This is a genomic window from Pseudomonas sp. NFX224 (assembly GCF_048565165.1).
Classification (GTDB): Bacteria; Pseudomonadota; Gammaproteobacteria; order Pseudomonadales; family Pseudomonadaceae; genus Aquipseudomonas.
In genome coordinates, this window is sequence record NZ_CP183416.1 from 5,763,192 (window position 1) to 5,875,450 (window position 112,259).

108 protein-coding genes and 6 pseudogenes (2 of these 114 cut by a window edge) are annotated in these 112,259 nt (G+C 59.6%); 48 read left to right on the forward strand and 66 right to left on the reverse strand.

Features of this window, described 5'->3' with window-relative positions; all coding sequences use genetic code 11:
* The 3 genes in view from ACNYC6_RS26340 to ACNYC6_RS26350 are tightly spaced (at most 28 nt apart) and all read right to left on the reverse strand, a layout consistent with a single transcriptional unit that may run on beyond the window.
* Window positions 1-152 carry the 5' portion of a RidA family protein gene (locus ACNYC6_RS26340; protein WP_419709847.1) on the reverse strand. It extends 199 nt beyond the left edge of the window, so 152 of the gene's 351 nt are visible here — the first part of the coding sequence; its start codon is at window positions 150-152; its stop codon lies beyond the left edge, outside the window.
* A 28-nt stretch (window positions 153-180) separates the two neighbouring features.
* A complete protein-coding gene (locus tag ACNYC6_RS26345) occupies window positions 181-1,425 on the reverse strand; it encodes an NAD(P)/FAD-dependent oxidoreductase (RefSeq protein WP_419709848.1) in 1,245 nt (414 codons plus the stop codon).
* Window positions 1,426-1,429: 4 nt separating this feature from the next.
* The gene (locus ACNYC6_RS26350; RefSeq protein ID WP_419709849.1) at window positions 1,430-2,848 is read right to left on the reverse strand and encodes a PLP-dependent aminotransferase family protein; all 1,419 of its coding nucleotides are present in this window, start codon (window positions 2,846-2,848) and stop codon (window positions 1,430-1,432) included.
* Between the two features lie 348 nt (window positions 2,849-3,196).
* Between ACNYC6_RS26350 and ACNYC6_RS26355 the strand changes: the two genes are divergently transcribed.
* The 5 genes from ACNYC6_RS26355 to ACNYC6_RS26375 all read left to right on the forward strand — a co-directional run bounded on the left by ACNYC6_RS26355 (window position 3,197) and on the right by ACNYC6_RS26375 (window position 7,823).
* Entirely contained in the window at window positions 3,197-4,630 is a 1,434-nt protein-coding gene (locus tag ACNYC6_RS26355; protein WP_419709850.1) for an amino acid permease, read from the forward strand.
* Window positions 4,631-4,731: 101 nt separating this feature from the next.
* Window positions 4,732-5,697, forward strand: coding sequence for a transporter substrate-binding domain-containing protein (locus ACNYC6_RS26360; RefSeq protein ID WP_419709851.1), 966 nt, complete (start codon window positions 4,732-4,734; stop codon window positions 5,695-5,697).
* Window positions 5,698-5,713: 16 nt separating this feature from the next.
* Window positions 5,714-6,490 carry an amino acid ABC transporter ATP-binding protein gene (locus tag ACNYC6_RS26365; protein WP_419709852.1) on the forward strand — a complete coding sequence of 259 codons (777 nt, stop codon included), beginning with the start codon at window positions 5,714-5,716 and terminating at the stop codon, window positions 6,488-6,490.
* A gap of 3 nt (window positions 6,491-6,493) precedes the next feature.
* Window positions 6,494-7,174 (forward strand): amino acid ABC transporter permease, encoded by a 681-nt coding sequence (locus tag ACNYC6_RS26370; protein ID WP_419709853.1) that lies wholly within the window; start codon window positions 6,494-6,496, stop codon window positions 7,172-7,174.
* Between the two features lies 1 nt (window position 7,175).
* Window positions 7,176-7,823, forward strand: coding sequence for an amino acid ABC transporter permease (locus tag ACNYC6_RS26375; protein WP_419709854.1), 648 nt, complete (start codon window positions 7,176-7,178; stop codon window positions 7,821-7,823).
* Between the two features lie 23 nt (window positions 7,824-7,846).
* On the opposite strand, the gene ACNYC6_RS26380 is transcribed toward ACNYC6_RS26375, so the two are convergent.
* Complete coding sequence (locus tag ACNYC6_RS26380) at window positions 7,847-8,863, reverse strand: GlxA family transcriptional regulator (protein ID WP_419709855.1); 1,017 nt, start codon at window positions 8,861-8,863, stop codon at window positions 7,847-7,849.
* A gap of 145 nt (window positions 8,864-9,008) precedes the next feature.
* Here ACNYC6_RS26380 and ACNYC6_RS26385 point away from each other — a divergent pair.
* From ACNYC6_RS26385 to ACNYC6_RS26395, 3 genes and pseudogenes are all read left to right on the forward strand, one after another.
* Window positions 9,009-9,161, forward strand: a pseudogene (locus tag ACNYC6_RS26385) (MFS transporter); the annotation flags it as partial.
* Window position 9,162: 1 nt separating this feature from the next.
* Window positions 9,163-10,284 (forward strand): NAD(P)/FAD-dependent oxidoreductase, encoded by a 1,122-nt coding sequence (locus tag ACNYC6_RS26390; RefSeq protein WP_419709856.1) that lies wholly within the window; start codon window positions 9,163-9,165, stop codon window positions 10,282-10,284.
* A gap of 87 nt (window positions 10,285-10,371) precedes the next feature.
* Window positions 10,372-10,965 carry a DinB family protein gene (locus tag ACNYC6_RS26395; protein ID WP_419709857.1) on the forward strand — a complete coding sequence of 198 codons (594 nt, stop codon included), beginning with the start codon at window positions 10,372-10,374 and terminating at the stop codon, window positions 10,963-10,965.
* Here the strand turns inward: ACNYC6_RS26395 and ACNYC6_RS26400 are convergent.
* The 3 genes and pseudogenes from ACNYC6_RS26400 to ACNYC6_RS26410 all read right to left on the reverse strand — a co-directional run.
* Window positions 10,886-11,806 (reverse strand): LysR substrate-binding domain-containing protein, encoded by a 921-nt coding sequence (locus tag ACNYC6_RS26400; protein ID WP_419709858.1) that lies wholly within the window; start codon window positions 11,804-11,806, stop codon window positions 10,886-10,888. The genes ACNYC6_RS26395 and ACNYC6_RS26400 overlap by 80 nt on opposite strands.
* 179 nt (window positions 11,807-11,985) lie before the next feature.
* Window positions 11,986-12,291: a DUF6124 family protein gene (locus ACNYC6_RS26405; RefSeq protein WP_419709859.1), complete on the reverse strand. Its 306-nt coding sequence runs from the start codon at window positions 12,289-12,291 to the stop codon at window positions 11,986-11,988.
* Window positions 12,292-12,471: 180 nt separating this feature from the next.
* Window positions 12,472-13,159: pseudogene (locus ACNYC6_RS26410) on the reverse strand (LysR family substrate-binding domain-containing protein); the annotation flags it as partial.
* Here ACNYC6_RS26410 and ACNYC6_RS26415 point away from each other — a divergent pair.
* The 3 genes and pseudogenes from ACNYC6_RS26415 to ACNYC6_RS26425 all read left to right on the forward strand — a co-directional run.
* Window positions 13,130-13,903 (forward strand): annotated as a pseudogene (locus ACNYC6_RS26415) (aldo/keto reductase); the annotation flags it as partial. The pseudogenes ACNYC6_RS26410 and ACNYC6_RS26415 sit on opposite strands and share 30 nt — an antisense overlap.
* Before the next feature lie 2 nt (window positions 13,904-13,905).
* The gene (locus tag ACNYC6_RS26420; RefSeq protein ID WP_419709860.1) at window positions 13,906-14,703 is read left to right on the forward strand and encodes an SDR family NAD(P)-dependent oxidoreductase; all 798 of its coding nucleotides are present in this window, start codon (window positions 13,906-13,908) and stop codon (window positions 14,701-14,703) included.
* 27 nt (window positions 14,704-14,730) lie between these two features.
* Complete coding sequence (locus ACNYC6_RS26425; RefSeq protein ID WP_419709861.1) at window positions 14,731-15,141, forward strand: SRPBCC family protein; 411 nt, start codon at window positions 14,731-14,733, stop codon at window positions 15,139-15,141.
* Between the two features lie 48 nt (window positions 15,142-15,189).
* On the opposite strand, the gene ACNYC6_RS26430 is transcribed toward ACNYC6_RS26425, so the two are convergent.
* The gene (locus ACNYC6_RS26430; RefSeq protein WP_419709862.1) at window positions 15,190-16,587 is read right to left on the reverse strand and encodes a sensor histidine kinase; all 1,398 of its coding nucleotides are present in this window, start codon (window positions 16,585-16,587) and stop codon (window positions 15,190-15,192) included.
* Window positions 16,565-17,248 (reverse strand): response regulator transcription factor, encoded by a 684-nt coding sequence (locus ACNYC6_RS26435; protein ID WP_419709863.1) that lies wholly within the window; start codon window positions 17,246-17,248, stop codon window positions 16,565-16,567. The genes ACNYC6_RS26430 and ACNYC6_RS26435 overlap by 23 nt, the downstream gene beginning before the upstream one ends.
* A gap of 279 nt (window positions 17,249-17,527) precedes the next feature.
* Between ACNYC6_RS26435 and ACNYC6_RS26440 the strand changes: the two genes are divergently transcribed.
* Window positions 17,528-18,460, forward strand: a complete 933-nt coding sequence (locus ACNYC6_RS26440; protein WP_419709864.1) for a hypothetical protein — start codon at window positions 17,528-17,530, stop codon at window positions 18,458-18,460.
* Between the two features lie 172 nt (window positions 18,461-18,632).
* On the opposite strand, the gene ACNYC6_RS26445 is transcribed toward ACNYC6_RS26440, so the two are convergent.
* Window positions 18,633-19,244, reverse strand: coding sequence for a glutathione S-transferase N-terminal domain-containing protein (locus ACNYC6_RS26445; RefSeq protein ID WP_419709865.1), 612 nt, complete (start codon window positions 19,242-19,244; stop codon window positions 18,633-18,635).
* 349 nt (window positions 19,245-19,593) lie between these two features.
* Here ACNYC6_RS26445 and ACNYC6_RS26450 point away from each other — a divergent pair, with 349 nt between their 5' ends.
* From ACNYC6_RS26450 to ACNYC6_RS26460, 3 genes are all read left to right on the forward strand, one after another.
* On the forward strand, window positions 19,594-19,998 hold the full coding sequence (locus tag ACNYC6_RS26450) for a TraR/DksA family transcriptional regulator (RefSeq protein ID WP_007907888.1): 405 nt from the start codon (window positions 19,594-19,596) through the stop codon (window positions 19,996-19,998).
* 598 nt (window positions 19,999-20,596) lie between these two features.
* Window positions 20,597-21,820: a methyl-accepting chemotaxis protein gene (locus ACNYC6_RS26455; RefSeq protein ID WP_419713015.1), complete on the forward strand. Its 1,224-nt coding sequence runs from the start codon at window positions 20,597-20,599 to the stop codon at window positions 21,818-21,820.
* Window positions 21,821-21,939: 119 nt separating this feature from the next.
* Complete coding sequence (locus tag ACNYC6_RS26460; protein WP_419709866.1) at window positions 21,940-22,143, forward strand: hypothetical protein; 204 nt, start codon at window positions 21,940-21,942, stop codon at window positions 22,141-22,143.
* An 8-nt stretch (window positions 22,144-22,151) separates the two neighbouring features.
* Here ACNYC6_RS26460 and ACNYC6_RS26465 read toward each other — a convergent pair whose 3' ends face one another.
* From ACNYC6_RS26465 to ACNYC6_RS26475, 3 genes are all read right to left on the reverse strand, one after another.
* Window positions 22,152-22,391, reverse strand: a complete 240-nt coding sequence (locus tag ACNYC6_RS26465; RefSeq protein WP_047530030.1) for a DUF2789 domain-containing protein — start codon at window positions 22,389-22,391, stop codon at window positions 22,152-22,154.
* A gap of 139 nt (window positions 22,392-22,530) precedes the next feature.
* The gene (locus ACNYC6_RS26470) at window positions 22,531-22,761 is read right to left on the reverse strand and encodes a hypothetical protein (RefSeq protein ID WP_419709867.1); all 231 of its coding nucleotides are present in this window, start codon (window positions 22,759-22,761) and stop codon (window positions 22,531-22,533) included.
* 163 nt (window positions 22,762-22,924) lie between these two features.
* Window positions 22,925-23,173 carry a hypothetical protein gene (locus ACNYC6_RS26475; RefSeq protein WP_419709868.1) on the reverse strand — a complete coding sequence of 83 codons (249 nt, stop codon included), beginning with the start codon at window positions 23,171-23,173 and terminating at the stop codon, window positions 22,925-22,927.
* Window positions 23,174-23,587: 414 nt separating this feature from the next.
* Between ACNYC6_RS26475 and ACNYC6_RS26480 the strand changes: the two genes are divergently transcribed.
* From ACNYC6_RS26480 to ACNYC6_RS26490, 3 genes are all read left to right on the forward strand, one after another.
* A complete protein-coding gene (locus tag ACNYC6_RS26480; RefSeq protein WP_419709869.1) occupies window positions 23,588-24,058 on the forward strand; it encodes a hypothetical protein in 471 nt (156 codons plus the stop codon).
* Complete coding sequence (locus ACNYC6_RS26485; protein ID WP_419709870.1) at window positions 24,058-24,261, forward strand: hypothetical protein; 204 nt, start codon at window positions 24,058-24,060, stop codon at window positions 24,259-24,261. The genes ACNYC6_RS26480 and ACNYC6_RS26485 overlap by 1 nt, the downstream gene beginning before the upstream one ends.
* A gap of 118 nt (window positions 24,262-24,379) precedes the next feature.
* The gene (locus ACNYC6_RS26490) at window positions 24,380-25,396 is read left to right on the forward strand and encodes an ABC transporter substrate-binding protein (RefSeq protein ID WP_419709871.1); all 1,017 of its coding nucleotides are present in this window, start codon (window positions 24,380-24,382) and stop codon (window positions 25,394-25,396) included.
* A 40-nt stretch (window positions 25,397-25,436) separates the two neighbouring features.
* Here the strand turns inward: ACNYC6_RS26490 and ACNYC6_RS26495 are convergent, their stop codons facing one another.
* Window positions 25,437-27,569 carry a TonB-dependent receptor gene (locus ACNYC6_RS26495; RefSeq protein ID WP_419709872.1) on the reverse strand — a complete coding sequence of 711 codons (2,133 nt, stop codon included), beginning with the start codon at window positions 27,567-27,569 and terminating at the stop codon, window positions 25,437-25,439.
* 89 nt (window positions 27,570-27,658) lie between these two features.
* Complete coding sequence (locus tag ACNYC6_RS26500) at window positions 27,659-28,045, reverse strand: DUF2946 domain-containing protein (RefSeq protein WP_419709873.1); 387 nt, start codon at window positions 28,043-28,045, stop codon at window positions 27,659-27,661.
* Window positions 28,046-28,139: 94 nt separating this feature from the next.
* Here ACNYC6_RS26500 and ACNYC6_RS26505 point away from each other — a divergent pair, with 94 nt between their 5' ends.
* Window positions 28,140-28,577, forward strand: coding sequence for a DUF3995 domain-containing protein (locus tag ACNYC6_RS26505; protein ID WP_419709874.1), 438 nt, complete (start codon window positions 28,140-28,142; stop codon window positions 28,575-28,577).
* 8 nt (window positions 28,578-28,585) lie between these two features.
* Here the strand turns inward: ACNYC6_RS26505 and ACNYC6_RS26510 are convergent, their stop codons facing one another.
* The 7 genes and pseudogenes from ACNYC6_RS26510 to ACNYC6_RS26540 form a co-directional block, all read right to left on the reverse strand.
* Window positions 28,586-28,948, reverse strand: coding sequence for a Na+/H+ antiporter subunit G (locus tag ACNYC6_RS26510; RefSeq protein ID WP_338586138.1), 363 nt, complete (start codon window positions 28,946-28,948; stop codon window positions 28,586-28,588).
* On the reverse strand, window positions 28,945-29,223 hold the full coding sequence (locus ACNYC6_RS26515) for a K+/H+ antiporter subunit F (RefSeq protein ID WP_419709875.1): 279 nt from the start codon (window positions 29,221-29,223) through the stop codon (window positions 28,945-28,947). Before ACNYC6_RS26515 ends, ACNYC6_RS26510 begins: the two co-directional genes overlap by 4 nt.
* Window positions 29,220-29,708, reverse strand: coding sequence for a Na+/H+ antiporter subunit E (locus ACNYC6_RS26520; RefSeq protein ID WP_419709876.1), 489 nt, complete (start codon window positions 29,706-29,708; stop codon window positions 29,220-29,222). The genes ACNYC6_RS26515 and ACNYC6_RS26520 overlap by 4 nt, the downstream gene beginning before the upstream one ends.
* The gene (locus ACNYC6_RS26525; protein WP_419709877.1) at window positions 29,705-31,390 is read right to left on the reverse strand and encodes a monovalent cation/H+ antiporter subunit D; all 1,686 of its coding nucleotides are present in this window, start codon (window positions 31,388-31,390) and stop codon (window positions 29,705-29,707) included. Before ACNYC6_RS26525 ends, ACNYC6_RS26520 begins: the two co-directional genes overlap by 4 nt.
* A complete protein-coding gene (locus ACNYC6_RS26530; RefSeq protein WP_007986256.1) occupies window positions 31,387-31,731 on the reverse strand; it encodes a Na+/H+ antiporter subunit C in 345 nt (114 codons plus the stop codon). Before ACNYC6_RS26530 ends, ACNYC6_RS26525 begins: the two co-directional genes overlap by 4 nt.
* A complete protein-coding gene (locus ACNYC6_RS26535) occupies window positions 31,731-34,649 on the reverse strand; it encodes a monovalent cation/H+ antiporter subunit A (RefSeq protein WP_419709878.1) in 2,919 nt (972 codons plus the stop codon). The genes ACNYC6_RS26530 and ACNYC6_RS26535 overlap by 1 nt, the downstream gene beginning before the upstream one ends.
* 217 nt (window positions 34,650-34,866) lie before the next feature.
* A pseudogene (locus ACNYC6_RS26540) lies at window positions 34,867-35,896 on the reverse strand (DMT family transporter).
* Between ACNYC6_RS26540 and ACNYC6_RS26545 the strand changes: the two are divergent.
* The 3 genes and pseudogenes from ACNYC6_RS26545 (at window position 35,891) to ACNYC6_RS26555 (ending at window position 38,263) form a co-directional block, all read left to right on the forward strand.
* Window positions 35,891-36,454, forward strand: coding sequence for a helix-turn-helix domain-containing protein (locus tag ACNYC6_RS26545; protein ID WP_419709879.1), 564 nt, complete (start codon window positions 35,891-35,893; stop codon window positions 36,452-36,454). The pseudogene ACNYC6_RS26540 and the gene ACNYC6_RS26545 overlap by 6 nt on opposite strands.
* Window positions 36,455-36,569: 115 nt before the next feature.
* Window positions 36,570-36,809, forward strand: a pseudogene (locus tag ACNYC6_RS26550) (ABC transporter ATP-binding protein); the annotation flags it as partial.
* 14 nt (window positions 36,810-36,823) lie between these two features.
* Window positions 36,824-38,263 (forward strand): FAD/NAD(P)-binding protein, encoded by a 1,440-nt coding sequence (locus tag ACNYC6_RS26555; RefSeq protein WP_419709880.1) that lies wholly within the window; start codon window positions 36,824-36,826, stop codon window positions 38,261-38,263.
* A gap of 76 nt (window positions 38,264-38,339) precedes the next feature.
* Here ACNYC6_RS26555 and ACNYC6_RS26560 read toward each other — a convergent pair whose 3' ends face one another.
* The 4 genes from ACNYC6_RS26560 to ACNYC6_RS26575 form a co-directional block, all read right to left on the reverse strand.
* Window positions 38,340-38,564, reverse strand: coding sequence for a hypothetical protein (locus ACNYC6_RS26560; protein ID WP_419709881.1), 225 nt, complete (start codon window positions 38,562-38,564; stop codon window positions 38,340-38,342).
* A gap of 106 nt (window positions 38,565-38,670) precedes the next feature.
* Window positions 38,671-39,405 (reverse strand): substrate-binding periplasmic protein, encoded by a 735-nt coding sequence (locus ACNYC6_RS26565; protein ID WP_419709882.1) that lies wholly within the window; start codon window positions 39,403-39,405, stop codon window positions 38,671-38,673.
* Between the two features lie 170 nt (window positions 39,406-39,575).
* Complete coding sequence (locus ACNYC6_RS26570; RefSeq protein WP_419709883.1) at window positions 39,576-39,953, reverse strand: hypothetical protein; 378 nt, start codon at window positions 39,951-39,953, stop codon at window positions 39,576-39,578.
* A 170-nt stretch (window positions 39,954-40,123) separates the two neighbouring features.
* Window positions 40,124-40,858 carry a response regulator gene (locus ACNYC6_RS26575; RefSeq protein ID WP_419709884.1) on the reverse strand — a complete coding sequence of 245 codons (735 nt, stop codon included), beginning with the start codon at window positions 40,856-40,858 and terminating at the stop codon, window positions 40,124-40,126.
* A gap of 183 nt (window positions 40,859-41,041) precedes the next feature.
* Here ACNYC6_RS26575 and ACNYC6_RS26580 point away from each other — a divergent pair, with 183 nt between their 5' ends.
* On the forward strand, window positions 41,042-43,039 hold the full coding sequence (locus tag ACNYC6_RS26580) for a peptidase U32 family protein (RefSeq protein ID WP_419709885.1): 1,998 nt from the start codon (window positions 41,042-41,044) through the stop codon (window positions 43,037-43,039).
* Window positions 43,040-43,276: 237 nt separating this feature from the next.
* Window positions 43,277-44,149 (forward strand): mechanosensitive ion channel family protein, encoded by an 873-nt coding sequence (locus ACNYC6_RS26585; RefSeq protein WP_419709886.1) that lies wholly within the window; start codon window positions 43,277-43,279, stop codon window positions 44,147-44,149.
* Window positions 44,150-44,161: 12 nt separating this feature from the next.
* Here the strand turns inward: ACNYC6_RS26585 and ACNYC6_RS26590 are convergent, their stop codons facing one another.
* Window positions 44,162-44,566 (reverse strand): RidA family protein, encoded by a 405-nt coding sequence (locus tag ACNYC6_RS26590; protein ID WP_419709887.1) that lies wholly within the window; start codon window positions 44,564-44,566, stop codon window positions 44,162-44,164.
* 140 nt (window positions 44,567-44,706) lie between these two features.
* Here ACNYC6_RS26590 and ACNYC6_RS26595 point away from each other — a divergent pair, with 140 nt between their 5' ends.
* Window positions 44,707-45,633, forward strand: coding sequence for a LysR substrate-binding domain-containing protein (locus ACNYC6_RS26595; protein ID WP_419709888.1), 927 nt, complete (start codon window positions 44,707-44,709; stop codon window positions 45,631-45,633).
* A 91-nt stretch (window positions 45,634-45,724) separates the two neighbouring features.
* Here ACNYC6_RS26595 and ACNYC6_RS26600 read toward each other — a convergent pair whose 3' ends face one another.
* Window positions 45,725-46,201, reverse strand: coding sequence for a hemerythrin domain-containing protein (locus ACNYC6_RS26600; RefSeq protein WP_419709889.1), 477 nt, complete (start codon window positions 46,199-46,201; stop codon window positions 45,725-45,727).
* 178 nt (window positions 46,202-46,379) lie between these two features.
* Between ACNYC6_RS26600 and ACNYC6_RS26605 the strand changes: the two genes are divergently transcribed.
* Genes ACNYC6_RS26605 through ACNYC6_RS26620 form a run of 4 tightly spaced genes read left to right on the forward strand, consistent with a single transcriptional unit; the run spans window position 46,380 to window position 50,135 of the window.
* Window positions 46,380-46,619: a hypothetical protein gene (locus ACNYC6_RS26605; RefSeq protein ID WP_419709890.1), complete on the forward strand. Its 240-nt coding sequence runs from the start codon at window positions 46,380-46,382 to the stop codon at window positions 46,617-46,619.
* Window positions 46,620-46,632: 13 nt separating this feature from the next.
* Window positions 46,633-48,012 (forward strand): iron-containing redox enzyme family protein, encoded by a 1,380-nt coding sequence (locus ACNYC6_RS26610; protein ID WP_419709891.1) that lies wholly within the window; start codon window positions 46,633-46,635, stop codon window positions 48,010-48,012.
* Between the two features lie 44 nt (window positions 48,013-48,056).
* Window positions 48,057-49,001, forward strand: a complete 945-nt coding sequence (locus ACNYC6_RS26615; protein ID WP_419709892.1) for a methyltransferase — start codon at window positions 48,057-48,059, stop codon at window positions 48,999-49,001.
* 12 nt (window positions 49,002-49,013) lie between these two features.
* Entirely contained in the window at window positions 49,014-50,135 is a 1,122-nt protein-coding gene (locus tag ACNYC6_RS26620; RefSeq protein WP_419709893.1) for a carboxylate-amine ligase, read from the forward strand.
* A 4-nt stretch (window positions 50,136-50,139) separates the two neighbouring features.
* On the opposite strand, the gene ACNYC6_RS26625 is transcribed toward ACNYC6_RS26620, so the two are convergent.
* From ACNYC6_RS26625 to ACNYC6_RS26650, 6 genes are all read right to left on the reverse strand, one after another.
* On the reverse strand, window positions 50,140-50,304 hold the full coding sequence (locus ACNYC6_RS26625) for a hypothetical protein (RefSeq protein WP_419709894.1): 165 nt from the start codon (window positions 50,302-50,304) through the stop codon (window positions 50,140-50,142).
* A gap of 99 nt (window positions 50,305-50,403) precedes the next feature.
* Entirely contained in the window at window positions 50,404-50,859 is a 456-nt protein-coding gene (locus ACNYC6_RS26630) for a DUF2238 domain-containing protein (protein ID WP_419709895.1), read from the reverse strand.
* Window positions 50,860-50,915: 56 nt separating this feature from the next.
* Complete coding sequence (locus ACNYC6_RS26635; protein WP_419709896.1) at window positions 50,916-51,500, reverse strand: hypothetical protein; 585 nt, start codon at window positions 51,498-51,500, stop codon at window positions 50,916-50,918.
* A gap of 226 nt (window positions 51,501-51,726) precedes the next feature.
* The gene (msrA, locus tag ACNYC6_RS26640) at window positions 51,727-52,233 is read right to left on the reverse strand and encodes a peptide-methionine (S)-S-oxide reductase MsrA (protein ID WP_419709897.1); all 507 of its coding nucleotides are present in this window, start codon (window positions 52,231-52,233) and stop codon (window positions 51,727-51,729) included.
* A 51-nt stretch (window positions 52,234-52,284) separates the two neighbouring features.
* On the reverse strand, window positions 52,285-52,788 hold the full coding sequence (locus ACNYC6_RS26645) for a copper chaperone PCu(A)C (RefSeq protein WP_419709898.1): 504 nt from the start codon (window positions 52,786-52,788) through the stop codon (window positions 52,285-52,287).
* Complete coding sequence (locus ACNYC6_RS26650) at window positions 52,788-53,393, reverse strand: SCO family protein (RefSeq protein ID WP_419709899.1); 606 nt, start codon at window positions 53,391-53,393, stop codon at window positions 52,788-52,790. The genes ACNYC6_RS26645 and ACNYC6_RS26650 overlap by 1 nt, the downstream gene beginning before the upstream one ends.
* A 240-nt stretch (window positions 53,394-53,633) precedes the next feature.
* Between ACNYC6_RS26650 and ACNYC6_RS26655 the strand changes: the two genes are divergently transcribed.
* The 3 genes from ACNYC6_RS26655 to nirD all read left to right on the forward strand — a co-directional run bounded on the left by ACNYC6_RS26655 (window position 53,634) and on the right by nirD (window position 57,203).
* Entirely contained in the window at window positions 53,634-53,834 is a 201-nt protein-coding gene (locus tag ACNYC6_RS26655) for a YbdD/YjiX family protein (protein ID WP_419709900.1), read from the forward strand.
* A gap of 439 nt (window positions 53,835-54,273) precedes the next feature.
* Window positions 54,274-56,835 carry a nitrite reductase large subunit NirB gene (nirB, locus tag ACNYC6_RS26660; RefSeq protein WP_419709901.1) on the forward strand — a complete coding sequence of 854 codons (2,562 nt, stop codon included), beginning with the start codon at window positions 54,274-54,276 and terminating at the stop codon, window positions 56,833-56,835.
* A complete protein-coding gene (gene nirD, locus ACNYC6_RS26665; protein WP_419709902.1) occupies window positions 56,835-57,203 on the forward strand; it encodes a nitrite reductase small subunit NirD in 369 nt (122 codons plus the stop codon). Before nirB ends, nirD begins: the two co-directional genes overlap by 1 nt.
* A gap of 52 nt (window positions 57,204-57,255) precedes the next feature.
* On the opposite strand, the gene ACNYC6_RS26670 is transcribed toward nirD, so the two are convergent.
* The gene (locus ACNYC6_RS26670; protein ID WP_419709903.1) at window positions 57,256-57,687 is read right to left on the reverse strand and encodes a nuclear transport factor 2 family protein; all 432 of its coding nucleotides are present in this window, start codon (window positions 57,685-57,687) and stop codon (window positions 57,256-57,258) included.
* A 210-nt stretch (window positions 57,688-57,897) separates the two neighbouring features.
* Window positions 57,898-59,580, reverse strand: a complete 1,683-nt coding sequence (gene ilvD / locus ACNYC6_RS26675; RefSeq protein ID WP_419709904.1) for a dihydroxy-acid dehydratase — start codon at window positions 59,578-59,580, stop codon at window positions 57,898-57,900.
* A gap of 367 nt (window positions 59,581-59,947) precedes the next feature.
* Here ilvD and mqo point away from each other — a divergent pair, with 367 nt between their 5' ends.
* Window positions 59,948-61,594, forward strand: coding sequence for a malate dehydrogenase (quinone) (gene mqo, locus ACNYC6_RS26680; protein WP_419709905.1), 1,647 nt, complete (start codon window positions 59,948-59,950; stop codon window positions 61,592-61,594).
* 352 nt (window positions 61,595-61,946) lie between these two features.
* Here mqo and ACNYC6_RS26685 read toward each other — a convergent pair whose 3' ends face one another.
* The gene (locus tag ACNYC6_RS26685; protein WP_419709906.1) at window positions 61,947-62,333 is read right to left on the reverse strand and encodes a VOC family protein; all 387 of its coding nucleotides are present in this window, start codon (window positions 62,331-62,333) and stop codon (window positions 61,947-61,949) included.
* A gap of 101 nt (window positions 62,334-62,434) precedes the next feature.
* Here ACNYC6_RS26685 and ACNYC6_RS26690 point away from each other — a divergent pair, with 101 nt between their 5' ends.
* Window positions 62,435-63,013, forward strand: coding sequence for a nucleotidyltransferase family protein (locus ACNYC6_RS26690; protein ID WP_419709907.1), 579 nt, complete (start codon window positions 62,435-62,437; stop codon window positions 63,011-63,013).
* Window positions 63,014-63,049: 36 nt separating this feature from the next.
* On the opposite strand, the gene ACNYC6_RS26695 is transcribed toward ACNYC6_RS26690, so the two are convergent.
* From ACNYC6_RS26695 to ACNYC6_RS26705, 3 genes are all read right to left on the reverse strand, one after another.
* Entirely contained in the window at window positions 63,050-64,648 is a 1,599-nt protein-coding gene (locus tag ACNYC6_RS26695) for an arylsulfatase (RefSeq protein ID WP_419709908.1), read from the reverse strand.
* Window positions 64,649-64,936: 288 nt separating this feature from the next.
* A complete protein-coding gene (locus ACNYC6_RS26700) occupies window positions 64,937-65,383 on the reverse strand; it encodes a hypothetical protein (protein WP_419709909.1) in 447 nt (148 codons plus the stop codon).
* 179 nt (window positions 65,384-65,562) lie between these two features.
* Entirely contained in the window at window positions 65,563-65,781 is a 219-nt protein-coding gene (locus ACNYC6_RS26705) for a DUF4287 domain-containing protein (protein ID WP_419709910.1), read from the reverse strand.
* Window positions 65,782-65,922: 141 nt separating this feature from the next.
* Between ACNYC6_RS26705 and ACNYC6_RS26710 the strand changes: the two genes are divergently transcribed.
* Window positions 65,923-66,315: a GFA family protein gene (locus ACNYC6_RS26710; protein ID WP_419709911.1), complete on the forward strand. Its 393-nt coding sequence runs from the start codon at window positions 65,923-65,925 to the stop codon at window positions 66,313-66,315.
* A gap of 13 nt (window positions 66,316-66,328) precedes the next feature.
* On the opposite strand, the gene ACNYC6_RS26715 is transcribed toward ACNYC6_RS26710, so the two are convergent.
* Window positions 66,329-67,204 carry a serine hydrolase domain-containing protein gene (locus ACNYC6_RS26715; protein WP_419709912.1) on the reverse strand — a complete coding sequence of 292 codons (876 nt, stop codon included), beginning with the start codon at window positions 67,202-67,204 and terminating at the stop codon, window positions 66,329-66,331.
* 228 nt (window positions 67,205-67,432) lie between these two features.
* On the opposite strand from ACNYC6_RS26715, the gene ACNYC6_RS26720 reads away from it, so the two are divergent.
* Window positions 67,433-69,352 carry a tyrosine-protein phosphatase gene (locus ACNYC6_RS26720; RefSeq protein WP_419709913.1) on the forward strand — a complete coding sequence of 640 codons (1,920 nt, stop codon included), beginning with the start codon at window positions 67,433-67,435 and terminating at the stop codon, window positions 69,350-69,352.
* 50 nt (window positions 69,353-69,402) lie between these two features.
* On the opposite strand, the gene ACNYC6_RS26725 is transcribed toward ACNYC6_RS26720, so the two are convergent.
* Window positions 69,403-70,344 (reverse strand): AraC family transcriptional regulator, encoded by a 942-nt coding sequence (locus ACNYC6_RS26725; protein ID WP_419709914.1) that lies wholly within the window; start codon window positions 70,342-70,344, stop codon window positions 69,403-69,405.
* 296 nt (window positions 70,345-70,640) lie between these two features.
* Here ACNYC6_RS26725 and ACNYC6_RS26730 point away from each other — a divergent pair, with 296 nt between their 5' ends.
* Window positions 70,641-71,189 carry a cytochrome b gene (locus ACNYC6_RS26730; protein WP_419709915.1) on the forward strand — a complete coding sequence of 183 codons (549 nt, stop codon included), beginning with the start codon at window positions 70,641-70,643 and terminating at the stop codon, window positions 71,187-71,189.
* 3 nt (window positions 71,190-71,192) lie between these two features.
* On the opposite strand, the gene ACNYC6_RS26735 is transcribed toward ACNYC6_RS26730, so the two are convergent.
* Complete coding sequence (locus tag ACNYC6_RS26735; RefSeq protein ID WP_419709916.1) at window positions 71,193-71,864, reverse strand: class I SAM-dependent methyltransferase; 672 nt, start codon at window positions 71,862-71,864, stop codon at window positions 71,193-71,195.
* 134 nt (window positions 71,865-71,998) lie between these two features.
* On the opposite strand from ACNYC6_RS26735, the gene ACNYC6_RS26740 reads away from it, so the two are divergent.
* The 4 genes from ACNYC6_RS26740 (at window position 71,999) to ACNYC6_RS26755 (ending at window position 77,586) form a co-directional block, all read left to right on the forward strand.
* Window positions 71,999-74,203, forward strand: a complete 2,205-nt coding sequence (locus ACNYC6_RS26740; RefSeq protein ID WP_419709917.1) for an OsmC domain/YcaO domain-containing protein — start codon at window positions 71,999-72,001, stop codon at window positions 74,201-74,203.
* Window positions 74,204-74,417: 214 nt separating this feature from the next.
* Window positions 74,418-74,801, forward strand: a complete 384-nt coding sequence (locus tag ACNYC6_RS26745) for a VOC family protein (protein WP_419709918.1) — start codon at window positions 74,418-74,420, stop codon at window positions 74,799-74,801.
* 158 nt (window positions 74,802-74,959) lie between these two features.
* Window positions 74,960-76,240, forward strand: coding sequence for an OprD family outer membrane porin (locus ACNYC6_RS26750; protein ID WP_419709919.1), 1,281 nt, complete (start codon window positions 74,960-74,962; stop codon window positions 76,238-76,240).
* Between the two features lie 38 nt (window positions 76,241-76,278).
* Entirely contained in the window at window positions 76,279-77,586 is a 1,308-nt protein-coding gene (locus ACNYC6_RS26755) for an amidohydrolase family protein (RefSeq protein WP_419709920.1), read from the forward strand.
* A 56-nt stretch (window positions 77,587-77,642) separates the two neighbouring features.
* Here ACNYC6_RS26755 and ACNYC6_RS26760 read toward each other — a convergent pair whose 3' ends face one another.
* From ACNYC6_RS26760 to ACNYC6_RS26865, 22 genes and pseudogenes are all read right to left on the reverse strand, one after another.
* Complete coding sequence (locus ACNYC6_RS26760; RefSeq protein WP_419709921.1) at window positions 77,643-77,978, reverse strand: hypothetical protein; 336 nt, start codon at window positions 77,976-77,978, stop codon at window positions 77,643-77,645.
* A 29-nt stretch (window positions 77,979-78,007) separates the two neighbouring features.
* Entirely contained in the window at window positions 78,008-79,282 is a 1,275-nt protein-coding gene (locus ACNYC6_RS26765; RefSeq protein ID WP_419709922.1) for a tyrosine/phenylalanine carboxypeptidase domain-containing protein, read from the reverse strand.
* Window positions 79,283-79,369: 87 nt separating this feature from the next.
* Window positions 79,370-79,801, reverse strand: a complete 432-nt coding sequence (locus ACNYC6_RS26770) for an HIT family protein (RefSeq protein WP_419709923.1) — start codon at window positions 79,799-79,801, stop codon at window positions 79,370-79,372.
* Window positions 79,802-79,962: 161 nt separating this feature from the next.
* Complete coding sequence (locus ACNYC6_RS26775; RefSeq protein ID WP_419709924.1) at window positions 79,963-80,856, reverse strand: LysR family transcriptional regulator; 894 nt, start codon at window positions 80,854-80,856, stop codon at window positions 79,963-79,965.
* An 81-nt stretch (window positions 80,857-80,937) separates the two neighbouring features.
* A complete protein-coding gene (locus ACNYC6_RS26780) occupies window positions 80,938-81,978 on the reverse strand; it encodes an alpha/beta hydrolase (protein ID WP_419713016.1) in 1,041 nt (346 codons plus the stop codon).
* Window positions 81,979-82,050: 72 nt separating this feature from the next.
* Window positions 82,051-82,995 carry an alpha/beta hydrolase gene (locus ACNYC6_RS26785; protein ID WP_419713017.1) on the reverse strand — a complete coding sequence of 315 codons (945 nt, stop codon included), beginning with the start codon at window positions 82,993-82,995 and terminating at the stop codon, window positions 82,051-82,053.
* 127 nt (window positions 82,996-83,122) lie between these two features.
* Entirely contained in the window at window positions 83,123-83,896 is a 774-nt protein-coding gene (locus ACNYC6_RS26790) for a carboxymuconolactone decarboxylase family protein (RefSeq protein ID WP_419709925.1), read from the reverse strand.
* 233 nt (window positions 83,897-84,129) lie between these two features.
* Entirely contained in the window at window positions 84,130-84,603 is a 474-nt protein-coding gene (locus ACNYC6_RS26795) for a cupin domain-containing protein (protein WP_419709926.1), read from the reverse strand.
* Between the two features lie 59 nt (window positions 84,604-84,662).
* Window positions 84,663-85,655, reverse strand: coding sequence for an aldo/keto reductase (locus tag ACNYC6_RS26800; RefSeq protein ID WP_419709927.1), 993 nt, complete (start codon window positions 85,653-85,655; stop codon window positions 84,663-84,665).
* Window positions 85,656-85,680: 25 nt separating this feature from the next.
* A complete protein-coding gene (locus ACNYC6_RS26805; RefSeq protein ID WP_419709928.1) occupies window positions 85,681-86,271 on the reverse strand; it encodes a flavodoxin in 591 nt (196 codons plus the stop codon).
* Window positions 86,268-87,257, reverse strand: coding sequence for an aldo/keto reductase (locus tag ACNYC6_RS26810; protein WP_419709929.1), 990 nt, complete (start codon window positions 87,255-87,257; stop codon window positions 86,268-86,270). Before ACNYC6_RS26810 ends, ACNYC6_RS26805 begins: the two co-directional genes overlap by 4 nt.
* 411 nt (window positions 87,258-87,668) lie before the next feature.
* Window positions 87,669-89,053, reverse strand: a pseudogene (locus ACNYC6_RS26815) (IS1182 family transposase).
* A 167-nt stretch (window positions 89,054-89,220) separates the two neighbouring features.
* Window positions 89,221-89,907, reverse strand: a complete 687-nt coding sequence (locus ACNYC6_RS26820) for a hypothetical protein (protein WP_419709930.1) — start codon at window positions 89,905-89,907, stop codon at window positions 89,221-89,223.
* 272 nt (window positions 89,908-90,179) lie between these two features.
* Window positions 90,180-90,497, reverse strand: coding sequence for a nitroreductase family protein (locus ACNYC6_RS26825; RefSeq protein ID WP_419709931.1), 318 nt, complete (start codon window positions 90,495-90,497; stop codon window positions 90,180-90,182).
* Window positions 90,498-90,548: 51 nt separating this feature from the next.
* Entirely contained in the window at window positions 90,549-91,772 is a 1,224-nt protein-coding gene (locus ACNYC6_RS26830; RefSeq protein WP_419709932.1) for a DUF3422 domain-containing protein, read from the reverse strand.
* Window positions 91,773-91,777: 5 nt separating this feature from the next.
* Window positions 91,778-92,392 carry a TetR/AcrR family transcriptional regulator gene (locus tag ACNYC6_RS26835; protein ID WP_419709933.1) on the reverse strand — a complete coding sequence of 205 codons (615 nt, stop codon included), beginning with the start codon at window positions 92,390-92,392 and terminating at the stop codon, window positions 91,778-91,780.
* Between the two features lie 72 nt (window positions 92,393-92,464).
* On the reverse strand, window positions 92,465-93,892 hold the full coding sequence (locus ACNYC6_RS26840) for a purine-cytosine permease family protein (protein ID WP_419709934.1): 1,428 nt from the start codon (window positions 93,890-93,892) through the stop codon (window positions 92,465-92,467).
* Between the two features lie 94 nt (window positions 93,893-93,986).
* The gene (locus tag ACNYC6_RS26845) at window positions 93,987-95,129 is read right to left on the reverse strand and encodes an acyl-CoA dehydrogenase family protein (RefSeq protein WP_419709935.1); all 1,143 of its coding nucleotides are present in this window, start codon (window positions 95,127-95,129) and stop codon (window positions 93,987-93,989) included.
* A complete protein-coding gene (locus tag ACNYC6_RS26850) occupies window positions 95,119-96,198 on the reverse strand; it encodes a CaiB/BaiF CoA transferase family protein (RefSeq protein WP_419709936.1) in 1,080 nt (359 codons plus the stop codon). Before ACNYC6_RS26850 ends, ACNYC6_RS26845 begins: the two co-directional genes overlap by 11 nt.
* Window positions 96,199-96,310: 112 nt before the next feature.
* Window positions 96,311-97,990 carry a urocanate hydratase gene (hutU, locus tag ACNYC6_RS26855; RefSeq protein WP_419709937.1) on the reverse strand — a complete coding sequence of 560 codons (1,680 nt, stop codon included), beginning with the start codon at window positions 97,988-97,990 and terminating at the stop codon, window positions 96,311-96,313.
* A gap of 382 nt (window positions 97,991-98,372) precedes the next feature.
* On the reverse strand, window positions 98,373-99,125 hold the full coding sequence (gene hutC / locus ACNYC6_RS26860; protein WP_419709938.1) for a histidine utilization repressor: 753 nt from the start codon (window positions 99,123-99,125) through the stop codon (window positions 98,373-98,375).
* A 397-nt stretch (window positions 99,126-99,522) separates the two neighbouring features.
* Window positions 99,523-100,845, reverse strand: coding sequence for a chloride channel protein (locus tag ACNYC6_RS26865; RefSeq protein ID WP_419709939.1), 1,323 nt, complete (start codon window positions 100,843-100,845; stop codon window positions 99,523-99,525).
* A gap of 241 nt (window positions 100,846-101,086) precedes the next feature.
* Here ACNYC6_RS26865 and ACNYC6_RS26870 point away from each other — a divergent pair, with 241 nt between their 5' ends.
* The 4 genes from ACNYC6_RS26870 (at window position 101,087) to ACNYC6_RS26885 (ending at window position 104,997) form a co-directional block, all read left to right on the forward strand.
* Complete coding sequence (locus tag ACNYC6_RS26870; RefSeq protein ID WP_419709940.1) at window positions 101,087-102,448, forward strand: MATE family efflux transporter; 1,362 nt, start codon at window positions 101,087-101,089, stop codon at window positions 102,446-102,448.
* 97 nt (window positions 102,449-102,545) lie between these two features.
* Window positions 102,546-103,214, forward strand: coding sequence for a phosphoribosyltransferase (locus tag ACNYC6_RS26875; protein ID WP_419709941.1), 669 nt, complete (start codon window positions 102,546-102,548; stop codon window positions 103,212-103,214).
* 121 nt (window positions 103,215-103,335) lie between these two features.
* Window positions 103,336-103,905 (forward strand): YceI family protein, encoded by a 570-nt coding sequence (locus ACNYC6_RS26880; RefSeq protein WP_419709942.1) that lies wholly within the window; start codon window positions 103,336-103,338, stop codon window positions 103,903-103,905.
* A gap of 39 nt (window positions 103,906-103,944) precedes the next feature.
* Window positions 103,945-104,997 (forward strand): DUF2235 domain-containing protein, encoded by a 1,053-nt coding sequence (locus ACNYC6_RS26885; RefSeq protein WP_419709943.1) that lies wholly within the window; start codon window positions 103,945-103,947, stop codon window positions 104,995-104,997.
* A 96-nt stretch (window positions 104,998-105,093) separates the two neighbouring features.
* Here the strand turns inward: ACNYC6_RS26885 and ACNYC6_RS26890 are convergent, their stop codons facing one another.
* Entirely contained in the window at window positions 105,094-108,477 is a 3,384-nt protein-coding gene (locus ACNYC6_RS26890; protein ID WP_419713018.1) for an Ig-like domain-containing protein, read from the reverse strand.
* A 360-nt stretch (window positions 108,478-108,837) separates the two neighbouring features.
* Between ACNYC6_RS26890 and ACNYC6_RS26895 the strand changes: the two genes are divergently transcribed.
* The 3 genes from ACNYC6_RS26895 to ACNYC6_RS26905 form a co-directional block, all read left to right on the forward strand.
* The gene (locus tag ACNYC6_RS26895; RefSeq protein ID WP_419709944.1) at window positions 108,838-109,347 is read left to right on the forward strand and encodes a sigma-70 family RNA polymerase sigma factor; all 510 of its coding nucleotides are present in this window, start codon (window positions 108,838-108,840) and stop codon (window positions 109,345-109,347) included.
* Between the two features lie 3 nt (window positions 109,348-109,350).
* Complete coding sequence (locus ACNYC6_RS26900) at window positions 109,351-110,304, forward strand: FecR domain-containing protein (RefSeq protein ID WP_419709945.1); 954 nt, start codon at window positions 109,351-109,353, stop codon at window positions 110,302-110,304.
* 119 nt (window positions 110,305-110,423) lie between these two features.
* Window positions 110,424-112,259: the 5' portion of a TonB-dependent siderophore receptor gene (locus ACNYC6_RS26905; protein ID WP_419709946.1), read on the forward strand. It continues 648 nt past the right edge of the window; only the first 1,836 of its 2,484 coding nucleotides appear in the window; it begins with the start codon at window positions 110,424-110,426; its stop codon lies off the right edge, out of view.

The window sequence follows — 112,259 nt, forward strand, 5'->3', positions numbered from 1 at the left end:
AGCAATGCATCGACCCGCGCCAGCGCATCGCGGGTCTGATTGGCAACATCGTGATGGCGTTCGCCCACTTGTCCGGCCAGGTACACGGTTTTGCCGTGGATGACGATCTGGCTCATGCGCTGGTTGGTCTGTTTGCGCTCGATGGTTTGCATTCATGGTTCTCCTGTCAAAAGGCGTTGCTCAGAAGCGTTGCACGGAAAAGCTGTCCAGCCATTGAGGGGCCTTGCCAGCGATGCAGTCGGCGACCAACTGCCCGGTGGCCCCGGCCAGAGTGAGGCCCAGGTGCTGATGGCCGAAGGCGTAGATCAATCGCGGTTCGTTCGGCGATGGGCCGATGACCGGGAGCGAGTCGGGCAGGGAAGGACGGAACCCCAGCCACTTGCGCGAAACCGGTTGGGTGAAGCCCATGACCCGGCGCACATGGCGCTCCAGGTAGTCGAAGCGTTTCGGGTTGGCCGGGTCGTTGATCGAGCCAAGTTCCACCGTGCCCGCTACCCTCAGCCGGCCCGCCATGGGCGTCATGTAGAACGCACTTTCCACCGGGCAGCACGGGCGGTTGAGCAGGGTGTCTTGCAGGTCGAATTCAATGTGATACCCGCGCTCGGTATCCAGCGGAATGTAATCGCCCACTTGCCGCGCCAGTGCCGCAGACCAGGCGCCGCCACACAGCACGACGCGGTCGGCCCGCCAGCTTTTGCCTTCGGCGCTGTTCAGGTACAGGCCGTCACTCTTGCGTTGCACGGTGGTGATCGTCGCTTGCTGCAATGCGCCTTCGGCGATCAGCGGCTCGGCCAGCGCTTCGATGAAGGCGCGCGGATCATCCATGTGCGACGATTCGGGAAACAGGATGCCGCCGACCGCTTTGCCTGCCAGGGCCGGTTCCAGTTGCTCGACATCCGCTGCGTTCAATAGTTGTTGCGCAATGCCCATGGAGCGGCGCAACTCGATGGCCGATTGTGCGCCGGCCAGACCTTGCTCGGTGCCGTAGGCATAGATGCAACCGTTGTGACGCAAATGTTGGTCGGCCAGCGGAGCGTCGGCCAGCAGCGGCGCATAACCGCTGTAGGTGTGCTGGAGAATCTTGCTCAAAGCCAGGGTGTTGGCTTCACAGCGCGAAGCGCGACATTCATTGAGAAACCGCAACAGCCATGGCATCAACTGCGGCAAGCGTGCCCAGTTGATGACGAAAGGTGATTCCTTCGAAAACAGCAGTGACGGAATGGCCTTCAGCAGCGACGGCTGGGCAATCGGCATCACGCCATACGGTGCCAGGGTGCCGGCGTTGCCGTAGGACGCACCGCTGGCAATCGCATCGCGTTCCAGCAAGACGACCTGGTAACCCTGGCGACGCAGCCAGAGTGCCGTAGCGACCCCGACGCCGCCGGCACCGATAACGGCGATTTCACAATGAACAGGCTGTGTCATGTCCTCAGATCCGGTTGTGCATATGAAGGTGACCCTGACGTGCCAGTTGGCTGATGACGGTCAAGGCTTTGATCAGCTGCTCCCGCGACAGGGCGGCCGAGATATTGATGCGCACCGCTTGCGGTGAAAGTTCCGGACGCAAGGTGAAGGCGCCGCCAGCCAGCAGCACTACGCCGCGATCCTGGCACAGGCGAGCGAAACGCGAGCCGGTCCATGGCTCAGGCAGTACCAGCCAAGCGTGGGTGCCGGTGGCGCTGTGCTGGAATTCCAGACCTTGGAGGTGAGTGGCGAGTAATGCCTGGCGCAAGCGCAGCTCTTCACGTTGCTCCGAAACCAGTTGCTCGGCATGCCCGTCCTCGATAAGGCGGGTGGCGATCAGTGCACTCAGCGGTGAGGTGCTCCAGCAATCGATGCGCTGCATGGCGGCGATGTCCTGCACCAGCGGTAGCGGGGCCATGACAAATCCCATGCGCAGGCCCGGCGCGATGCATTTGGACAGGGCCGAAATGTAGATCGTGCCCTCGGGCATCAACGCCGCGAAGGGTGGCGGCGATTGATCCAGCAGAGGGCGATAGACGTCGTCTTCAATGACCAGCAGGTTGGTTTCGCGGATCACGCTCGCCAGTTGTTCGCGACGCGCGGCGTCCAAAGTGATGGCGGTCGGGTTATGGATCGACGGCACCAGGAACAGCAGCCGCGGTTGGTGTTCGGCGCAGGCCTGGCGCAGGGCATCGGGGGACATCCCGCGCTCATCGGCGTCGACCCCCACCAGAATCAGTCCCAGCGAACGGCACAAGGCATTGATGCCTTGATAGGTCACGCTGTCCGCCAGCACGGTATCGCCGCTGTTGGTCAGGCTGCGCAAGGTGCTGGCGATCCCGTGCTGGGCACCTTCGACGATCAGCATCTGTGCGGCCTGGGCCTCGACGCCAGTATGGCGGAGCCATTGCGCCGCGGCTTCACGGGCCCACAGCGGACCTTCGGACGGGTGATAGTCCTTCATGTCGCCAAACCGTGGATCACTGGAAAGACGCGGCAGCAACTGCGCCAGCACCCGGTTGAAACCGTCAGTGGCCGGGCGATTGACACTGAGGTCGACAGTGCCGGGATCGTTGCTCGGCGCCGACTGAAACTGAGTCGCCGGGTGTCGTGGTTGCGCGACTTGAGTGCCGCGTCCCGGACGACTTTCCACCAAGCCTTTTTGCTGCAGCACCGCCATGGCTTTGGTCACCGTGGTGATGTTCACACCCAGGGCGCTAGCGAATTCACGGTGCGGTGGCAAACGCTCGCCGGGCTTGAGCCGGCCATTGGCGATCGCCTCGACCAATGAATCAGCGAGTTGTGCGTAAAGGGTTTCGGCCTTGTCGCGCTGCAGAGCCGCGCTGGCCTTCAATTCATCGAGCAGTTGTTCGAATTGACTCATGGTGCTTTATCCCTGCTTGTCATGCTCGCAGCAAGACAATAAGCAAATTTGTATTGCTTTTTATCCGATACAAAGCCCATTGACAAGCTAAAAAACCGTGATTAGTGTGTGAGTTGTAATGCTTGTCATGCAACACAATAAAAAAATGGCTGCAATGCTCAGCCCAATGGGTACGCACATGACTAATCAGACATTTCAGCCGGGTTCAGCCCTGGCTGCCCGGCACCACCGACCCTTGTCCCTGTCAGCGGGCGGCACAGAGTATCCGGTGAGTTGTCCCCCTCGCGCAAAGTCTTCTATGAATTTATCCGGTCGATCGACCCTATCCCATGCAGCGGAGGTCATGCGATGAGCAACGCCCAGCCAATCAAGTCAAAACCTGGCCAACAACGCCTCAGTGGCGCGCTTAGGCAGCGCCACATCACCATGATCTCCCTCGGCGGGATCATTGGTGCCGGTCTGTTTGTCGGCAGCAGCGCCACGATTCAGGCGATCGGGCCTGCTGCGTTTCTCAGTTATCTCGCTGCCGGTATCGTGGTGATGCTGGTCATGCGCATGCTTGGGGAGATGGCCGTCGCATTGCCCGGTGTCGGCTCCTTTACCGAGTACGCCCGGATCGGCCTGGGCAATTGGGTCGGGTTCACCAGTGGCTGGTTGTACTGGTACTTCTGGGTGATCGTGGTGGCGGTGGAAGCAGTGGTCGGCGCCAATATCCTTGAACAGTGGATACCGTTGCCGGCCTGGATGATCGGGTTGAGCCTGTTGGCAATCATGACCGCCATCAACTGCCTGTCGGTCAAATCCTATGGCGAGTTCGAGTACTGGTTCGCCTCACTGAAAGTCTTCGCGATCGTCGTCTTCATCTTTGTTGTCGGCGCCTACCTGTTCGGCTTCGCGCCGAGCACCAGTGCGCTGCTGGGCAATCTGGTGAATGACCGTGGCTTCATGCCGTATGGCGTGAGTGCGATTCTGGCCGGCGTGCCGACGGTGATTTTCGCCGTGGGCGGTGCCGAGATTGCGACGATCGCTGCCGCCGAGTCCGACGACCCGTCGAAGAACGTGGCGAACATGACCCGTTCGGTGATCTTCCGCGTCATCACCTTTTATGTCGGTTCGATCTTCCTGGTTGTCTGCGTGGTGCCGTGGGGGCAGATCGTCGCCGGTCACTCGCCGTTCGTGGCGGCGTTGGAGGTCATGCGGATTCCCGGTGCGGCGATGATCATGCAGGCGGTGGTGCTGGTGGCCGTGCTGTCGGCGCTGAACTCTGGGTTGTACGTGTCTTCGCGGATTCTGTTCGGCCTCAGTCAGCGCGGAGACGCGCCGGCAAAACTGTCGGTCCTCACCGGGCGCAAAGTGCCCCGTGCCGCGGTGCTGCTGAGCAGTGTGATTGGTTACATCGCGATCATGGCGGCAATCATTTCTCCCCAAGGCGTATTCCTGTTCCTGGTCAACGCTTCCGGCGCGGTGATGCTGTTCGTGTACCTGGCAGTGGCGCTCGCGCAGATCAAGGTGCGTCGTCAGGTCGAGGCCACGGCACCGGCGCGGCTGACCCTCAGGATGTGGCTGTTTCCATGGCTGTCCTATGCTGTGGTGGCAGTGATTGCGGGTGTTTTGGTCGCCATGGCGTTCCAGGAATCGTTGCGTACACAGTTCCTGGCCAGCCTCGTCAGCCTCGGCGTGGTGTCCGCCGCTTACCTGGTCCTCAGGCGCCAGCGGCAGCAAGCCAACCAACCCCACATCAATGCCATCGACATCCTCGCGAGTTTGCCGACACGGTCATAAATCACAGGTCGCATCAATAACAGGAAGCATCGGGCCACGGACGGCCGTTGAGTAGCAAGGCTTGTTCCGGTCACAACAACAATTTGCCTAATAGGTGATCTATGTCCGACTTCAAGTTCAATAACCAGGGTCTCTCCCGGCGCGGGCTGCTCAAAGCCGCAGGCTACGGTTCACTGGCAGCATTGGCTGCCAGTGCCACGGGGCCGATGTCGTTCGCGTTCGCTGCCGATAAACCGATCAAGACCGTACGTCCCGGTTATCTGACCGCGGCCTGCCTGGGCGACATGCCACTGGGCGCGCTACGTGAAGGTGTGCCGGTCGGCACCGATCTGGAATTGCTCAAGCTGATTGCCGACCGTCTCGAACTCAAGCTCGATGTGTTGACCATGGGCTTCCCGGCGGTGGTCGAAGCGGTGCGCTCCGGGCGTGCCGACTGGTTCGGCGGCAACTTTGCCTGGAATCCGATGCGTTCGAAGATCCTGTTGTTGACCGACCCGGTGTTCTACACCGGTGCCTACGTGATCATGCGCGACAGCGAGCCGTTCGATACTTCGATCACCGTCAACGACGTGAAGGGCCGCACCATCGGCGCCATCACCGGCTATTTCACCATCCCCGACATGAAGAAAATCGACGGTGTGAAAGAGGTCAAACTCTACGACAACACTGATTCCTGCCTGCGTGACGTGCGTGCCGGGCGCCTGGATTTTGCGGTGCTGGATGCGCCAACCATCGACTACATGATCCTTCAGGACCCGAGCCTCAAGCTCAAGCAAATCCCCATGGCCTATGATGAAAAGTTCCCCAGCTTGACCGCCAAGTTCGAGGCGATCTGGGGCGTTCATCCGCAAAATCAGGACTTGTTCGACGGTGTAAACCAGGGACTGCGCTGGTTGAAGGCGACGGATCAGATCCGCCCGGTCCTCGCCAAGTACGGGATCAAGAACCCCGACTATCTCGAACCTCCCGCCAAGAACCCGCGCATCGGCGTGGACCGCGACGAAAAGGGCAACCTGATCGGGCCGTTCGAGCATCCATCGCGTGATTTCAGCCAGGCTTTTGCCTGAGTCGAGGACTTGAATCATGGCTCAATCCACACCGCTGGTGCGTATCGAAGGGCTGCACAAGTCCTTCGGTAGCCTGGACGTGCTCAAGGGTATCGACCTCAATGTGCAGCAGGGCCAGAAGATTTCGCTCATCGGCCCCAGCGGCTCGGGCAAGACCACCTTGCTGCGCTGCGTCAACTACCTGGAAGAGCCGACCCAAGGCGACATCTACATTGATAACGAATTGATTGGCCAGCGCTTGGCGGGCACCCGGAAAGTGCCCATGAGCGATAAGGAACTGGCGCGGATGCGCGCTGGGATCGGTATGGTGTTCCAGCGCTTCAACTTGTTCCCGCACCTCTCGGTACTGGAAAACATCATCCTCGGCCCGCTCAAGGTGCAACAGCGCAACCGAGCTGAAGCGGTGGAACTGGCCGAGGATCTGTTGAACAAGGTTGGTATGTTTGCCAAGCGTGATGCGTTTCCGGAGCAGCTGTCGGGCGGGCAGCAGCAACGCATTGCCATCGCCCGGGCGCTGGCGATGAAACCCAAGTTGATGCTGTTCGATGAAGCTACCTCGGCGCTGGACCCCGAGCTGGTGGGCGAAGTGCTGGGCGTAATGCGCAGGTTGGCGGAGGAGGGCATGACGATGATCATCGTGACCCACGAAATGAGCTTTGCCGAAAGCGTCTCCGATCAGGTGATCTTCATGGCCGATGGCAATATCGTCGAACAAGGACCGCCGCGGCAAATATTCCGCGAGAGTCAGGTGGAGCGCACCCGCAACTTCATCCGCGCCGTGCAGGAGCATTGATCGATGTTCGATACCACTGCGCTGCACAAAGCCATCGAGATGCTGCCGTACTTTTTGAACGTGCTGGGCATCGGTGCATTGACCACCGTTGGCTTGACTGCCGCCGCGTTCGTCGTCGCGGCGTTGCTGGGGTTTTGCCTGGCGTTGATGCGGCTCTCGCGCAGTCGCATCCTGAGCCTGATCGCCAGCGTGTACCTGGAGATTTTTCGCAACGTACCGATCCTGACCCAGCTGTTTATCCTGTATTTCGGGCTGACCTACATCGGCATTACGTTGCCGGCGATCGGTGCGGCGATCATTGGCTTTGGCCTAAATGGTGCGGCGATTCTGTCGGAAGTATTCCGCTCGAGCATCCGCACCATTGATCGCGGACAAAGCGAGGCGGCGTTCTCCATCGGCATGACCCGGTCGCTGGCGATGCGCATCATTGTGCTGCCGCAAGCGTTCAAGGTGGCCATTCCAGGGATGGCTAACTTCGCCATCGGCCTGCTCAAGGACACGTCCCTGGCGTCAGCGGCGGCAGTGCCGGAACTGACGTTCAAGGCACGGATGCTGGTCAGTGAAACCTACCAGACCAACCTGATCTACTTCCTGCTGGCCGTGATCTATCTGATCCTGAGCCTCTTGCTTTCGCACTGGGCGGCGCGCACCGAACGCCGACTCAAAGTCGTCAAGGAGAATTGATATGGGCTATGGCGAGTTGTGGGAAGCAACCCATGTCGAGCTGCTGGCGGCGGCTTGGGCCACGCTGCAATTGGCGTTCGGCGCATTGGTCATTGGTTTGATCGTCGGTTTGCTGGTGGCGTTGGCACGTCTGTCGAAGAACCGGCCTTTGCGGCGAGCGGCGTTGGCGTACATCGAATTGTTTCGTGGCACCCCGGCACTGGTGCAGTTGTTCATCGTTTATTTCAGCCTGACTGAAATCGGTGTCCACTTCAGTTCGTTCCAGGCCGCGATGATTGGCCTTGGGCTTAACGCGGCCGCGTACCTGGCGGAGATTTATCGGGCGGGATTGGAGGCGGTCCCCAAGGGGCAGGTAGAAGCGGCGAAGGCGATTGGCATGCCGCAGCTCAAGGTGTTGCGTTGGGTCGTGTTGCCCCAGGCCCTCCGTATCGTGCTGGCGCCGATCGGCAATGTCGCGATCTCGCTATTGAAGGATACGTCCGTGGCTTCACTGATTGCGGCGCCGGACCTGATGCTGCGGGCGCAGGATTTAAGCTCGGTGTACTTCATGCCGTTGGAAATCTACATTCTGGTCGGTGCGATTTACTTTGCTCTTTGTTATCCATTGTCGCTTGGGGTGCGTTTGCTGGAGCGTCGGACGCGGCATTGAGTACGACGAAAGATCGCAGCCATTTACCGCGAAAACCGGCTGCGATAATCCCTCGGCGAAACCCCCAGGTTGCGCTGAAACGTCAGGCGCATGCGTTCTTCATCACCAAACCCGCAGAGGCGGGAAATTTGATCGATGTTGCGCTCGGAGTCTTCCAGCAGACGCCGGGCAGCTTCGACCCGCAGCACTTCCACGGCTTTGGCGGGGGTACGGCCGGTTTTGAGCTTGTAGACCCTGGCGAAGTTGCGCGGGCTCATTTGCACTTGCTGGGCGAGCCGCTCGACCGTGAGGTTTTCGCCCTCCAGGTTCTGCGTGATCCACAGGTGCAGGTCGTCGAAGGCGGCGCCTTCGTTGGTTTGTGCTTGCAACAACTGACTGAACTGGGCTTGGCCACCGGGCCGCTTGAGGAACACCACCATCTCCCGCGCCGCGAGCAGCGCCACTTCACGACCGCAATCCTCTTCGACCAAGGCCAGCGCCAGGTCGATACCGGCGCTGACGCCTGCCGATGTCCAAACCGTGCCGTGCTTGACGAAGATCGCATCGCTGTCGACTTCAATGTGTGGGTAGCGTTCCTTGAGCATGTCGCACATTTTCCAGTGGGTGGCGGCGCGTCGGCCCTCGAGCAGCCCGGCCTCGGCCAGCAGGAACGTCCCGCTGCACACCGATGCGGTGCGTTTGGCCTTGACGGATGCGTCTTTGAGCCAGGCCACCAGATCCAGTGACTTGTTCATTGCCTGAAGAATGTTGGGTGCACCGGGAGCGATCAGTGTGTCGATCGATTGATCGGCGAAGACGCTCAATGCGGCGGTATCGACCGCCAGTCCCTCAGCCGTGTGCATCAAACCGCCGGCCAGGCTTGCCGTATGTAGCCTGTAGCCCGGCAAACCGCGGTTGTCCATGTGTCTGGAGGCCGCCCAGAACACCGTTTGCGCGCCGGTGAGGTCGAGCAGGCCCATTTCAGGGTAGGCGAGGAAAACGATCAAGCGCGGTTGTTCAGACTGGATTTCGAGTGTGGCGGGAGGGTTTGCGATGTTCATAGGCTTCTGTTTCAGCGAGTTGGAATAATGATAATTCGCAAACGTTCTAAGCGTTATCGCAGCCGGTCGACTGTCAGGATTTCAGGGTTTTATGTCAGTCGATAGAACCGGTTTCACTCTAGCACTGTCCGCAGATCGTGCGGATAACCAGGCCGGGGTGATCGCGCCGATCCTGATCGGTTTGATCGTGCAGTTCATCGGCTCGTATTTCCTGGTACTGATCTTCTTCGTGGTCATGGCCATGCTGCTGGCGATATTCTCCAGCCTGATCGATTACCGCGAGCGAGGTCTGGTGTGACATGAGTGCAGGGCAGGGCAGCGTCGACATCGATTGTGTGGTGGTCGGGGCCGGTGTGGTCGGTTTGGCGGTCGCCAGGGCATTGGCCATGAGCGGTCGCGAAGTGATCGTGGTCGAGTCGGGAGAGGGTATCGGCACAGGCATCAGTTCGCGCAATTCCGAAGTGATCCACGCCGGCATCTATTACCCCGGCGGCAGTCTCAAGGCGCAGTTGTGCGTGGAGGGCAAGCAACGCCTCTACGCTTTCTGCGATGAGCGCGGGGTCAGCTATCAGCGCCTGGGCAAGTTGATCGTCGCCACCGATGAAGCACAGCGTTCGGCCTTGCCGGTGTTGCTGGAACAGGGGCGGCGCAACGGCGTTGATGACCTGCAATGGCTGGACGCCGATCAGGCGCGGGAGCGTGAGCCCGCACTGTCGTGCGTCGCCGCGCTGTGGTCGCCGTCCACCGGGATTGTCGATTCCCACGGGTTGATGTTGGCGTTGCAGGGTGATGTCGAAGCCTGTGGCGGGTCGTTGGCCTTCCACTCGCCACTACTGTCGGCACACTGTATCGACCAAGGTTTTGAGCTGCACATCGGCGGTGCCGAACCCATGACCTTGAGCTGCCGCGAGTTGATCAATTGCGCCGGATTGTCCGCGCCTGAGGTGGCGCGCCGTATTGCCGGTCTGCCTGCTCAGCACGTTCCTGCGGGGCGACTGTGCAAGGGCAGCTATTTCAGTTTCAGCGGCCGGGCGCCATTCCGGCATCTGGTGTACCCGGCGCCGGAAAGCGCCGGTCTGGGCGTGCACATGACGCTCGACCTCGGTGGTCAGGCGCGATTCGGGCCGGACGTGGAGTGGGTCGATGCGCTTGATTACCGCGTGGACCCCGCACGGGCCGACGGTTTTTATGCGGCGATCCGGCGTTACTGGCCGGGCTTGCCGGACAACAGCCTGCAACCGGCCTACAGCGGCATTCGCCCGAAAATCAGCGGCCCGGGCGAACCGGCTGCCGACTTTTGCATCAGCGGCCCGGCCGAACATGGCGTGCCCGGTTTGGTGAATCTGTTCGGGATTGAATCACCGGGACTGACCAGTTGCCTGGCGCTGGCCGAACGGGTGGTGCATTCGCTGGCGGGATAATGGTCGTACCGATAATCAGCGTCCACAACGCTGCCCGTGGATAGCGCTATCCTTGGAGAATGCGCTATTCGCCATCGGAGAAGTTCGATGATCAATGCACGCACCGCCCGCATGCTCGCCGATTACAAACAATGGGCCAACCGGCGTCTGTTCGACAACCTGGCGCAATTGCCTCCGGCTGAAGTCGAAAAGGAACGCGCCGGGATCTTCAAGAACATGATCGGCACGCTCAACCACATGTATGTCGTGGACTGCCTCTGGCAGGCTCACCTCGAAGGCCGAGGGCACAACTTCAAGACCTCCCATGACCTGGTGTATCCGGCTTTGCCGGACCTGCGCATGGCGCAACAGGCCGTCGATCACTGGTACTGCGACTGGAGCGTCCGGCAGACCGATGCTTCGCTGGACAAACCCTTGCGGTTTACCTTTATCTCCGGTGAAAGCGGCACCATGAGCGCCGGTGCGATGCTGATGCACGTGGTCAACCACGCCAGCTATCACCGCGGCTGGGTAATCCAGATGTACTTTGAAATTCCGGCCATGCCGCCGATGACCGACCTGCCGATCTACCTGCGCGAAACCGACCCGAACTTCAATTCGCTCAATGCCCCGGCAGTGGAACCGACATGTGCTTCGCAATTCGCGAGCGCAACCAACGTTCTGCCGGATCGTTATCGTTGACGCCGTTCCAGACCATCGACAGTTCGGACAGATTGATATCGAACGGCGGGTCATCGGCGCGCAACTGGTTGCTGCCCTCGATCAACGCACACGCCGCATAATCCGGTACCGAAGCCAGCATGTCGGTGCCCGCCAGCAAGGCGCGCAGGCCGGCGAATTGCGGCACCGCCAGCACCACCCGACGTGAACGACCGATGCGCGCCAGATCGTTGTCGATGGCACCGCTCAAATCCCCGGAAAACGACACCAGCGCATGAGGCCGTTCGCAAAACTCGTCCAGGGTCAACGGGCCCGGACGATCATCGCCGCGCAGTACCTTGACGCTCAAGTCACGCAGCTTTTTACGCTTGGCATTGGCCGGCAGTTCGGTGGTGTAGCTGATCCCGACGGAAATCTCACCGCTGGCGAGCATCGACGGCATCAACAAAAAATTGACCCGTCGCACAACCACCACGACGTTCTGCGCCTCTTCGCGGATTTGCTTGAGCAGCGGCGGAAACAGCCCAAATTCGGCATCGTCGGACAAACCAATGCGAAACACATCGCGGCTGATGGACGGATCAAAATCCTTGGCCCGGCTGACTGCACCGGAAATAGTGTCCATTGCCGGCTGCAACTCCTTGAGAATCACCAGCGCCCGCTGGGTTGGCTCCAACACTCGCCCGTTGCGCACCAGCAACGGATCGTCGAACAAATCCCGCAACCGCGCCAACGCCGCACTGACGGCGGGTTGGCCGAGGAACAGCTTTTCCCCGGCGCGAGTCAGGTTTTTTTCGAACATCAGCGTTTCGAAAATCACCAACAGGTTCATGTCCACGCGGCGCAGGTCGTTGCGGTTCATGGGTGAGGCTCGCTGGGGTTTGGAGTCTTTTCAGTAAAGCACCAAACCCTCAGGAAGGACGCGTTACCTGTAGCATCGGGCTTGCTCGCGAAGACGGCGTGTCAGTCGACTTGAGTATTGCTTGACACACTGCTTTCGCGAGCAAGCCCGCTCCCACAGGAGATGATTGGGGTTACGCGCTACTCGGTTGGATCGAGTCGATCCAGCGCGCGGTTCACCGCCAATTCACCCAGCATGATGACCTGGGCGATGCCCAGCCGCGTGTTGCGATGTGCGCCTTCCAGGAAACCTGCCAGATCATTGGTCATGACGTTGGCCGAGGCCAGTGATTCGCAGGCATGGGCCAGCAGGGTTTCGGTGTCGAGGGCGGGGTTGATGGTGAACATCGGCGAGGGTTTACGCGGAGTGCCCATGATTTTGGCGGCGGGGCTTTCGTAGGGGGATGCCGGATCTGATTCTGGCGGGTTGGGGGTTGGTTTGATCATCGATAGAACTCCAGTACTGGCAAAATTGGAGCCATCACTTTCGCTACCAAACGAATGGGTGGTGGCCATGCACAGGTTGGTAGACCGGAGTACTGGAACCGGCGCCTCCGAAGAGGCCCTGCGCATGGCAACCATAAAAGCAGCAATTGCTTGAAGTGGCGCTACGCGCAGTACTCCGGGCTACCAAACCCGATCGCTGTTTTTCAGCGACCGGCTAACGATAAAGTCAGGACCCAAGGCGCGTAAGCCGGCGGATTCTGGCTCCGTCAGCACCTTCCTGAACGTCTCCACCAACGGCCGCAGATTGATCCGGTGCCACGCCGCCCACAGCGGTCTGGTGAGGGAAATCCACGGCACTCCCGCAGCACCACGCCCGGCGGTGCGTTGCGGCTCAAGCCTTTCTGAATCATCGCGATGCCCAGTCCCGACGCCACAGAGCCATTGCCGTGAAGGGGCCGGTGGCTTCCATGCGGATATCCGGGGTGAAGCCGGCGCGGATGCAGGCGCTGACGAAGTTTTCGCGGCTGCTGACATTCTGGTGGTGTTGCACGCCGATTCACTCTTGCTCGGCGAGATCTTCAGGTGTCAGCAGTGCGTTCTGCGCCAGCGGATGGTCCTCGGGCAGGGCCAGCAGCATCGGGTCATCCAGTACCTGAAAACCCAACAGGTCCGGGTCGTCATCGGTCGGAGGCGCGCTGACCAGGGCAATGTCCAGGCTGCGCTGGCGCAAGCCTTCGAGTTGTTCGGCCGAGCTGAGGTTGTACAGTGCCACGTGTACGTTAGTCCGGCCGACTCGCAGTACGCGCAAGGCATTGGGCCGCACGCCGGCGTGCATGGCGTTTTCGATGTAACCGAAGACGCCGCTGCCCGCAATCTGGGCGAGAAGAGCGGGGTGTTCGAACACGGTCGACCGAACAAGATCGTCAACGACTACAGCGCCGACGCGACCCTGCGTTCGATCGAAGACAGCCTCAAGCGTCTACAAACCGATCGTCTGGACATCGTCTGGGTGCATGACATCGCCCAGGACGTCTACGGCGATCAATGGTTGGAGTACTTCAACCAGGCCCGCACCGGCGCCTTCAAAGTGCTGACTCGCCTGCGTGAAGAAGGCGTGATCAAGGGCTGGGGCCTGGGTGTGAACAAGGTTGAGCCGTGCGAGCTGACCCTTGATCTGAGCGAAGCGCAGCCGGACGGTTTTCTGCTGGCCGGCCGCTACACTCTTCTCGACCATGACCGCGCCTTGCAACGCTTGATGGATGCGGCGCTGGCGCAGAACGTCGAGATCGTGGTCGGCGGCCCGTACAGCTCGGGCATCCTCGCCGGTGGCGCACACTTCGAATACCAGAAGGCCAGCCCGGCGAACATCAACAAGGTCGAGCAGATCAAACGTATTGCGGCGGCCCATGGTGTCGACATCAAAGCGGCGGCGTTGCAGTTCTCGTTGGCCAACCCGGCGGTGGCGGCAGTCATTCCAGGTGCCAGCCGTCCAGCGCGGATTGCCGAGGACGTGGCCGCATTGTCGGCGGTGATACCAGCAGCCTTCTGGCAGGCACTGCGCGACGCGAAACTGGTGTCCGAACGCGCACCTTTACCAATCATTGGAGCCTGAACATGAAAATCGATTTGAGCGCAAAACTGGCGATTGTCAGCGGCAGCACTGCCGGCATCGGCCTAGGCATCAGCAAGGCGCTGGCAGAATCCGGCGCCACGGTGGTGGTGATCGGCCGCGAGACGTCCAAGGTCGAGCAAGCGCTGGCGAGCATTCGCCAAAGCGTGCCCGATGCACAACTGCGCGGTTTGACCGCGGACCTCGGCACCGCCGAAGGCGCCGAGAAACTCTTCGCCGCCGAACCGCGTGCGGACATCCTGGTGAACAACCTCGGGATCTTCAATGCGGTAGATTTCTTTGACACGCCCGACAGCGAGTGGACGCGCTTCTATGAAATCAACGTGATCTCGGGTGTGCGCCTGTCACGGCATTACGTACCGGACATGGTCAAGCAGGGTTGGGGGCGGGTGATTTTCCTGTCTTCAGAATCCGGCATCGCGATCCCGGCTGACATGGTCAACTATGGCGTGACCAAAAGCGCCAACCTGGCGGTGTCCCATGGTCTGGCCAAACGCTTGGCGGGCACCGGAGTGACGGTCAATGCGATCCTGCCGGGACCGACGTTGACCGATGGTGTAGAGCTGATGCTCAAGGATGCCATTGCCCAATCCGGTCGCAGTCTACGGGAGGAGGCCGACGCCTTTGTACGCACGGCCCGGCCGACTTCGATCATCCAGCGCGTGGCGAATGTCGAGGAAGTGGCGAATCTGGTGGCGTACATCGCTTCGCCCTTATCCTCGGCCACCACTGGCGCAGCCCTGCGGGTCGACGGCGGTGTCGTCGACAGCATGGCAATCTGAACCCTACTGATTAAGAGAGAACCGTACATGGCAACTGCATCAGCCTTCATCGACATCCCGGCCTCGGCCGATCAGGTCTGGCAATTGATCGGCGGTTTCAACTCGCTGCCGGACTGGCTGCCGTTCATTCCCAAGAGTGAACTCAGCGAAGGCGGGCGCGTGCGCAGCCTGCAAACCGCCGACGGCGGCGGGATAATCGAACGTCTGCAAGCGTTCGACAACATCGCGAAAACCTACAGCTACTCGATTTTGCAGGCACCGTTTCCGGCCACTGATTATCTGGCGACGATCAAGGTCGAAGCGCTGGGGCAGGGTGCGCGAGTGACCTGGTCCGGTCGGTTTGAGCCGGTGGGAGTGAGTGATGAGGAAGTGGTGGCGTTGTTCACCGGGATTTATCAGGGTGGGCTAGAGGCCCTGCGGGCCAACTACCCCGCCTGAGTGACAGCACACAGCCTTGTAGCAGCTGCCTCTCGAGCTCGGCAGCTGCTACAAGGTATTCGCCAAGGCGACATTGTTGCAATCCAGCACCAGCCGCGCGCCACCCAGTTCGCTGCTACCCACCTCAAGCGTAAACCCATGCAGGCTGACAATCGCCGCGACGATCGACAGTCCCAACCCGAAACCGCTTTTCAGATTGCCCGCCTCGGCGCGATAGAAGCGCTGGAACACCGCCTCGCGTTCGGTCTCGGGAATGCCCGGGCCGGAGTCGAGTACTTCGATGCGGGTATGTCCGTTTTCATTGACCCCACGCAAAATCACCTGACCAGCGGGCGGAGTGAATTTGATCGAGTTGCTCAATAGATTTGCCACCGCTTCGAACAACAAGGCACGGTCGCCATTGAGCGGCGGCAAGGATTCCGGCAGTTGCAACTCAAACGTCAGGCCGTCGTCTTCCGCCAGCGGCAAGTAAAACTCATGCAGTTCCTGTAGCAACGGCACCGGATCAAGCTGCACGAAGCCGGAACGGCGCTGACGATCCTCCAGCTCGGAAATCCGCAATAACCCACGAAACCGCGCCATCAGCGTGTCGGCCTCGCCCAGCACCAGATCCAGTTGCGCCGCTTGCGCCGAGCCTTCGCCGGCCTGCTGTTGCATGCGGTAAAGCTGCGCGCGCAGGCGGGTCAGCGGAGTGCGCAGGTCGTGGGCAATGTTGTCGCACACACCCTTGACCTCATGCATCAGGCGCTCGATGCGTTCGAGCATCACGTTGACGATGGCGGCGAGCATGTCCAGTTCATCGCGGCGATTGGACAACGGCAAGCGTCGGGTAAGGTCACCGGCGACGATGGCTTCGGCACTGGCCTGAATGGCGCGGATACGCCTCAGCGGACGACGGCGCAGTAAGTGCCAACCGACGATGCCAGGCAGGATGGTCAACGTCACACCCCAGAACAGTGCGTGCAGGATGATTCGGGTGACGGCAAACAGCGAACCGTTGTCACGCACCAAGACCAGCAGGAGCCCGTCGCGGGTCTGGGTCGCCACGGCATCGCAGCTGTCATTGGGCAGCGTCGGGTCGTCGGAGTCGGCACAGTCGCTGAGCATGTGGATCTTGCCGTCCAGCGGCAAGCCACGCGGAATGTGGCGCAGGGCGCCGCTGAGGTAATGATGCTGGCTGTCGAACAGACCGTAGGCGTCGATACCGCGGATGTCGAAGGTCATGCTGACGGCGAGGGCGTCCACCAGCTGTTCGCCCTGGAAACGCGAGAACAGATGCTGGCGTTGCATCAGCGAATGCTTGGCCAGGTTGTCCAGGTACGCGGACACCTCGAAGTACATGACCCCCATCAGAATGCCGCTCCAGACCACGAACAGCGCGCTGTAGAGCGCCAGCAAACGACTGCTGGAAGAGCGCCAGCCCTTAGACGGGTTCGGCAATGACATAACCCGAGCCTCGCACCGTCCGAATCAATGGGGCATTGCCAGGTGGGTCGATCTTTTTGCGCAGGCGGCCGATGTGCACGTCGATCAGGTTGGTGCCGGGGTCGAAGTGATAACCCCAGACCTCTTCGAAAATCATCATCCGCGACAGGATCTGCCCGGTGTTGCGCATCAGGAATTCCAGCAGCTTGTATTCGGTGGGCAGCAGCGTGAGCAATTGACCGTCGCGGCTGGCTTCGTGGCTGATCAGGTCCAGCTCCAGATCCGCCACCCGCAGCGTGGTGGCTTGCGCAGTCCCGGTGTTCTGTCGGCGCAGCAGGACTTCGACCCGGGCGGCCATTTCATCGGTGGCGAAAGGCTTGGTCAGGTAGTCGTCGCCGCCGGCACGCAGCCCGCGCACGCGTTCATCGACATCGGAGAGGGCGCTGATCATCAGGATCGGCGTGGCCACGCCCATGGTCCGCAGCGTGGTGACAATCGCCAGGCCATCGAGCTCGGGCAGCATGCGGTCGAGGGTGATGAGGTCGTAGTTGCCGCTGACCGCACGCTCCAGGCCTTCGCGACCGTTGTCGACCCAGTCGACGTCGAGTCCGTGGCTGCTCAATTCGGCGACGATTTCACGGGCGGTCACGGCGTCGTCTTCGATGGTCAAGATGCGGGTCATAGGGCTGGCCTGATTAAGTGTTCACAACGTTGTGCTGCATTTTGCCAAGAAATGATCGCAGGCTTTCTAAATAAAAGTTCATGGTCAATCGGCGCACCGGTCAATGCATAAAACCCGTTGAGCTTACTCGTTTGTTGCATATTGCATGGAGCCGGGAAGTTCAATGTTTATAACTCGCTGAGCCCAAACGATTTATCCAAAGTGCGCGAATGGCACGGTGACTGCAACGGCTGATCCACAGAGTTGTAACACCATCTTTCTGCCTGGAGCGATACAACAATGAATAGATCCTCTGATGGTTTCTATCCCGCCATGGATGACTCAATCACGCGCTCGGGCGTGTCATGGGGCGCGATCTTCGCCGGGGCCTCGGCTGCGGCGGCGTTGTCGCTGATCCTCGTGCTGCTCGGTTTTGGCCTGGGGTTTTCCGCCGTCTCGCCATGGGCCAATGAAGGTATGAGTGCCAAGGGCCTGGGCATATCGACGATTGTCTGGCTGGCGTTCACGCAGATCGTCGCGTCCGGGCTGGGTGGCTATATCGCCGGACGGCTGCGGGTGAAGTGGGCGTATATGCATGGCGATGAAGTCTATTTCCGTGACACCGCCCACGGTTTTCTCGCCTGGTGCGTGGCGACGCTGGTGACGGCGACGCTGGTAGCGGGTTCAGTCAGCAGCGTGGTCAGCGGCGGGGTGCAGGCCGGGGCGAGCATGGTCGGTGGCGCCGCGAGTGCCGCCACGCAAGCGGCGAGCACTGCTGCCGGCAACACCGACAGCGACCAGTACGGTTACTACATCGACAGTCTGTTTCGCGATGATCGCCCGGTCGCCGTCAGTGATGACGCCGCCCGAGGTACCGTCACCCGAATCTTCGTGCGGTCCTTGAGCAATGACGGTCAACTGGCCGCCGAAGACCGCACCTACCTGGCTCAACTGGTGGCGCAGCGGACCAACCTCACGCAAGCGGACGCGGAACGTCGTGTCGACGAAGTCTATGCCCGCACGCAAAAAGCCGTGGCCGACGCCAAACTGGCAGCGCAACAAGCGGCGGACACGGCCGCCAAAGTGGGCGCCTGGACCACGCTGTGGATGTTCGTTGCCCTGCTGGCCGGTGCGTTCTTCGCCAGCTTTGCCGCAACCTTCGGCGGTCGTCGTCGGGATGCGGTGGTGTATCTGGAAACCGACACCTACGTGACCACCCCAACGATTCGTTAAACCAGGAGAAACATCATGCGTTCATTACTGCTGTTCTTTCTCGGCGTCCCGATCCCGATCATCATCCTGATCGCCTTGTTCATGCATTGATCCATCGCTCCCGCAGTTGACCGCGGTCTACTGTGGGAGCGAGTTTGCTCGCGATGACGTCACATCAGACGCAGAAAATCTGTCAGTCCATCGGAGTGCTCAAGAAGTCCGTAAGCCCCTCGGCATAGGCTGTAAACGCAGCAATCCGGGGAAACTGTACATCCGCTACCTGATCCGGCACTACATATCGGGTAAAGCTCCACGCCACAGCCAACGTAATTCCCGCCTGCTCAATCGCCCCGTCGGTTTTCAACGGATGCTTTTCCAACGCCCGCTCCAGCGCCGAATACGCCGCCGCCAATTGCCCTTCGACTCGCTCAACCCACGGTTCGTACTGAATCTGCGCCGGTCGTAAATTGCGCTCGTAATAGAGCTGCACTGATTTTTCACTGGCGGCCAACGCCAGGCCAATCAGGCGCAACGAGCGCAGGCGTTGTTCGAGGTCCGCAGGCATCAAGCTGCGGTCGGGGCCGGCCAGCGCTTCCAGGTAATCGATGATCAGTGTCGAATCCATCAACACTTCGCCGCCATCGAGCACCAATGTGGGCGCCTTGACCACCGGGTTGATCTGCTGGAAGTGTTCGAAGTGGCGAAACACCGAGACCGATTCGTGCTCCAGCACGATGCCCAAGCGCTTGGCAGAAATGGCGACGCGTCTTACATAGGGCGAATCCAGCATGCCGATCAGCTTCATTTAACCGCTCCTTGAGTGAGCATTTCGGGAGGAACAACCTTAGCGGAGGTTCGCAGGCCTGCAAACGCAGCCGTTTGTCTTCTATATACCTGTGCCGGATTGAATTTCTTGCTATAAACGCACTCCGATATCCGCCTCAATGCCAGTCATAGAGCATTTTCGAGGCTTTGTCGGACAAATTCGCTGTCTTTTCAGTTGCTGAGGCCTCAAGTCGGCCTTAGACTGCCGCCCCTCGTAAATTGAGTGCCGGGTGGCGCTTGGTATAAACGGCGCCTTTCCGATGGCCTGTCCAGGTCTGCCGGAACGCTCCCTAATTCGCCTTAATGCACGTTTTTTTATAGAGATATCAATGACAAAGGACAAGTTGCTGGCCATGCCGGCGGATGACTACATGAATGCCGAGCAACATGCTTTTTTCTCCGAGCTGTTGCAGAACATGAAAGTCGAAACCCATGAGCGCATCGAACAGAACCGCATCGCCATCGAGAGCCTGGACACCCCGGCCGACCCGGCTGACGCGGCTTCTGTTGAAGAAGAGCGCACCTGGCTGGTGAACGCGATCGATCGCGACCAGCGCATGCTGCCTCAGTTGGAACAAGCCCTGGAACGCATCAAGGAAGACAGCTTTGGCTGGTGCGATGACAGCGGCGAGGCCATCGGTCTCAAGCGCCTGCTGATCAGCCCGACCACCAAGTACTGCATCGAAGCTCAAGAGCGTCACGAGCAGATCGACAAGCACCAGCGTCAGGCCTGATTTCGCAGCGCCCCGCATCGCGGGCAAGCCGGCTCCCACAGGATCATCGAGAATCCCGAGGGAGCAGGCTTGCCCGCGATGCTTTTTGTCGTCCGGAAAACCTAGAACACCTTCTATTGATCTACTGCAACGCCCACGACTAAAGACTCATGGATAATGGCTTTATAGTGGCGTTTAATGCGAAGACAACAATTAGAAGAACTTTGGGGTGACAACGATGACAAGAGACAGGTCTCTGGTTGCGGCAGTGCCTGCGCCAGTCCTTTTGCCAAAGAACCGCTGGTTGACACCCACGCTGCAAAGCATCGCCCTGATGCTGTTGCTGTGTGGCATGACCCTCGGCGGCTGGTCGCTTTACCTCGGTCTGCCGGTGGCAGTACTGATTGTCTGGCTACCGCGCTTGCGCTCACGCGCACCTTCCGAATCCGCTCCTGCCGATACATCCAGCGCCATCTCTACGTTAACTCGCGATCTTTCCTACACCACCAGCCATAACGCGCTGTCGGCCGCCGGCGTAGCCTTTTCCGTCAAGCAGCTGGCTGACAAGCTGCAATCGCAACTCGGCGCCGCGGCACAAATTGTCAGCAACGCCGAAGTCATGATCGCCACTGAACACGCCGCCTCGACCCTCAGTCGTGAAGCCCTGAGTGCTGCGAGCGAGGCGCATCAGAGCGGTGCGGCCGGGCGGACCGAGTTGCTCGAATCGATTGCACGCATGCATCAGCTCAGCCAGCGCGCCAACAGCAGCCGTGAACTGATCGAAGCCTTGAGCCTGCGCAGCGATGACATCCAGCGTGTGACCCTGGTGATCCAGTCCATCGCCAGCCAGACCAACTTGCTGGCCTTGAACGCGGCCATTGAAGCGGCGCGGGCCGGGGAACACGGCCGTGGATTCGCGGTGGTGGCCGACGAGGTTCGCGGACTCGCCGCGCGTACGGCGACCGCGACCGGTGAAGTCGGGGAGATGGTCGCCGACATCCAGCAACGCACCGCGCAAGTGGTGGAGCAGATCCGCCAACTGTCCAGTGACCTCGACACCGGCGTCGAGCAGGTCGAGCACACCGGTCAGCATCTGGAAAACATTGCCCGCCTGGCGGCCTGCGTCGAAAGTCAGGTCGGGGAAATCGCCCGAGGCGCGGACACCAATCGCGTGCAACTCGACAGCCTGTTTCACGCCATCGAACAGATGCGCAGCGACCTGGCCATCAGCGATCAACAGACCCGGCGCCTCGCCGAAGCCGCCGTGCAGATGGAAGGCCAGGCTGAAACCATCAGCGAACGCCTGGCCGAAGTGGGGCTTGATGACTATCACCAGCGGATCTACGACCTCGCTCGGGAAGGCGCGAGCCAGATCACGGCGCGTTTCGAAGCGGACATCGACGCCGGCCGTATCAGCCTCGACGATCTGTTCGACCGCCATTATCAGGCGATCCCCGATACCGTCCCGGCGAAATACCAGACGCGTTTCGATCGCTACACCGATCAGGTCCTGCCGTCGATCCAGGAACCATTGTTGCCCCGACATGAAGGCCTGGTGTTCGCCATCGCCTGTACCCAGCAGGGCTACGTGCCGACCCACAATCAGGTCTTCAGCCAGCCGCTGACGGGCGACGTGCAGGTCGATACCCTGCAAAACCGCACCAAACGCAAATTCGCCGACCGCACCGGCATTCGCTGTGGCAGTCATCAGCAAGCGGTATTGCTGCAAACCTACACTCGCGATACGGGTGAGCTGATGCACGACCTGTCGGTGCCGATCATGCTCAAGGGCCGGCATTGGGGAGGCTTGCGCTTGGGCTACAAACCGGAGAAACCTCGCTAGAGGCCGGTGATTGTTACCGTTTTGGAAACGAAGCTGTACACAGTCGTTGTTGTTTCAACACCTGCAGACTCATTACCATACCTACATAGTTAGGTTGCTAACGGAATTTGGAGGTCAGCATGCAAAGCAAAGTTGATATCGCGGTAATGATTGGCAGCGGTGTGCCTTCCAGCTTGCGCGCTTTGGGGCAGAGTGTGTGCTGGGTAGTGTTGCTCAACGGTGAGCGGCGGGGGACGGCATTTTCCAGTCGTACCGAAGCAGAGGAGTGCAAGGCTGCCTGGCTGGCGCAGTTGAACGCCGAGAAACCAGACAGCCTGCATTAAGCCTGAGGCTAGTGAATCTGGTGCATGCGCAGGTTGAGGTCGTCGACCACCCGCGCCCAGTCGGCATCTTCACGCAGTTGTTCTTTGAGGAATCCTGCCTGTTGCGGCGTCCAGAACTCGGCATCGATGAGCTTCTTGTCGTCGGGCAAGGGGGAATGGCTGGCAATGAAATCGTCGATAGCTTTCTGGGTGGAGTCCAGGCCGAGCTGGTCGAACAAACCTTTCAAATCGTGGGTCGGTGATTCCATTTTCATCTCCTTGCAGGTAACCGGTCGAATCGAATACGAGATCAGGGCTACGGCTTCTCTACTTCTGAGAGAGCCGTGCCTCGAGAGTTCGAAAACGATGTTTGAACGCAGGAGAGAGCATAGACCGCAAACCCGGTCTTCAGGCTTTCAATGCGCCGGCATCGACCGCCGCCTTGAGCTCCTTCGCGGATTCCTGGGCGGCGACGGCGGCGATATCCGAGGACTTGAACCAGCGGTCTTTCTCGACCTGATGATAGGTCACGGTTTTTAGCGGTGGCTTGGCGCGCATGACGATCACTGCCTGAAACTCGCCGTCGATTTCTCTGGCTTCGCCCCGGATAAAAAACTCGCCGATATCAAATTCCGTCACGTAGCAGCCTTCCCTTGGAAATACATTGTTGTTCTCAACGCAGCCCGTTTTGCCGGGGGATGCGTTTTATTGGGTGGGCAGTATGGCAGTAGTTGCACATCGTCGCCTGATCTAAGTCGCCGGGCAGATGAAACGTCTCATTAACACGTGAGCGTTCGGCAGTTCAACAGCGTGATTCAAGTTGGCGGGCGAGGGCGCAGGCTTCGTTGTGGTCCGCTCGGAAACCTCTGACGCGTCCTGTGGAAATTTCCTTGATGTGAAAGAAGGCATTGCCGGCCAAAACCACCTGAAACCGAGGCCGGGCCGGGGCGCCGTGAAGCATTGGGTGGGCGTGGACCACTGTCGGGAGCGAGGCTGATGCGATTTCCGTGTCTGGCGCCAGGGGATAGGCAAAGTGGGTCAATGTGCACATATGAAGTCCTTTTCATTGTTTTTACCGACGTATGTACGTCGTTATGGGTAGTCTGCGAGAGCATCGCTGCTCTAGAATCACCGTCACTGGTGGGTGAATGATGTTTATCTAAAGCAATTTTTTGCGGGCAAGATGTAGGAAAAGTGCTTTTCTTGATCGGTTTTTTCCCCGATGTTGATAGTCCATAATTTTCTGGCAGCAAGCAGGGAGTTTTCCTTCAACTCCTGACGAACGCCAGGCAGGACGATGCAAGTGACGTTCCAGTAGTCTTCTCGTTACTTCGTGATGGATGAGTGCACTGCTCATTCACGATTTCACCTCGGGTTCTTTGGCTACACCTTCGGCATTGCCGCTTTTTTGGCTGTGCGTTTTTTTCCGCGTACGGCACCATTTTTCAGATGTGGGGATGTTTCCTTGGCAGTAAGTAATCTCGATATGCATGCTTTGTTCGTGTTGGGTGATTTGCGCGCAAAGCTGGTCAAGCAGTTTCAGTCACGTTTCGTTTACATCACCGAGCAGAATGCCGAAGGTATCTACATCGCCGAAGTCGACACGGAATCGGCGCTGGTGGTGGACGATAAACCGGGGCTAAAACTGAAGGTCGGCGATCATTTCAGCGCCTCGGTGTTGCCCAGCCGTGAAGGCGGCAAGCTGGAAATCAAATTCCGCGAAATCAAACTGACGGTGTATGGCCTGGGCGACTATGCCTTCGTGACCACCGCAGACGGGCAGGCCATATTGTTCAAGGAAGGTCATAGCGTGGTGACGGTGTTTGCCGCCCACCAGCAGTTGCAGGAAGGCCTGACCAAGACCCTCAAGGCCGTGACCGCCAAGGCCGCCAAATGGCGCAAGGGCGAACTGGTGACGTTCAAGGCCAGCGAGTAATGAGCCTGACCCGCGCCGACTTCCATCAACAGAACCAGGCCAGCGCTCAAGCCGAGGCCCGGCGACTGTTCGAGCACAAAGCCGTCATGCAGGGAGCCTGGCTGAACTGGGTCGCATCACAGCTCTACGCGTTGCGCCCGGCGGAATACGCCAGCATGGTCAGAAGGGAGCTGATGCGCTTGCAGGAAATTTCCGAAAACTGATCGACGCCCCTCGAAAGCAGGAACCTCTACTACAGTCAATTGACTGAGTATTCAGAGGCTTCGCGGTCCTCCGCCCGGCCATCCTGCTATTGCTGTGAACAGCACGAGGTGCAAAAGCATGAAAGGTTTTCGACGGTTGCTGGCTGCGGTCCTGGCCACTTGCGGTTTATTGGCGTCACCCGTTCCGTTGTTGGCTGCTCAGGCGCCGATTCATTTCGCCGACCTGAACTGGGAAAGCGGCAGCCTGATCACCGATATCCTGCGGATCATTGTCGAAAAGGGCTACGACCTGCCAACCGACACGTTACCTGGCACCACCATCACCCTGGAAACTGCATTGGCCAACAATGACATCCAGGTCATTGGCGAAGAGTGGGCCGGGCGCAGTCCGGTGTGGGTCAAGGCCGAGGCCGAAGGCAAGGTCGTCAGTCTCGGCGACACGGTCAAGGGTGCCACCGAAGGCTGGTGGGTGCCGGAGTATGTGATCAAGGGCGACCCGGCCAAGGGCATCAAGCCGATGGCACCGGATCTGCGCAGTGTCAGCGACCTGCCCAAATACAAGGACGTGTTCAAAGACCCTGAAGCACCGAACAAGGGACGGTTCCTCAACAGCCCCATCGGCTGGACGTCGGAAGTGGTCAACAAACAGAAGCTCAAGGCTTATGAGCTGGACGACAGCTATGTGAATTTCCGCAGCGGTTCGGGTGCGGCACTGGATGCGGAGATCAGCTCGTCGATCCGCCGCAACAAACCGGTGTTGTTCTATTACTGGTCGCCTACGCCATTGCTCGGCCGTTTCAAACTGATCCAGCTGGAAGAACCGCCTTTCGACGCCGAAGCCTGGAAAACCTTGACCGACGCCGACAACCCCAATCCCCAACCCACCCGTTCGCTGCCCTCGAAACTGTCCATTGGCGTATCTACGCCGTTCCAGAAGCAGTATCCGCAGATTGCCGAGTTCTTCACCAAGGTGGATTTTCCCATTGAACCGTTGAACGCAGCGCTGGCGCAGATGAGTGAAAATCACACCCCGCCGCGTCAGGCGGCGGAGGCGTTCATGAAGAAGCACCCGGACGTGTGGAAGGCCTGGGTGCCCAAGGAAGTGGCGGACAAGGTGTCTGCCGAGTTGAAATAATCGAAGGACCCGGCTCCTGCAGGAGATCGTTGGATCGAGGTTAGAACCGGGTCTGCACCGCCAGCTCGAATGTGCGCGGCATACCCAGATAGTAAGCCGGCGACACATGCGCGAACTCGGCATACACCTCGTTGGTCAGGTTGCGCGCCCGGCCGGTGACGGTGGTGTGCCGGTCGACCTTGTAACTGAGGAACGAGCCGTAAAGTGTGTACGACGGCACAGTCATGGTGTTGGCGCTGTCGGCATACACCGACGCCACGTAACGTGCATCCACACCCCCTTGCCACTGCGGCGCGAAATCATAGGTCAGCCACAGATTACCGACCCGGTCCGGTACGTTGGTCGGCGTGTTGCCCTTGCGGGAAACGACCACGCCGGCCGCGTTCTTTTCGGTGAAATCATCGTACCGGGCATCGACCCAGGCAAAGTTACCTTCGGCCAACAACTTGTCAGTGATCCGTAATGAGCTGGCCACCTCGATGCCCTTTGAAGTTTGCTGGCCCACCGGAATACTCAAGGTCGGGTCCAGCGGGTCGGTCACCGCGAAGTCTTTGCGCTTGATGGTGTATGCCGCCACCGTCGCCGAACCGCGACCCTCCAGATAATCGAGTTTGCTACCGATCTCCCACTGCTTGCCCGTGGACACGTCGAAGTCTTGCGTGCCGTTGGGTTGCTCGGCGGCGGTGCTGTATTGCGCGTAGACATTGGCTGATGGAATGAACTGATACGTCAGGCCGACCCGCCCGGTCACCGGCTCCCAGCTGCGCTTGAGATGTCGGGGATTGCTCGCGGTCACGGTGCGGTGGTTGGTCACGTCGAGGTCGATGTCGTCATAGCGCAGGCCGGTGAGCAGCGACAGCTTGTCGGTGAGCGCCAGACGATTTTCCACGAACAGCGCTTTGGTGGTGACCTCGTTGGTCTTGTCGCTGACAAAGCCTGGTTTTGTGCCGGGAATGTCGTAGAAGTGCCCGGGTTGGTAGTTGTTCGGATCGACCGTGCTCGCACCTTTGACGTTCAGCGGCGAGTTGGTGGTCTGGTTGACCTTGTACTCGAAACCGCCCGACCAGGTGGTCGCTAATCCCAGCAGCGTGTTGTCGTGACGCAGTTCGAACTGGTTGCCGTTCTGTTCGCCCTGATGCCGCACCTGATACGCCGTGGAGCGGTTCACCGCCGTGTTGTCGGCGTTGTACTGGTAGGTTTCCAGGTTGCGGTAATCGCGCTGGCTGTCGAGGTGGTAAAGCATGTTGCGCAGGGTGGTGCTGTCGTTGATCCGGTAGTCGATGATCGAACGCACCCAGATCGTCCGTTGTTCGTAGCGACCGTCCTCGACGTTGTAGTTGTTGAAGCGGTTGTGCCTGTCGATTTTCAGTTCACCGGCCTTGGGATTCAGCACTGGCGTGCCCCAATACGGGCTGTCTTCGTGTTCGTCCTGATATTCGAGGGCCAGGGTATGGGACAGGTTGGGCGTGAGGTCGCTGAGCAGGGAAAACGCCACGCTCCAGGCGTCGCGCTCCTGACGGTCGATGTAGCCGTTGCCGGTGTTGTGGCTGACATCGAGGCGGGCGTAGTGCTGCACGTCCGCGCCGGCCTCGCTCAGGGCATGGTTGAGGCCGAAGGCCGTCTCGGTGGTGTCGTAGGTGCCGTAGCTGACCCGGCCTTCCAGCGCCTGTTCTTCACGGGTCGCCAGTTTGGTCACGTAGTTCAGCGAGCCACCCACGGCGCCGGCGCCGTTGATCAGCGATGACGGGCCCCCGACCAGTTCCACCCGATCATAAATCCACGCATCCACCGGCCGGGCAAGGCCACCGGAAACATTGACGCCGTTGAACATCTGGGTGATCTGGCTGCTGGTGAAGCCTCGATAGGAGATGAAGCCGCCGAAACCCGGAGGTGCGCTGGCATTCACACCGGGCAGGGTGTTGGCGGCGTCCTGGAAGTTCTGTGCGCCGTGACGCTCAATGTCATTACGGTTGGCAATGGCCACCGAGGCCGGGGTATCCCGCACGCTCAACCCCAAGCGAGAAGCCATGCCGCTGGACTGGTCAAGGCTCAGGCCGGGTGCGGTGTCTTGCTCGCCATCGATAGTGATCGGTGCGAGATCGACGGTGGATTGCGCCCAGGCATTAACGGACAGGCAGCCGAACAGGCTGGCCAGTAAAGGAACGTGTTTCATCGATGAATCCTGAATTCTTGTTTAACAGACAGCGCACAAGCGAACGCCACGCGTTGGCGAAGTGGGCTGATCGGAAAAGGCGAAGAAACTCAGGCGAGCGGCGGAGCGCGCGGATTGGCCGAGGGCCAGGTGAAGCGGGCAGGGAGGTCGGCACTGGCGATCGGCGCCAATGGCGGGCTGTGTTGCTCGGGCAGAATCGCCAGGGTCAGGCTGGAGTTGAAGGCCGGGCCCATGCCGCCGGTGGAACACAGCGGACAGCCGAAAGCCTTGGACAGGGTCGGCAGTTTTTCTTCGGAGGAGTTGGTCGAGGCCGGTGCCTGGGTGGTCGGATCGACCGTACAGAACTGGCCACCGATACCGTTGAGCTGTAATCCAACCATTTGCCCGTGACCGATGCTGCAGGCGAACACGTTGAACAGAACGCAGCAGTAGAGCGTCCAGGCCAGCAGTGAGCGATCGGTACGGGAGAATTTCATGGGGTGGCACTTTACTCCACCGCCGACCGGTCGTGCACTTCAAAAAATGCCGACTAGGATGATTTGACCAAATCCCTTTCAAGGATCTTCAACCATGACCTTTGCGTTGGCTCAATGGCTGGTGACGATATTTGCGGCGATTGCTCTGGTTCACGTTTATTGGGCGCTGGGTGGCGAATGGGCTGCCGTAGCGGCCGTTCCTCAAGTGCCGCAAGAAGGCGGCACGCAACTGCGCCCGGCTTTCAAACCGCGAGGCTGGCTCACGCTGCTGGTGGCGGCTGCCTTGCTGACAATCGCCCTGTTGGTGTGTTTGCGGGTCGGCTGGTGGCTACCGCAGGTGCATCATCAAGTGCTGCAGTGGGTGATCAGCGCCATCGCGCTTCTGTTGTTCGCCCGGGCGATTGGCGATTCGGAACTGGTGGGGTTTTTCAAGGAGATCAAAGGCTCCAGGTTTGCCCAGTGGGATACCTGGGTGTATTCGCCGTTGTGTGTGGTGTTGGGGAGTGGATTGTTGGCGGTGGCCTGGGTTTGATCTATTGGTTAGCTACCGCTCTCAGTCCGCCGACTACTCACCTCGGCCGGCACATCGTCCCCCGCCATGCGCTTACGAAAAAGCGCCGCCCGCGCCAATAGCAAAGTAGTCACCGGAACCGTAATCGCCAGCAAAATCGGAATCAGCCAGGCATGCAACACCGGACCGGACTTGAGTGCCGAAAAGTAGATGATCGAAGCCAGCGCCACACACCACGCGCCCAACGTCGAGGCCAGCGCCGGCGGGTGCATTCGCTGGAAGTAATCCTTCATGCGCAGCAATCCGGTGGCGCCGATCAGCGCGAACAGACCGCCCAGCACCAGCAGGATCGCCACCGGGATTTCCACCCATAGAGACAGTTCCGCGTTCATTCGATCACCTCGCCGCGCAGCAGGAATTTCGCCAGGGCAAACGAGCCGACGAAGCCGAACAGCGCGATCAGCAGCGCTGCTTCAAAATACGTGTCACTGGCATAGCGAATGCCCAGCGCCAGCATCATCAGCATCGCGATGATGTACAGGTAATCCAGCGCCAGGACCCGGTCCTGGGCGGACGGGCCTTTGAACAGGCGGACCAGGGTCAGGATCATCGCCACGGAAAACAGGAACAGGCTGAAAAGAATCGCGTTCGACAGCAGGGCGCTCATTCGAAGATCTCCATTAGCGGACGCTCGTAGGTCGTCTTGAAGTGTTCAATGAACAGCGCTTCGTCATCCAGATCGAAGACGTGCACCAACAAAATGCTGCGGTCCAGCGCCAGCTCCGACCAGACTGTGCCGGGCACTACGGTGCAGATCATCGACAGTGTCGCCAGGCCGTTGGCATCGCGCAGGTCCAGCGGCACCTTGATGAACCGCGAACGCGGTGGGCGGCGGCCAGCGTTGAGCACGCCCCAGGCCACGGCGAGGTTGGACACCAGCACATCGCGACCGACCACCAGGAGCAGGCGCAGGATCACTCCCGGCCGGCGGATACGGATCGGCAACGGGCGCAACTTGCGCATCATCAACGGCGCGCAAAAACCCAGTGCAGCACCCAGCAGCAGGTTGCCGGGGCTCATCGACAGGTTCAGCACCAGCCACAGCAACCACAGCGCCAGCGACAGCCAAGGCGCAGGAAACAGGCGTTTCATGGTTGCACCTCCTGCAGCGCAGCCCGGGCTTCCGGACTTGGCACCGCGCGAGTACCGAGCACGGCCATCACGTATTGCTGCGGGTTGTTCAAGGCATTGGCGGCGGCCTGGGTGTAGCGCAACAGCGGCTCGGCCTGGAATGTCAGTGCAACGCTCAAGCCCAGCAGCGCAAAAATCGGCACGCACTCGAGGCGTCGCAGCACCGGCGATGGCCGCTCTGCCGGGGTCCAGAAACGCTGGATGCCCAAACGCGAAAAGGCTACCAGCGATGCCAGCCCCGAGAGAATCAGCAGCGCCAGCAAGCCCCACGCGGCATTCGAGATCGGCGCGTCAGCGCTGTTGCCCAGGCCCATCGGGTTGAGCAGGGCGCTGAGCAGGCTCAGTTTGCCGATGAACCCGGACAGCGGCGGCATGCCGATGATCAACAGGGCACAAGCGATGAAGCTCAAGCCGAGGAACGCCATGGTCCAGGGAATCACTTGGCCGACCACGGCTTTTTGATCGTCGTCGAGGTTGACGCCCTTGGCCGGATGCAACGATTCCAGCGGCCGTGGCAGCATCTCGTTTTCATCTTCCAGCGGAATTTCATTGGCCGAGCGTGAGCGTTCGATCAACTCGGCCAGCAGGAACAGCGCGCTCAGCGCCAGGGTCGAGCTGACCAGATAGAACAACGCCGCGCCGATCAGATTGGGCTGGGCGAAACCCACGGCCGACAACAGAATCCCTGCCGACACCAGAATGCTCAGGCTGGCCATGCGCTCCAGGCGTTGCGCGGCAAGAGTCGCCACGGCGGCGCAGACGATGGTCGCCATGCCACCGTAAATCAGCCAGTCGCCGCCGAAGTACGCCGATGCTCCGGCTTGGCCAGAGAACAGCAACGTCCACAGGCGCAGCAGCGTATAGATGCCGACCTTGGTCATGATCGCGAACATCGCCGCCACCGGCGCGCTTGCGGAGGAGTACGCCGGCACCAGCCAGAAGTTCAGCGGCCACATCCCGGCCTTGGCCAGGAACGCCACCGCGAGAATCCCCGCGCCGGCGTGCAACAGCCCGCGATCGGCTTCCGGCACCAACGGGATTTTCAGCGCCAGGTCGGCCATGTTCAGGGTGCCGGTGACGCCGTAGATCAGTGCCGCGCCAATCAGGAACAGGGTCGATGCCAGCAAGTTGATCGAGATGTAATGCAGCCCCGACGACACCCGCGCCCGGCCGGAGCCGTGCAGCATCAGGCCATAGGATGCGGCGAGCAGCACTTCGAAGAACACGAACAGGTTGAACAGGTCCGCCGTCAGGAACGCGCCATACAGGCCCATCAACTGAATCTGGAACAGCGCATGGAAACTCGAGCCGGCACTGTCCCAGCGGGCCATGGCGAACAGCAGGGCGCTGACACCGATGATCCCAGTCAGCACCAGCATCAGCGCCGACAGGCGATCGACCACCAGCACCAGGCCAAACGGCACTTGCCAGTTGCCCGGCAGGTACACGCCGATGGAGCCGGGCACCCCGGTGGTTTGCGTCCATTGCAGCAGTAACAGCGAAACGCCCAGGCCCAGCAGGCTGGAGAACAGATTGATTTTGGCTTTGAGCGGGCGGTGTTTCTCGCCGAGCATCAGCATGATCGCGGCGGTCAGCAGCGGCAGCAGGATGGGCGCGGCGATCAGGTGCGTCATTGCATTCATTCTTTAGGCTCCCGGCCATCCACATGGTCGGTGCCGGTCAGGCCCCGGGAGGCCAGCAAGACCACCAGGAACAGCGCGGTCATGGCAAAGCTGATGACGATTGCGGTCAGCACCAGCGCTTGCGGGAGCGGATCGGTGTAATGCAGCAGATCTTGCGGCACGCCATCCTTGATGATCGGCTCCTTGCCGATGAACAGGCTGCCCATGCTGAAGATGAACAGGTTGACGCCGTAGGACAGCAGGCACAGGCCCATGACCACCTGGAACGTCCGTGGACGCAGGATCAGCCACACGCCGGACGCGGCCAGAACACCGATGGCGATTGCGATGACTTCTTCCATCAGACGGCCTCCTGCAGGGCGACGGGTTTAGGCTGGGACGCGGTTTTGTGACCCCGCACCGATTGGTGGGCGAGGGCGGTGAGGATCAACAGCGTCGAACCGACCACCACTGCGTACACGCCGACGTCGAAGAACAGTGCGCTGGCGAGGTGAATGTCGCCCAGCAACGGCAAGTCGAAATGCCAGGTGTGAGTGGTCAGGAACGGATAGCCGACCAGCATCGCGCCCAGGCCGGTGAGCGTGGCAAACAGCAAGCCAACGCTCATCCAACGCAGCGGCCGCAGGCTCATTTGCGCCTCGACCCACTGAGTGCCCGCCACCATGTATTGCAGGATGAACGCCACCGACATCACCAGCCCGGCGACAAAGCCGCCGCCCGGTTGGTTGTGCCCGCGCATGAACAGGTAGAACGACACCACCAGCGCAATCGGCAACAGCAGGCGCACCAGCACCGCCGGGACCATCATGAAGCCGAGCGCGGTATCGCTGGCGTGGCGCGGGTTGACCAGGTCGGTGACCACGTCGGGCGCAAGCAAACGCTGCTGGGCCGGCAGTTGCAGGCTCTCTTTTGGTGGGCGGAAGCGGCGCAGCAGGGCGAACACGGTCAGTGCCACGGCCGCCAGCACGGTGATTTCGCCGAGGGTGTCGAACCCGCGGAAGTCCACCAGCATCACGTTGACCACGTTGCTGCCGCCGCCTTCGGGAAGCGCGCGGCTGAGGTAGAACGAGGAAATATCGTTGGGTGTCTGGCGCGTCAGCATCGCGTATGAAAGCACTGCCATGCCGCCGCCGACCACGGTCGACAGCAGCAAGTCACGGATACGGCGGATGCGCGCCTTGCGCAGGCTGCTCGGCAGTGGCGAAACCTCTTCGATCCGTCGTGGCAGCCAGCGCAGGCCAAGCAGGATCAGCACCGTGGTCACCACTTCGACCACCAGTTGCGTCAAGGCCAGGTCCGGCGCCGAGAACCACACGAAGGTCACGCAGGTCATCAGGCCGCAGACGCTGACCATGGTCAGGGCCGCGAGCCGGTGATACTTGGCTTGATAAGCCGCGCCGAGGGCGCAGGCAATTGCCAGCAACCAGAGGATGACGAACACGATCGAGCCCGGAATTTTCGGCCGGTCGCCCCAGCTCAGACTGCTGTGCAACATCGGGATCAACCCGGCCAGTACGGCGGCGAGCACCATCAGGAACAGCTGGGTTTGCAGGCGATGGGTGCTGATCCGCCGCGACAGGCGACGGGCCAGGCGCATCTTGAGCACCAGGCTGAGTTCGAACAGGCGCTTGCCATTCAGTCGGCCCACCAGTGGCGGATGGCTGAAGCGACCGCGCTTGAACTGATTACGCAACAGCAGATAGAGCACGACACCGCAGGACATGGCGATCAGGCTCATGATCATCGGCGCGTTCAAACCGTGCCAGATCGCCAGGCTGTATTGCGGCAGTGTGCCGCCTACCACCGGCAGCGCGGCGGCGGCGAGCAACGGGCCGACCACTTGAGCCGGGAAGATCCCGACCACCAGGCAGGTGAACACCAGCAATTCGACCGGCGCACGCATCCAGCGCGGCGGTTCGTGCGGCGTGTGTGGCAGGTCGGTGGCAGGCGGGCCGAAGAATACGTCGACGGTGAAACGCAGGGAGTAGGCGACGCTGAATGTCCCGGCGATGGTCGCGACGATCGGCAGGGTCGCTTCGACCCACGCCGTGGCGTTGATGAACACGGTTTCGGCGAAGAACATCTCTTTCGACAGGAAGCCGTTGAGCAACGGCACGCCGGCCATGGAGGCGCTGGCGACCATGGCGAGGGTGGCGGTGAACGGGATCAGCTTGATCAGGCCGCTGAGCTTGCGAATGTCGCGGGTGCCGCTTTCGTGGTCGATGATTCCGGCGGCCATGAACAGCGAGGCCTTGAACGTGGCGTGGTTGAGGATGTGGAACACCGCGGCGACGGCGGCCAGCGGACTGTTCAGACCGAGCAGCAGGGTGATCAGGCCCAGGTGGCTGATGGTCGAGTAGGCCAGCAAGCCCTTGAGGTCATTCTGGAACATCGCGCAATAAGCGCCGAGCAACAGGGTGCACGCCCCGGCGCCGCTGACGATGTAGAACCATTCTTCACTGCCGGACAGCGACGGCCAGAGTCGCGCCAGCAGAAACACCCCGGCCTTGACCATGGTCGCCGAGTGCAAATAGGCCGACACCGGTGTCGGTGCAGCCATCGCGTGGGGTAGCCAGAAATGGAAGGGGAATTGCGCACTTTTGCTCAGTGCGCCGATCAGGATCAGGGGTAACAGGAGGGGGTAGAGGGCATGTGCGCGAATCAGATCGCCGGCGGCCAGGACCTTGTCCAGGTCATAGCTGCCAACCACATGGCCGAGCAGCATGACCCCCGCCAGCAGGCACAACCCACCGGCACCGGTGACCATCAACGCCATGTACGCACCGCGTCGCGCATCGGCGCGGTGGTGCCAGTAGCCGATCAACAGGAACGAGAAGAGGCTGGTCAGCTCCCAGAAAAACACGATCTGGATCAGGTTGCCGGAGATCACCAGCCCGAGCATGGCGCCCATGAACGCCAGGAAAAACGCGAAGAACCGCGGCACCGGATCGTCCGGCGACATGTAGTACCGTGCGTACAGCGACACCAGCGTGCCGATGCCCAGCACCAGCATCGAGAACAGCCAGGCGAAACCGTCCATGCGCAGGACGAAATTCAGGCCCAGGCTCGGCAGCCAGAAAAACTCTTCTCGGATCACGCCGCCGTGGGCGATTTGCGGGTACAGGAGGGCGACCTGGACGGTGCCGATCAAGGCAACCAGACCAGCCAGCAGTGATTCGGTATTACGCGCATTGTGTGGCAGCACCGCTGCCAGACAGCTGCCTATGAAAGGCAGAAGCAGTAGAACTATCAGGGACATAGGCTTCTAATCTGCGGAAGTTTGTGAAGCATCATACGTGCCAGCTCCCGGATCACCAAACGCCAAGCTGTCGCAGAATCCTACAAGGTAGACGGAAAAAGCCTGCTTCACATTGTTTCAACTGGTATGGAAAAAGATCGCAGCCTTCGGCAGCGCCTACAACGTGTGCATTTCAATGTAGGCGATGCGGAAGACTGCGATCTTTTGATCTTGCCGTTTAATTGCCGCGTTCACGCTCCAGCGACTCTTCAACCTCGGCAACCGCCTTACCCTTGGTCTTCAACTCGCTGACAATCACTGCCGCGACAATCAATCCCGCCCCCAGCAGTGCAATTGCCGGCAAGCGTTCCCCGGCGATCCGCCCGACAATCCCGGCCCACACCGGCTCACCGGCATAAATCAGCGTGGCGCGGGTCGGCGAAACACTCTTCTGCGCCCAGTTCATCGCCACCTGGATCGCCGCGCTCGCGGCGCCCAAACCCAAGGCACTGCACAACAGCAACCAGGAAAAATCCGGAATCGCTTCGTTGGTTGGCACCACCATCAGGAACGACAGCACCGAAGTCACCGCCAGTTGCACCACCGTCACTCGCTTCACATCGACCTGACCGGCAAAGTTGCTGATCAGGATGATCTCCGCCGCAATGGCAATCGCGCTGATCAGCGTGGCGATTTCACCGGGGCTGAAGTTAAGCGCAGCGCCGGAAGGTCCGGACAGCAGCATCAACCCGGTAAACGCCAGCATGATCCCGATGCTCGGCATCAGCCCCGGCCGACGACCCAGCACCACCCATTGCAGCAACGGCACGAAGGGCACGTACAACGCGGTGATAAACGCCGACTGGCTGCTGGGAATGCTTTGCAGGCCGACGGTCTGCAAGCCGTAGCCGAGCATGATCGCCACGCCGATAAAGGCACCGGCCTTGAGTTCGAACAGGGTCAGCTCGCGCAGGCTGCGCCAGGAGAACAGGGCGACGATGATCGCGGCGGCGGCAAAGCGCAGGCCGACGAAAAACATCGGGCCGCTGACGGTCATCGCATGCTGGACCAGCAAAAAGGTCCCGCCCCAGACCATGGTGATCAACACCAGTACGCACTCGGCCTTGCTGAGCTGCAGGAAACGGGAGGAGGTCCGGGAGGTGTTCACCGACGTCATGATCTTGCGCACTGCCTGAGGGGGGACGCACAATGCGCCGGAAGTTGGGCAGTATACTGCGCAACACCACCCAGTGAGCAATATAGTGCACAAAGATTCCACGCAACGGGCTTCGGTCCTGCAGCACGTCAGCCAGAATGTTCGACGCCTGCGTCATGCCGCCGACATGAGCCAGACCAGCCTCGCAGAAAAATCCGGCGTCAGCCGCCGAATGCTGGTGGCTATCGAGGCCGGGGAAAAGAACGTCAGCCTGACCACTCTCGACCGCGTGGCCGAAGCGTTGGACGTGGCGTTCAGCGACCTGATCCAGGCCCCCGATGTCCGTGACCATAGCCGCATCAACGAAGTGGCCTGGGCCGGTGTGATCCCTGGCAGCAAGGCCGTATTGCTGTCCAAAGCCACCGCTACCCGCGAAGTGGAGCAATGGGAATGGTGCCTGCAACCGGGGGAGGTCTACCCATCTCAACCGGATGCCGATGGCTGGAGCGAACAGATCTACGTGTTCGAAGGCTGCCTGACCCTGATGCTCGGTGACACCCCACACGATATCGCCGCTGGCGAGTTCTATATGTTTGCCAGCAACCAGCCTCACGCCTATCGCAACGATGGACCTGTGGTGGCGCGGTTTGTGCGCAATGTGGTGATCTGACTGCTGGCCTATCAACAGTGGATAGACACGTTGCTGTATTGAAACTGTATTCGTTTCTTGGGTATTTACGTAACTAATTGAAAATAAAGTAAATAACGCTTTTGACAGGGGCCGTGTCGACCACCAGTCGCCGGGTTTGGCGCCTACCATCGTCCAGGAGATTTTCGAAATCGTCGCCCGGCTCAATCGCGAGGCGCAGGTGAGCTTTCTGATTGCCGAGCAAAATATTAATGTGGCGCTCAAGTGCGCGGCCACGACTTACGTGCTCGACACCGGCCAGGTGGTGTTGTCCGGCAGCGCGGATAAGTTGTTGCCCCGGGGCGATCTGCATGATTTCTATCCAGGCAAACATTGATCAGTGAGAACGGCATGAGTCAAACCCAAAGCGGACAGGCGACCGGCGCCATCCGTCACGCGGACATCCTGATCGTCGGCGGCGGCCTCAGCGGCGCGATGCTGGCGGCGCAATTGCTGCGCCTGCCGGGCCAGCGCCACGTGCTGGTGATCGAACCGCGCGCCGAACTGGGTCGGGGCGAAGCCTATAGCGCCGTGGAGCTGGGCCATACGCTCAACGGTAATGCAGCGCGCATGAGCGTCGACCCGGACAACGCCGATGACCTGACCCAATGGTTGACCGAATACATTGCCGCCGGCGGCTGGCCAGAGTCGGATGAGCAGCATGTGCCGATCAGCGAACTGTTCCCGCCCAGGGGGATTTTCGGTTTGTACGTGCAGCAACGTCTGGCTGAAGCGCAGGCGGTGGGCGCGGTGCACGGTTCGACGGTCGAGCATGTGCGGACCGAGGTGGTCGATTTGCAAAGCGATGCGCAATCGGTGCAGTTGACCTTGAGCGATGGCCAGCGTTTGCAGGGCGAATTTGCCGTGCTAGCCACCGGGATGTTCCCCGCCGCACGCACGCCGCAAACCGAATCCAGCGGTTTGAACGCGGCGGCGCTTGATCCGTGGGATGTGACCGCCATGCGGCAACTTGACCCGCAGTCGACGGTTTTGATCATCGGCTCCGGGCTGACCATGGTTGATGCCGTGGTGTCGCTGGAACAGGCCGGGCATCGCGGGCCGATCGAAGTGTTTTCCCGGCATGGCTTGCTGCCGCATGTGCGGCGGCAACCGCCGGCCTGGACGGATTTCCTCGCGCAAGACCACGGCATTCGCACCCCTCGTCAACTGGTACGCGAACTGCGCCGACATTGCCGCGACGCCATCGCCCAGGGCATCGACTGGCAGGCGCCGCTGGACACGGTGAGAGCGCATATCGGTCGTTTGTGGAATCAGGCCAGCGATGTGCAGCGTCGGCAGTTTGTGCGGCACGTGCGGCCATGGTGGGAGAGCCATCACCACCGCTCGCCACCGTTGAGCGCCGAGTTGGTGGAACGCTTGCACGGGGAAGGGCGTTTGCGTATTCAGGCTGCGTCGTTCAAGGGGCTGGAGCCTTCGGTGAACGGTGAGGTCAGTATCCGCATTCGACGTCGCGGCGAGACACAAACCACTGTCGTCAGTGGCGCGGCGTTGATCAATTCCAGCGGCATCGAATACGACTGGCGCCGGGTTGCACGACCGCTGCCACAACAATTGCTGGCGCGTGGCCTGATCCGGCCAGGGCCGTTGGCGCTGGGGATCGCCGCCGAGGCGGACGGTGCGGTGCTGGATGCCGACGGTCAGGCCGCAAGCCGTTTGTTCGCCATGGGCCCGCCGTTGCGCGGGATGTGGTGGGAAAGCACGGCGGTGACGGATGTGGCCACTCAAGCCAAGGCTTTGGCAGCGCGATTGGCAGCACTTCAATCTTCGTAGCAGCTGCTACGGCGTCAAATGCAAGAAACCCCGCTTTTGGCGGGGTTTCTTGTTTCAAACAGCCCAAGACCGTTGATCAATAACGCTGATATTTGGAACCGAACTCAGGGCGGTTTTCCGCGACATAGAGTTTTTCTTTCTGGCTGTCCTGACGGTCGATGCCGACGGTGTTCACGTTCAGGGTTGCCGGTTGGCTGGTTTTGGCGGCGGCAACGATTGGCGAAGTGGCGTGCGGTGCGGCGATGGCGGAAGTCGCGCCAAGGACCGTGAGGGCGAAACCGAGACCGATGATGCTTTTCATGATGTTGCTCCAGAGCGTGGTGAGAAGATGGGGCCACTGTAGTGCTGGAGCGCTTTGATGAAAAAACACCCTTGCGCATAGTCGTTATCGAGGGTGTTGATGGCATTCAGCGGGGCGGGCTGTCGCTGAGCCAGCGTTGTTTGATCTGTTCCAGACGCCCGTCGCGGGTCATCTCGTCCAGCGCCTGCTGCCAGCGCGCGACCTGGCGCGTATCGGTTTGCAGCGAGAAGGCGATGTAGCTGTCTTGCTGCATCAGCGGCATCTGGTAGTGCAATTGACTGGGCGCCAACCCTTCTTCCCGGGCCATGGTGGCGATGGACAGGGTATCGGCCACGACGAAGTCGGTGCGGCCCATGCGTGCCAGGCGCATCATCTGCTCAGACGTAGCGACGCCATACAGGTTGGTCAGGCCCTGCGTCTGCAAGTAGCTGTAGACCAGCCATTTGCGCGGCACGACTATTCGTCCCAGTCTGCCGGCCTCCAGCAAACTGTGGACCGGTGGTCGGGTGCTGTCGGCGGAGTACAGCGCGGTTTCGACTTCCAGCAACGGCCCGACCCACTGGTATTGGTCATCGCGTTCAGCGGTGCGCAATACGGTAAACACCCCGATGCCCGGTTCGGTGTTGGCCATGCGCAAGGCACGCAACAACGGCAGTTGCTCCAGATTCACATGGTCGCCGGTGCGTTCAGCCAGTGCTTGCACCACGTCCACGCCGAATCCCACCAGTTGGCCACCTTGCTCGAAATGCAGGGGCGGGTGGTTGTCGGTGAGCAGGGTCAGGTTGGCCGCGAGCGTATTCAGACTCAGGAAAAACAGCAGGCAACCGGCAAATCGCTTCATGAATCGTCCTTGATGAAGTGAAGCGCCGATCTTAGTACAGGCACAGTGCCACTGTCTCGGGCTATCTCCGGGGCTTTTGTGTCAGATGTGAGGATTGCGGGGGAGTGGGCTGACACAAAAACTGCAGGAGCGAGCTCCCACAGTGGGTTGTGTTGTGAGGGAGATCGCGATCAGTAGCGCTGATATTTCGAACCGAACTCGGCGCGGTTTTCGGCGACCATTACTCCGCCGCGCACTGCATTACTCGGGATCGAAGCAACACGCTCATGCAGCTCCTGCAAACGATCGGCGCCACCTTCAGCAACACGATTCTGGATCAGTCGATCGGAACCGCCTTCAGCAACACGGTTCTCGATCAGTCGATCGGAGCCACCCTCGGCGACGCGATTCTGCTGCAAACGGTCCGAACCGCCTTCGGCCAGCAGGGCCTGGATCGGGCTTTGCGAGGCCAAGCTCGCGGTGTTGGCCGATGCCAGGTTCGACAATCCAAGACCACCCACCAGGGCGAGGCCGAGTGCCAGGGACGAAACTTTCGAGAAGTTGAACATGGGTAATTCTCCGTGCGCTTAAGTGTGAGTGGTCTGCTGCTATCTGGTGCTCACAGTTAAACGCCGGGGTGTATCGCTGATGTGTGCCTGAAACGCTTGAAATCGGCGTTTGCGTATCCGGGCGGGGTTTCTATACAAACGGATACAAAACCCCGGAAAAAACTTCAACCCTACGCGTCGAGCATTTCCACCGGGTAGGAAAACACATAGCCTTCGCTGCGCACGGTCTTGATGTAGGTCGCTTCCCGCGAGTCATCCTTCAGCCGTTGACGCAGGCGGCTGACCAGCAAGTCGATGGAACGGTCGAACAGGTCGGCGTCGCGGCCCTGAGTCAGGTTGAGTAACTGGTCGCGGCTCAGCACCCGTTGCGGATGATCGAGAAACACCCGCAACAGTCGGTATTCGGCGCCGCTGAGGGCGACCAGCGTGTCGTCTTCGTCCAGCAGGTGACGGGCGGTCGTGTCCAGGCGCCAGCGGCCGAAACCGAGCAGACGGCCGGTTTCGGTGACCAGCAGGTTGGGCGGCAGCATCCGGGTGCGGCGCAGCACGGCGTTGATCCGCGCCAGCAGTTCACGGGCGGCGAAGGGTTTGGTCAGGTAGTCGTCGGCGCCCATTTCCAGGCCGAGAATGCGGTCGGTTTCGTCGTTGCGTGCGGTGAGCATCAGGATCGGCGTGGCTTTGTGCTTGCCCGAGCGCAATTCGCGGCACAGCACCAGGCCGTCATCGCCGGGCAGCATGATGTCGAGCACGATCAGGTCGACCTGGTTGGTGTCCAGAAAATTGCGCATGTGCCGGCCGTCGGCGACCATGGTGGTGCGCAAGCCGTTCTTTTTCAGGTAGTTGCCCACCAGTTCGCGAATTTCGCGATCGTCATCGACGATCAGGATGTGGTTGACGTGGTCCATGGGTCGATCCTTTTGTTATTCGCGTTTTGCACATTCTAGGGGCCGGCGAGGAATTTTGTTCGTTGGTTTTTTGCCGGACTGGCCGTGCAATCGCGCTGCCACCCGGCAGCACACGGGTGCCGCTCAGGCCATTCGCCGCTACAATGCGCACCTCGACCGTGACAGCCTGACTAAAAAAATATTATGTCCCTGCCCAAACATCACCTGGAATTGCTCAGCCCTGCCCGCGATGTCGCCATCGCCCGCGAGGCCATCCTGCATGGCGCCGACGCCGTGTACCTCGGCGGCCCGAGCTTCGGCGCCCGCCACAACGCCTGCAACGAGGTCAGCGATATCGCCCAATTGGTCGAGTTCGCCCATCGTTACCACGCGCGGGTGTTCACCACCATCAACACTATCCTGCACGACAACGAACTGGAGCCGGCCCGCAAGCTGATCCACGAACTGTACGATGCCGGTGTCGATGCGCTGATCGTCCAGGACCTGGGCGTGATGGAACTGGACATCCCGCCGATCGAGCTGCACGCCAGCACCCAGACCGACATCCGTACCCTGGCGCGGGCGAAGTTCCTCGATCAGGCCGGTTTCTCGCAACTGGTACTGGCCCGCGAACTGAACCTGCAGGAAATCCGCGCCATCGCCGACGAGACCGACGCGGCGATCGAGTTCTTCATCCACGGCGCGCTGTGTGTGGCGTTCTCCGGGCAGTGCAACATTTCCCATGCGCAGACCGGGCGCAGTGCCAACCGGGGCGATTGCTCCCAGGCCTGTCGTTTGCCGTACACCCTCAAGGATGAAAAAGGCGGCGTGATCGCCTACGAAAAACACCTGCTGTCGATGAAGGACAACAACCAGAGCGCCAACATCCGCGCCCTGGTGGAGGCCGGCGTGCGCTCGTTCAAGATCGAAGGGCGCTACAAGGACATGGGCTATGTGAAGAACATCACGGCCTACTACCGCCAGCGTCTCGATGAGGTGCTCGAAGACCGTCCGGACCTGGCCCGTGCGTCCAGCGGCCGCACCGCGCATTTCTTCGTGCCGGACCCGGACAAGACCTTCCACCGTGGCAGCACCGACTACTTCGTCAGCGAGCGCAAGATCGACATCGGTGCGTTCGATTCGCCGACGTTCACCGGTCTGCCGGTCGGCGTGGTGGAGAAAGTCGGCAAGCGCGACTTGCTGGTGGTCACCCAAGAGCCGCTGTCTAACGGCGACGGCCTCAATGTGCTGGTCAAGCGCGAAGTGGTGGGCTGGCGTACCAACATCGCCGAGCCCAAGGGTGAGTTTGAAGAGGACGGCGAGAAGCGCTATCGCTACCGCGTCGAACCCAACGAGATGCCGGAAGGGCTGCACAAACTGCGGCCTAACCACCCTCTAAACCGCAACCTCGACCACAACTGGCAGCAGGCCTTGCAGAAGACCTCCGCCGAGCGTCGTATCGGCCTGACCTGGATGGCCCGTTTGCGCGAGGAACGCCTGGAGCTGACCGCGACCAGCGAGGAGGGCGTCAGTGCCAGCGTAGCGCTGGACGGCCCGTTCGGTCTGGCCAACAAGCCGGAGCAGGCGCTGGAGCAACTGCGCGACCTGCTCGGTCAACTGGGCACCACCGAATACCACGCCACCGACACCCGGCTGGATGCCCCGCAGGCGTACTTCATTCCCAACTCACAGCTCAAGGCCTTGCGCCGCGAAGTGATTGAGGCGCTGACCGCCACCCGTCTGCTGGCTCACCCACGGGGTGGTCGCAAGGCCGAGACCAATCCGCCACCGGTGTACCCGGAGTCGCACCTGTCGTTCCTGGCTAACGTCTACAACCAGAAGGCACGCGATTTCTATCATCGACACGGGGTCAAGCTGATCGATGCGGCGTACGAGGCCCACGAGGAACCGGGCGAAGTGCCGGTGATGATCACCAAACACTGCCTGCGCTTCTCTTTCAACCTGTGTCCGAAACAGGCCAAGGGCGTTACTGGCGTGCGCACCAAGGTTGCGCCGATGCAATTGATCCACGGCGATGAAGTGCTGACGCTGAAGTTCGACTGCAAGCCTTGTGAAATGCACATCATCGGCAAGATGAAAGGCCACATCCTTGGCCTGCCACAACCGGGCAGCGTCCAGCCGGTGGTCGGCTACATCAGCCCCGATGACCTGCTGAAAACCATTCCCCGCGCGCCTCACTGAATGGCGTAAACCCTGTAGGAGCGAGCCTGCTCGCGATGAGGCCAGAGCATCCAGCATCAATGCTGGCTGAACCGACTCCTTCGCGAGCAGGCTCGCGCCTACAGGGGTTCGTTGTCGAAGCTGAAATCCGCGTCACCCCAATCCCCTGTGGGATTAGCGGCAACACACCGTCCGACTGGCAGCCCGCGAAGGCTGTGCTAGCGTCTTGAGGTCAATCCTCATTTGCGAGCCTCTGCCATGGACGAGACCATCGTTAACGTAACCACCGAGAAGTTCAACGCACTGATTGCCATGGTTCAGGCCTACGGTGTCGCTTTCGCGGTCAAGGTGCTGACTGCCATTGCGTTCTGGATCGTCGGCCGCTGGCTGATCGGCTTTGCGGTCGGGATGGTGCAGAAGGCCCTGAGCAAGCAGAAGGTCGACCCGACCGTGCTGCGTTATGTCGGCTCGGCGATCACCGTGACGCTGAATATCATCCTGGTCATCGCCATCCTCGGTTACCTCGGCATGCAAACCACCACCTTCGCGGCGCTGCTCGCGGCGGTCGGTCTGGCCATCGGCATGGCCTGGTCGGGGTTGCTGGCCAACCTGGCGGCGGGTGCGTTCATTATCGTGCTGCGTCCGTTCAAGGTCGGCGACTTCATCTGCGCCGGCGGGGTGACGGGTACGGTCACTGAAATCGGCTTGTTCGCCACCGCGATCAACACCCCGGATAACGTGTTGACCCTGGTCGGCAACAACAAGATCTTCAGCGACAACATCCAGAACTTCACCCACAACCCGTTCCGCCGCGTTGAACTCAAGGCGCAACTGTCCGGCGCGACCGACTGGAAAGCGGCGGCGGCCTTGCTCAAGGAAAAAATCGCCGCCATTCCCAATGTGCTCGAAACCCCGGCGGTAGACGTGGAAATTCTCGAGTTCAACCTGGTGGGGCCGGTGTTGGCGGTGCGCCCTTACTGCCATAACGAAAACTATTGGCAGGTGTATTTCGACACCAACCGGATCATCAAGGATGCCCTTGGCGAGGCCGGTTTCCCGGCGCCGATGCCAGCGCAAACCGTGATTTTCCAGCAAGGCGCCGCGTTGCCCGGCGCACTGGCGAAGGAGTGATCGGCAATCGACTCAGCTTCCGGCGTTTTCCGGGAGCCTGGCGATCACCTTGATCTCGAACTCAAACCCATAGAGCCAGGTGACGCCGACGGCAGTTACCGTCGGATACGGCGCCTGGCCCCAGAATTCTGACACGACCTTCCAGATCCTCTCGAATTTCGCGTCGGGATCGACGATGAACACGGTGACATCCACCACATCGTCGAAACTGCAACCGGCTGCGTCCAGAATCCCGTTCAGATTGCTGAACGCCCGCCGGACCTGGGCATCAAGTTCGGGCTCTGGCGAACCGTCGTCGGTACTGCCCACTTGCCCCGACACAAACAAAAAGCCATTGGAACGGATCGCCGGCGAATAGCGATTACGCTCGTAGAGCGCCTGGCGGCCGGGTGGAAACACAACATCACGCTGGGTCATAACTACCTCCATCAGCAGGCCGACCGGCCCGCAATTAACGATGCAGGCACTTTAGAGGGCCGGGGCTTGCCCGATAAACGATCAACTGCAACCATCACTGTTTGTAAAAACCAAATAATCCGCGAGCGATTGGGGCAGGTATGGACCGTTTCGATGCGATGCAGGCCTTCGCCCGGGTGGTGGAGGCGGGCAGCTTCACCAAGGCCGCCGAGACGCTGCACATGAGCAAGACCAGCGTCACCCAACTGGTGCAGCAACTGGAGACGCGGTTGCGGGTGAAATTGCTCAACCGCACCACACGCAAGGTCAACGTCACCGCCGACGGCGCCGTCTACTACGAGCGCGTGGTGCGACTGCTGGCTGACCTGGACGATGCCGAAACCAGCCTGTCGAATGCATCGACCGTGCCCAGGGGCCGACTGCGGGTGGATGTGCCCAGCCCGCTGGCGAGCATGATTCTGGTTCCGGCGTTGCCGCAGTTTCACGCCCGATACCCGGACATCCAGATCGACATGGGCGTCAGCGATCGCATCGTCGATCTGATCGACGAGAACGTCGATTGCGTGGTGCGCGGTGGCGAGTTGACCGACCAATCACTGATGGCTCGGCGAGTCGGTGACCTGCAGTTGGGCGTGTTTGCCGCGCCGAGTTATCTGCAACGTCTCGGCACGCCATTGCATCCACGGGAGCTGGAAGATTCCGAGCATCGCATCGTCGGGTTCCTGTGGGCGCGCACCGGCAAAGCCATGCCTTATGCCATGCGCAACGCTGGCGAGCGTATCGAGATCAAGGGGCGCTATGTGCTGGCCGTCGACGATGGAAACGCTTACATCGCGGCGGGTCTGGCCGGCATGGGCGTTCTCTGGTTGCCCGAATACATGTCCAGGCCTTACTTGGCGCGCGGCGAACTGGTGCAGCTGTTCGAGGGCTGGCGCCTCGATCCGATGCCGTTGTTCGTGGCGTTCCCTCCGAACCGGCATATCAGCCGCAAGGTGCGGGTGTTCATCGATTGGGTGACCGAACTGATGGCGCGGCATGCGCCTCTGATGGACCCGCGTGGTTCATGACTCGCCAACCGTAGGCTGAGCCGAAAAACCCGCGAAGGATATCGCGGGTTTTCATTTTTCAGGGGCCGTAAAGCATGAGCGGTCTGCGCCATCAGGCAGCCATGTTCCCGCCGTTCAGCTCTTTTTTCAAAGACGCTTTCATCGACTCCATTTGCTTGCCCAGTTCGTCCAGTTCGGCCTTGCCCAACAGCTTTCTGGCCTGAGGAAACATCTCGGTTTCCTCTTCTTCAATGTGGTGTTCAAGCAGCTCCTTGACCACTTTTGCGCGCCCGGAAAACTCGACACTTGCCGGGTCTGTCGTCTTCAAGTCGGGCAGTACCAGCGAGTCGACGGTGCGGTGTTCTTCCTTCGCCTCGTAGTACATGACTTCCTGTTCTTTACCCCCGGCTTTCTTGTAGGCCGGGTAGAGAATTTCTTCTTCGAGCCGGGTGTGAATCATGATTTCCATTTCGAGTTTGCCCACCAATTCAGTGCGTTTCTTTACCGCGCGCTCAGTGGAATCATTCAGTTGGGTCAGGATGCCTTTCACGCGTTCATGGTCGGTTTTGAGGATGTCGATGGCATTCATGGTCTTGCCTCTGCAGCGAGTGGGTGTACGCATAGGAAGAATCGGCCAGAGAAAAAGTGCGGAGCAACAGACGAGCGGCGGGATACGCCGCTCGTCATCTCGAATGCACGCTTGCAAGAGGGCCTCTTCAAATGAATACGGCCCGGAAAATCCGGACCTTTTTGTTGTAGAGGTGGGTATGGCTAGCGATTCGACTTACCAGGACAAGCTGCAACGTCAGGACCAGACACAAGGTTCTGCGCCTTCCAAACCGGAGCCCGATGGACCGCTGGCAAACCCCAACGATCCGGGCAAATATGATCCGCTGACACGACCTGATCCGGATGCTTCCCAACGTCCGGAGGATTGGGACGATCCGGCGGGCAGGGATGTTCCGGAGGCTGATGAGCAAACACCACTGTCCGACGACAGACGATAAAAGGAGCCTGCCCATGACGGTATTCAACACGTGTTCCGGGTCGGCTTCGTTGGTAGCCGGTGTCAGCAATGACGGCGGCTTTCGCGAACTGTATGGCGAGCTGTACAGCAGCGGCTGTGAGGCCGCGCAACGGGCAGAAACCTTCCTGCGCGAGCAACTGGCCCGTGCAGCCGAGCTCCCTTGCGACCTGCCCGACATACCTGAGCAATTATCGTCATGGGCTGAAAAACATTGCGCCGACGTGGCGCGCGACTATGCAAGTTATCTCGCCGAGCGTCAGCACGGAGCAGGGCGCCGCTATTTTACTAACAAGGCCCACGCACTGTATTTCCTGCAACGCGTGGCGCCGACCAAAGAGGTCGACGGCGCGTGGCTTGAGGGAGTTCTGGATCATTGGCGCGACCATCGCTTCGATGGCCTGCTGACGACCTATCTGGAAGAGTTGGGCAAGGGTGATCCCCGGCAGAACCATGTGCGGATCTACCGCACGTTGCTGGCTGAACATAACTGTGACGATCAGCAAGGCCTGGATGATGAGCACTTTTTGCAGGGCGCGATTCAACTGGCGCTGGGACGTTGCGGCACTGACTTCATGCCGGAAGTGATCGGCTACAACCTCGGCTACGAACAACTGCCCTTGCACCTGTTGATCAGTGCTTATGAACTGCGCGAGCTTGGCATCGATCCGTACTACTTCACTCTGCACGTGACGATCGACAATGTCAGCAGCGGCCATGGGCGCAAAGCCGTTCAATCGCTGCTTGAACTGATGCCGCTGGATAAGGGGCGGGAGTATTTCTATCGCCGCGTTGCGCTGGGTTACCGCCTCAACGACCTGGGTCTCGGTTCGACAGCGGTGATTCAAGGCTTCGAGCTGCAACGGGAAGTCATCGCGATGCTCGAACGCAAGCGCGTCTTCGGCCAGCACATGCATTCCGACTACTGCCGGCTCGAGGGGAAAACCGTCAACCAGTGGTTGTCGTCACCCGGCCATGTCGCGGATTTTCTTGCAGCGATGGAATGCAAAGGCTGGATCAAGCGACATCGCTCGCCCGATGAAAGTCGATTCTGGCAGTTGATCGAGGGCAGTACGGCGGCGATGTTTGGTGTGTTCAGCGGTTACGAGAAACAGCTCATCCACGACTGGATCGCGGGTGACTGGCAAGCGCCGAAGCAGCGTCCGGCACTGCATCGCGATCACGACAGCGCAGGCGTCGATTCGAGTACGCCGGATGATCCGGAGCTCAAGACGTTGCGGGACAGCCTGGACAATCAGGTACCGCACCAACAGCTTGAAGCGCTGAAGCCCTGGCTGTCTGCACAACGGCACCATCGCCCGGCCGGATTGTTCGCCACCCGCCGCTTTATCGAATTGCGTGCCCGTTTGCGCTGAACTCTTTTGCACGGACCTCTTTGCACTGACTTAAGGAGCGCCCCATGTCAGTACAACAAATCGCCGATCGGGCCTTGCTGGATTTGGGCAAGCGTCTGCGCGCCGAGCACTATCGTTTTGTCACGCCAACCCCACTGACCCACCAGACATTCCTTCAGCGCTCTGCCACACCGCTGGCGATGGATTGGCGCGAGGTGTTCGGTTGGTCAATGCCGTTCGACCACACGCTGTTTCCGGTTGATGAACTCGTGGTGCTGGAGCGGGCGGGCATTGTCGAAAGGGACAACGCGATGTGGCGCAGCACGGTGCGTTGGTCGAGCCTTGAAGGCTTGCTGTTCGCTCACTCGGCGTACCCGACGACGCAAAGCGACTCCGTATTCTTCGGCCCTGACAGTTATCGCTTTGCGCAATTGATCGAAGCGCATCTGCAACAGCACTTCGAACCGATACGGCGCGTGGTGGACATCGGATGCGGTGCCGGTGTCGGCGCATTGGTCGTCGCCCGTGCCCGACATGACGCCCAGGTGCTGGCAGTGGATATCAACCCGAATGCTCTGCGACTGTCAGCGGTGAATGCCGAGCTGGCGGGTGCCAACAATGTCTCGGTTTACCACAGCGATATCCTCGGCAGCGTCGAGGGCCAGTTTGATCTGATCATCGCCAATCCTCCTTATATGAACGATGGCCAACAGCGAGCCTACCGCCACGGCGGAGGTGCGTTGGGCGAAGCGTTATCGCTGCGCATCGTGCGCGAGTCGTTGCCGCGCCTGGACAGCGGTGGCAGCCTGGTGCTCTACACCGGTGTGGCGATGGTGGCGGGGCAGGATCCTTTTCTCGACGCCGTGCTGCCGATGCTGACTGGCGATACCTTCGGCTGGACCTATAGCGAACTGGACCCTGACGTGTTCGGCGAAGAGTTGCTCAAGCCCGGATATGAACGTGCCGAACGGATTGCAGTGGTGGCGCTCACCGTAACCCGGCGGCACTGACGGGCGCCCCTCATGAACATGACACCCAGATTCGGCATTGAAGAGGAATACTTCCTGACGGACCTGACAACCCGGCAATTGCTCGCGCAACCGGACGCCGATCTGCTGCGCGATTGCCGCGAGGCTGTCGGCCATGGGTTCGCCTATGAAATGTTCCAGGGCCAGATTGAAGTCGCCTCGCCGGTGTTCGCCGCGACAGAGGAAGCCGCCGAATTTCTTGGCGGTGTTCGTTCGCGGTTGAACCACACGCTGGCACTGCACGATTCGGGGCTGCTCTGCGCCGGCACGCATCCACTGGCGCACTGGCGTGATCAGCGCGCCACAGCCTTGCCGCACTTTGAACAGCTGTTTGCCGAATACCAGACGGTGGCGCAACGCAGTGTCCTGTGCGGCCTGCACGTGCACGTGGAAATTCCACTTGGCATCGACCGTATTGCGGTGATGAACGAAGTGGCACCCTGGCTGCCGCTGCTGCTTTTGCTCAGTTGCTCCTCGCCATTCTGGGAGGGTGCCGAGAGTGGGTTCATGAGCTATCGCCAGGTCGTCTGCGACGGCTGGCCACGCATGGGCGTCCCCGAATATTTTACCGACGAAGACGAGTATCAGCGCTACTTGAGGGTGTTGCGCGACGTTGGCGTGATTGAAAAGGACGGCAATGGTTGGTGGGGGCTGCGGCCTGCCAGCCGTTATCCGACCCTGGAATTGCGCATGACCGATGCCTGTCCTCGCCTTGCCGACACGCTGATGCTCGCCAGTCTGTTCCGGGTGATCACGGCCTTCGCCATTGTTTGCGACAAACCCGGTGTCGGCTACGACGCCACAACGCGCTGGCTGCTGGCGGAAAACCGCTGGCAGGCCAAGCGTCATGGCACCCAAGGGCGCTTTGTCACCGATACCCACGATGGCGTGATCAGCGCAGCGCAATGGCTTGATCAGGCCCGCTCACTGCTGGCACCCACCGCGCAACGTATCGGCGAAGGGCAGGTGTTCGATCAGGCCGAGGCGCTGTTGCTCGACGGAAACAGTGCCGGCCGTCAATTGGCTTGCCATGCCCGAGCGATGGCTAAAGGCGCGGACCCGCAGCAGTGCCTGTACCAAGTGGTGGATCATTTGCTGCAGGAAAGCCGTAGCTAGGAATTCAGTTGCCGTCGGCGACCTTGCGCTCGATTTCGTCGATCTTGCGGGTCAATTCATCGACCTCAGGTTCATCGTCCGAGGGCGAGGAAGCAGGCAGGGTTTCGTCCGCACGTTCGGCGTCGCGGCGTTTTTCGCTATCGGCAGGGTTTACGCGGTCGTTGTTCATGGTGCGTACCTCCAGTGTCTTCACATTGGAGACCATCGCATTGGGCGAGTTCGAGTTTTTTGTCGAGGGTCTGCTGATCGGTCGGTCAGCGGCCGAACCTCAGGATCGCACGCAATGCCAGGCAGATGAGCGCGCCGAAAAACGCCAGGGCGATGTCTTTCTGCGCGTCCCAGATATCCAACCGCCACGCAAGGGTGCCTGCCGACTGAGCATTTCCCGCAACGGGATCACCACCAACAGGCCATAGCTGAAATGCACCAGTCGATCATATTGATTGCGCTTCCAGCCCAGCGCTGCGTTGAGCGAGTGATCGGTGAGGGCGCGAGCCCATTCCTCATAAGGCACCTTGGCATAGGTGAAATGCGCGCCGAGTTCGTGAATGGCGAGCAGTAAAAGAACCGCCAGATAAGCCTGCCAGGACAGACGCCGGTGTCGCAGGCCGGCAGCCAAACCGAGTATGACGATCACGGGCACCACATTTTCCAGCCACCAGTCGACAGGGTCATTTGGCGCAATGCCGGACGCAATCACCGTTGCGACCGCCGCTGCCAGCAAGACCCCCGCCTGTTTCGGCGAGGCCTGTGGAGTCTGTCCAGCGGCGGCCGGGCGGTTCAAAACATGGTGTAGCCAAAGTAAACGAAGGCCACGGCAGCCGCGACGGCAAAAGCGCCCAAGGCTTTGGCTGTCGAGCGGCTGGAGTGCCCGGAACCCGTTGGGCGTTCTAAATGCGTGCCCGAATACACAGTAGGGGTATAGAAATCGTCCGTGGATGCCCGGTAGGTGTAGCGCAGGCCCAACAAGATGAACAGGACGATAAGGCCGATGACCGATGCGCGCAGGATGACCGGGTCAATCAAGGGCGGGGGGAGTTCTTCCGCGCAGGCTGGGCTGTCGATTTCGGCGATGCTGATACGACCCTGATCCATCGAAGCCAGCGAGGTACTCTTGAGGTACGTCTCCTGTTGCTCCAGGTCCAGTGCCTGATACTTCCAGAGTGTTGTCGAGCCTTCCCGGCAATAGGAAAAGCCACCGGGGTTGGCGGCGACGATGATGCAGGCGTCGTTGATCCCGCTTTTTTTCAGGGTTTCCGTGGCTGACCGGGTGAAATCCAGTTCAAGTACAGGAATAACTCCATTGGCAAAAGCCCCGGCCGAAACCATCAAGCTCCCCAAGAAGCAAATGGTTGAAATGTTCAAGGTTGTATGTCCTTGTCTTTATCGGCCTTTTTTGAACCGGCGAGTACTTTGCCCGCCGTTGATTGAGCGTAGTTCGCCAAACGGCATTGGGATGTCCAAAAGTGCACAAGGCGAACTGCGTCACCTTTTTGGACGATGCGTCGAAGCGCAAGTGAACGGCGGATGCACTCGGCGCAAGTGCAGCCTCGCTCACTCGACAGTTCCTACAGGAGAGGTGTTCGCGGCATTATCCGCGTTTCGGTAACTGCCAGTTCGGCCGAATGAAGTGGCAGGTGTAGCCTTCAGGAAGCCGTTCCAGATAATCCTGATGCTCGGGCTCCGCTTCCCAGAACGGCCCCGCAGGTTCGATCTCGGTGACCACTTTGCCGGGCCACAGACCGCAAGCGTCGACATCGGCGACGGTGTCCTCGGCGACGCGTTTCTGCTCTTCGCTGAGGTAATAGATGGCCGAGCGATAACTGGTCCCAACGTCGTTGCCCTGGCGATTCTGGGTGCTTGGATCGTGGATCTGGAAGAAAAACTCGAGAATCTGCCGATAGCTGATCTGCGTCGGGTCGAAGACGATTTCGATCGCCTCAGCGTGAGTGCCATGGTTGCGGTAGGTGGCATTGGGCACATCGCCGCCGGAGTAACCGACCCGCGTGGCGATCACGCCCGGTTTGCGTCGCAGCAGATCCTGCATGCCCCAGAAGCAGCCGCCGGCCAGAATGGCGGTTTCGGTGTTCGTCGTCATGTTACGCAACTCCCATCAAACAACGGCCTCGTGGGGGAGGCCGTCAGACCCTCATTGCATTTTGCTGTGGTCCATCTTGCTGTGGTCCATGCTGCCGTGGTCCATGGTGTCGAGGGCGCGTGCTGGAGCCTCGACCCTGATCGTCTCTTTCTCGCCCTTGGCGTTTTCCACTGTCAGGGTCAGCGGTACGTTGTCGCCTTCCTTGATCTGCCCGGTCAGGTTCATGAGCATGATGTGGTAGCCGTGGGGATCAAAGTTCACGGCCTTGCCGGCCGGCAAGGCGACGGACTCGACCTGCTGCATGCTCATCACATCGTCTTTCATGCTGGACTGGTGAATCTGCACCAGCTTGGCCACCGGCGACTCAACGCTCAGCAGCTTGCTGTCGGTGTCGGCCTTGAGGGTCATGAACGCGCCACTCGACGGCTGGCCGGCAACGGTCGCGCGGACCCAGGCATCGTCGACCCGGGTTTGCGCTGAGACCTGCCACGCCATACCGATCAGGGACAGACCCAAAGCTATTTGTTTAACACGTGCAGCGCAAAACGAAGTCATCAGCAGACCTCCATGACGGTGAGCAAATCTTCTGCACACTCTTGAGCGGTAAGGGACGCGGACAGGCCCAGGCGCAGATTGCCCCGGGAGTCGAACACGAAACTGGTGGCGGTGTGGGACAGGGTGTAAGTGTCGCCGCTCGGAACCTTCTCGAAGAATACGCCGAACTCCTTGGCGGTGGCGGCGGTTTCTTCCAGCGTGCCGTACAGCGCCTCGAAACTCGGGTCGAAAGCCTTGACGTACTTGTCGAGCAGCTCGGGTGTATCGCGCTCGGGGTCGAGGGTGATGAAGATCACCTGCAGGCGCTCGCCATCGCGGCCCATCAGTTTTTTCGCCTGGGCGGCGCGGGCCAGCGTGGTCGGGCAGACGGCCGGGCATTGGGTGAAACCGAAGAAAATCATCGGCATCAGGCCCTGGTAGCTGCCCAGCATCCGGGTTTCGCCCTCGGTATCCTTGAGCTTGAAGGAACGACCCAGGATCTTGTCGCTCAGGTCCTTGCCGTACTTGAACGACAGCTTGCTGCTGTCATCGCAGCCGGCGAGCAGGCCAAGGCTCAGCAAACTCATGCCTTGCAGGACCGTGCGACGGGAATACAACGTACTCATTAAAAAAGCATCCTGTGTAGCGACAGATGGAACACAGTGCCTGACGGGTCAGACGAAAAAAAGCGCAAGGATGTTAACAAACTGTTGCCCATTGGCGCTTAATCGATGGCCGACCGGTCATGCGCCAAAAGGTCGCGGGTGCCGTGATACATGAACATACAAACGGCCCGCGGGCGGACACAGTGCAGATACATCCGTGGTGTTACATCGGGTGGTCGAAACCTCATTGAGAGCACCGCCATGTTCCGCAAATTGCAGCAAACCGCCCGATTCTTCAGCCAGAGCGCGCGTTTGATGGTGGGCGTCCCGGATTACGACAACTATGTCGCGCAGATGGCGATCAACCATCCCGGAGAGCCGGTGATGAGTTACGAGGCTTTTTTTCGCGAGCGTCAGGAAGCGCGGTTTGGACGTGGGAAATGTAATACGCGGTGTTGCTGACCCCTCGAACACCCTAACCCCTGTGGGAGCCAGCAGGCTGGCTCCCACAGCTTTTTTGCGCACTTTTAAAGCGCGATGATCGATAACGTGCACCAGTGCGAAGCGATTTTCTGAACCCTTTCCGCCTGCGAAATCACCCGCTGACGATCCCGCGCACTTTGCCAAAAGCCTTGCTGGCAGGGGCTCGGCACGCATCTTTCCGGCTCCTGCGCTCGACTGGCACAAACACTGCATTCACCTCCTCAGCGCCATCTGAAAAAGATGGACCGCCCACTCGGTCAACGATGATCGAACAACCGCACAGGTCGTGGGCACTCTCGGTGGATCAGGCATGGCCGTCTGGTTTCAACACCGCAAAAGAACAGGCAAAGACGCCTGGAACCGCAAGGTTTCAGGCGTTTTTTTTTGCTTTTTGAACCGTGATGGGCAGGTGTCATTTATGAATTCCAATGTAGCCGCGTTGAACAAGCATCAAACACTGATCGTGATCGGCAATGGCATGGTCGGGCATCATTGTGTCGAGCAGTTGATCGAGCGCGGTGCCCTTGACCGCTATCGGTTGCACGTTTTCAGCGAAGAGCCGATGCGCGCCTACGACCGTGTGCATTTGTCTGAATACTTTTCCGGTCGCGATGCCGAGTCGCTGGCGCTGAGTGAGGCGTCGTTGTATCAAACGCCGGGCGTCACGCTGCACTTGGGTGTGCCGGTGCTGGAAATCGATCGCGAGCATCGTCAGGTGATCACCGCGCAAGGCTGCGTTGCTTACGACAAACTGGTCCTGGCCACCGGCTCCTATCCGTTCGTGCCGCCGATCGAAGGTGCCGAAGGCGATTCGCGGCTGGTGTACCGCACCCTCGAAGACCTTGATGCCATTCGTGCTGCAGCGGCCAATGCCAAGCGCGGCGTGGTGGTCGGCGGTGGACTGCTCGGCCTCGAAGCGGCCAATGCCCTGAAAAGCCTGGGCCTTGAAGCGCACGTAGTGGAATTCGCACCGCGCCTGATGCCGGTGCAGTTGGATGACCTCGGTGGACTGGCGCTCAAGGCGCAAATCGAGCGGCTGGGCGTCGGTGTGCATCTGTCCCGCGCCACGCAATCGATCAGCGCCGGCGAAGAATTCCGCTACCGGATGAATTTCGCCAACGACGAATTCCTCGAAACCGATCTGATCGTGTTTTCTGCCGGTATCCGCGCACAAGACGCGCTGGCCCGCCAGTGCGCGCTGGAGATCGGCCCGCGCGGAGGCGTGGTGATCGACGACACCTGCCTGAGTTGCGACCCGAACATCTACGCCATTGGCGAGTGCGCCTCGTGGAACGGCAGCCTGTTCGGCCTGGTCGCTCCCGGTTACCAAATGGCCCGCAGTGTCGCAGCGCGTTTGTGCGATGACGCCGCCGAGCCGTTCCAGGGCGCGGACATGTCGACCAAGCTCAAATTGCTGGGCGTCGACGTCGGTTCCATCGGCGATGCCCACGCCAACACGCCGGGTGCGCGCAGCTATCAGTTCATCGACGAAACCACCGCCAGCTACCGGCGCCTGGTGGTCGACGCCAGCGGCAAGCACGTACTCGGCGCGGTGCTGATCGGCGACAACAGTTACTACGACACGCTGCTGCAATACATGCAGAACGCGATTGCCTTGCCATCGGAACCGGCGGCGTTGATCCTGCCGTCGTCCGAAGGTGCGCCGACCCTCGGCCCGGGCGCCTTGCCCGAAACGGCCACGGTCTGCTCCTGCCACAACGTGACCAAGGGCGCGATCTGCTCGGCCATCGACGGCGGCTGCACCGACCTCGGCCTGCTCAAGTCGCAGACCAAGGCGTGCACCGGTTGCGGCGGTTGCGCCGGGTTGCTCAAGCAAGTCTTCGAGCATGAATTGATTGCCCGCGGGGTCAGCGTCGACAAGAGCCTGTGCGAGCACTTTGCCTACACCCGGCAGGAGCTGTATGCGCTGGTGCGGGTGGAAGGGGTGATCACCTTCGAAGAACTGCTGGCCAAACATGGCCGTGGCCACACCGGTTGCGACGTGTGCAAACCGGCAGTGGGTTCGATCCTGGCGTCGTGCTGGAACCAGCCGATCATGGACCCGTCGCTGGTGCCATTGCAGGACACCAACGACACGTTCATGGCCAACATGCAGAAAAACGGCACTTATTCGGTGGTGCCACGCATTCCCGGCGGCGAGATCACCGCCGACAAACTGATCGCTATTGGCGTGGTGGCGAAGAAATACGACCTCTACACCAAGATCACCGGCGGCCAGCGCATCGACCTGTTTGGCGCGCAGTTGCATGAGTTGCCGGACATCTGGGCCGAGTTGATCGAAGCCGGTTTCGAAACCGGGCATGCCTACGGCAAATCGACCCGCACGGTGAAGTCTTGCGTCGGCAGCACCTGGTGCCGTTATGGCGTGCAGGACAGCGTGCAAATGGCCCTGACCATCGAAGACCGCTACAAAGGCCTGCGCTCGCCGCACAAGCTCAAGTTCGCGGTGTCCGGTTGCACCCGTGAATGCGCCGAAGCGCAAAGCAAAGACGTGGGCGTGATTGCCACCGAGAAAGGCTGGAACCTGTACATCGCCGGCAACGGCGGTATGCGTCCACGGCACGCCGAGCTGTTCGCCACCGATCTGGATGACGCGACCCTGATCCGCTACATCGACCGCTTCCTGATGTTCTACATCCGCACCGCCGACAAGTTGCAGCGCACCTCGGTATGGCGCGAAAGCCTGGAGGGCGGCCTGGACTACCTCAAGGATGTGATCATCCATGACAGCCTTGGCCTGGGTGCTGAACTTGAGTCGCAGATGCAATTGGTGGTCAATCGCTACGAATGCGAGTGGGCCAACGCTCTCAAGGACCCGGAAAAACTCAAGCGCTTCCGCACCTTCGTCAACGATAAACGCCCTGACCCGGACATCCACTTTGTTCAGGAACGCGGCCAACGACGCCCGATCATGGCCGCCGAACTCAACCTTATCCCTGTTACCGAGGAGATTGTCTGATGAGCCTTTCCAATACCCAACGCGTGGAAAATGTCGACGTCTGGCACTCGGTATGCAGCCAGCAGGACCTGGTGAACGATTCCGGTGTGGTGGTGTGGCTGGACGGCGCGCAGGTGGCGCTGTTTTACCTGCCGGGCGCGGAGGGCAAAAATCTCTACGCCATCGATAACCATGACCCGCAGTCCGGCGCCAACGTCATTGGACGTGGTCTGGTCGGCAGCATCAAGGGCGATCTGGTGGTGGCGTCGCCGATCTACAAGCAGCACTTTCGCCTGGAAGACGGCAGTTGCCTGGAATACCCGCAGCAGCGGTTACGGGTTTGGCCGGTGCGGTTGAATCAGGGCAGGGTGGAAGTCGGCGTGGCCTGAAGAAGGAGGATGTAGCAGCTGGCTCAGCCGGCTGCTACACATTTGCGTCAGGTCAGAATTTGAAGGCTTGTCGTCCTACGAGTAACCATTTCCCATCCTGTTTCTGCCAGATCTGGAAGTTCTCGATCTCGGTAGGAACTACCTCCGTACCCTTCAGCGCCTGAGCCGAGAAGTGATGGCGGACCAGCGCGACATCGCCGGAAACGGTGATGGTCTGGTTCTGCATCTCAAGGGTCTTGAACGCGCTTTTGCCGGTTTCGATATCGGCGATGAATTCCTTCTTGTTCTGGATCTTGCCGCTGGAATGCCCGTAGGTCAGGTTATCGGCGGTCAAGGTCTGAAGCTGCGTGATGTTCTTGTGCAGCATGGCGTCGGTCAGATGATCGACGGCTTGTGCAACATCGTTGTCGGGTGAAGAGGAGGCGGCGGCGACGTAGCCGCTGAACAGGCAGAGAAAACCAATCAGCACTTTGACTTTTTTCATGGGTGTTTCCTTGTTGTTGTAGGTCGTCGTACAACCTAGCAGATTTCTCCTGTAATGGAAGATGCGGGCAGTGGATTGATGGCGGGGCAGTTGTCGCAGTCGGTGGATCGTTTTCGTCTTTGAGGTGTGGATGAAAAGTTCGCAGCCTTCGGCAGCTCCAATGGAATGCGTCTCCCTGCAGGAACTGCCGCAGGCCGCGATCTTTTGACTTTAAAGGTACTTATCCGTCACTGCCCCCTCCGAAGCGCTGGAAACCGTCTTCGCATACTTGGCCAACACTCCGCGCTTGTACTTCGATTCCGGTCGCACCCAGCGGGTCTTGCGCTCGGCCAATTCAGCATCGGACACATCCACGGTGATTTGCCGGGTTTCGGCATCGATGGTGATCTTGTCGCCGTTCTCGATCAGCGCAATCGGCCCGCCTTCAAAGGCTTCCGGTGTGATATGGCCCACTACGAAACCGTGTGAACCACCGGAAAAACGCCCGTCGGTAATCAGCGCCACATCCTTGCCTAATCCCTTGCCCATCACTGCCGAAGTCGGCGAGAGCATCTCGCGCATGCCCGGCCCACCCTTGGGGCCTTCGTAGCGGATCACGATCACTTCACCGGGCTGCACTTCGCCATTGAGAATACCGGCCAGCGCACCTTCCTCACCGTGGTAGACCCGCGCCGTGCCTTCAAAGCGCAAACCTTCCTTGCCGGTGATCTTGGCCACCGCGCCGGTGGGGGAGAGGTTGCCGCGCAGCACCACCAGGTGCGAATCCTTTTTGATCGGCCGGTCGAAGGGCAGGATCACGTCCTGGCCTTCGGGGTAGTCAGGCACGTTTTCGAGGTTTTCAGCGAGGGTCTTGCCGGTGACGGTCAGCACATCGCCGTGCAGCATGCCGGCCGCGAGCATGCGCTTCATCAAGGGCTGAATGCCGCCGATGGCCACCAGCTCGCTCATCATGTATTTGCCACTGGGTCGCAGGTCGGCGACGACCGGGGAAATCTTGCCCAGTTCCACGAAGTCATCCAGCGTCAACTCGACATCCACCGCGTGCGCCATGGCCAACAGGTGCAGCACGGCATTGGTGGAGCCGGCGAGGGCGATCACCACGCGGATGGCGTTTTCGAAGGCTTTGCGGGTCATGATGTCGCGCGGTTTCAGGTCGAGCTTGAGCAACTCCATGACCTGCTGGCCGGCGCGGAAACTGTCCGAGGCCTTGTCGCTGCCGACCGCGTCCTGGGAGCTGGAGCCCGGCAGGCTCATGCCCAGCGCTTCGATGGCCGACGCCATGGTGTTGGCGGTGTACATGCCACCGCAGGAGCCGGGGCCGGGGATCGCCACTTCCTCGATTTGCTTGACCTGGATTTCGTTGATGTCGCCGCGTGCATGCTGGCCCACGGCTTCGAACACGGAAATGATGTCGGTGTGCCCGGCACCGGGGCGGATGGTGCCGCCATAGACGAAGATAGAAGGCCTATTGAGCCGCGCCATCCCGATCAGGCAACCCGGCATGTTCTTGTCACAGCCGCCCACGGTCACCAGTCCGTCGAAGCCTTCGCAACCGGTCACCACCTCGATGGAATCGGCGATTACCTCGCGGGATACCAGCGAATATTTCATGCCTTCGGTGCCGTTGGCGATGCCGTCGGAGATGGTGATGGTGTTGAAAATCACGCCTTTGGCGCCGGCGGCATTTGCGCCTTTTTCGGCTTCGATCGCGAGTTTGTCGATGTGCATGTTGCAGGGGGTGACCATCGCCCAGGTCGAGGCGATGCCGATCTGCGGCTTCAGGAAGTCTTCGTCGGTAAAACCCACGGCTCGCAACATGGCCCGGGCGGGTGCGGCTTCGACGCCGTCAATCACTTGGGAGGAGTACTTGCGCAGATAGTCTTTATCGCTCATGACGATGCACCCTTTGAGGCAAACAGCATCAGTATAGAGGCCCGGCAGCGAGTATCCGGACTAACCAGTCGGGAGCAGACGCGCGGGTTTGTCGTGACGTGATATTCTTTACGCCAACTTGGTTTGACCTATTCAGTTTTCCTGTCTTTGAGACGGGCGAACAGAATCACTGTCGCTCAAGTAGCTGAAGCCAAAAAAGATAAAAAGTCAGTTCAGTAGGGACATATAACGAGGGTCGATGCAACTAATCGGCCTTGTGTGCCCAGCCTGCGATTCGAAGGTGCCAGAGCCCGTGATCTACCGTGAAACACGGGGCTGCGTGCTTAAGAATGGAAGGGCGGATGGCGTTTTATCATAGGTGCTACAGATGTTTAAGAAAGTGAACACAGCCCTGCTGGGGTTGGCGTTGTCGTTGGGGATGACGACGGCTCAGGCCGAAGAAGCGAAGAAAGTCGACGTGCTGCTGATTGGTGGCGGCATCATGAGCGCGACCCTGGGTGTGTGGCTCAATGAGCTGGAACCCGGCACCTCGATGGAAATGATCGAGCGCCTCGACGGCGTCGCCCTGGAAAGCTCCAACGGCTGGAACAACGCCGGTACCGGTCACTCCGCCCTGGCCGAGTTGAACTACACGCCGGAAGACGACAAAGGCAACGTTTCGATCCCGAAAGCCGTGGAAATCAACGAAGCGTTCCAGATTTCTCGTCAGTTCTGGGCCTGGCAGGTTCAGCAAGGCGTGCTGAAGAACCCGCGTTCGTTCATCAACTCCACGCCGCACATGAGCTTTGTGTGGGGCGATGACAACATCAAGTTCCTGAAAAAGCGCTACGAAGCCCTGCAAGCGAGCCCGCTGTTCGCCGGCATGCAGTACTCCGAAGACCCGGCCGTGATCAAGAAGTGGGTCCCGTTGATGATGGAAGGGCGTGACCCGAACCAGAAAGTCGCGGCCACCTGGAGCCCGATCGGCACCGACGTGAACTTCGGCGAAATCACCCGCCAGTTCGTTGCCCATCTGCAAACCACGCCGAAATTCGACTTGAAGCTGTCCAGCGAAGTGCAGGACATCACCAAGAACGACGACGGCACCTGGCGCGTCAGCTACAAAAACCTGAAAGACGGCAGCAAATCCGAAACCGACGCCAAGTTCGTGTTCATCGGCGCCGGTGGTGGTGCATTGCACCTGCTGCAGAAGTCCGGCATTCCTGAAGCCAAGGAATACGCAGGTTTCCCGGTCGGCGGCTCGTTCCTCGTGACCGAAAACCCGACCATTGCCGAGCAACACCTGGCCAAGGCCTACGGTAAAGCTTCCGTTGGTGCACCGCCGATGTCGGTTCCACACCTGGACACCCGCGTGCTGGACGGCAAGCGCGTGATCCTGTTTGGCCCATTCGCGACCTTCAGCACCAAGTTCCTCAAAGAAGGTTCGTACCTGGACCTGCTGACCACCACGACCACGCACAACGTGTGGCCGATGACCAAGGTCGGCATCAAGGAATACCCGCTGGTCGAGTACCTGGCCGGTCAACTGATGCTGTCTGACGAAGACCGCCTCAACGCCCTGAAAGAATACTTCCCGAACGCCAAAGCCGAAGACTGGCGTCTGTGGCAAGCGGGTCAGCGCGTGCAGATCATCAAGCGTGATGAAGCCGCTGGTGGCGTGCTGAAACTGGGCACCGAAATCGTCGCGTCGCAAGACGGCAGCATCGCCGGCCTGCTGGGCGCCTCCCCGGGCGCTTCGACCGCTGCACCGATCATGCTGACCGTGCTGCAGAAAGTGTTCAAGGACAAGGTCGCGACTCCGGCGTGGCAAGAAAAGCTGCACCAGATCGTGCCGAGCTACGGCACTCAGCTGAACGGCAATCCTGAAAAGGTTGCCCAGGAGTGGGCCTACACCGCCAAGGTGCTGGAACTGACTCCACCGCCGGTGATCGGGCAGGTGGCTGCTCCGGTCGCTGCGCCGGCCGAAGCGCCTAAGGCACCGAAAGAGAATGCTGCGGCTGATATGGCGTTGTGATCGGGTTGCTTAACCGTTGAGGTGAGGCGTCTGGATTAGCTGATCCGCACAAAACAAAGCCCGCTGACTGGTAACGGTCAGCGGGCTTTTTTGTTGTGCTGGGGGATAGTGTTTCTTTGTAATACACATCTGATCCGTATTTTTCAGCGCTTTCTGCCTCTGTTATGCACACGGCTTACGGCCCACACTATCAACACGCTCCGCCGCAACAGCAGCGGTTGCACTGCACATTCATGACGTAGGGGGCCTTATGGGCAAGATGGCGATTTTCCTCGGTGGTTTTTTGGTGGTGACGATTCTGATTGGTGTGCTGGCGACGATTTCCCCGGTGTGAGGTGAAGGGGGCGATGACTCAGTGCCTTTGCGCGATCTGGATCAGGTTGCCGCACGTGTCATCGAACACCGCCGTGGTCACCGGCCCCATTGCCGTCGGAGGCAGGGTGAAGCGCACGCCTGCGGCACAAAGCCGTGCGTACTCGGCTTGCACATCGTCGACACCGAATGAGGTGTAGGGTATCCCGTCCTGCTTCACCGCCGATTTGAAGGGTTTGGCCGCCGGGTGGGCGTCGGGCTCCAGCAGCAACTCGACGCCGTCGGGATCGCCGGGGGAGGTGAGGGTCAGCCAGCGGAACTGGCCCATCGGGATGTCATGCTTCAGTTCAAAACCCAACACGTCGCGGTAAAAGGCCAAGGCCTTGTCCTGATCGCCGACCATCACGCTGGTCACCACAATCTTCATGAGTTCTCCCCTCCCGGCGGATGCGCAGTTATTTGTCTCAGCGTAGCCGCTGAGGGCGCAGGTGTTTACGATGGGCGACCACAGGGAACGAGGTAGCGAAGATGACATTGACCGCCGAAAACCTGGTCAGGATCGCCATGACCAATCCAGTCAACGCGCAAATCAGCGCCCGCTTGCCGGCGCTCGGATTGAGCCAGTGCATGTTGACCGCCGGGTGCCTGTTTCAGGCTGTGTGGAATCAGCAGGCACAGTTGCCGCCCGAGTGGGGCGTGAAGGATTACGACGTGTTTTACTTCGATGAGGACCTATCCTGGGAGGCCGAGGACCAGGTGATCCAGTCTGCACTGCAGCTGTTCCAGGACCTGGACGTTAACGTCGAAATCAAGAATCAGGCTCGCGTGCACCTTTGGTACCACCAACGATTCGGCGGCGCTTACCCTCAACTTCAGTCGTCCAGGGACGGGATCGATCGCTACCTGATTGCGGGTACGTGCATCGGCCTGGATATTGAAACCGGCGAAGTCTATGCCCCCAACGGCTTGAGCGACACCGAGCTAGGGCTGCTTCGGATCAATCCGAAAAACTCCAAACCGCAGTTGTTCGAACAGAAGGCCAGGAGTTATCAGGCGCGCTGGCCCTGGCTGGAGATCATTGATCCCGGCGCGACGCACCTGGCCTGAACAGCGGCAGCCCCGAATGAGGCTGCCGCCAGTCTGCTAGTTAGGGATCGGAATGTTCACACCTTCCTTCTGCAAGTCTTCGCGTACCGACTGGAACTTCTGGTACTTGGAAATTTCCACCGGTCCGTCGTAGGTCATGCTTTGGATCTTGCGGGGAGGGTATTGGGCGTAGGTTTTCATCAGGTTGTTGATCGCAATGCTGATGGGCACCATCGACCAGGTGCGCTCGGTGAAGTTGTTCATGAAGATGTCGTAGCGCTCTTGCGGGTCCTGCAACAGATCGAAGACCTGTGGCACGGTCGCTACGTACTTGGACGCGCCTTTCCAGCCGAGGTTGGAATCGACCGCCAGGCCACCGGTCTGGGCGCCGTCATCGCCGCGCAGGTTGAACACCGCCTTGAAGTTACCGACACGGGCAGCACCGGGCGACAGTTCATTCTCGGTGAAGTAGAACCACTCCTTGCGTGGGGATGGACCGGTGCCCAGCAACACCGGGGTCATGTCGTAGCTGTCGAACATGATGGGCTGACCTTCGCGGTCTTTCTCCGGCAGTTTGATGCCGGCCACCGAAGCAAACGTCGCCATCAAGTCCAAGCCACCGATGATGTCGTGGTTTTTCACAGCGGGTTTGATTTTGCCCGGCCAGACCATGATGGCCGGTACCCGGTTACCCCCTTCACGCACCGTCCCTTTGGTGCCACGGAACGGCGTGTACCCGGCGTCCGGATAAACGTCCTGCCAGGCACCGTTGTCGGTGGTGTAAACCACCAGGGTGTTCTTATCCAGGCCGAGCGCTTTCAGCTTGTCCATGATGCGGCCAATACGGGTGTCGAGTTCAACTACCGAGTCGGCGTACTTGGACTTGGAGATCGACTTGTGCACGAACTCCGGTGCCGGCAAGTTCGGCTGGTGCACTTTCATGAAGTTGACGTTGATAAAAAACGGTTTGTCGGACTTGGCTGCCGTGTCGAGGAACTCCAGTGCGGCTTTCTCGACATAACCGTCAAAGTAAGGAATCCCGACCACACCGGGTTTTCCATCGATAACGGGCGTATCCACATATTCGCCGTTGATCTTGAATTCCTCGACCGGTTTTTCACCGGCCTTGCCGGACAAGGCACCCTTGGTCACTTTGGTGAACATCGCGCGGGTGTCCGGGTCCATGTCCGGGAACCATTCGGGATCGGCGTAGGTGTAGGCATTAAGATGGTACAGGCCGACGTACTTCATCACGTCGTACCCCTGGGCGTTGGGCATGGCGTAATCGGCTTCACCCAAGTGCCATTTACCGGTGAAGTAGGTGTCATAGCCACCGGTTTTCAGCACCGAGGCCAGTGTCCATTCGGCGGCCGGCAAACCGCCGCCCTGGCCCTGGAAGGCCACCGTGGTCATGCCGCTGCGGTTGGGGATGCGTCCGGTCTGCATGGCTGCCCGACCGGGGGTGCAACTGGGTTGAGCGTAGAACGAGAAGAAGGTTGTACCTTCTGCCGCCAGTTCGTCGATGCTGGGCGTCGGCATGCCACGACCGACTCCGCCGCCATAGGGTCCGAGGTCACCGTAGCCGGTATCGTCGGATACGATAAACAGAATGTTGGGTTTTTCTGTCTGTGCAGCGTGACCAACGTTGATTGCCATGAGTAGTGAACATGCCAGGTAAAACCTGGATCGGTGCGGGAGCGTGTTCATACGGGTTTCCTTTCTCAAGTTCAGATCCCTGTTGCGGGCCGCTCAACCATCGAAGGCAATACAAGGATCTTTGTGAGTAAACCCCCCAAACTTTTAGCCTGAACAGGCACTGGGGCTTATCCCCATGACCATTCACAGCGCCCGTAAAAGACTAGTACGCAGTTTTCGTTTCGTTGGCTGTCAGCGATGTATTTCTGTGTCACTCGTCGTTTATATCGGACCCTGTCCGACGTTGTTTCACTGAGTCTTTTGCTGGATATCGCCACAGAAAATATCAACGTTGCCATCGGTCGCCGCCGTTCGCACGACGATGGCGTGGTCACTGGCTAGCAGCTCAGACAAGGGCACCGGTACGCTTCTTGAAAAAGTCCAGCCGCCGACCGGTTGGCGCTCGGTGTTGACTTTGTCATTCATCTCATACGCCACGGGGCCGGGTTGAGCGCAGCTGCCTTTGTTGATGAAAGAGTAGAGGCGCAAGGGCAGTACGACACCGTTTGGAACGCCGCTGATGAAGAAGCTGAGTCCGGTTTGTTTGCCCCAGTCGGACAACGCTACATTGCCGATATGACCGCTGTTCTGTCGGGTGGCGTCCAGCTTCACCGTCACACTTTTGTTTGATGATGTGGCGCAGCCGAAGAGGCTTGCGGTGATCAATAAAACAGTGAGTAAGTTTCTGAGTTTCATTGCCAATCTCCTGTTGAAGAACTGCAAGGGGAGATTAGCGGGTATAGCTCAAATATCGTCTTCCGACGGAAAGAGAACGGTCACAAAGGCGGCTATCGAACAATTAAATACTCAACCGTTAAACCGGTGAAACATTACAGCGTTCAACCAGCAGCATGCGGTACAGCGATGCTGGAGGGTCAAGTGCTTTTACTGGCAGCCAAATGGTAGGCAACCAAAGCATTGGCGTGGCCATGACCCATACCGTGTTCGGTCTTTAGCCAGGCCACCATTTCCATGTGCTTCTTGTCGCTGGTTGTTTTGAGCAGATCGAGCCAGTGGTTGATGGGTTGCCCGTACTTCTTTTCGATGGAAGGGAAGTACGAGGCCGGTCCTTTGGTTTTTGTATCTTCGGTCACGGTGCAAACTCCGCAAATTTGAGGAATGTCAGCAACGACCTTAGCGGTTTTTTTTAAAGCGTCCAGTCAATGGTCGGGTCGGTCCTGATTGAGCTGCTATTTTTACAAGTACCCACTGCTTGCTTGTAGAGGAGACGCAACATGGACCGATTCACCGGCGGTTGCCTGTGCGGCAACGTTCGCATCGTGGCGTCGGGACGTCCCTATCGAGTCGGGCTCTGCCACTGCCTCGACTGCCGCAAACATCACGGTGCACTGTTTTACGCTTCGGCGATATTTCCTCAGGACGCAGTGAAGATCGAGGGTGAAACACGCGACTACGGCGGACGCTTTTTCTGTGCCCGCTGCGGCTCGTCGGTGTTTGCCCGCAGTGACGACGAAATCGAAGTGAACCTGGGTTCGCTGGATGCCCCGGATCAACTCAATCCCACTTACGAATGCTGGACCGTACGTCGCGAATCGTGGTTACCGGCGTTTCCGTTCGCAAGACACTACGAGCATGATCGTGAGGGAACCGGGCGCGTTGAGGAGTAGGGCGCGCAGCCGCTCAAACTGCTTGTCGTAGCGCTTGTAGCAGCTGCCGCACGCACTGCGCTTCGACAACGCCTTGCTCTGCGCCTTGCTCAAACACCGCGCAACACGCCGAGGTTTCGCCATCGGAGCAACGGTAAACCGCGATGACGCTACCGGGCCCGCCGCCGGTGTGCCCGCACAGGGGCAAGCCGCCTTCGATTTCGCCTTGCATCACACCCAGTCCATAACCGGCAACAACCCAAGGGCGTCCGGCAATCGGGCCACCCAAGTTCCGCACCGTCTGCATTTGCTCGAGCAATGGCGGAGGCAGAAGCTGCCCGGCGAGCAATCGATCAAGGAACCGCGCCGCCTGTGAAACGGGGCCGATCAGCAAGCCGTGATAGACCCACGCGGGGTCGTAATTCGGGCAGTTCCCGGCTAAATCCGCGCGGGTCGTGGCGAAGCGAACGTCTGACAGGCCCAAGGGCGTGAGTGCACGTTGACTGACGGCCTGGTCAATCGTCAGGCCCGTCACCTGTTCAATCAGCCTGGCGACAAGCATGTAGCCAACATTCGAGTAGTGCCAACCTGTTCCGGGACTGTATCGAAGCCGGGCGCCCTCCAGGCGTTGCATCATTTCATCGGCCGACCAGGCTGCCTCATGGTTGGCGACGGCGGCGTGGTAGGGCGCAAGCTCGCCATAATCGGCGAGTCCCGCTTCATGCCGCAGCAGTTGGCGCAAGGTGAACGGTTGATCGGGAAGTGGGTCGTCCAGTCCGACCCGACCATCGCGCACCAGTGTCAGCGCGGTCGCGGCCAGGACTGTTTTGGTGAAGCTCCACCAGGGGACCATGATCGGCGGTTCATCGGGCGTCAGCGACTGGCCGTTCGATATAAGTGAAATGAGCATGGATGGCCCTTGGAATGGGAAGCGGGTCGGCAGGATATCCCATCCGTCGAGCGACGAAAGCGTTTTCAGGCTTTGAACGATGAGCCAAATCAGAGGTACTCCACGGACAGAAAACGAACCGCCCGGACAGATCGCGCACAGATTTCCTGCTCGCGGAAATTTGTAATATTCAGTCTCACTTCGCCACCGATATTAGCCAGCCCAACGCATTAACAATGAGGCTGTATCGTGTTTCAACGTCTTCTGTGTTCGCTGTCTGTTTTGAGTCTGTCCATCGCGGCCGCGAATGCCGCCGAGAGCATTGCTCTCGATACGCCACGCCTGAAAGGCATGGACAACTTCCGCGATATCGCCGGCACCACCACCGCGTACTCCACGGCCAATGACGGCACGATGCGCGCCGGTGTGTTCTACCGCTCCAATGCGGTGACCCCGACCGCGGCGGATCTGGCCATCCTGAACGGCCTCGGCATCAAAGCGGTCTACGACCTGCGCACGCCAAGCGAGATCGCCGCGACGCCGGACACGCCGCTGACCGGCGCGACCTACAGCAACATCGACATCATCGGCGCCACCACGTCCGGCTCGAACATCACGAGTATCTCGTTCACCAGTGCCGCTCAAGCCTTCGCCATGATGCAAGAGACCAATCGCGCGTTCGTCAAGGACGCGGGGATGCGCAGCCAGTTCAACAAACTGTTCAACGAACTGGCCGGGGTCGACGGCGCCGCCTTGTTCCATTGCACCGCCGGCAAGGATCGCACCGGATGGACTGCCGCCGTGCTGCTGAGCATCGCCGGGGTCGACAGCGCCACGATCATGAGCAACTACCTGGCGACCAACGACTACACCGCCGCGCGGATGGCGGCGACCCTGGCGGCACTGCCACCGAGCATGGCGGCCATTTATGCGCCGCTGCTTGGCGTGGACGCCAGTTACCTGCAAGCCGGCCTAGACCAGGTGACCGCGCAATACGGCAGCATGGACAACTACCTCAAGCAAGGTTTGGGTCTGTCCCAGGAAACCATTTATGTGCTGCGCGGCAAGATGGTCGAGTACAACAGCCTGCCCGGTCAGGCAGGCCTGGTTGGCAACGCCGCCGCCGGTGCGCAACTGTTGCAACAATTGCAGAACTCCAGCCTCTCGGGCACCTACAGCGACTACAACTACTACCTGCAATCGGCGATCGATGCCGGGACGCTCGGCGGTGTCGAGTCCACGGTCGGCGGTCAGGTGCACGCCGACGCTGCCAGCTACCTGCTGCGCCAGGGTGCGCTGATCGATCAAGCCGCAGCGCCATTCAGCAGCGGCACGGACCTCAAGGTCGGCCAATATCGTTTGTGGAGCACGGCCTTGGCGGGCTATCTGGGCACCGATGGCTCCTCTCATGCGCAGAGCAGCAACGAACACAGCCAAGGGTTGATGGTGGGCCTGACCCAGCGCTTTTCCGAACAGCTCAGCGCTTATGGCGGCTTCGGCTATAGCAAGGGCAGTGTTGGTGGGGCGGGTGGAGAAGCGGACACCGACCTTACGTTCTTCACCGCTGGCGCACGTTTCGCCCCGGATGGCCTGGAGCACGGGGTGTTTGTCGATGCAGATGCCAGCGCCGGTTGGCTCGACTACGACAGCAAACGCGACCTCGGTGGTGGCCTTGGCACGGCCAAAGGCGACACTCATGGCAACCTCACCGGTTTGACTGTGGCGCTGGGCTACCGTGTGCCGGTCAGCGGCGTGACCCTCGAACCAAGCCTCGGCGTGCGCGTCAGCCATCTTGACCTGTCGGGCTTCCAGGAGAAAGGCAGCGAACTGGCTCTCGACGTTGAGGGTATCCAGGAAACCCGCCGCAGTGCCGTGGCGAATCTCAACGCATCGTTTGCGTCGATCAACATGGGCGCCTGGCAACTGGTACCGGGTGTTCAGGTGGGTTACGAACATGTGCTGGGTGATCACGAGGTCGATAGCCAAGGGCATTTGCTGGGCCTGGATATTGAGCAGCGTGCAGCCTTCGATAATCGGGATCAGTTCACAGGCGGCGTCAATCTCATGGCCAACCTCGGCGCACTGAGTGTGGGCGCGGAAGTCGGCGCCAGCGGCGGAGGCGACAGCCACGGTAGCTATGGCAGCCTGAAGGCCAGTTATCTGTTCTGACGGGGACATTCGTGGGGGCGAGCCTGCTCGCTCCCATCGGTTGGTGACAATCAGCCTGGATGTCGCATTCGCAAACCCTTTCTCACGTCAGCCGGACTGACGCCGTAGGCTGTCTGGAAATACTGGCAAAACCTGCCGACGTTGCTGAAGCCGTATTGCAGGGCCACATCGGTGACCGAAGGTGCGGCGCCGCGGGCAAGTTCGGTGTAGGCACGTTCCAGGCGTACTTGCCGCTGGTAGGCAACGATCGAAGTACCCATGAACCGCTGAAAACCATCCTGCAACGCACGCAGGCTGACATTGCTTAGCCGTGCCAGGTCGGTGCCGCTGACCAGGTTGTCGGGATGCTCTTGAATGTACTCGACGGCCTGCTTCACATGCCGTGGCGCTATTTGCGGGGCAGGGCGTTTGAGCGCTTGCGTGAAGTTGTGGGGCCAGGCTTCCAGCACCGCATCAACCAGCATTTCCTGAAGGCGCGAGGGCATCAGCGAACCCGTGTTCATCAGCAGGTCGAATTCGCTTCCGGTGGCCAGTTCCACCAAGGCCTTGATGCCCTGGAAAGCCGCTGCATTGAGGTCCACCACCGGCTCGAAACGCAACTTGTCGAGGATCGGCCTGCCCAGCAGCGTCGAGAGTCGCTCGGTAAACAGCGCTCGCCTGATCGATACCCCGTAATGGGCATGATCGTCACTGAAGTGCATCGAGCGGACATCGGCCTTGTCGATCGCCAGGCCGACCTGGGCAACTCCGACTGACTGTGTGGCGTGATTGAAGGTGATTTTGCCGGTCGACGGGATGACAAAGGTGATTTCGTCCAGCGGGGCAGGAAAGTCAACGCTGAAGTCGCCACGGTAATACATGCGGCGAAAACTCACGCCTTCGTGCCTGCCGTAGACGCCGCCGATGATGATGCCGCTCGGCAGCGGCGGTGTGTCGGCGTAGAGGTTGCCGAACATTTTGCAGAACAGCGCGCCAAAGTCGTCGCTGCTCATGTCGTCGGACCTGAGGATGATCTGTTTGCGAGTCGTGCTTGAGTACACCTGACGTGTCACCTTGGGGTAAACGCGAAGACGTTATCAGGCGCGAATGACAGTTTGGTGACGCTTGGCGGAACACCGGCACACGCCTCACCCACAAATCGACTCATCATTAATTTCTGAATGTTTCCGGTTTAATCCATCTAGTACCATCGAATAACTCGATCTGATTAACCAACAATTCGCTGCTTTTTTTGATGCCGCGACGCCACGATAATTTCGCCACTATCCCTGCTCAGAGGCAATTCGCGATGGCGAAGGAAGGAAACTACACCGGCCCCGCAAAATGGTTGCACTGGGGCATGGCGCTGATCTGGTTGGCAGCCTGGGTCATCGGTATCGTGGCAACCCACTGGCGCGATGAATTCAACGCTCACCATGAGCTCACCTTCCTGCACAAGGCGATGGCCAGCACGCTGCTGTTTCTCATCGTCGCGCGTATCGCCTGGCGGTTGAGTCATCCGGCGCCGGCGCTACCGGATTCGATGAGCCCCATGATGAAGCGCGGCGCGTATGTCGGGCACCTGCTGCTTTACGCCGTGGCATTGATCGGGCTGCCGTTGTCGGGCTGGTACTGGAGCTCGGTCGCGGATAAACCGATCATGGTGGCGGCGTTGTTCGCACTGCCACCGCTGGTCGATCCCGACCAGAGCCTGTACGACCTGGCAAAGGCAATTCATACCTATACGGCCTGGCTGTGTGGCGCCCTGATCGGCGGTCATGTGCTGGTGGCGCTCAAGCACCACTTCGTTGAAAAGGACGAGGTGCTCAAGGGCATGCTGCCGGGGCGCGGCAACTGATACTTACCTGCGTCGCTCGGCCACCAGCAGCAACGACTGCGGCAGCGGGCTTTGCGGGTGCTGCGGCTCCCGCAGGCCGGTCAGTTGAAAACCGGCCATGTCCAGCGCAGTGAACCAACTGGACAGGGTGCGCAAGTACCACGGCATCGGTTGCCACCGCCCCTTGAATCCGGCGAAGGTCTCTTCCCGCCAGCCATCCTGATAATCGCCGGCGGCTGCGGCCCACGGATGCAGCGTCTGGATCACCAGCGCGCCGCCGGGGGCGAGCAGGGCGTTCATGGCCGCGAGCAGGGGAATGATGTCCTGGTGCAACAGGGCGAAGTTGGCGCAGATCACGTCGTAATCGCGGCCGATGTCCACTTTTGCCTCCACCAACGCCTCATAGCTCGCCAGATGCACCGGCGAAGTGCCTGTCGCCTCTGCCGCCTCGACCAGCGTCGCATCGCCGTCCACACCCACCCCATGGATGCCCCGGTCGGCCAGCGCCCGCAACAGCCAGCCCTCACCACAACCCAGGTCGAGCACGCGCTCGGGCTGGCGACTCAGCACCGCCAGCAGGACCGCCTGGTCGGTGACCTGGCGACGGCTTTCGATACTGCCGCTGCGCACGGCTTCGATCCAGTTGTGGGCGTTGTGATGCCAGCTTTGCAAGAGAGTGGTTTCGAGGGTCGGCATGTCGATGTCCAGCGCGGAGGGTTGGAGGAAAGCATAGGACCGGTCAGAGGTCACCGCCGAAAAGCACAAGACTTGCGGCTGAAAAGCCGGATAATGGCCGCCATTCGTTTAGCTCGTTATTCTGGTAATCCCGCATGGAAATCAAGGTCAACTTTCTCGACAACCTTCGACTTGAAGCCAAGTTCGACGACTTCACGGTGGTGGCCGACCAACCCATCCGCTACAAGGGCGATGGTTCGGCACCGGGTCCGTTCGATTACTTTCTGGCTTCGTCGGCGTTGTGTGCGGCTTACTTTGTGAAGTTGTACTGCCAGACGCGCAATATTCCCACGGAGAATATCCGCCTGTCGCAGAACAACATCGTTGACCCGGAAAACCGCTACAACCAGATTTTCAAGATTCAGGTCGAACTGCCGGCAGATATTTCCGATAAGGACCGCCAGGGCATTCTGCGTTCCATCGACCGTTGCACGGTGAAAAAGGTGGTTCAGGCCGGGCCTGAGTTCGTGATCGAAGAAGTGGAAAACCTCGACGCCGATGCCCAGGCGTTGCTGATGCCAGCCTCCATTTCGGAGGCAGGCACTTATATCGCCGGCAAGGACCTGCCGCTGGAGCAAACCATCGCCAACATGTCGGGCATTCTGGCCGGCCTGGGCATGAAGATTGAAATCGCTTCGTGGCGCAATATCGTGCCCAACGTGTGGTCGCTGCATATCCGCGATGCGCACTCGCCGATGTGTTTTACCAACGGCAAGGGGGCGACCAAGGAAGGCGCGTTGGCCTCGGCGCTGGGCGAATTCATCGAACGACTGAACTGCAACTTCTTCTACAACGATCAGTTCTGGGGCGAAGAACTCGCCAATGCCCCGTTCGTGCATTACCCGAACGAGCGCTGGTTCCAGCCGGGGCCCAAAGATGCGCTGCCGGCCGAGATTCTCGATGAGTACTGCCTGAAGATTTACAACCGCGACGGCGAGCTGCGCGGCTCGCATCTGTACGACACTAACTCCGGCAATGAAGAGCGCGGCATTGTTTCGCTGCCGTTTGTGCGCCAGTCAGACGGCGAGGTGGTGTATTTCCCGTCCAACCTGATCGAAAACCTGTACCTCAGCAACGGCATGAGTGCCGGTAATACGCTGGCCGAAGCGCAGGTGCAGTGCCTGTCGGAAATCTTCGAACGCGCGGTGAAACGCGAGATCATCGAAGGCGAATTTGCCCTGCCGGATGTACCTACCGAGGTGCTGGCGAAGTACCCGGGGATTCTGGCCGGTATTCAGGCGCTGGAAGAGCAGGGCTTCCCGGTGCTAGTGAAGGACGCATCGCTGGGCGGCGAATTCCCGGTGATGTGCGTCACGTTGATGAACCCGCGTACCGGCGGCGTGTTCGCCTCGTTCGGCGCGCACCCGAGTCTTGAAGTGGCACTGGAACGCAGCCTCACCGAGTTGCTGCAGGGCCGAAGCTTCGAAGGCCTGAACGATCTGCCTCAGCCTACTTTTGAAGGCCACGCGGTGACCGAGCCGAATAACTTCGTCGAGCACTTCATCGACTCCAGCGGCGTGGTGTCGTGGCGCTTCTTCAGTGCCAAATCGGATTACGAATTCGTCGAGTGGGACTTCTCCGGTCAGGGTGAAAATTCCAATGCCGAGGAAGCCGCGACGCTGTTCGGCATTCTCGAAGGCATGGGCAAAGAGGCCTACATGGCGGTGTATGAGCACATCGGTGCAACGGCCTGCCGCATCCTGGTGCCGGATTATTCGGAAATCTATCCGGTCGACGATCTGATCTGGGATAACACCAACAAGGCGTTGTTCTTCCGCGCCGACATCCTGAATCTGCATCGCCTGGGCGAAGCCGAACTCAAGAGCCTGGTGGAGCGCCTGGTCGAAAGTGAGCTGGACGACTACACCGACATCACCACGTTGATCGGCATCGAGTTTGACGACAACACCGCTTGGGGTCAGTTGACGATCCTGGAATTGAAACTGCTGATCTATCTCGCCTTGCAGCAATTCGAAGAGGCGAAAGAGTTGGTGGAAATGTTCCTGCAGTACAACGACAACACGGTCGAGCGCGGCTTGTTCTACCAGGCTGTGAATGCGGTGTTGGAGATGGAACTGGACGAAGACCTGGAACTGGAAGACTACGAGGTCAATTTCCGCCGGATGTTCGGCAGCGAGCGGATCGACGCAGCGATCGGCTCGGTGAACGGCAGCGTGCGTTTTCATGGCCTGATGCCGACGAGCATGAAGCTGGAAGGGCTCGATCGTCATCTGCGTTTGATCGACAGCTACAAAAAGCTGCACGCGGCGCGGGCCAAAGTGGCTGCCTTGTCCAGTTGATAGCTGGCGGGTCCCAACCCGTTTTACATTCGATTCAGCCTGACGCCCGATGCATTGCATCGGGCGTTTTGTTTTTTAGGGCGGCTGAAGTTTCTATGCGCTCCTCACATAGGATTAATGCAGATACATCACTGTTCTTTCAAATGTCCGGGGCACATTCTTAGGCGAAACAGCAACGCCAACTCACCTCGTTCTTACAAAAGAGAGCCATTAAATGAGTGTGTTTACCCACGTCACCGTCGGCACCAATGATTTGAGCAAAGCCCGCAACTTCTACGACAACGTACTGGGCGAAATTGGCCATAAACGTCTCGCGGACCTCGGCGAAAACGGATCTATCTGGGGCGAGGATGCACCGGCCTTCTTCGTTCTGAAACCGGCTGACGGGGCACCCGCCAGCGTCGGCAATGGTGTGACCGTCAGCTTCGAGGCGCCCACGCGTGCCGCCATCGACGCTTTTCACGCCGCAGCGTTGGCCGCTGGCGGTACGTGTGAAGGTCTGCCGGGGCCACGTGGCTGGGCACCGAACGCCTATGCCGCGTATGCCCGCGATCTGGACGGCAACAAACTGGCCGCCTATTGCTTCAAACCCGATTAAGGCTGTTAGGAGGCCAGCCTTGATCGGGCCGGCCTCATCAATTTTCTGGTCACAAAATTCCCAAGTAACGCCAATACATTTTCAGTCTCCGAGACCTGAAAAATACGTCGTACCCGCGTTTTCATAAAATAATAACAATCAAAGCCTTGAGGCCTTTAATGAAGAAGCGCTCAGTGTTTGGCCTGTTGGTTTTTTCAATGTCCGCAAGTTCACTGCAAGCGCAGGCTGATGAAACCCAGGAAGGTTTTGTCGAGGGTGGAGCCGCGACGATCCTTGCACGCAACATGTATTTCAACCGCAACTCACTGTCCGACTATCCGGATTCAATCGGGTGGGGACAGGGTTTCTTGATGGACTATAAGTCCGGCTTCACCCAAGGCGAAATCGGTTTTGGCATCGATGCAAGTGCCTATACCGCTTACAAGCTGGATGGTGGGCGCGGCACCGTGGGCACGGGCATGTTTCCCGCCGATGGCGATGGGGAAAGAACAGAGTCGTCTACGGCCAATGCGGCGGTGAAGATGAAATGGTCGAATACGGTGCTCAAGTATGGCGACCTGCGTCCCTATAATCCGGTCTTCGCAACGCCTGACTTGCGATTGATGCCGATGACCACAAGAGGCATCCAGTTGTTAAGTGATGACATTGACAAAGTCAGCATTGATGTCGGGCACTTCTATTCATCCAGGGGTTATACAAGCACCGGCCACGATGGCGGATTCATGGCCGGATACGCCGGAGTAGACGCCGGCAACGTGGACTACGCCGGTTTGACGTATCAGCCTGTGGATGAGGGTAGCGTCGCGTTTTATGCCTCCCGTGCAGAGGATTTATGGCGCCAGTACTACATGAATGCGAACTACAGCTTCGCGCTCACGGAAGAGCAATCGCTGAGTTTCGACCTCAATCTGTATCGCTCACTTGATGAAGGGAATGCCAATGCTGGTGCGATAAACGTCACGGCCTGGTCGTTGGCGCCCTCATACGGAATCGGTCCACACACCTTCACGCTGTCTTATCAAAAAATCCATGGCAGCCAGCCGTTTGATTACCTGATGGCGTCAGATGGCACTTACATGGACTCCATCTACCTGGCCAACTCTTCGCAATATAGCGACTTCAACGGGCCGGGTGAGCAGTCGGTAGGCCTCGGTTATGCGTATGACTTTGGCAGTACAGGCTACTTACATACAACGCTCAGCTTTCGATATGTCTATGGGTTCGATATCGATAATGAAAAAGTCGATCCGGAAGGCCTGTACGCCTACTTCGCCCATTCGGACAAACAGATCGAACGAGACATCGACCTGAAGACCGTCGTGGAAAGCGGCGCCCTGAAGAACCTGTCGGTACGCGTGCGCTATGCCGACCAATCATTTACCGGGGACAGCGTTAAGCAACTTCGAATAATTACCGAATACCCGTTCGATCTTTTTTGATGTGCACATCTGAATCCAATAAAAACAAGAGGTTTCACATGAAGAACTTTCCGGTCAAATGCATCGCCTTGGCGGTCACACTTTCTTGCATGGCGTTGTCCGCGCACGCCGATACCGTGTATGTCCATGCGGGCCGTCTGGTGGATGTCGAGAAAGGCAAGGTGCTGAACGATCAACGCATCAAGATCGAGGGTGAACGCATCGTTGCAGTGGAACCGTGGAGTGCACCGCCGGCCAATAGCAAAGTGATTGATTGGTCATCCAGGACCGTGTTGCCAGGGTTGATCGACATGCACACGCACATCTCCGATTGGGACATGACCAACAACGTGGCTGAGCCGCTCCTGCATTCGCCGCAAGACGTCGCGCTGATGGGCGCCAAGCATGCCTATCAAACCTTGCGCGCAGGTTTTACCACGGTGCACGACCTGGGCACCTATCGAGCGTTCACCGATGTCGCGCTGCGGGATGCGATCAATGAAAACCGCGTGCTGGGGCCGCGGATGAATGTGGTGGGTGCATACATTACCGTTGCCGGCGGTGGCGGCGAGGTGACGGGATTTGCGCCGGGGGTGGAGATTCCGGCCGATATGCGCGTGGGTGTTTACCGCGATGCCAATGACGCCAAACTCAAGACTCGCTACCTGTTCCAGCACGGCGTAGACACTATCAAGATGATGGGCACCGGATCGGTTTTAGCCGAAGGCACCGAACCCGGCCAAATGGAAATGACCGAAGAAGAAATGCGCGCCGTCGTCCAGGAAGCCAAGGTTCATAAAAGCTATGCCACGGTCCACGCACATGGTGCGGAAGGGATCAAGGCCGCCATTCGCGCAGGCGTCAGGTCCGTTGAGCATGCGTCGCTTCTGGACGATGAAGGCATCAAGATGGCGAAGGACAACGGCACGTATTTGGTGATGGATATCTACAACGGCGACTACATCGATGAAGTCGGCCGCAAGGAAAACTGGCCCGAAAGTTACTTGCGCAAGAACACCGAAACCACCGACGTACAGCGCCAGGCCTTTCGCAAAGCGGTCAAGGCCGGGGTGAAAATTGCCTATGGTACGGACGCCGGGGTTTATCCGATTGGCACCAACGCAAAACAGTTCGCGTACATGGTGAAGTACGGTATGACGTCCATGCAGGCGATTCAGTCCGCGACCGTCGTGGCGGCTGACCTGCTCAATTGGCAGGCGGACGTAGGCGCCGTGAGTGCGGGTCGCTTCGCCGATTTGATCGCCGTCGATGGCGATCCGATTGCTGACATTTCAGTGCTTGAAACCCTTCCCGTGGTGATGAAGGGCGGGGCGATCGTGCCGGCTGATGTGTTGCCAGGTCTATAAAAACAGGTCGGTAGTGGCGTAAGTCCGGGCCCAAGCCCGGACTTCCAGCCAAGATACTATTTGAAGGTAATCGCCCACGTGATAAATGCCGCGATCCCGGTCGTACAAGTCAGCGCGGTCAGAAAAAGAATGTCGATCAACTTTTCCAGGAAATGATTGCGGGCCACCTTTCTGGTACGCAACGACCAGTACGAAAGCAGGGTCGTGATCAAATACAGGATGGCATTCACCGCAAGAAAGTCATCGCCCAGCGAGTCTGCACTTCTAAGCGTTGAAACGACCTGGAAGATCCCGATCACCGTAATGCACACGCCTACCATCGCGGCCGACGCGGTAAACACATGAACGCAGATGTCTTCATCGAGGCTGATGAGTTCTTTTTTATCGTTCATGTCCGGTCACCGTTGTTCGTGAAGTGTGGTTATTGGGCACTGGCATCGCTTTCATGCTCGTCTGCAAAGGCCATGAACACCTGCAGGTCGAGCGCATCCAGATTGATCCGGGCGATGAAGGCAGAGAAGGCCAGGTTGGCGGCAAGCAGGCGCAGGTCAGAGGCCCAGGCGGGAACGTAGGTCGGCCCCTGGAGCCAGCCGGATTCGAACAGTGGTGCCAGGCGTACCGTGTCGCCCAGGCTCAGGCGCCCGGCGAACAAATGGCCCACCAGGTCTGGCCGGTTATCGCGGATCGCAATGCGCAACAAGGTGTGCACGCCGAGCAGGCCGGTCAGGTACGCAGCATCTTTGGTGAACGCCGATCCGCCCTGCAGGTCGGCACCACGGAACACCCGTTGGGTCGAGCGGAACGACTCTTCTTGAGTTTGTCCGCCCGCCAGAAAACCTTCGAACACCTGAATGAAATCGGCGCCATCCAGCGCTTGCTGGACCGCCAGCACGCGCAAGGCGAGGCGCCGCAGGCGGTTGATGTCCATGCTGCCGGTGAACAACTCGGCCAGGGTGGCAATGCCTTCCTGAGTCTGGGTCGTGCGGGGCGCTCCCAAGCCGAGGCTTTTGAGGTTGGGTTGCAGCGCACCGTTCTGTGCGGTGGCGACATGCACGAAAGCTTCGTGCTGCAACAACTGATTCTTGTCCAGTTCCGAGAACAGCGCGCTGGCCCGCAAGCGGATACGGCTCGCCCCGGCGATGGCTTTGGCGGCAAGGGTCGAATCGAGTATCACCGTGATCCGCCCCGCGCCGAAAAACCGGTCCAGTTCCGGTCGTATCCAGTCGGCAAAAACATCGGCCGGGATATCGGCCTGGGTCGGCGGAATCCGCGCCCCACCCAGCAGGGCGTCGGTGGTCTTGAGGAAGAAATGCGCCGCGTCCAGCATGCTCAGTTTCTGGTTGGTGTAATAAAAGTCCGGGCGCCGGTACAGCGCCGATGAATATTGAGTAAACGCGGGCGTGCCGATGGCCCCGAGCATGCGTCCGGCGGTGGCATAACTACGGGCGGTCATGGCCAGATAGTTACTGGCCGGATGGCCCGGATCGCAACGGCCGATAAAGTCCTCCAGAGCGGCGATATCGGTGCTGTGGTCGCGGCAGCGAAGCTCGACGTTGGGCAACTGCGCACGTCCAGCGCGCCATTTCGCCAGAAAGTCTTCCTCGATGCCATCCGGCCAGGCCAAGGCATCCAGCACGCGGATCTTGCGGGTCAAACCGGGCAGGGCGGCATCGAGCTCGGACAGGGAGGCGCTCATGGAAAGCTCCTTGGCGGACAAGGTTCAATCGCAACAGCTTAGACGTCGCCAAGCGGGCCTGCTTCAGGTCATTCGAGCTGATCCGCTTTAGCCATTCAGCAAAACAGCGATTTTTTTACGCAGATCCCCGTGGGTTTCCTCTGAGTAAGCGATCGCAGTTTTCCAGTCGTAAAACCAAACGGGCATCTTGCGATTGTGTTCCGGCTCCGAGGCATAACGGGGAAAGATGTGGCAGTGCAGTTCCGGCTCTGTATTGCCCAGAATTTCATAGTTCATGCGCAGGGCGCCGGTCGCCTGTAAAACTGCGTCGCCGATCCGGGCCATGTCGAGCAGGTAAGTGGTGCGAGCCTCGGCATCCAGATCGTTCAGGCTGGCAACGACCGGGTCGGGCAGCAGCAGGCAGTAACCCGGTAGAAACTGCACATCGCCCATCACTGCCCAGCCTGAGGCCATTCGGCAGATGACTTTATCGTTGGCGCCGTTGCGGGCCAGTTCTACGCGTTGTGAGATGAGTGGCATTCATTTTCCTTAATGATGGTGTGGGGGGCTTTTGTGGTCATGACTGACAGAGAACGACCCATTGCAGCCGTTCGTCCACGACTGCAATCGATCCAAAGCATCTGCTCAATCGCGGGTTTGTTGGACGGGGGTAAAATTGAGACGGCTTGATGGTCGATGACTCAGCGCTTGTATAGCAACGCTTCAACTACAACGCCAAACGCAGATGAATGTTCACGGCGATTGGGGTAATAGAGATGGTAACCGGCAAAGGGTTGGCACCAATCTTCCAACACTCGCACAAGGCTTCCCTCGGTAACCTCCTTGGCAACCATATCTTCCGGAAGGAAACCCAACCCACATCCCGCAACGGCGGCACGCAGAATCGGCACGCTGCTGTTGAACGTCCATTGTCCTTCAACGCGCGCCTTGAGTTCGTGACCATCCTTTTCAAAATCCCATTGCATCAGGCTTCCATGGGTGGGCAGGCGCAGATTGATGCAATTGTGTGCGGCCAGATCACCCGGCACCTTCGGCACTGGGCGCTGTTTGAAATACTCGGGTGATCCCACGACTGCAATGCGCAACGGCGGGCCAATCGCAACGGCGATCATGTCCTTGGCCACCTGATCACCCAGACGCACGCCAGCGTCGTAGCGCTGGGCGACGATGTCGGAGAGGGCGTAGTCGACGGTGATTTCGACTTTGATGTCCGGATAGTCGGGAAGCACCTTCAGCAACTTGGGCCAAAGAATGTTGTTGGCGGCATGTTCGGAGGCTTGAATCCGCACGTTGCCTGCCGGGGTATCACGGAATTCGCTGACAGCGGCCAATTCCAGCTCAATCTCTTCGAACCTCGGCGCCATGGTTTGATACAACCGCTGGCCCGCTTCAGTAGGGGATACGCTACGGGTGGTTCGCGTCAGTAAGCGGACGCCGAGCCGGGTTTCGAGGGCGCGCATGGTGTGACTGAGTGCGGACTGTGAGACGCCCAGCTGCGCCGCCGCGCGGGTGAAGCTGCCTTCGCGGGTAATGACCACGAAGGCTTGCAGATCGTTGAGATTGGCGCGTGACATTGATGAGAACCTCTCATGGGGGGCGCGTGATTATTCCATGTAAGCAGGTTCCGCATGGATACGCGACCCCCAAAGAGCCCATCAAAGGGTTCGTGCGTAGAACGTTGTCAGCTTGCCCATTGCCGCGTCTACATAACGCGGGACCCAGTAGGTTTCGATATGGGTGGCGCCGTCGATGATGAACAATTCCTTATCCTGGGTGCCGGTGGCCTTGGGAAATGCATCCTGGGTCATGTACAGGCTGTCGGCTTTACTGCCGGCGATCATCAGCAATGGCTGATTGATCAGCTCGATCTGGTTGGTCGAATCGAAACGCATCAGGTCCAACAGGCTGCTGGTGGTGTATTTGAAGGTCGAGTTCGGGTGCGCGTGGGTTTTCCAGTAGTACTCGTAGCCCTGGCGGTACAGTTCGAAGGGCAGCTTCGCGATCTGCTCGTCGGTGAGGTTGGCGTCACCCGAATAGAGCACGGCGCCGCCAGCCGCCTCCTGGGCACGCGCAGCGGAAGCCTGTTGCAGGCGTTGTTGAATGGTGTCCAGTTGCGAGTCATTGTAGCCGTTGCGGCGCACCCGGCCGGAGTTGAACATGCTGATGGTTGCCAGCGACTTGAAACGCTTGTCGGTTTGCGCGGCGGCCAACGAGTAACCCCCACCGCCGCAGATGCCGAGCAAGCCCAGGCGTGTGCCATCGACGCCGGCATACTGGGTGATGAAATCGGCCATGCCATGGATGTCTTCGATGCGATACGCCGGCTTGTCGATGCTGCGCGGTTGTCCGCCACTGGCGCCCTGGTAGGCCGCATCGGCGGTGATGGTGATATAGCCCTGTTCGGCCAGGCGCTGGGCGTACAGACCGGCGACCTGCTCTTTGACGCCGCCGTTCGGATGCGCGACCACGACGGTGGGGTAGACCTTCTTCGCATCGTAGTTGGCTGGGGTATAAACATTGGCGGCGATGTCTAGGCCATTGAGCTTGTAGCTGACCGGATGGATGTTGACCTTGCCGGGCTCGTTCTTGGTTATGGCACCGTCGTAGGCCAGGGTGAACGGGTTTTTTTTGTAGTCGGCAGCACCGGCTTCGCCCGCAGAGAGGCCAACCAGCGCTGACATGAGCGTGGCTTTCATAAAGGTGTTTATCACGTGAAACTCCTGAGCAATCAAAAGAAGGGCAGTTAAAAAAGTGGATGTGAGCCCTGGTCAGTCCAGATGCTTTTCTTTCAGGAAACTCGACACCAGATCCGCGATCTGCACGTTGTTCAAATCGGACATGGGGAAGTGGGTATTGCCCTTGATGCCGATCTCCGGCAAATGGATCAGCCTCACGTCACCGCCGTGCTGGTTGACCGCATCGCGCCAGAGCCGGGCCATCTTCAGCCGGGCGCGCCAACTGTCCTGCGCGGGCAAGTCGACGGCTTGTTCCGGGATGTTGTCGCCATAGACGATCAGGATCGGAATGCGCGTGAGCGCCATGAACTGATCCATTGGCACGGCAGCACCCTGCACCGTGTCGAACGCGCTGGGAATCGGCGCGGGTACCTGACCCTGCGGGAAGACGAAGCTGCTACCCGGCTCGAAGGCGACAATGGCCTTGACCTTGTCGTTCTTGATCGCGGTCAACCAACCCGGTCCGCCACCTTGCGAGTGCGTGAACAGGATGCCGGGGCCGATTCTGTTGAAGACCGCCGACACACCATCGGAGACCACGCCCATGTCGAACGGCCCGGTGTTGGGTGTCATTGCCCGGAAGAATTGCTCGCGCGCCTGCGCGTCCTGAGCTACCTGCACACCGTTGAAATAGTTGGGCCACAAGCCAATGCGAAACTGGTTGAACCATAGCTGCTCGTCCGGCGTCGGTTTGACCGTGGCCTCGACCATGCTGCGCCCGGCATCGCCACGTCGCGGCTGGTCGATCAGGTACACACCGAAATGGCGGCGCAGGAAAATGTTCTGGAATCCTTCGCGGCCATCGGCGGTAGTTTCCCAGGTCTTGGAGAACTGGCCCGCGCCATGCCACATGACGATGGGCAGTTTTCGCGCATCGACCGGGATCTGGTAGAAGGTGTAGGCATGGTCTCCGTGATAGGTCTGGCCATCTGGAGCCATCGGCTTGCGCGGGTTGAACGTGCCCGGCGCAGTGGTCATTGTTCCACCGGCGGCGAAGCTGCCTTGCGCCTGAATCAGTAAAGGGCCTGAGCCATCGGGCGGGCTCGCACAGGCTGCCAACAGGCTGAGCAGGGTGATGCCGAGCAAGTGTTTTGCAGGTTTCATGTTATTTTCCCGAAGCTTCAAGGGCCTGGGTCAGCGCCGTGTTTGCACGTTCGGCAGTCTGTGCATCACCGTGCTTTTTCAACTGCTCGGTGACTTGGCGCAACTGCGCGGCGCTGAGCCCGACGCGCAGGCTCGCCAGCATGTGCGAGCGCAATTGCGATTCCACACCCGGCGTCGCTGCCAGCGCGCCGACGGTCGCCAGTTCGCGGCTTTGCCAGTCGAGGTTGTCGCGCTCGAAGATGTCGCCAAACAGATGGGTTTGCAGAAACCGGTTGATCACCGGAGCAAATTCGAACACCGGGCCTTTGACCGGGGCACCGGAAATTTTTGTTTGATTCGCGGTGCCCGCCGCCAGCAGTTCATCACCGATTGGAATCGCCCGGCTTGGCTCACGCCCCGGCGCATCGTCGATACCGCGTTGTTTGCGCGCTTGCACCACGCTCATCAGTTCGTTCAAGGCATTAAGGCTGCGCGGGAAGCCGACGTAGGCGTAGAGCTGCACCAGAATTTCACGGGTTTCGCTGATGGTCAGGCCGGCGTCGAGGCCTTGATTGAGGGCTGCATTGAGGTTGGGCATGTCGCTGGTCGCCATAAACGCTGCAATCAGGGGAATAGCCTGTTGTTGGCTCGACAGTGTTTCTGTGCTGGCTTGTGTGCGGGTCATGGCTTGCAATGCCTCGGCTGCTTGAGTGGTAACACTGAACATCACCCCAAGGCTCAGACAGAGCGCCATCAGCGCGGGATGGGGGTGGGACTTGCTTGCTTCAGTGGTCATCGTGAAAGGCTCCGTGCATTGCTGGGTCACTGCGGTGTCACTGGATCGTACGGAGGACGGTTGTGGTGATTAACCCCGATATTGCGCAAGGACTCCTGAGCAGGGCTCATGAGTCGTTTTTGCGATTGCCGCTGAAAATCTGGCGTCGCCGCACAAACACGGGGGCTTGAGGTGTTTTGATGGCTTACCGCGAAGGTGTCGCGCTACGGTTTCGACACATTCCGTAACTTCATTTACTGCGTTTGCTCGGCGTATTGCACATCCGAGACTTTCTCCGCCCACGTCACGGTCTTGCCGTCTTCGGCTTCTGCGATGGCGATATGGGTCATGCCGTTACTGGCGGTGGCGCCATGCCAGTGACGGGTGTTCGGCGGTATCCAGACAATATCGCCCGGACGGATTTCCTGGCGCGGACCACCTTCTTGCTGCACGTAGCCAACCCCGGCGGTAACGATCAGCGTTTGTCCCAGTGGATGGGTGTGCCACGCGGTACGCGCACCCGGTTCGAAGGTCACCGTGCCGCCGCCGATGCGCGCCGGCAGATCACCCTTGAACAGGCCATCAACACGGACCGTGCCAGTGAAGTTTTCCGCCGCGCCCTTGATCGAGGGCTGAGCGCCATTCTGGGTGATGCGGATTTCGCTGGCGGCCTGGGTTTCTGCGCTCAAAAGCGACAAGGCAACGAGAGGTGCAATCAATCGGTTCATCGAATGAATTCCGGTCAGACAGTGAAGCTGCTCCGAGCCCGGAGCAGCGGTGGCAAGGCTCAGAGCCCGGTCATCTTTAGCGCCGATTCCGGCAGGCGTTCACCGTGCACCTGGATTTGCGCCATCTGCTCATTGATCACGCGCAGATCATCGCCGGTCAGTTCCAGTTCGACCGCGCCCAGGTTCTCTTCCAGTCGATGTTGTTTGGTCGTGCCCGGGATTGGCACGATCCATGGTTTCTGCGCCAGCAACCAGGCCAGTGCTACTTGCGCAGGTGTTGCATGCTTGCGCTCAGCGACGGCTTTCACCACGTCGACCAACGCCAGATTAGCCTTGCGTGCCTCAGGTGAAAAACGCGGGACAAAATTGCGGAAATCGCTGGCGTCAAATTGGGTGTTCTCATCGATCTGACCTGTGAGGAAACCAGCACCGAGCGGACTGAACGGCACGAAGCCGATACCCAGTTCCTCCAGTACGCCAAGCAGTTCATGCTCCGGGCCACGCCAGAAAAGCGAATACTCGCTCTGCACCGCTGTTAGCGGTTGCACGGCGTGTGCCCGGCGGATGGTTTGCACACCGGCCTCGGACAGGCCGAAATGCTTGACCTTGCCCTCGGCGATCAGCTCCTTGACGGTTCCGGCCACATCTTCAATCGGCACTTGCGGATCAACGCGATGCTGATAAAACAGGTCGATGCGATCAGTGCGCAAACGCTTCAACGACGCCTCTGCCACGGCGCGGATATGCTCAGGTCGGCTATTGGTGCCGCCGGCTCGTGCGCCGGTGACCAGGTCAATATCGAAACCGAATTTGCTGGCGATGACCACCTGTTCGCGGATCGGTTGCAGGGCCTCGCCCAACAACTCTTCATTCGCGAATGGGCCATACGCCTCGGCGGTGTCGAACAAAGTGATGCCTTGCTCATGGGCCGAGCGAATCAGCTTGATCATGCTCGGTTTGTCGGCGGCCGGCCCGTAGGCGGAGGTCATGCTCATGCAGCCCAGGCCCAGTGCGGAAACTTCCAGGCCGTTGCCCAACGTGCGAGTTTTCATGGTGCTTCTCCAATCCAGAAATCGATTAGCGCGTAAGGTGGTTATCGCTCAGCCAGCCATTCACGCGCTCCATGGTTTTGCGCTCTTGCTCACCCTCCATCACAAAACCTTCCATCACCTTAGTCTTGGGCGCGTACTTTTCGAGGACGCTGCGGCTATTGCCCAAGCCGTAACCACCGTGGGTGGTGAAGGGGATGAGGGTTTTGCCCGTCAGGTCGTGGGCGCTCAGAAAAGTACGCACGATAGGCGGGGTGGTCTCACCCCAGATCGGAAAGCCGAGATAAATCGTGTCGTAGTCGCTCATAGCGTGAACCTTGCTTTCCAGCTCGGGCTCGAAGCCACTGTCGCGCTCCTGACGCGCCTGCTCCACGGTTTGCAGATAATCCTCGGGGTAGGCTTTGGCCGAGCGGATCTCGAACAGGTCGGCACTCAATCCACGCTGGATGAGCCCGGCGACCACGCGGGTATTGCCGGAGCGCGAAAAATACGCCACCAGAATTCGTGAACCTGATCGTGGTATTTCGCTGGCGGTTTGCGTGTCGGCGAGTGACAGCAACGGGGCGCTCGCCAGTGCGGCGATGACCGTGCGCCGTAGCGGATCGTGATCGTTGTTCATCGCCCGACGCGCGCCTTGAGGGCCTCGGGATAACGCTCGCCTTCGATGCGGATCTGCGCCAGTGCGGTGTCAATGGACTGGAGTTCGGCCGCGTCGAGGATGATGTCCGCGCCGCCAAGGTTTTCTTCCAGGCGATGCAATTTGGTCGTCCCGGGAATCGGCACAATCCACGGCGCCTGCGCGAGCAACCAGGCCAACGCAATCTGCGCCGGTGTCGCTTGTTTTTGCGCGGCGATCTGGCGGATCAACGCCACCAACCCTTGATTGGCTTGCAGTGCCGACTGGCTGAAGCGCGGCACGATGCTGCGAAAATCGTCGCTGCCGTATGTGGCGTCGGCCGCTACTGTGCCGGTGAGAAAACCCTTGCCCAGTGGACTAAACGGCACGAAGCCGATCCCCAGCTCCTTGAGCGTCGGCAGGATTTCCTGCTCAGGCTCACGCCACCACAATGAGTATTCGCTTTGCAGCGCCGTGACTGGCTGCACCGAATGTGCACGGCGAATGGTTTGCGCACCGGCTTCCGACAGGCCGAAGTGCTTGACCTTGCCTTCGCCCATCAGATCTCTCACTACACCGGCGACGTCTTCAATCGGTACGTCCGGGTCAACCCGATGCTGGTAAAGCAAATCGATGAAATCAGTCTTCAGTCGGCGCAATGAGCCTTCGACGGCGAGTCGAATGTGCTCAGGGCGACTATTTAGAATCTGCTGCTTATTGTCGGCACCGAAGGTGAAGCCAAACTTGGTGGCGATGACCACTTGATCGCGAACTGGCGCCAATGCCTCACCCACCACTTGCTCGTTCAGGTACGGGCCGTAAACCTCGGCGGTATCGAAGAACGTAACGCCTCGGTCAACCGCCGAACGGATCAGCGTAATGGCTTGTTGTGTGTCAGTCGCCGGGCCGTAGCCATGGCTCAGGCCCATGCAACCCAAGCCCAGGGCTGACACTTCGAGTGAACTGTTTCCGAGTGTGCGCTTGTGCATTTCGATCTCCCGACGTTTGCGTTGGGAAACAGTAAGCCAGCTAACGAGTGGAGACTAGACGGGTAGATCGGCAAGGGTTCATGAGGTTTGTTCATCAATCCCAGAAGAGAGGGAGGTGGCGACTTGCCTTAAAGGACGCCCAAGCGCTCTTAGCAAGGACATACTCAATTCCCCATGCAGAATTCTATATGGCACAGAATCAGGCTTAACGTTCGCGTTCGATAGTAAATAATCGACCGTCCGCTTTTGGCCGATTCTGTTGAAAAAGTCGGATTTTCAAATGGCCTGAACTCAGGCACGACCACCACCGGAGAGCCTACTCACCACATTGAGTGGTTCTTCGGCCCTTCGGTGACGTTTGCTGCTCTGCTAGTGGGTTAATTTGAGTTTTTTTGCTTGGTGCAGGCGCACCTATCCCGTGACTGGTGGCCCTTGAGATGAAAATTTGGCCAGCCGTCGCAGGTTCTGCACCGCAGCGGCCAGCGTGAACTCGTCGGTCGCGCCACTCATGCCACGTAGCCGCAAGCGATCCAGTTTCAGGATGCGCTTGAGGTGAGCAAACAACATTTCGACCTTCTTACGCTCGTGGCGAGAGCGCTGATATGCCGGCGTCGCTGCGATGCGCCGAGCCACCTCACGAGCGGCTTCATGGACGCTGCGAGCAATCTTGCGGAACGCAGTGTTTGGGCAGCACTTGGCTTTCATCGGACAGGCAACGCAGTCGGCCTGCCGGGATCGGAAGATGATGGTGTTGGCTTTGGTGACGTGCGAACGCTCGTTCTTGAAGGCTCGCCATTCGCTGCGCAATGGGTTGCCGGCTGGGCAGCGGTACTCCTCAGCCTCTTCATTCCAGTGGAAATCGTTACTCGAAAAGCTGTCGTTCTTGCGCTCAGTTTTGTCCCGCACCGGCACATGCGGCTCGATGTCGTTTTCCTCCACCATCCAGGCCAGCATCGGCGCGGTGCCGTAAGCAGTGTCGCCAATGAGGCGTTCCGGCTTGATGTCGAACTGCGCTTCGACCCGATCGATCATCGTATTGGTGCTCTCGACTTCTGCAGTTCGATGAGCCGGTGTGGGTTCCACATCCATGATCACGCCGTGCTCGGTATCGATCAGATAATTCGTGGAGTAAGCGTAGAACGCTGGGCCACCTGGAGCGGCGGTCCAGCGAGCCTGAGGATCCGTCAGCGACAGGCGCTTCGGTAGCGTTTCGGTAGCGTTTCGGCCAGAGCCTCTTCATCTAGTCCCTCAAGGTACTCACGCACGGCGCGGGTGCTCAGGGATGGATCGCTCCAGTTGACCGGTTCATCTCCCGGTACGCCGCGCTGCCGACTCGCATCCGCTTTGATAATGCTGGCGTCCACGGCAAAGCCTTCGCCCTTGACCAGACCGGCGTCCATGCAGCGACGCAGCACTTCATTAAACAACCAGCGAAACAGATCACTGTCCCGAAAACGGCCGTGTCGATTTTTGGAAAAGGTCGAGTGATTGGGAATTTCGTCTTCAAGGCTCAACCGGCAGAACCAGCGATATGCCAGGTTCAAATGGGCCTCTTCGCACAACCGCCGCTCTGAGCGAATGCCGTAGCAATAGCCGACGATCAGCATGCGGATCATCAGTTCGGGATCAATCGACGGACGCCCAATCGGGCTATAGAAATCGGCGAGGTAATGGCGCAGGTCGCTCAGATCGAGACATTGATCAATGCTGCGCAGAAGGTGATTGGCTGGAATGTGATCTTCAAGGTTGAACGAGTAAAACAGCCGCTCCTGCCCACTCGATAACTGTCCCATCATGCTGCGTGCTTCCCTGCTGGCCAATGCAGAGATTTTGCCGCAGGCCAGACAGGAGAGCTACTTTTTCAACAGAATCGGCCGATTTCTGCCCTTCGCGACAGGCAGAAACCGGCCAGAAGCAGCTGATCGGTAGAGAGTGCGATTGCTAAGAAATGCTGTGCACTCACTCATGTCAATTCCCATTGTTTAAGCCAATAGGCATATGGCGTGGGCAAAACAGCCTCCGACTCGTCGATCTTTAGTTCGCGGGCGGCATGGAAAGCCCAGTGCGGATTTGCCAGCAGAGAACGGGCAAGGAATACCAGGTCAAGTCTGCCCTCGCGAATGAAGGTATCCGCGTCCTGAGCCCCCTTAATGTGCCAGCTTGTAGCGACCTGGAGTCCGGTTTCCTGCCGGACTCTTTCAGCGTAGGGCACCATGAAGTTGGGCCCCCACGGCACCTGCTCGCCGGGAGTTGAGCTCGCTAGACTTACATCGACTAGGTCTACGCCTGCTTCCTTCAGCCACTTAAGCACTTGAATCGATTCGCTGAATGAAAGCTCGGCGTGTTCGTCGAATTCAAAAACACCCAGACGAATTGTCAGCGGTAATGACTCCGGCCAGACCGTTTTAACCTCAGCCACCGTTTCAAGTAAAAAGCGGGCCCTGTTTTCAAGCGAACCGCCGTACTGGTCTGTTCGGTTATTGGAATGGCGGGACAGAAAGTTCTGCGCCAGGAAACCGTGAGCGAAGTGCAGCTCCAGCCACTCAAAGCCTGCACGCAAGGCGCGGCCAGCGGCATCGGAAAAATGCTGTTGAGTACGCTTGATGTCGGCGGTCGTCATCGCAATGGGTAAATGCGGAGCAGAGGGCATGTAAGGCAGTGCGCTGGCGGACCCGGGTTACCGAGTATTCCGTCCCTGGTCATGTACTGACACATCGGCGATACGACGATCCGATTTCGTAGCGTGACGTTTTTCAACGTATAGGACGCGAACAAACGAGTCATATGAGTATTCATCCTCAGCGTTTGCTCGCGGGCGCAGCGCCCGAGAAATGAGCGAGCCCTATCGGGCCAACGATGTTGACTGGCTCATTCGCGGGGGATAGCGCCTGATCCAAAAGGGCATCGGTGGGCGTCGAGTCGTTAGTGATGTAAGACCGCACTCTCTTCCAAACGCGCTCGCCCCACGTCGATTTGCAGACCCGGGGCGTTTGGATCGGCGTAGCCAAAAGAGATGCCGAACAGAAGCTTCATGTCGTCAGGGATGCTCAAGGCCTGCCTGATGGTGTGCGGGTAAAAGCCCAGCACGGTTTGAGGGATGCCCGCGAAACCATGAGCTGTCAGCGAAAGAAGCAACGTTTGCGCATACATACCGACGTCCGCTGCCGTGCGAACGCTGTTGCCTATCACCGGCATGAACAGAAGCGCGACATGCGGCGCTCCGTAGCGCTCCAGGTTCACGCTGAATTTTGTACCCTCCCGAATGCCGCATTGAGCAGTTTCCAGTACGATTCAGTGATGTTTTACGGCTCTAATCCGCATCAGTATGTGCAAAAGTATGAGTGCTGCGACGGGCGCAATTACAATCACGGCGGACCTTGGTGACAAGTTCACTCCCAGCAGATGGGCGCCCGAATACAGCAGTTTCAGCAAGCTCAGCACGTAGTACGTGATGGCAATAATGGAAAGGCCTTCAACCGCCCGCTGAATCTTGATCTGAGCATCGGCCCGGGCGTTCAGGCTTTTCAGGATTTCGGCGTTCTGTTCTTCCATCTCGACCTGTACGCGCGCCTGCAAAAGGTCACCTAGATTGGCCACGCTCTTGGCCAGCACATCGAGCCGTTGTTCCGTCACGGCGCAGTACCTTACCGTCGGTTTGAAGCGTCGCTCAATGAAGATGCCCAGGCGCTGGTAGTCACCTGCGCGATTCTCCCGCAATTCTGCCAGTCGTTCGAATACGAGCTGCGCGTAAGCTTGTGTGGCACTGAAGCGATGCCGGTGCCTGGCTGAGAGACTGACGACTTTGGCCGACAACGTTGCAATTTCTGAAAGCAGTTTTTTTGCATTGCTGGAGTCGGGCGCAGCGTTTCGCTCCGACAGGTCGACCAGGGTTCTATCGAAGGCATCGAGTTGCGAGCTCAATTGCTTCGCTGTTGGAAGTGCAAGCGAGGCCATCATGCGATAGGTTTCAATCTCAAGTAGCCGGCGAATCATTCGACCTTGGCGGTAGGCGTTGAGGTGAGTGTTGATGAACAAAAATCTGTTTTCACCGCATTCGCTCAGCCGGAAGTCGCTCCACACCGCCGCATCGCCACCCCCGATGGACGAGCCGCAAGGGTCCTTGAATCCGTAGGCGGCATGATCTCCCTCCCATGAGTCATGGTTGCGCACCACAATTTGCGCGCTGTTGATCAGCAGCTGGGTGTAAGGGCTGATCTTTGCAGCCAGGGCCTCAGGCAAGGAAGTCCAGTGCGGGCGATCCGTGGTCGCGGTGACGACGTAAGTAAGGGTAAAGAACTCGGCATGTCGCTCCCATTTCAGCCAATGCTCGTCAAGCCTGGTGATGCCTTGGGGGATTTCACTACTGACCGGTTCGTCGTAGAGGCTGTTGAGCAGTGCCTGTCGCTCACTGTCGCAGCCCATGACGGCCAGGTGAAAAACATAAGCCGGCTCGCTGAAGTACAGGGAAGGGCGGGCGTGCAGTTCGTCATGAAGCGTATGTCGTAACGGGTGCATAGTGCTTATGCCTTGAGCGCCGAGTCTCTGCTGCAGGCAATGATGCCCAGGGCAAAGTGAGTCAGGGCATCCGTGAGTTTTTGTTGCGGGACGTCAATGCTTTGCCAGAGGGACTGTCCGTAAAGCATGCCGATGACGGCCTCTGTGATCAGGCCTGTGCGGTCACTGATGCAGCCAGTTTCGCCGCACTCGGCGGAAACGATGGCCTTCAGCAGGGTGGCGTAGCGGCTCTTCAGCTGATTGATCTCCTGTTGTTGCTCATCGCTGAGGTTGATGAACTCTCGTGTCACCAGCATTAGCCGATGTTTCTCGTTCAGGTTGAACACCACAAATGCGTGCACAAAGCGCTGAAGACGGTCGCGGTGCGTCCGGGCTCCACGCATGCGGCGCTGGGTACCGGCCAGCAGGTCGGAGACCGCGCCTTCGATCAGTTCGAACAACAGGCTTTGTTTGCTCTCGATATGGTTGTACAGCGAGCCGGCATGCAGCCCCAACTGGCCGGCCAGGTCACGCAGGCCGATGGCCTGGTAGCCGCGCGTTGCAAAGAGTTCCAGCGCAACATCGAGCAGGCGGTCGCGGGCACTCGGGGCGGGGGGCTTCGGTGTGTTTGCGGCTAGCATAGGAGGTCAGGCGCTCTGCGTTGAGAGAAGTGCAGTGACGGTCCTGCTGGACCGCCCTGAGTGAATGTGTGATCAGGCTGGATTGGCTTCTTCCGGAAGAATCAGCTGCGCGGGAATCCGTTGCGTCGAGTTACGCGCGACCCAGTAGTAAATGAGGGCTGGTACGGTTAGGCCGATCAACCACGAAATGTCCGTCCCGCCCAAGGTCTCAACCAAGGGGCCGGTGTAGAAACTGGTGGCAATGAAGGGCATCTGAATCACTACGCCGAGGGCGTAGACCGCTATGCTGGCGACATTCCAGCGTCCGTATCGACCCTCCGGATCAGAGAGGGCGGGGATGTCATAGCGCTCCTTGGTGACCAGATAAAAGTCAACCAGGTTGATGGCGCTCCAGGGTGTGAAAAAAGCCAGCAGGAACAGGATGAACGCTGAGAAGTCATGAAGGAAAGAATGCCTCCCCAGCAGAGCCAGTGCAGTGGCGAGTCCGACCATGACCAGGATGTAGATCAATCGCACGGTTCTGGAAATTTCCTGGTTGCCTCTGAATCCGCTGATGATCGTAGCCAGCGACATGAAACTACCGTAGGCGTTGAGCGTGGTAATGGTCACCTTGCCGAACACGATACTGAAAAACAGCAGTGACGCAACGACGCCGCTGGCCCCCATGCCGACGATGTAGGACACCTCGTGGCCGGCAAACCGGTCACCGGCCAGGGCGGCGACGAATACACCGAAGACCATGGAGATTTGAGTGCCGATCACTGAGCCCAGGCCCACAGCCAAAAAGGTTTTCCAGGCTGATGTTTTTCTCGGCAGGTAGCGCGAATAGTCAGCGACATAGGGGCCGAATGCGATCTGCCAGGAAGCCGAGAGTGATATCGCCAAAAGAAAACTGGCCATTGAAAAGTGTCGATTTTCAAGCAGCTCGTTGATGTCGTGAGCTGACAGCAAGCGGTAGAACAAGTAGAAGAAAGACACCACGCCAATCAGGCTCGACAGGCGTCCGATCAAATGGATAGTCCGATAGCCCAGCGCTGTGAGCACAACGATCATCGCCGCGAAAATCAGGATGCCAGCGGCGTCACTGACGTTGACCAGTTGACTGATGGCCTGGCCCGCAAGTACCGAGCCACTGGCAGAAAAGCCCACGTACATCAGGCAGACCAGGACAATAGGAATAACGGCGCCGTACACGCCGAATTGCACGCGACTGGAGATCATTTGCGGCAGGCCCAATTGAGGTCCCTGAGCAGCATGCAGTGCCATGATCGCGCCACCCAGCAACTGCCCTGTCAACAAGCCAATCAGCGACCAGAACACATCGCCGCCCAACACGACAGCCAGCGCGCCAGTGACGATCGCAGTGACTTGAAGGTTGGCGCCGAACCACAGGGTGAATTGACTGAGCAGCCGGCCATGGCGCTCGGACTCAGGTATGTAATCGATGGATCGCCGTTCTATATACGTCTTGCGCTGCGCACTTTCTTTGGTGGCGGACATGGCAGTTCCTCTCGGGCGTCGTACCGTACGACAGCCTTCTCGTGGGGAGTGACTCAGGGGAGGGCCTGTTGAACAGGCCCGGGTTTTCGCTCGATCAGCGCTGGGCGTCGAGCAAGCTTCGTGAAATGATGATTTTCTGCACTTCGGACGTGCCTTCGAAAATGCGCAGGATCCGAGCGTCGCGTACGTAACGCTCCAGTGGAAGATCGCGAATGTAGCCATAACCGCCATGGAGCTGGAGCGCTGCATCGGTGATGAAACCGGCGCATTCGGCGGCGACCAGTTTGGCGGTGGCCGAATCCAGACTGAATCGTTCACCGCTGTCGCGGCGGGCGGCGGCTTTCCAGGTCAGCATGCGGGCACCTTCCAATTGTGCATACATGTCGGCCAGACGCCACTGCGTGCCTTGGTAGGCGGCAAGTGGCTTGGGACCGATCTGGCGTTCTCGAACCCAGTTCAAGCTCGCTTGCAGGGCCGCATTGGCGATCCCCAGGGACATGGCCGCCACTTCAACGCGGCCGCGATCCAGCACCGCCATGGCCGTGTTGAAGCCGGCACCTTCGATGCCCAGCAATGCCGATTCGGGCAACCAGCAGTCCAGGGCCAGCTCATAGATCGTGCTGCCACGCAGCCCCATGGTTTTTTCCGGGCTGGAGAAGCTGATCCCTGCGGTACCCTGGGGAATCATGAAGGCGCTGATGCCCTTGTGGCCGGCTTCGGCGTCGGTCTTGGCATAGAGCACAATGAAGCCTGCTTCGCGGGCATTGGTGATGTAGTGCTTACTGCCGCGCACCCGCCATCCCCCCTCTTCACGCTGCGCACGACAGCGCATGTCGGCCGGGTTGGAGCCTGCTGCCGGCTCCGTCAGCGCAAAGGCTCCAAGTAATTCACCGCTCGCTGCGCGAGGCAGCCACTCCTGCTTCTGTTCTTCAGTACCGCCGATCAGGATCGAATCGGTTGCCAGAAAATGCGCAGTCAACGCCGATGCAGTGGAGGCGCAGGCGCCAGCCACGGCTTCGACGACGCGGCTCATGGCCAAGCTGCCTATGCCCAGTCCGCCGTACTCTTCGGGCAAATTGATACCCATGCCACCCAGCTCGGCCAACGCCTGCAAGCTTTCGGCACAGAATGTCTCGGTTTCGTCGTAATGCTGGGCGCGCGGCTGGATCACCTCGCGAGCCAGTTTTTCAGCGGTTTCGACAACGGCCAATTCGACCTGATCTAATTCAAAGTTCATGGGAAAGCTCCTTTTTGTTCAATCCGAAAGCATGGTTGTCGGCACCGAGGCGTGGGGCGCAGGTGACTGCATGGGGTTTGCGACCATTGAAGAACACCGGTTGCGGTACCAACGGTTGCGCGGAGCCATCGGGGTGAATCAGCAACTGTCGCACCTGGGCCTGTTCGCTGCTGGCGGCCTGGGCGAGATTCCACACCGGGGAGGACGGCACGCCCGCCTCGAGCAGGATGTCGCAGACCTGCTCAACGCTCATTTGCTGTGTCCAGACTTCGATTTCGGCGCGTAGCGCCGGCTCGTTGAGTGTGCGTTGCGGGTCATCGGCAAAGCGTGGGTCGCTGCCAAGTGCTGGCTTGCCCAGGCATTCGCATAACCGTTGGAAGAGCTTGTTGCTCGCCACGGCGATGACCACCTGGCCGTCGGCGGCGCGGTAGGTGTCAAAGGGAGTTGAAACCGGATGGCGGTTGCCCACCAGCCCAGGCGCAACGCCATTGGCGAGGAGATTGGACAGACCGGTCATTTGCAGGCTGAACAACACATCGAACATGGCGACGTCGATGTACTGGGCACCGGGGGCATGCCGTTCGCGAGCGAATAGCGCGGAGCTGATGGCCCAGGCTGCATAAACACCGGCGCAAAGATCGCCGATGGCTTCGCCACTGCGTGTCGGGCCTGTCTCTGCAAAACCTGTGACGCTCATTAGCCCCGACATGGCCTGGGCGACGATGTCATAGGCCGGGTTAGCCGACAGCGGACCATGCTGGCCGAAACCGGAAATGCTCGCGTAGATCAGCCTCGGGTTGTATTGCTTGAGGGTGTCGAAGTCGATACCCAGGCGACGTGTCACGCCGGGACGAAAGTTTTCCACGACGACGTCTGCCTCACGGACCAGCTCATAGAGCCGGGCACGATCAGCAGTGGACTTGAAGTCCATTTCGACACTGCGCTTGCCGCGATTGATCAGGCCGAAATAGACGCTCTCGCCATCCTTGAAGGGGCCCAGGTGACGGCTGTCATCGCCGTGGTCAGGGACTTCGAATTTAATGACGTCGGCGCCGAGGTCGGCGAGCATGGCCGTGCAATGCGGACCGGCCAGAACGCGGCTCAGATCAAGCACGCGAATGCCTTGGAGTTGTTGGGTAAACGGACTGCTGCTCATGGTGCAGACTCCTCGATTCCGGGGCTTAGACGTTGCCGATCATCGGCAGGTTGAGGCCTTGTTCCTTGGCACAATCGATCGCGATCTGGTAACCGGCATCGGCGTGACGCATGACACCGGTGGCGGGGTCGTTGTGCAGCACACGAGCGATACGCTCGGCCGCTTCGTCAGTACCGTCGCAGACAATCACCATGCCCGAGTGCTGGGAGAAGCCCATGCCGACGCCACCGCCGTGGTGCAGGGAAACCCAGGTCGCGCCGCTCGCGGTGTTGAGCAAGGCGTTGAGCAGTGGCCAGTCGGACACGGCATCGGAACCGTCCTGCATGGATTCGGTTTCGCGGTTCGGACTGGCGACCGAACCGGAGTCCAGGTGGTCACGTCCGATCACGATAGGCGCCGACAACTCACCGCTGCGCACCATTTCGTTAAATGCCAGACCCAGCTTGGCGCGCAGGCCCAGGCCGACCCAGCAGATACGTGCCGGCAGACCCTGGAAGCTGATGCGCTCGCGGGCCATGTCCAGCCAGTTGTGCAGATGGGCGTCGTCCGGGATCAGCTCTTTGACCTTGGCGTCGGTTTTGTAGATGTCTTCAGCGTTGCCCGACAGCGCAGCCCAACGGAACGGGCCGATACCACGGCAGAACAGTGGACGGATGTAGGCTGGAACGAAGCCAGGGAAGTCGAATGCGTTTTCCACGCCTTCTTCCTGGGCCATCTGACGGATGTTGTTGCCGTAGTCGAAGGTCGGCACGCCCATTTTCTGGAAGTCCAGCATCGCTTTGACGTGCACGGCCATCGATTGCTTGGCGGCTTTGACCACCATTGCCGGATCGGTGACAGCGCGGTCGCGATACTGCTCCCAGGTCCAGCCGGCCGGCAGGTAGCCGTTGAGCGGGTCGTGGGCGCTGGTCTGGTCGGTCACCATGTCCGGGCGAACACCGCGACGAACCAGTTCCGGCAGGATTTCAGCGGCATTACCCAACAGGGCAATGGAAATCGCCTTGCCTTCCTTGGTGTATTTGTCGAGACGCGTCAGCGCGTCGTCGAGGTCGATGGCTTGTTCATCGACATAGCGGCTGCTCAGGCGGAAGTCGATGCGGCTCTGCTGGCATTCAATGTTCAGCGAGCAAGCGCCGGCCAGGGTTGCTGCCAGTGGTTGAGCGCCACCCATGCCGCCCAGGCCAGCGGTCAGTACCCACTTGCCTTTCAGGTCATCGTTGTAATGTTGGCGGCCGGCTTCGACGAAGGTTTCATAGGTGCCCTGGACGATGCCCTGGCTGCCGATGTAGATCCAGCTGCCGGCGGTCATCTGGCCGTACATGGCCAGGCCTTTGGCGTCGAGTTCGTTGAAGTGTTCCCAGCTCGCCCAGTGTGGCACCAGGTTGGAGTTGGCGATCAGTACGCGTGGTGCGTTGGCGTGAGTCTTGAACACGCCGACCGGCTTGCCGGATTGCACCAGCAGGGTCTCGTCGTCGTTCAGGTGGGTCAGGCTTTCAACGATCTTGTCGTAGCATTCCCAGTTACGTGCCGCACGACCGATACCACCGTAAACCACCAGTTCTTTGGGGTTCTCGGCGACTTCCGGGTCGAGGTTGTTCATCAGCATGCGCAGCGGCGCTTCGGTCAGCCAGCTCTTGGCGGTCAGCTTGTTACCGCGGGCAGCGCGGATTTCGACATCACGCAGGCGAGTGGTCTTGGTGGTCATGGTTATCTCCTCATTCAGGGGTGAGCGGTTTGTCGCCGCACTTATGATGCATGTGATTGCTTATATCAACCTGTATGTACAAGTGAATGCAAGTGAAGGGCCAAATACGCCTGATGAGAGCCAAGTGAAAATTGATAAATTAATAAAATTGAATTAAATCAAATAGTTAAAATCTATCTGAGAATTCATGGGTGGTCGGGGTGGATGAAAATGTTGTTGCAATTCTATGATGAGCAGTCAGGATCTATGTGCGTTATGTAACACTTTTTCACGCGTCGCTTTAGGTGTGTCACCATTCTGCCAATCGGGTCGGCACGGGTAACAGCTTAGAAGGAGGGTGGTGCGCTATCGAGCGGCAGGCGGGGGCCGCTCGATCTGTGACTCAGTTGCCGAACTTGCCTTCGAGGCGATAGCGCGAACCTGGATAAACCAAGCGTGCGCAACCTACTTGACCCATTGCCGCCCACGTACGACGGCGAATCAGCAGGCACGGTTCATAGCGTTTAATCTGCAGAAGCTTGCACTCGGCAGATTTGGCGAGAATCGACTCGACCACGTGTTCGCCTTCGGTCAGCGGCGCCAGTTGAATCAGATAGGCGTAAGGCGTGACCTTGGTAAAGTCTTGCTGCAGATAGGCAGGTGCGACCTCGGCATTGACGAAGCGCTCCTCGATCTGCACCGGCACGTCATTTTCGTGATGCACGACAACCGAATGGAACAACCGCTTGACCCCCTCGAGGGGAAAGGGCATCGAAGCTCGCGCCCGTTCAGGCATCTCTTCAAGCACGACCACTTCACAGCGATGCTCATGACCTCGAGCCGCAATTTCTTCCGCAATGTTATGGATCTCGAAGAGCGCTGCATGGCCTTTTGGTTCGGCTACAAAAGTGCCTACACCCTGCATACGCACCAGCGCACCTTCAATGGTCAGTTCTCGCAGCGCTCGGTTGATGGTCATGCGACTCACACCGAGCAAATTCAGCAGTTCACTTTCAGAGGGCAGTTTGGAATTGGGTAGCCACGCACCGGAGCGAATCTTCTGCATGATGATTTGCTTGACCCGTGCATATAGCGGGGAGGGGCTTTCGAGCGAAAAGGACTCGAGGGACGCATTATCCTCAATAGGTTTGGACACAGTAATTCCCAATATAAAAATGAATTGCTCTGATAGGCCAGGAGCGAAGTTTACTCTGCAGCCAAGGATACGCCTATGCACGCAATGCATCGACGGGGTAAGGGAGCGCTGTTCTAAACCACTTGAGAGCGGCCTGCCGCCAATACTGGAAACCCGCAAGTCGAACCAGGTTGAGGCGGGGTGATGGGCAATTAATTCAAGATAAACGCGGCTCCTGAGCAAGCGCTGTGAGCCCGGTCGTAACAGGGGTTCAGTTGAACGTGAGGTGCCGCTTCTGGCCGAACTCTGCCGTTACTCAATGGCAGCTACGGGTTGAATCCACAGCCAAAAGTTGTCATTCAGATGCACCTCCGAGTTTAAGGGCGATTCAACCCGAACACGGGTGTACTCAAACAACCTATTGATGTGTTTTTTGCGTTACGGCATCAGTGTCCGACGATTGCAGAAAGCCGCGAGCCAATTGCTGATACAACTCGGGCCCCATCCGTGCGCTGACCGCTTTGGCAATCAATGCGACGGCCATGAGGCTGATGACCATCCCGTGGCTGTCGATCATCTCCATTACGATGATCGCGGAGGTGATCGGGGACTGTGTTACAGCCGCCAGAAAACCGACCATGCACAGGGCAATGATCGGCTGTGCCGCCAGGCTAAAGTACTCCGCGACGTTAGCACCTACAGCGGCACCGACGGCGAGGGAGGGGGCAAAAATGCCGCCTGGGATACCGGAGAAGTAAGTAACCACCGTCGCGAGAAAACGGGTGATCGGTGCATGCCATGGCAGGCCGACATCAGACACGATGATCTGAGACGTGATCCCGTAACCGCTGCCGAATGACATGCCGCCACTCAACCAGCCCAATACCGCCACGATCATTCCACACGCACCAGCAAACCAGACGGGATGTGCGCGACGCCATTCCCAGAGAACGAATCGATGATAGCGCTGGGGCCACAGTAACATCCGGCTGAACAGTCCGCCCAACAGCCCGCAGCCAATCCCGGTCACCACCACCGGGACGATGATATCCAGACCAATCTCACGAATATCGAAATGACCGAAATAGTTGTAGTTGCCTTGCAAAGCAATGGCAACCATCCCCGATAAGATGATCGTGCTGAGCAAGACCCCGCTGGTGCGGGTCTCCAGTTTGCGCCCCAGTTCCTCTACAGCAAAGGCCACACCGGCCAATGGCGTATTGAATGCTGCCGCGATGCCTGCTGCCCCTCCGGCCAGAATGAGGTCCTCGCTGCGGATGATTCGCGCGTTGGGAAGGTAACGGTGGAAAAAATGCATGATCGAGGCCGCGACCTGTACCGACGGCCCTTCGCGCCCAGCGGAAAAACCACCCGTCAGCGCCAGCGTGCCAAGGCCTATCTTGGCGAAGGCAATCCGAAGCGACACCAGTTTGTCGACGGGTTTGCCTTGATGCGCCAAGCGCGTAGCGGCGATCACCTGGGGAATGCCGCTGCCTTGGGAGCCGACAAAAAAACGGGAGGTCAGCCACACCACCAACATGCCGACCAAAGGCGTGTAAATAAACGGCAACCAGGGCCGCTCGGCGGTCTGTTGCGAAAATTGCATCAGCGCCAGGTCGGCCAACCGGGCAAACATCACGACAAGTAGCCCCGCCAAGGTGGCGGCAGCCCAGAGCGTCACCCGTGTGCGCCAACGGATGGAGGCGAAACGGCGACGCAGTATCACTATCGGTTTGATCACCCGAGCAAGTTCCCATAGAGTTTCAGCACTGTGGTGCTGGCAAGACTAACCGGATATGCGGTGTAGTCCAATGGCTCTGGCTCCAGTACTGATAACCACCCCATCACTGCAAGCCTTTATCAGGACTTACACCTCGAAGATTGGCTTAAACACCATCCCGAAATGTTCATTGCCCCCCGCCCGTAACTCACCGAAGCTATCCTTCATCAGCCCTCACGCCGTCGAGATGGACCTCCACCCAATGCAAACCCCAGCGCAACCCCAACGCCCACTCTGGAAAATCTACCTGCTTTTCCTCGCCCCGATGGTCCTGTCGAACTTTCTGCAGTCCATGTCTGGCACCGTTAACAGCATCTACATCGGCCAGATGCTCGGCACTCAAGCGCTGGCGGCCGTGTCCGGCATGTTTCCCATCGTGTTTTTCTTCATCGCCCTGGTCATCGGTCTGGGGGCTGGCGCGGGTGTGTTGATCGGGCAGGCGTGGGGTGCGCGGGAGACGCATTTGGTCAAGGCGATTGCCGGGGCGACGTTGATGTTGGGGTTGTTGATCGGGTTGGTGGCGGCGGTGGTGGGGAGTGTATTTGCGCGGGCTTCGCTGGTGGGGCTAGGGACGCCGGGGGATGTGCTGGACGATGCGGTGGCGTATGCCCATGTAATGTTGTGGTTCATGCCGTCGCTGTTGGTGTTTGTGTTGTTCACCCAGTTGCTGCGCGGGGTAAGCGATACGTTGTCGCCGTTGTTGGCGCTGGTGGTGTCGACCGCTATCGGCCTGGCGCTGACGCCGGCGTTGATTCGCGGGTGGTTGGGGTTGCCGCCGCTGGGGATTCAGAGTGCGGCGTTTGCCGGGTTGGCCGGCAACCTGGTGGCGATGGGGTGGCTGGCGTGGCGTTTGATTCGTCGCGGCCATCCATTGGCGCCGGATCGTGAGTTTTTTGCGGCGATGAAACTGGACTGGGCGATTCTCGGCAAGGTGTTGCGTATCGGTTTGCCTACCGGGTTGCAGATGGTGGTGTTATCGCTGTCGGAACTGGTGATTCTGGCGCTGGTGAACCAGCACGGGTCCCAGGCGACGGCGGCATACGGCGCGGTGACGCAGATCGTCAATTACGTGCAGTTCCCGGCGCTGTCGATTGCGATCACGGCGTCGATCCTCGGGGCGCAGGCGATCGGGGCAGGGCGCATTGAGCGCATCGGGCCGATTTTGAAGACCGGGTTGATGATCAACGTGTGCCTGACCGGTGGGTTGATTGTGCTTGGCTACATGTTGTCGAGCTGGTTGCTGGCGTCTTTCCTCACCGAAGAGTCGACGTTGAACATGGCTGAGCACCTGTTGCACATCATGCTCTGGAGCCTGTTGGTGTTCGGCTTCCAGGCGATCATCGGCGGGATCATGCGCGCCAGCGGCACGGTGATGGTGCCGGTGGCGATTTCGATTGTGTGCGTGGTGTGTGTGCAGTTGCCGGTGGCTTATCTGCTGGATGCGCGGTTCGGGTTGCAAGGGGTGTGGATGGCGTTTCCAGTGGCGTATCTGGGGATGCTGGCGTTGCAGACGCTGTATTACAAGTTGGTTTGGCAGCATCAGAAGATTGAGCGGTTGGTGTAGGTGATGTTCACGGCGCTTGATGACAGTCAACCTCAGACCGACAATTCAGGGGGGATAGGGTTAACCAACAGGCGTTATCGCCTGGGGAGGTTTTCAAATGAGCCCCGCATCGCAAACCATCCTGCAAAACCGCGCCGCCGCCGGGCGGCGGCTGGTGGAACCGCTGCTTCAATACGCCCATCGATCTGACGTTATCGTCCTGGCCTTGCCCCGTGGCGGGGTGCCGGTGGCCTATGAAGTGGCCACGGCGCTTGGCGTACGCCTGGACTTGATGCTGGTGCGCAAGCTTGGGGTGCCGTCGCATCAGGAGTTCGCCATGGGCGCGATTGCCAGTGGCGGCATCCAGATTCTCAATGAGCAGGCGCTAAGGGCGCACCCCATTGATAAAGCCGAGTTCGATGTCGTGGTCGCCCGGGAAAGCAAGGAATTGCTGCGCCGTGAGCAGGTGTATCGCGGTAATCGGCCGCCGCTGCAACTCAAGGATCAGGTGGTGATTCTGGTCGACGACGGCCTGGCGACCGGCGCCTCCATGCTGGCGGCGATCCACGCCGCGCGGGTGCATGCGCCGTCGCGCATTGTCGTCGCCGTGCCGGTGGCGCCGATTGAAACCGCCGAGGCGTTGCGCAGCGAAGTGGATGAGCTGGTCTGCCCGCTGATGCCTGATTGGATGATGTCGATCGGTCATTGGTACATGGATTTCTCCCAGACGTCGGATAGCGAAGTCATGGATCTGTTGCAACGGGCGTGGCTGAAAGAGGGCGGCTGATTGTCGCGAGCCGTTTATACGGCGGCTTTTTTTGTCTGCTGGAATAAACCGCGATTGTTTGCTTTAGTCCACGGTGCGTTTGACACCTCAATCCCTGAGGGGCTTCGGCCCGGAGAGTCGCATGAGCTCTCGATTCTTTCGATTCACCGTACTGGTAGCCGTCCTCGCGATTGGCGGTTCATCCAGCGCCTATGCGGTCGAGTACGCGGAGGTGAATCCGACCGCCAGCAAGATCAGCTTTACATTCGATCAGATGGGGGCGCGGGTGTACGGCACGTTCAGCAAGTTCGAGGGGACCCTCTATTTTGATACTGCGCGTCCCGAAGACGCTCACGCGATGCTCACCATCGACCTTGCCAGCATCGATGTCGACAGCGAAGACGCCAGGACCGAACTGCCCAAACCCGCCTGGTTCGATACGGCTGCCTATCCGCAGGCGAAATTTGAATCGACTCAATTCAAAGACCTCGCCAACAACCGTTACATGATTACCGGCAACCTTACGCTGCGGGGGCTGACCCGGGAAGTGGAGGTGCCGGTCCTGCTCAAGGCCGAAGGCGGCATCGCTATCTTCGTTGGCGAGCTGACGCTCAAGCGCAACGATTTCAAGATCGGGGAGGGTGAGTGGGCCGACAGCTTTGTTTCCAATGACATCAATATCCAGTTTCGGATGGTTGCGCCGCAGCGCTAGCGGGCGTGCATGGGCAGTCAAATTTGCAGGGAGATGAACATGCCAAAAAAAATCATCGTCGCATTCGACGGCACCTGGAACTTGCCTGATCAGGCGCCGGAGATCGATGGCGACGCCAGCACCAACGTGGTCAAGCTCCATGACGCGATTCTGTCCAGCCAGAAGGACGGGACGGTGCAGAAGAAAATCTATGTCACCGGCGTGGGCACCGACTGGTACGACAAACTCGAGGGTGGGGCATTCGGGGTCGGCCTGTCGAAGAAAATCAAGGAAGGCTACGTCGCGCTGGCCAAAAATTATGAAGAGGGCGATCAGGTTTTCATTTTCGGTTTCAGCCGCGGGGCCTATTCCGCGCGAAGCCTGGTGGGTTTGATCCGCAATGTCGGGCTGCTGACGAAAAAGCACATCGATCGCATCGATGAGGCTTACACCTTGTACCGCACCCGCGATTCAAGCGCAGATACGGAGAACGCCCGGTTCTTCCGCCAGACTTACTCCCGGGAAATCGACATCCATTTTCTGGGTGTCTGGGACACGGTGGGAGCGCTGGGTGTGCCGTTCAAATCGGCTGAGTGGTTCAACCACAAATATTACGAATTTCACGACACCGAACTCAGCGGGATCGTACGCAATGCCTTCCATGCGCTCGCCATCGATGAGCATCGGGCCAATTACGAATGCACGCTGTGGGACCCGATTGCCAAGCCCAATCAGGTGATGGAACAGGTCTGGTTTTGCGGGGCGCATGCCAATGTGGGGGGCGGTTACGCCGATAACAATCTGTCGGATGTTCCGCTGCGGTGGATGGCCAATAAAGCCATGGATTGCGGGCTGGAGCTGAACCCGAAGAAACTCCCCCGACAGTCAAACGCACTGTCCGATATCACTGACTCCTACAAGGACTTCCTCGGTGGCACGTATCGATTGTTGAACGCCCGCTATTTCCGGCCTATCGGCAAGACGCCATTCGGCCAGGAGTGTTTCGATGACAGCGTACAGCAGCGGGTGGTCGCTTCGGGAACGTATCGGCCGAAAAATCATGTGGACGTGTATTTGGCGGGGACTTACAAGCCGCTGAACAAAATAGGTTGATCTCAAGCTTGCTCGCGATAGCGGCTTGACCATCAACACAAGGAACGACCAACGCCCGGTTCACATGGCATGAACCGGGCGTTAATCAATCTCCTGTTACTTTGCTGTGATCGGCACGGTCACCGCCTGCCCGAAGGCTGAACGTATGGTTACCGTCGGGCTCGGTGTCGGGCCGGCGCCGGTCGTACTCACCGACACCCTCCAGCGCGCTCCGGTGCCGGTTGGCGTGAGGGTCGCGTTGCCGAGGCTGAGCGGGCCAGCGGTGGTGGTCGCGGTCACCGTCAGTGTATTGCCGGTGCCGCGTGACGTGGTGCCCGCCAGGTCCCAGGTGTAGCGGTTGTTGCTGCGCACGGTGACGGAGGCGCTGGTGACCACCAGGTCTTCGTTGACCGCTGCCCCTGTGACCGCCACGGAGACCGTTGCCGGTTCCGAGACCGCGTTTTTGGCGTCGCTGGCCTGATAGGTGAACGTCGCGGTGAACGGCGCCGTGACGGTGGCCGGTGGCGTGTAGATCACGCGGACGCCGTCGGTGCTGACCGTGCCCTGACCGGAGTCCGGTTGGGCCAGGCCCACCACTTTGAGCGGCACGTTGCCATCTGGGTCGGTGTCGTTGGCCAGGACGTTGATGGTGACCGGTTGGCCATTGCTGCTGACGGCGCTGTCGGCGTTGGCAATCGGTTTCTTGTTATCGACTTCGCCTTCGTCGTCATCGTCATCGTCGTCATCATTGCCTTTAGCATCGCCGCTGCGGAAGGTCGGCAGTGCGGCGGAGTTGACGTAGGTGACCCCATCCCAGCCGGGCAGTGGCGTAGGCATCAACTGGAACTGACCCGGATGCTCGATATCCCAACGCAACAGCATCGAAGAGTCCTCATGCTGAGTGTTGTGGCAGTGCTCCATGTAGGTCCCTGCGAACTCACGGAAGCGGATCGCCATTTCCACATCCACCGAGCTGTCGATACCTTCGCCGATGCGATATACATCCTTGCGCGCCCCTTGTTCCCACACCGGCGGCGCCTTGCCGTCGCGGCTGAGGATGATGCCTTCCTCGAAATGCACATGCACCGGGTGGTTCCAGCCGTTGCCGCCGTTCTTGATTTTCCACACTTCCAGCGTGCCGTCGCCGGAGAACCCGGCATCGGTCGGGCCGTTGGCCAATTGCGGTGCGGCACTGATGCGGCGTGGGTCCATGTTGTAGCCAAAACCGCCGTCGGTCTTGATGGTCCAGGGGGCTTCATCGGTACCGTCGGAACGACCGAAAATGAACTCGCGGTGCCGCGCCAGTTTGAGCTTGGCCTGGGCCTGCGGATCGTCACGATCGAGGGTCAGCGGGATCATGGTTTTACCGGCGGCCTTGCCTGGTTTGGCGGGCTCATAGTCGGCGGGGTTCATGCTTACGTCGGTGCCGGTGTAAGGCTGAACCACCATTTGCATGAATTTACCCACCGTCGGGTCACCCTTGTCCCATTCCGGGCCTTTGCTGCCTTGCTTGATCACCGCCTTGTACTTCTCGGACAGCACGTCGGCCAGGCTCAGGCCGTTCTTCTCCGGACCCTTGCCGGTCTTGTGTTCCATCAGGTTGACGAAGTACAGCTTATCGCCGGTCTTGATCCCGTTTTTCGCGAAATTGACGATGATATCGAAGCGTTCGGCGATGCCCTGGGTCGGCAGGATCGCGTTGTGGTTCTGCTTATCGCCGTCGGCGTCCAGGTCCATGCTGCCGTCGAACGGCACCGCATGTTCCATCAGATTGCCGTCGTTGCCGATCATGTGGAACGGTACGCGGGTGTAAGACACACCGGAACCTGAAGGCCCCGGAAATTCGCCGCCATTACCGGTCACTTCACGCACCAGGGCAATCCTCAAGTAGCGCGATACCGAACCGTTGAGAATCCGGAAGCGATAGCTGCGCGCCCGTACTTTCAGGCGCGGCTCGTACTGCCAGTTGACCAGGATCTGGTCGCCGAGAAAGCCGTCGGTGTTGAACGGGTTGAACCACAACTGGCCGTTCTGATCCCAGGCCTTGTCGGCCACCACCAGGTTGACGTCGTAGTCACGGTTGCCCCACGGCATGGCGCTGCCGCTGGGCAGGCGCAGGTTGACGCCGTCCTCGATCGCTTCGTTGCCACGATCCAGGGCGCTGTAGTAGTTCATCATCACCGCGTTGCCCTTGTAGACATTCTGTGCGGTGAAATCGAGCATATGGTCGTGGAACCAGTGAGTGCTCATGGTTTCGCGCCAGTCACCACGGATCTTGATGCTGCCGTTGTCGCAGGTCTTCAGGCCTGGGTTGGCATCGTTGACGAACAGGGTTTCACCCGGTGAGCAGGGGAATGCCGCGCGTGGGTCGGTTGCGGTGGTGTTGATGGTGTCGTAACCGGCCAGTTGGACCGGCCAGCGATAGTCGTAGTACTGGCCCGGAAAGAAAAACGCACTGGCATAACCGTCGCTTTCGGCAGGGGAGTGGCCGTTGTGTTCGTGAGTGGTGATGGTGTGCAAGCCAAAACCCATGTTGGCCGCCGGGTCGATCGGCAGGGCGTTGTAGTGGCGCATCAGCACCGGTTGACCGTAGCGCACCATCAACAGTTTTGGCGGAAAGGTGCCGTCGAAGGTCCACAGCGCGTTGTGGTTCTGGATCGGGAAGTTGGGGTGGAAACGGGTGTCGATGCCTTTGGTGGTGCCGAGGGTGGTCGGGATGTCCGAGGTCTGGTAGTACAGCCCGCCTGGCCCGAACTCACCGACGGCGTAGTTGTGCAGTTGCCGGCGGTCGCGCATGCCGCCGTTGAGTTTGGCGCCCGCTTGCACAGTCTTGAAGGCGACCTGTGGGTAGAACTCGTTCCAGCGTTGATGCGACCAACCCTTTCCTGGCGGACGCCCCTCGGCGGGCGAGCCGACGGGATGGCGGTTGAGGAAGGTTTCGATCTGCGCCTTCCACGGGTTACGGTCCAGTACGTTGGAGAACTGTGACGGAAACGGGTACAACCCGGGTTGGCGCATGAAGGCTTCCAGCGCTGTGGCGGACGGCCCGCTGCGGGCGACGTTGTCCGGGTCTTGTTGTGGCGCCGGGCCGACAGTGGGTACCGGGAATGTCAGCGGCGGTGCCGGAAGGGTCGGGTCGAGTTTCTCCGTACCGAATTCCTCGAACAGCAACAGTTGCTGGGTGAACGGTAGCGCCCCGAACAACGGGCTGGGTTTGCCGTTGGTGGGGTAATTGAACGAGGTCTGCAGGCTCGGCGGCAGTACGTTATCGGCACGCGGCGTGTCGCGATCGCCAAACACGCCGTTGGGCAGTGCAATCGCGCCCTGGTTGGCTTCCGGCAAGCCTTTCAAGGCTTCCAGCGCTGCTGCCGCGGCCACCGGATCGGCAGGCAGAGGAGTGTAGGCCGAGGGGTCTGTTGGTGGCGGCTCGCTGACATCATCGAGTGGTACGGCATTGGCGGTGGCCAAGGTCATCAGCATCGCTGAGGCGAGCCCGGACATGCGCCAATAGCTGGGTGAACTGTGTTGTGGTGTTGCACGTTTCATTTTTTTCCCCTCGCGTCATGCCAAATAGGCGAAACCCGCCATCTCCTTCGGGAGCGACAGCTGCTGCGGTAGTGGGGGAAGTGCAACTGTTGGGCCATCACTCGGGCCGGGAGAAAAGTGCTAATGAATTAACAAGTTGTTTCAGATTGTTTCTGCGCGCTTACGGAAACGGGTGGGGCAAATTCCGCATTTGCGGGGGAAGCCCCATTATTTCATTGGGTTACTGTCACCAATGGTGGGGTGGTCTTGCCAAAGTGTATTGGCTTGGAAGAAAATGAGAGTCATTATCAAATAAATTTGTTTCGGGCCTTTTCCATGTCCTCCGCCGACCTCTCGCTGCAACACGCCGTGCACACGCTTTACGAGGAACACCACAGTTGGTTGTGTGGCTGGCTGCGCAAACGGCTGGGTTGCAACCACAGCGCAGCGGATCTGGCCCAAGACACTTTTATTCGCGTCCTCACCCAACGCAAGGTTCAGGAATTGCGCGAACCCCGCGCTTACCTCAGCACCATTGCCCGCAGCCTGATGATCGACATGTTCCGTCGGCGGGCGCTGGAGCAGGCCTATCTGGAAACGTTGGCCAACATCCCGGAGCCAGTGGCGGTCTCGCCGGAAACCCGCTCGCTGATCATCGAAACCCTGATGGAAATCGATCGTTTGCTGGACGGCCTGGGTGAGCGAACCCGCGAGATTTTCCTGTTGGCCCAACTCGATGGCCTGAGCTATGTCGAGATCGGCCGGCGCATGAACGTCTCGGTGACCACGGTCAAGAAACACGCGGTGCGCGCCCTCACGCACTGCCTGTTGCTGATCGAGGACTGAACCGTGGCCCAGGCGCAACCGCTGGACTACGCGACCCTCGAAGCCGCCGCTCGCTGGTATGTCGAATTGCGCGGCGAGGTGCCGGACGACGCCGTTCGCGAAGCGCATCGGCGTTGGCTGGAGCGCGACCCTCGACATGTGCAGGCATGGGAGCGTCTTGTGCGCTTGCAGGACAGACTCGGGCAAGTCACTCCCGGCGTCGCCCGTCCGACGCTGGCCAGTGCCCGCGCCAAACGCCGCGATGTGCTCAAGGTCTTGTCGATTCTGTTGATGGCGGGCGGGGCAGGGACATTGGCCTGGAACACCACCTCATTGCCGACCTTGATGGCTGACCAGCGCACCGGCACCGGCGAACGTCGCCGCGTACGACTCGACGACGGCAGCCAGTTGCAGCTCAACACGGCTACGGCGGTGGATATTCGCTACAGCGCGACCCTGCGCGAAATCCGTTTGCTCGAAGGCGAAATCCAGATTGAAACGGCGCCCGACGCGTTGGCGCGCCCCTTCGTGGTCCACACCGCCGAAGGCAGTATCCGCGCGCTGGGCACTCGTTTTGTCGTGCGGCGAGACGCGGAGCAGAGCCTGGTCAGTGTGCAGGAGCATGCGGTCGAGGTGCGCGGTGCCGATGTGTCCGGCCCTGCGGTGCGCGTCGACGCCGGTCAGCAATTGAGTTTTCGCCGCGACGCCATCGACGCCGTGCAACGAGCCGCCGCACAAGCGGATGCCTGGACCCGGGACATGCTGGTGGTCAATGACTGGCGCCTGGGTGATTTTGTCCGCGAACTTCAGCGCTATCGTCCCGGCCATCTGGGGTGTGATCCGGCGGTGGCGGCGCTGCGGATTTCCGGCGCGTTTCATCTGGGCAGCACCGACATGGTCCTCGACAACCTGACCTCGACCTTGCCGGTGCGCATACGTCGCTTCAGCCGTTTCTGGACCCGTGTGGAGCCAGTCTGAGTGATTGATCGAAAAAAATCTTCGTGGGGGTTATTGATTTCGATTCTCGTTCGACTTGGTAGTTAGAGGCGCACATAGACGCCGCCATTGACTGCCACTAACGGGCGAAAGGACACCGCATGACCCCTCGCAATTCCCGACTGAGCATTTCTACCCAACCATCCGTCAGACCCTTGAGCCGTGCCGTGCATGCCGCACTGCTCGGTATGGCGCTGGCCGCCCCGTTGGGCATGGCGGTGGTCGCGCAACCGGCCTGGGCGCAAACCACGGGCGAAACCGAATTCGACATTCCGGCCGGTCCCCTGGGCTCGGCATTGACCCAGTTCGCCGGCACCGCCGGAGTCACCGTTTCCTTCGAACCGACCTCTGCCAACGGCCAGCAAACGGCGGGATTACGGGGTCGTTATTCGGTTGATGCCGGTCTGCGCCAGTTGCTGGCCGGCAGCAAACTCGAAGCGGTGCGTCACGACAATGGCAGTTATTCGCTGTTGCCGATCGTAGGGGCGGGCGCGGCCATCCAGTTGGGCGCTACCAGCATTTCGGGGGTTGCCGTGGAATCGGCCTACGGACCGGTGGACGGTTACGTCGCGACCCGCAGCGCTACCGGGACCAAGACCGATACGCCGATCCTTGAGGTCCCGCAGACTATCAACGTGGTCACCGCCGACCAGGTCGAAGCCCAAGGCGCGCGCAACCTGACCCAGGCCCTGCGTTACACGCCGGGGGTTAATACCAGCGGCTACACCGACCGCAACTCGATTGCCGATGAAATCACCAGCCGTGGTTTCGCGCCGACGCCGTTGTATTTCGATGGCGCCTACATTCCTTACGCGGGCAGCCTCGGTGGCGCGCCGCAAATCGACCCGTACACTCTGGAGCGCATCGAAGTGCTCAAGGGCCCGTCGTCGGTGCTCTACGGACAGAACCAGCCGGGCGGCCTGATCAATATGGTCTCCAAGCGCCCGACCACCGAACAGCGCAGCCAGATCAAACTGGGGGCGGGCAGTTACGACCGGGTCAACGGCGCCTTCGACACCAGTGGCCCGATCGACGAGCAGAAACAGTTCACCTATCGCCTGATCGGCGTCGCCGACAAGGGTGGCGAACAAGTCGAACACAACAGCAGCGAACGCATGCTGCTGGCGCCGAGCCTGACCTGGGCGCCGACCGAGGACACCTTCCTGACCCTGCTGGCGCAGGTCCAGCGCGATGACGGCATACCGGATTATCAGTCGCTGCCAAGAATCGGCTCGCTGGATCGTGGTCCCAACGGCGAACGAATCAACCGCGATTTCTTCTCCGGCGATACCCATTTCAACGATTACAAACGTGACCAGTACGTCTTCGGCTACGACTTCAGCCACAACATCACCGATGACTTGAAGTACCGTTCCACCGCGCGTTACACCGACGTGCGCGACCGCTACAAAGGTTTCTATCTGCGCAGCTTCGTCACCGAAAACGGTGTGACCGATTACACCCGGGCCAACCGCGCCAAGGTCGACTGGCACCAGCACAACATCGCTTACACCATCGATAACAACCTGGAATACAAATTCAACACCGGCGCCCTGGAACACACCACGTTGATGGGCGTGGACTATCGGCATTTCAGCCGCAAGTACGATGGCTACAACGCCAATAATATCTTGCCGGTCAACCTGTACGGCAAGAACAACTACGACACCAGCAGCGTGACGCCGACGCTGACCACCCAGTGGGACAACACCCTGCGCCAGACCGGCGTGTACCTGCAGGACCAGATCAAACTGGACCAGTGGATCCTGACCATCGGCGGTCGTCAGGACTGGGCGGAAATCGACAACAAAGATTTGCTGGCGTCGACCCGTGAATCCAAGCGCGACAACAAATTCACCGGACGTATCGGCCTGACCTATGTCACCGATTTCGGCCTGGCGCCGTATGTCAGCTACTCCGAATCCTTCCTGCCGACC

Coding starts and splice junctions, on each gene's coding strand:
- ACNYC6_RS26345 (WP_419709848.1), bottom strand. CDS start 1,425: ATGACACAGCCTGTTCATTGTGAAATCGCCGTTATCGGTGCCGGCGGC.
- ACNYC6_RS26350 (WP_419709849.1), bottom strand. CDS start 2,848: ATGAGTCAATTCGAACAACTGCTCGATGAATTGAAGGCCAGCGCGGCT.
- ACNYC6_RS26355 (WP_419709850.1), top strand. CDS start 3,197: ATGAGCAACGCCCAGCCAATCAAGTCAAAACCTGGCCAACAACGCCTC.
- ACNYC6_RS26360 (WP_419709851.1), top strand. CDS start 4,732: ATGTCCGACTTCAAGTTCAATAACCAGGGTCTCTCCCGGCGCGGGCTG.
- ACNYC6_RS26365 (WP_419709852.1), top strand. CDS start 5,714: ATGGCTCAATCCACACCGCTGGTGCGTATCGAAGGGCTGCACAAGTCC.
- ACNYC6_RS26370 (WP_419709853.1), top strand. CDS start 6,494: ATGTTCGATACCACTGCGCTGCACAAAGCCATCGAGATGCTGCCGTAC.
- ACNYC6_RS26375 (WP_419709854.1), top strand. CDS start 7,176: ATGGGCTATGGCGAGTTGTGGGAAGCAACCCATGTCGAGCTGCTGGCG.
- ACNYC6_RS26380 (WP_419709855.1), bottom strand. CDS start 8,863: ATGAACATCGCAAACCCTCCCGCCACACTCGAAATCCAGTCTGAACAA.
- ACNYC6_RS26390 (WP_419709856.1), top strand. CDS start 9,163: ATGAGTGCAGGGCAGGGCAGCGTCGACATCGATTGTGTGGTGGTCGGG.
- ACNYC6_RS26395 (WP_419709857.1), top strand. CDS start 10,372: ATGATCAATGCACGCACCGCCCGCATGCTCGCCGATTACAAACAATGG.
- ACNYC6_RS26400 (WP_419709858.1), bottom strand. CDS start 11,806: ATGAACCGCAACGACCTGCGCCGCGTGGACATGAACCTGTTGGTGATT.
- ACNYC6_RS26405 (WP_419709859.1), bottom strand. CDS start 12,291: ATGATCAAACCAACCCCCAACCCGCCAGAATCAGATCCGGCATCCCCC.
- ACNYC6_RS26420 (WP_419709860.1), top strand. CDS start 13,906: ATGAAAATCGATTTGAGCGCAAAACTGGCGATTGTCAGCGGCAGCACT.
- ACNYC6_RS26425 (WP_419709861.1), top strand. CDS start 14,731: ATGGCAACTGCATCAGCCTTCATCGACATCCCGGCCTCGGCCGATCAG.
- ACNYC6_RS26430 (WP_419709862.1), bottom strand. CDS start 16,587: ATGTCATTGCCGAACCCGTCTAAGGGCTGGCGCTCTTCCAGCAGTCGT.
- ACNYC6_RS26435 (WP_419709863.1), bottom strand. CDS start 17,248: ATGACCCGCATCTTGACCATCGAAGACGACGCCGTGACCGCCCGTGAA.
- ACNYC6_RS26440 (WP_419709864.1), top strand. CDS start 17,528: ATGAATAGATCCTCTGATGGTTTCTATCCCGCCATGGATGACTCAATC.
- ACNYC6_RS26445 (WP_419709865.1), bottom strand. CDS start 19,244: ATGAAGCTGATCGGCATGCTGGATTCGCCCTATGTAAGACGCGTCGCC.
- ACNYC6_RS26450 (WP_007907888.1), top strand. CDS start 19,594: ATGACAAAGGACAAGTTGCTGGCCATGCCGGCGGATGACTACATGAAT.
- ACNYC6_RS26455 (WP_419713015.1), top strand. CDS start 20,597: ATGATCGCCACTGAACACGCCGCCTCGACCCTCAGTCGTGAAGCCCTG.
- ACNYC6_RS26460 (WP_419709866.1), top strand. CDS start 21,940: ATGCAAAGCAAAGTTGATATCGCGGTAATGATTGGCAGCGGTGTGCCT.
- ACNYC6_RS26465 (WP_047530030.1), bottom strand. CDS start 22,391: ATGGAATCACCGACCCACGATTTGAAAGGTTTGTTCGACCAGCTCGGC.
- ACNYC6_RS26475 (WP_419709868.1), bottom strand. CDS start 23,173: ATGTGCACATTGACCCACTTTGCCTATCCCCTGGCGCCAGACACGGAA.
- ACNYC6_RS26485 (WP_419709870.1), top strand. CDS start 24,058: ATGAGCCTGACCCGCGCCGACTTCCATCAACAGAACCAGGCCAGCGCT.
- ACNYC6_RS26490 (WP_419709871.1), top strand. CDS start 24,380: ATGAAAGGTTTTCGACGGTTGCTGGCTGCGGTCCTGGCCACTTGCGGT.
- ACNYC6_RS26495 (WP_419709872.1), bottom strand. CDS start 27,569: ATGAAACACGTTCCTTTACTGGCCAGCCTGTTCGGCTGCCTGTCCGTT.
- ACNYC6_RS26500 (WP_419709873.1), bottom strand. CDS start 28,045: ATGAAATTCTCCCGTACCGATCGCTCACTGCTGGCCTGGACGCTCTAC.
- ACNYC6_RS26505 (WP_419709874.1), top strand. CDS start 28,140: ATGACCTTTGCGTTGGCTCAATGGCTGGTGACGATATTTGCGGCGATT.
- ACNYC6_RS26510 (WP_338586138.1), bottom strand. CDS start 28,948: ATGAACGCGGAACTGTCTCTATGGGTGGAAATCCCGGTGGCGATCCTG.
- ACNYC6_RS26515 (WP_419709875.1), bottom strand. CDS start 29,223: ATGAGCGCCCTGCTGTCGAACGCGATTCTTTTCAGCCTGTTCCTGTTT.
- ACNYC6_RS26520 (WP_419709876.1), bottom strand. CDS start 29,708: ATGAAACGCCTGTTTCCTGCGCCTTGGCTGTCGCTGGCGCTGTGGTTG.
- ACNYC6_RS26525 (WP_419709877.1), bottom strand. CDS start 31,390: ATGAATGCAATGACGCACCTGATCGCCGCGCCCATCCTGCTGCCGCTG.
- ACNYC6_RS26530 (WP_007986256.1), bottom strand. CDS start 31,731: ATGGAAGAAGTCATCGCAATCGCCATCGGTGTTCTGGCCGCGTCCGGC.
- ACNYC6_RS26535 (WP_419709878.1), bottom strand. CDS start 34,649: ATGTCCCTGATAGTTCTACTGCTTCTGCCTTTCATAGGCAGCTGTCTG.
- ACNYC6_RS26555 (WP_419709880.1), top strand. CDS start 36,824: ATGAGTCAAACCCAAAGCGGACAGGCGACCGGCGCCATCCGTCACGCG.
- ACNYC6_RS26560 (WP_419709881.1), bottom strand. CDS start 38,564: ATGAAAAGCATCATCGGTCTCGGTTTCGCCCTCACGGTCCTTGGCGCG.
- ACNYC6_RS26565 (WP_419709882.1), bottom strand. CDS start 39,405: ATGAAGCGATTTGCCGGTTGCCTGCTGTTTTTCCTGAGTCTGAATACG.
- ACNYC6_RS26570 (WP_419709883.1), bottom strand. CDS start 39,953: ATGTTCAACTTCTCGAAAGTTTCGTCCCTGGCACTCGGCCTCGCCCTG.
- ACNYC6_RS26575 (WP_419709884.1), bottom strand. CDS start 40,858: ATGGACCACGTCAACCACATCCTGATCGTCGATGACGATCGCGAAATT.
- ACNYC6_RS26580 (WP_419709885.1), top strand. CDS start 41,042: ATGTCCCTGCCCAAACATCACCTGGAATTGCTCAGCCCTGCCCGCGAT.
- ACNYC6_RS26585 (WP_419709886.1), top strand. CDS start 43,277: ATGGACGAGACCATCGTTAACGTAACCACCGAGAAGTTCAACGCACTG.
- ACNYC6_RS26590 (WP_419709887.1), bottom strand. CDS start 44,566: ATGACCCAGCGTGATGTTGTGTTTCCACCCGGCCGCCAGGCGCTCTAC.
- ACNYC6_RS26595 (WP_419709888.1), top strand. CDS start 44,707: ATGGACCGTTTCGATGCGATGCAGGCCTTCGCCCGGGTGGTGGAGGCG.
- ACNYC6_RS26600 (WP_419709889.1), bottom strand. CDS start 46,201: ATGAATGCCATCGACATCCTCAAAACCGACCATGAACGCGTGAAAGGC.
- ACNYC6_RS26605 (WP_419709890.1), top strand. CDS start 46,380: ATGGCTAGCGATTCGACTTACCAGGACAAGCTGCAACGTCAGGACCAG.
- ACNYC6_RS26610 (WP_419709891.1), top strand. CDS start 46,633: ATGACGGTATTCAACACGTGTTCCGGGTCGGCTTCGTTGGTAGCCGGT.
- ACNYC6_RS26615 (WP_419709892.1), top strand. CDS start 48,057: ATGTCAGTACAACAAATCGCCGATCGGGCCTTGCTGGATTTGGGCAAG.
- ACNYC6_RS26620 (WP_419709893.1), top strand. CDS start 49,014: ATGAACATGACACCCAGATTCGGCATTGAAGAGGAATACTTCCTGACG.
- ACNYC6_RS26625 (WP_419709894.1), bottom strand. CDS start 50,304: ATGAACAACGACCGCGTAAACCCTGCCGATAGCGAAAAACGCCGCGAC.
- msrA (WP_419709897.1), bottom strand. CDS start 52,233: ATGACGACGAACACCGAAACCGCCATTCTGGCCGGCGGCTGCTTCTGG.
- ACNYC6_RS26645 (WP_419709898.1), bottom strand. CDS start 52,788: ATGACTTCGTTTTGCGCTGCACGTGTTAAACAAATAGCTTTGGGTCTG.
- ACNYC6_RS26650 (WP_419709899.1), bottom strand. CDS start 53,393: ATGAGTACGTTGTATTCCCGTCGCACGGTCCTGCAAGGCATGAGTTTG.
- ACNYC6_RS26655 (WP_419709900.1), top strand. CDS start 53,634: ATGTTCCGCAAATTGCAGCAAACCGCCCGATTCTTCAGCCAGAGCGCG.
- nirB (WP_419709901.1), top strand. CDS start 54,274: ATGAATTCCAATGTAGCCGCGTTGAACAAGCATCAAACACTGATCGTG.
- nirD (WP_419709902.1), top strand. CDS start 56,835: ATGAGCCTTTCCAATACCCAACGCGTGGAAAATGTCGACGTCTGGCAC.
- ACNYC6_RS26670 (WP_419709903.1), bottom strand. CDS start 57,687: ATGAAAAAAGTCAAAGTGCTGATTGGTTTTCTCTGCCTGTTCAGCGGC.
- ilvD (WP_419709904.1), bottom strand. CDS start 59,580: ATGAGCGATAAAGACTATCTGCGCAAGTACTCCTCCCAAGTGATTGAC.
- mqo (WP_419709905.1), top strand. CDS start 59,948: ATGTTTAAGAAAGTGAACACAGCCCTGCTGGGGTTGGCGTTGTCGTTG.
- ACNYC6_RS26685 (WP_419709906.1), bottom strand. CDS start 62,333: ATGAAGATTGTGGTGACCAGCGTGATGGTCGGCGATCAGGACAAGGCC.
- ACNYC6_RS26690 (WP_419709907.1), top strand. CDS start 62,435: ATGACATTGACCGCCGAAAACCTGGTCAGGATCGCCATGACCAATCCA.
- ACNYC6_RS26695 (WP_419709908.1), bottom strand. CDS start 64,648: ATGGCAATCAACGTTGGTCACGCTGCACAGACAGAAAAACCCAACATT.
- ACNYC6_RS26700 (WP_419709909.1), bottom strand. CDS start 65,383: ATGAAACTCAGAAACTTACTCACTGTTTTATTGATCACCGCAAGCCTC.
- ACNYC6_RS26710 (WP_419709911.1), top strand. CDS start 65,923: ATGGACCGATTCACCGGCGGTTGCCTGTGCGGCAACGTTCGCATCGTG.
- ACNYC6_RS26715 (WP_419709912.1), bottom strand. CDS start 67,204: ATGCTCATTTCACTTATATCGAACGGCCAGTCGCTGACGCCCGATGAA.
- ACNYC6_RS26725 (WP_419709914.1), bottom strand. CDS start 70,344: ATGAGCAGCGACGACTTTGGCGCGCTGTTCTGCAAAATGTTCGGCAAC.
- ACNYC6_RS26730 (WP_419709915.1), top strand. CDS start 70,641: ATGGCGAAGGAAGGAAACTACACCGGCCCCGCAAAATGGTTGCACTGG.
- ACNYC6_RS26735 (WP_419709916.1), bottom strand. CDS start 71,864: ATGCCGACCCTCGAAACCACTCTCTTGCAAAGCTGGCATCACAACGCC.
- ACNYC6_RS26740 (WP_419709917.1), top strand. CDS start 71,999: ATGGAAATCAAGGTCAACTTTCTCGACAACCTTCGACTTGAAGCCAAG.
- ACNYC6_RS26745 (WP_419709918.1), top strand. CDS start 74,418: ATGAGTGTGTTTACCCACGTCACCGTCGGCACCAATGATTTGAGCAAA.
- ACNYC6_RS26750 (WP_419709919.1), top strand. CDS start 74,960: ATGAAGAAGCGCTCAGTGTTTGGCCTGTTGGTTTTTTCAATGTCCGCA.
- ACNYC6_RS26755 (WP_419709920.1), top strand. CDS start 76,279: ATGAAGAACTTTCCGGTCAAATGCATCGCCTTGGCGGTCACACTTTCT.
- ACNYC6_RS26760 (WP_419709921.1), bottom strand. CDS start 77,978: ATGAACGATAAAAAAGAACTCATCAGCCTCGATGAAGACATCTGCGTT.
- ACNYC6_RS26765 (WP_419709922.1), bottom strand. CDS start 79,282: ATGAGCGCCTCCCTGTCCGAGCTCGATGCCGCCCTGCCCGGTTTGACC.
- ACNYC6_RS26770 (WP_419709923.1), bottom strand. CDS start 79,801: ATGCCACTCATCTCACAACGCGTAGAACTGGCCCGCAACGGCGCCAAC.
- ACNYC6_RS26775 (WP_419709924.1), bottom strand. CDS start 80,856: ATGTCACGCGCCAATCTCAACGATCTGCAAGCCTTCGTGGTCATTACC.
- ACNYC6_RS26780 (WP_419713016.1), bottom strand. CDS start 81,978: ATGAAAGCCACGCTCATGTCAGCGCTGGTTGGCCTCTCTGCGGGCGAA.
- ACNYC6_RS26785 (WP_419713017.1), bottom strand. CDS start 82,995: ATGACCACTGCGCCGGGCACGTTCAACCCGCGCAAGCCGATGGCTCCA.
- ACNYC6_RS26790 (WP_419709925.1), bottom strand. CDS start 83,896: ATGACCACTGAAGCAAGCAAGTCCCACCCCCATCCCGCGCTGATGGCG.
- ACNYC6_RS26795 (WP_419709926.1), bottom strand. CDS start 84,603: ATGAACCGATTGATTGCACCTCTCGTTGCCTTGTCGCTTTTGAGCGCA.
- ACNYC6_RS26800 (WP_419709927.1), bottom strand. CDS start 85,655: ATGAAAACTCGCACGTTGGGCAACGGCCTGGAAGTTTCCGCACTGGGC.
- ACNYC6_RS26805 (WP_419709928.1), bottom strand. CDS start 86,271: ATGAACAACGATCACGATCCGCTACGGCGCACGGTCATCGCCGCACTG.
- ACNYC6_RS26810 (WP_419709929.1), bottom strand. CDS start 87,257: ATGCACAAGCGCACACTCGGAAACAGTTCACTCGAAGTGTCAGCCCTG.
- ACNYC6_RS26820 (WP_419709930.1), bottom strand. CDS start 89,907: ATGCCCTCTGCTCCGCATTTACCCATTGCGATGACGACCGCCGACATC.
- ACNYC6_RS26830 (WP_419709932.1), bottom strand. CDS start 91,772: ATGCACCCGTTACGACATACGCTTCATGACGAACTGCACGCCCGCCCT.
- ACNYC6_RS26835 (WP_419709933.1), bottom strand. CDS start 92,392: ATGCTAGCCGCAAACACACCGAAGCCCCCCGCCCCGAGTGCCCGCGAC.
- ACNYC6_RS26840 (WP_419709934.1), bottom strand. CDS start 93,892: ATGTCCGCCACCAAAGAAAGTGCGCAGCGCAAGACGTATATAGAACGG.
- ACNYC6_RS26845 (WP_419709935.1), bottom strand. CDS start 95,129: ATGAACTTTGAATTAGATCAGGTCGAATTGGCCGTTGTCGAAACCGCT.
- ACNYC6_RS26850 (WP_419709936.1), bottom strand. CDS start 96,198: ATGCTCGCCGACCTCGGCGCCGACGTCATTAAATTCGAAGTCCCTGAC.
- hutU (WP_419709937.1), bottom strand. CDS start 97,990: ATGACCACCAAGACCACTCGCCTGCGTGATGTCGAAATCCGCGCTGCC.
- ACNYC6_RS26870 (WP_419709940.1), top strand. CDS start 101,087: ATGCAAACCCCAGCGCAACCCCAACGCCCACTCTGGAAAATCTACCTG.
- ACNYC6_RS26875 (WP_419709941.1), top strand. CDS start 102,546: ATGAGCCCCGCATCGCAAACCATCCTGCAAAACCGCGCCGCCGCCGGG.
- ACNYC6_RS26880 (WP_419709942.1), top strand. CDS start 103,336: ATGAGCTCTCGATTCTTTCGATTCACCGTACTGGTAGCCGTCCTCGCG.
- ACNYC6_RS26885 (WP_419709943.1), top strand. CDS start 103,945: ATGCCAAAAAAAATCATCGTCGCATTCGACGGCACCTGGAACTTGCCT.
- ACNYC6_RS26890 (WP_419713018.1), bottom strand. CDS start 108,477: ATGTCCGGGCTCGCCTCAGCGATGCTGATGACCTTGGCCACCGCCAAT.
- ACNYC6_RS26895 (WP_419709944.1), top strand. CDS start 108,838: ATGTCCTCCGCCGACCTCTCGCTGCAACACGCCGTGCACACGCTTTAC.